The sequence below is a fragment of the Lysobacter sp. K5869 genome, from assembly GCF_018847975.1.
In the GTDB taxonomy this organism is placed as follows: Bacteria; Pseudomonadota; Gammaproteobacteria; order Xanthomonadales; family Xanthomonadaceae; genus Lysobacter.
The window spans coordinates 1029558-1141789 of sequence record NZ_CP072597.1; the positions used below are offsets into that span (position 1 = coordinate 1029558).

Below are 112232 nucleotides of genomic sequence, written 5' to 3' on the forward strand. Positions count from 1 at the left end.
CCACGGCGACCACCGGGTTGCGGCGGATGAAGCCGCCGGCGGTGCGCGCGCCGGCCTTGACCACGCCGAGCTTGGCGCCGGTGTCGAGCCACTGGCCGGCCTTGGGCGCGGCTTCCTTGAGGTTGGCGCTGATCGCGTGCACCAATTCCAGTGCGCGGTCGGGCAGGGAATCGAACTTGCTCATCGTGTCGGTCCTGGACGAGAGAAACGGGCTCCAGTGTCGGCGCGCCACCGTTGAAATTCTGTGAGCGGGGCCGCGCTGGAGGGGGTGTGGGCTGAACGTGGGGAAGAGGATACGACGAGTGGAGGGGCGTCGTGGTTGCGGTGGCGCGGTCGCGGCTTGCGCCGCTCCTACAGGGGGCGATCGGGGATGCGCCGCGATCGGGTTTCGGCGCGGGTTCCGCGTCCGTTGAGACGCGCTGTTCTCAACGGACGTTACGTGCCGCGAGGCTTGGCCCGATGCGTCGCCTTCGCGGTCCAGGGATCGTCGGGCCACGGGTGCTTGGGATAGCGTCCCTTCATTTCCTTCTTCACTTCCGGATATGTGCGCTCCCAAAAACCGCGCAGGTCTTGGGTGACCTGCAGCGGCCGGCCGGCTGGCGAGAGCAGGTGCAAAGTCAGCGGCACGCGGCCGTCGGCGATGCGCGGGGTGTCGGCGAGGCCGAACAGTTCCTGCAGCTTCACCGCCAGCACCGGCGGCTGCGCGGCGCCGCGGCCGTCGTCGGCGTGATCGTCGTAGCCGTACTCGATCGCGCGCTCCATCCCCGAGGGCACGACGATGCGCGTGGGCGCGAGCGCGTCGAGCTTCTGCCGCCACGACCAATCGCACAACGAACGCAACGCTTCGCCGAAACCGGCTTCGTCGAGCGCGTCCAGCCGGGTCTTGCCGCTGAGCGCGGGCTTGAGCCATTGATCCAGGCGTTCGAGCAAGCCGCCGTCCGACAAATCCGGCAGCGGCGCGTCGGCTTGCGCGAGCTCGGGCATCCACTCGCGCAGGCAGCGCACGCGCGCGCGCCACTGGCGCAGGCCCGCGGTCCACGGCAGCGCGTCCAGGCCGAGTTGGCGCACCGCGTCGACCAGCGCGTCGGCGTAACGCGAAGGATCCGGCCGCGCCAGCGGGCGGCTGTCGATCACGATGCGGTCGTAGCGGCGCTCGCGCACCGCGGCGATGCCGCGCGCGTTAGCGTCCCACACCACCCGGTCTTCGCTGACGAAGCGCTGCGGGAACTCGCGCTCCAGCCGCGCCTCGTCGAGCGGCGCGGCGCGCAGGATGCGCGCGTCGCGCGGGTCGTCGCGCAGTTCGCTGACCACCAGCCACGGCTCGCCGTACACCGCGCTGTCGTCGAACAGCTTGGCGCTGCGGCCGTTGGCGAGTTGGTAGCGGTACGGGTCGCTCGGATGCTGGCGCGCGATGCGGTCGGGGAACGCGTGCAGCAACAGATCGCCGAGCGCATGCGCGGGCGCCGACGGCGGCGGCGGGTTGTCCGCGCGCAAGCGCCGGCGCCATTGCTTGCTGGCCTGATCGAGCGCGGCCAGCGCCGAGCGCGAGGCGTCCGCCGGCGCGCGTCCGGCGCGGAACGCGGCCAGCGCTTGCCAGCGCGCGTGCAGCGCGTCGCCGCCGCTGCGCAGCGGATCGCGCGCTTCCAGCAGCGCGGCCAGATCGCAGGCCAGCGCGCGTTCGCGGGCGTCGCTGGGCGCCAACAGCATCGCGGCCAGACGCGGATGCGTGCCTAAGGCGAGCATGCGCCGCCCGAACGCGGTGATCGCGAGCTGCCCGCCCGCGCCGTGTTCCAGCGCGCCCAAGCGCAGCAACAGTTCGCGCGCCGCGCCCATCGCGCCGGGCGGCGGCGCGTCGACGAAGCGCAGGCCGGCGTCGCCCCACGCCGCCAGTTCCAGCGCGAGGCCGGCCAGTTCGACCTGGGCCATCTCGGGCCGGCGCTGCGGCTCCAGGCGCTGCGATTCGGGCCACAGGCGATACGCCCAACCGTCGGCGACGCGGCCGGCGCGGCCGGCGCGCTGATCGGCCGAAGCTTGGGCGATGGCGACCACGTCCAATCGCGCGAAACCGCTGTTGGGGTCGTAGCGCGGCTCGCGCGCGAGGCCCGAATCGATCACCACGCGCACGCCGGGCAAGGTCACGCTGGATTCGGCGACGTTGGTCGCCAGCACCACGCGGCGGCGGCCGTCGGGATCGGGTTGCAACACGCGGCTTTGTTGTTCGACCGGCAATTCGCCGTGCAGCGCCAGCACATCGACGCCGCGCGCGGCTTCGCTGCCGGCCAAGGCGACGTCGGCGCGAGCGATTTCGCGTTGGCCGGGCAGGAACACCAACACATCGCCGGGATGCGCGGTCAGCGCATGCTCGACCGTGCGCTTGAGTTGATGTTCGAGCTTCTCTTCGCGCCGCGCGGGAAAGTGCCCGATCTCCACCGGATAGCTGCGCCCGGCGCTGCTCAGCCGCGGCGCGTCGAGGAACTGGGCCAGGCGCTCGCCGTCGAGCGTCGCCGACATCACCACGATGCGCAGGTCCTCGCGCAACGAGGCCTGCACGTCCAGCGCCAGCGCCAGACCGAGATCGGCGGCCAGATGGCGCTCGTGGAATTCGTCGAACAGCAGTGCGCCGACGCCTTCGAGCATCGGATCGTCCTGGATCATCCGGGTCAGGATGCCCTCGGTGACGACCTCGATGCGGGTGCGCGCGGACACCTTGTTCTCGAAGCGGATGCGGTAGCCCACGGTTTCGCCGGCCGGCTCGCCGCGTTGGCGCGCCATGAACTGGGCCGCGGCGCGCGCGGCGACCCGGCGCGGTTCGAGCATGACGATCTTGCGGCCCTGAAGCCACGGCGCGTCCAGCAGCGCCGGCGGCACTTGCGTGGTCTTGCCGGCGCCCGGCGGGGCCTCCAGCACCAGACGCGGATGGGCGGCGAGGCTGTCGCGGATCTGCGGCAGCAGCGGATCGATGGGGAAGGCGGGGCTGTTCACCCGCGCAAGGATACGGACCCGCGGCGGCGGCCGGAATGGCGCGGCGCGGCCGGCCGCGGACGCAGCGAAGCGGCGACGGCCCGGCGCGGCCCGCCATCGCGAGTCCGCCGCCGCGCGGCTTGGGCCGGATGCGGCGACCCTCTAAACTGCGCGCTGCCCCCGCTTCCGCTCCGCCCCATGCAACTGATCGACATCGGCGCCAACCTCACCCACGACAGCTTCGACCACGACCGCGACGCCGTGCTGCAACGCGCGCGCGACGCCGGCGTGGCGCGCATGGTGATCACCGGCGCCAGCCGCGAGCATTCGCCCAAGGCGCTGGAACTGGCGCAGCGGCATCCCGGCGAACTGTTCGCCACCGCCGGCGTGCACCCGCACCACGCCAGCGAATACACCGCCGAATGCGACGCGGAAATGCGCGCGCTGCTGGCCCACGACGAGGTGGTCGCGGTCGGCGAATGCGGCCTGGATTACTTCCGCGATTTCTCGCCGCGTCCGGCGCAGCGGCGCGCGTTCGAGATGCAGCTGCAGACCGCGGCCGACACCGGCAAGCCGCTGTTCCTGCACCAGCGCGACGCGCACGACGATTTCGTCGCGATGATGAAGAACTTCGACGGCAAGCTCGGCCCGGCCGTGGTGCATTGCTTCACCGGCACGCGCGAGGAACTGTTCGCCTATCTCGACCGCGATTGGTACATCGGCATCACCGGCTGGCTGTGCGACGAGCGCCGCGGCCTGCACCTGCGCGAGTTGGTCAAGCACATTCCCGCGCAGCGGCTGATGATCGAAACCGACGCGCCGTACCTGCTGCCGCGCACGGTCAAGCCGGCGCCCTCGCATCGGCGTAACGAGCCGATGTATCTGGCCCATATCGTCGAGGAACTGGCGCGCGACCGCGGCGAGGACACCGCCGTCGCGGCCGCCCACAGCACCGCCACCGCCACGCAGTTCTTCCGCTTGCCGGGCTGAGCCGCAAAAAAAAGGGCCGGCCCGTCGGAGAGCGGGCCGGCCATCGAGTGTTACTGCCTACACTTCGCGGTACAGCGTCAGAACTTCCACTCGAACGCCAGGTTGTAGCGGCGGCCGAGCACATCGTAGGTGGAGAACGAGTCGGCCGAGGTCTGCGCCGGGAACGGCGGTTCCTTGTCGAACAGGTTCGTCACCGCCAAACGCAGCAGGGCGTGATCGTTGATGCGGTAGCGCACGCCGCCGTTGAACAGCCAGTAATCGCCGACCTTGAGGATGTCGCGGGTTTCCGGCGTGTTGAGCACGTTGAACTCGGCGCTGCTGAGGTAGTTGCCGGTCAGGTTCAGACCCCACTTGCCCATCTCCCAGGCGCCGCTGAGCTGGTACTGGCGCTTGGAGGTGCCGATCTCGCCGGCCGACGGGTTCGGCGCGACGCCGGTCACGTCGACGGTCAGTTCCTTGGGGAAATAACCGGTCAGACCGAAGGCGAAGCGGCCGAAGCGGTCGGTGTCGAAGCGGTACGCGATCTCGGTCGAGTAGGCCTCCATCGTCAGCGACTTGCCGTTGACGAAACCGCTGATGAAGGTGGTCGCCTGACCCGCGCCGGCGGTGCTGCCCGGCGCGTTGCGGACGATGCGGCTGCAGAACGAGTTGGCGTTGGGCACGTCGCCGGCGTTGAAGTCCGCGGCGTCGAAGCACGCGGTGGCGATGTCGGACGCGGTCAGGCTGCTGATGACGTCCTTGATCTTGATGTTGTAGTAGTCGGCGGTGACGGTCAGGCCTTCGGCGAACGACGGCGCCCAGGTGAAGCCGTAGGTGTAGGAGTCGGCCGACTCGTTGCGCAGGTTCGGATTGCCGCCGGAAATGCCCTGGATCGACGCGCCGTTGGCGTTGGAGGTGAAGTTGGTCAGGCCGTAGTAGTTCAAGAACGCCTGGCAGTTGCGCTGGCGGTTGGCGACGTTGGCGCCGCTGTTGATGAAGCGCGCGTCGCAGGGGTCGCCGGTGACGAACTGGAACGAGGTCGCCTGCGGCAGGAAGGCTTCGGTGATCGCCGGCGAACGCAGCGAACGGGTGAAGTTGCCGCGGATTTCCAGGTCCTCGAACGGCTTCCACTGCAGGCCGTAGGTGTAGGTGTCGAACTTGCCGTTGATCGAGTTGTCGACCTGACGGTACTTGCCGATCACGTCCAGCTTGCGCAGGCCGATGAAGTTGCGCTCGGGGTTGACCAGCGGCAGCACGAACTCGCCGAACCACTCGTTGGTGGTGTACTGGCCCTGCAGCGGGGTGATCGGCACCGAACGGCCCAGGCCCTGCTCGAGGAACGAGCCCGGATCGAACAGGCCGCTTTCCTTGCGGTGTTCGAAACCGATGTTGTACTGCAGCGGCCCGCTCCACAGATTGAACAGGGTGCTGGAGACGTTGATGTTGTACACCTCCTGCTCCTGCAGCGCCTGCGAGGCGGTGCGGGTGGTGACGTACTGGCGCGCGGCGGCGCTCGGGCGGCCTTCGCCGAGCAGGTCCAGCGGCACGCAGTTCGGATCGGGCTTGGCGGTGACGCCGCCGGGCACGACCACGCCGGCCACCGGCGCGCCGGCGCAGACGATCTGGCCGTTGACGTTGACGACGTTGAGCGCGTTGACGAAGTTCTGCTGATTGAGCGAGGTGCCGTACGCGCGCGAGTCGCTGCGGCCGTAGTTGGCCGAGGCTTCCCAGTAGAACGTGCGCTCGCCGATGTCGAAGTCGCCTTCCAGGCCCAACACGATCCGGCCCAACTCGGTGGTGCCGCTGCCGTTGTTGGTGATCAGATCGCGCGAAGCGCGCGAGAGGTTGAACGAGGTGACGCCCAGGCTTTGCAGCTTGGCGCGGGCCTGATCGGTCAGCAGCGCGTAGCTGGTCGGGAAGCGCAGCATCGAGCTGGCGCCGCCGAACAAGGGCGAGTTGTAGGCCCACTGGTCGGTCAGCTCGGTGCTTTCGGCCGAGTAGAACGAGCCTTCCATGAACACGTCGATGCGGTCGGTCAGACCCCAGCGCGCGGTGGTGTTGACCGACATGCGCTTGAGGTCGGAGATCACCTGACCGGCATCGACCAGGCTGATGCCGTCGCCGCCGCTGGAATCGGTGGCCGAGAACGGAATGCCCTGGTTGTACGGCACCAGATTGCCGCTGCGGTCGAAGGCCAGCACGGTGTTGCCGCCGGGGCCGAAACCGTTGGCGATCATGTTGTCGGTGCCGGGCTTGAACGCGCCGCTGACCGGCGAGATCAGGCCGCCGAACGGGGTCGACCAGATGCGGCGGTCCTTGATCAGCACGCCGTTGGGAATGCCGTCGCTGTTGCCGGTGTTGAACGGGATGTTCGGGTTGTAACGACCGTCGTTGGCCGGCGTGCGGCCCGGGAACAGCGCGGCCATGCGCGCGGCCAACGGGTTGGCGGCGTTGAAGTAGCCGGCGCGGAAGAAGTCGCGATCGCGCTGCAGCACGCCCTTGCTGTCGTCGTAGGTGAACGAGAAGGTGACGTTGCCGCGGCCGTCGTCGAAGTTCGCGCCGACCAAGGCCCAGGCGTTGTAGCGCTCGTTGTCGCCCTGCTCGGTGACGCCGTAGCTGACGCCGGCTTCCACGCCTTCGTAGTTCTTGCGCAGGATCACGTTGACCACGCCGGCGATCGCGTCGGAGCCGTAGGTCGGCGCGCCGCCGATGGCGATGTTCTCCACGCGTTCGACCAGCGCGGTCGGAATCGCGTTGAGGTCGACCTGCAGGCCCGGCGCGGCCGGTCCGAACAGCGTGGTCGGCGCGCTGGTGACGAAGCGGCGGCCGTTGACCAGGGTCAAGGTGCGCGCGCTGCCGATGCCGAAGCGGTTGACGAAGTTGACGCCGGTGCCGAACGTCGCCTGTCCGCCTTCGGGCGTGATGCCGACGCCGAAGCCGGGAATTTCGTTGAGCGCGTCGGCGACGTTGGTGATGCCGCGCGCGGCGATGTAGTCCTTCGAAACCACGGTGGCCGGTTCGAGCGTGTCGAAGCCGGCGCGGCGGATGCGCGAACCGGTAACGACCAGGCGGTCCAGATCGGTCGTGTTGGTGGCCGGCTTATCGGCCGCTTTCTCCGCGGCGGGCTGGTCGGCCGGCGCGGGCTGCTGAGCCAGGGCGGCCGGAACGGCCAGAACCAGGCAGATGCCCAGCATGAGCGGCGAACGGCGCGGCACCCCGCCGCGACGGTGAGTCGTTTGCATGAGTTTTCCCCCGAAAAGTCATCCGTGGCCTTGCGCCACGGGAATCTCATTAGTAGGTCGGGGTCGGTGGCCGATGCAACAAAAAAACGTAACAAAATGTTTACTCTTGCTAACTTGTTGATTTTTAAAGACATAAACGGGCTGAATGCAACAGGCATCCAGCAAGATTCGTTAAGGATTGCGCTGAATGCGGCAAAATATTGGCTCCTTTGTTGGCTCGATTTACTCGATTTATGATGGAGCCAATCGATGATTCCGGCGTCGCGAGCGAGTCGTCGCGTAGGCGCTCTTGCCGGCTCGCCGCGCCGGCCTCGGCGGCGCGGCAGCGAGGCGAACCCGTTACCCTGTCGCGCTGCCTTCCCGCCCTTATCCGCCCGCGCCCATGCCGACCGCCCTCGCCGAAAACCGCTCGCCCGCGTTCGTTCCGCTGGCCCTGTCCACCTTGGTGTTCGTGTTGTCCGGCGCGTTCGTGCTGGTCGCGGCGCTGTCCTCGCCGGCGACGCAGAGCGCGGGTTTGAACGCGGCGCAGTGGCTGTGTTCGATCGGCTCGCTGATCGGCTTCATCGCCGCGCTGGCCTGCGTGCTGACCGATCGCCGCGGCGTGCCGGCGCGGCCGTGGGCCTGCATCCTCGCCGCGCTGGTGCTGATCTTCGGCCTCGGCGTGGCATGGTCGCTGCTGCAAACGCCGCTGATGCCGGGCTTGGCCCAGCGGTTCGGCGCGCAGACGCTGAGCGCGTGGGCCGCGGCGTTCGGCGCGCTCAAGGTGGTGGCGGTGAATCTGATCGCGCTGCCGCTGGCGTGGTGGCTCGGCGGCCGCGGCGCGGTGCCGGTGCAGTGGACTTCGCGGCAACGCCGCGTCATCGGCGCGCTGATCGCGCTGAGCCTGGGCGCGGGCGTCGCGCTGCTGGTGCAGACCGCGGCCGCGGCGTTCACCTCGCTCGGCGACGGCGAACAGCGCGCCGGCATGAGCGTGGTCGGCCTGGGCATCGGCGCGGTGCACGCGCTGACCGCGCTGATCGCGCCGGTGCGGCGCGGCTCCGGCGCGCTGCCGGCGTTGCTGTCGTCGCTGCTGACGCCGGTGCTGATCGTGCTGGGTTCGTTGCCGGCCGTGCTCGGCGGCGAGGATTGGAACCTCGCCGCGCGCGTGATCGCCGTGGTGGCGGCGTTGCTGATCGCGCCGGTCGCTTCGTGGTTGCTGGTGCGCTGGCTGCACGGGCGCATGGCGCGCGGCTGAAGACGCGCGCGAGGATCCGGCCAAGAGGATCCCGGCTAGAAGAATCCGGCGAAAACGAAAACGGCCCGCAGTGCGGGCCGTTTCTTCGTGCGTCGCGCGAGCGATCAGTACACGGCCAGATCGCCGCAACCGCCGGTGAGCTTGTCCATGCCGTCGACGGTCACATCGACCGACTGCATGTGCTTGTTGTCGCCGTCGTCGATGCACTCCTGCTTGCTGATCTCGATCACCATCGACTTGGCGCCGTCCTTGGTCTTCAACTCGCCGCTGAGCACGATCAGCGTGCTCGGCGCATCGGCCGGCTGACCGTTGTAGCGCGCGGTGCCGCTGGCCTTCTCGCTGCCGCTGCCCCAGGTCAGATCGACCTTGTGGTTCATCTCGCCGGTGGACTGGATGTCGATGCTCCAGTGTTCGCCGAAGCCCTTGAACGCGGGCACCGGGCTGAGCTTGCCGACCTGATCGGCGCCGATCTTGGCGGACGGCTGCGCGGACGGATCGGATTGAGCGGCCGGCTGCGCGGTGGCCGATGCGGCGCCATCGGCGGCCGGTGCCGGCGCGGCGGCGTCTTTGGCCTTATCCGGCGCGGTGCAGGCGGCGAGGAGAGCGAGCGAGGCGATCGCGGCGAGGGGCATCAGGCGCATGGGGAACTCCTTGGTGGGGCGATTACGCCCGGTGCGGGCGGGCATGCCGGTGCGGGCGGGCATGGTTGTAACGCGGGGCGGGTGCAGGAAGGGTCAATGGTGGGGGAATGCGGTTCAGTTATGCGCGACCAGCATCGTTCTTCCTTCCGATCGACACGCCCCACCGCCCCGTCATTCCTGCGCAAGCAGGAATCCATTTTGCTGTTGCTGCCGCTCTTCGCTTTGACGCATCCCCAAGCCAAGCACACGCCCCGCAGCCCCGGAGGGCGTGCGCATGGATGCGCACGCGCGCCATGGGTCAGGATGACCCTTATGGCGCGGCCCCGCGCCACGTCGAGCCCTAGTGGCTCTTGATTCGAAAACAAGGAAAGCGCCTTTCTTTGGTTACTTTCTTTGGCAAGACAAAGAAAGTGACCCGGCCGCTTGCGGACGGAACGCTTTGGATTGTCGCTTGTCGTCACTCGTTGTTGCGTTGAAGGCAAAACCAGCGGCAAAGTCAAAATGGATTCCGGCTTTCGCCGGAATGACGGTGGGCGGGGTGTCCGCCATCTGCGAGAAGCGCAACTCACACTCCGTCATTCCGGCGAAAGCCGGAATCCATTTTGATGTTGCTTACGCTTTCTCTGGCAAGAGGCGTACGACGACAAGCGAAGATCAAACGCTTAAAGCTTTCGTCCGCAAGCGGCCGAGTTACTTTCTTTGTCTTGCCAAAGAAAGTAACCAAAGAAAGGCGCTTTCCCCGTTTTCGAATCAAGAGCCACTAGGTCCAGCACCGGGCGCGGGGTCGCGCCATAAGGGTCATCCTGACCCATGGCGCGCGCGCATCCATGCGCGCGCCCTCCGGGGCTGCGCAACGGTGACCTCGGGTAGGGTTACGTCCGAGCGAACAGCAACAGCAATGTTGGTTGCTGTTGCTGCCGATGGGCGAGGCTCGTCGTTGTTGCGTTTTCGCGATCGCGGCTTACGCCGCTCCTACAGGGGGCTAGCGGGACAGGTCAGCTGCGCAGGCCCACGCCGCGCTTGAGCAACCACAAGCCCAGCGACGACAACGCCACCACGAACGCCAACATCAACGCGTACGCCACCCACAGCGGCACGTCGCTGCTGCCCAGCAACCCGTAACGGAACGCGTTGACCATGTAGAAGATCGGATTGGCGTGCGTCGCCGCCTCCGCCCACGCCGGCAACAGCTTGACCGAATAGAACACGCCGCCCAGATACGTCAGCGGGGTCAGGATGAAGGTCGGCACGATCGCCACGTCGTCGAACTTCTTCGCGTACACCGCGTTGATGAAACCGGCGAGCGAGAAGATCGTCGCGCCCAGCAGCACCGTGGTGAAGGTCACCAGCGGATGCGGAATGCGCACCGAGGTGAAGCACATCGCGATCAGCAGCACGATCGCACCGACCATCAGCCCGCGCAGCACCGCGCCGGCGACGTAGCCCCACAGGATCACCCAGTTCGGCATCGGGCTGACCAGCAGCTCCTCGACGTGGCGGCCGAACTTGGCGCCGAAGAAGCTCGAGGAGATGTTGCCGTAGCTGTTCTGGATCACGCTCATCATCACCAGGCCGGGGACGATGAACTCCATATAGGTGTAACCGCCCATGTCGCCGATGCGCGAGCCGATCAGGCCGCCGAAGATCAGGAAGTACAGGGTCATGGTGATCGCCGGCGGCACCAGGGTCTGGCCCCAGATGCGCAGGATGCGGGTGATTTCGCGGCGCACGATGGTGCCCAGCGCGGTGAGGTTGCGGCGCGCGGGCGAAATCTCCGACGGGTTCGCCGATTGGATCTGACGGCTCATGCGGCGCTCCCGGCGGCGGCGGAAGGCTGGGCGATCATGCGCACGAACAGCTCTTCCAGGCGGTTGGACTTGGTGCGCATCGAGCGCACGCGGATGCCGGCCTCGCCGAGCGCGGCGAACACGCGGTTGAGATCCATCGCGCGCGGCATTTCCAGATCCAAAGTGTGGTCGTCGGTGGCCGCGAGGGTCGCGCCTTCGATCTGCGGCAGCGCGGCCGGCAGCACGCCGTCGATGTCGAGCAGGAAGCCTTCCACGTCGAGCATCGCCAGCAGCGCCTTCATCGGCCCCTGCTGCACGATCCGGCCCTGGTCGATGATCGCCAGGTTGCGGCACAGGCTCTCGGCTTCTTCCAGGTAATGCGTGGTGAGGATGATGGTGGTGCCCGCGGCGTTGATCTCGCGCAGGGTCTTCCACATGCCGCGGCGGATTTCGATGTCGACGCCGGCGGTGGGTTCGTCGAGGATCAGCAAGCGCGGGCGGGTCATCATCGCGCGGGCGATCATCAGCCGGCGCTTCATGCCGCCCGACAGCGTGCGGCTCATCTTGTCGGCCTTGTCCCACAGCTGCGCGCGCTTGAGCTCTTCCTCGGCGCGCGCCAGCGCTTCGGCGCGCGGCACGCCGTAGAAGCCGGCGTAGTTGACCAGGATGTCGAGCGGCTTCTCGAACATGTTGAAGTTGATTTCCTGCGGCACCAAGCCGATCAGGCGCATCGCCTGATCGCGGCGGCGCTGCAGGTCGGTGCCGAAGATCTCCACCGCGCCGTCGCTGAGGTTGACCAGCGAGCTGACGATGCCGATCAAGGTGGACTTGCCGGCGCCGTTGGGGCCGAGCAGGGCGAAGAAATCGCCTTCGGCCACGTCCAGGGACACGCCTTTGAGCGCCTGGACCTTGTTGTCGTAGGTTTTGCGCAGGTCGCGCACGCGCAGGGCGGGGACCGCGGCGGCGCTAACCGTGGCGGTGCCGGCCGAAGCCGGACGTGGGCCCGTGGCGGGGGCCGTTGGCTGGGTCATTGCGGGAAGGTCTCGGTCGCTGGCCGCGGGCCTCGCGGCGAATGGCTTAGTATAGGCGGCCCCGTGGCGGCACTCCGGCCACAGTCTGTTGCGAAATCCCGGCATTGCGGCCGCGCCCGAGCGCCCGATCCGGCCCGACTTCGCACAGCCGGCCCCTTCGTCCGCCTCGCGGCGCGGTCGGCCGCCCCTTCCGCGCCCGGCTCCGGCCGGTCGACCACCGAGAACCGTGCCGTATGAAGCAATTCCCGCTCAAGCTCGTCTCGCGCCGCATGCTGGCGCCGACCGTGGGCCACTACGTGTTCCAGCGCGACGACGGCGAGCCCCTGGACTACATCCCCGGACAGTTCATCCAGGTCCACTTCCAATACGCCGACGGCACCGCGACCAAGCGCAGCTATTCGCTGGCGACCATCCACGACCACGCGCTGGGTCCGGGCGAAACGGTCGAGATCGCGGTCAGCTACGTGCCCGGCGGCGCCGCCACCGCGTTGTTCGAGGGTTTGAACGACGGCGACGCGGTGCAGGCCAGCGGCCCGTTCGGCCGCTTCTGCCTGATGCCGGCCGACGCCAACCGCCGTTACCTGCTGATCGCCACCGGCACCGGCGTGACCCCGTACCGGGCGATGCTGCCGCAGCTCGAACAGCAGATCCGCGAGCGCGGGATCGAAGTGGTGCTGCTGTTCGGCGCGCGCACGCCGGAAGAACTGTTGTACGGCGACGAGTTCCGCGCCTTCGCCGAACGCGTGCCGGGCTTCCGCTTCGTGCCGTGCTTCTCGCGCGAGCTGCCGGCGGACCCGCATCCGGACGTGCGCCACGGCTATGTGCAGCAGTTCCTGGCCGAGTTCGCGCCGGAGGGCTCGGGCGACATCGCCTATCTGTGCGGCAATCCGAACATGGTCGATGCTTGCTTCGAGGCCTTGAAGGGCTATGGGCTGGCGGTGCCGCAGATCCGGCGGGAGAAGTACGTTTCGTCGAAGTGAGCCGGGGGTAGCCACCCGCAAGAAACGTGGGCCTGAGAGGTTCTTCCGCGCGGAGCGGGAGGGGCTTTCGGGCCCGATGTTTTTGGGCCGGCGGTGGCGCGGCTTCGGGCAGCGGCGGCGCGGATTAAATTTCGTCCACTTCGAGTGGTCACATTCTTCCCGCCACCGGGGTCTGTCATTCTTGCAGGCGCAACCGCCCTGGCGACGAGATCACGGAACATGCCCATCGATTGGAAGCACCCCCGGCCGCGGCGCGCGGCCTTCGCGCTAGCCGCCGCGCTCGCGGCCATGGCCCTCGCCGGCTGCGGCGGCGGCGCCAACGCCGAGCGCGACGGCGGCGCGGTCAAGCGCCGCTACGGCGCGATCGCGTTCGAGCCGTGCACCCTGGCCTCGCCGTTCGCCACCAGCACCATCGCGGCCCAGTGCGCGCGCTACGCGGTGCCGGAAAACCACGCCGATCCGAACGGCCGCAAGATCGAACTCAACCTCGCCTGGCTGCCGGCCACCGACAGCAGCGCGGCCGAAGACGACCCGGTGTTCTTCCTCGCCGGCGGCCCCGGGCAAGCGGCGACCTCGTCGTGGCCGTTGATCGACGCGGCCTTCCGCGACGTGCGCAAGCGCCGCAACATCCTGCTGGTGGACCAGCGCGGCACCGGCAAATCCGCGCCGCTGACTTGCGCGGAGGCCGTGCCCGAGGACGACGCCGGCCAGGACGAAGCGGCCCAACTCGACGCCTCGATCGACGCCGTGCGCCGCTGCGCGCAAGGCCTGAAAGTCGACGCGCGCTACTTCACCACCACCGACGCCATCGCCGACCTCGACGCGGTGCGCGCGGCAGTCGGCGCGGCCAAGGTCGATCTGGTCGGCGTGTCCTACGGCACCCGCGTCGCCCAGCAATACGCCGGACGTTATCCACAGCACACCCGCGCCGTGGTGCTCGACGGCGTCGCGCCGAACGAATTGGTGCTGGGCAGCGAACACGCGCGCAATCTCGACGCCGCGCTGGCCCAGCAATTCAAGCTGTGCCAGCAGACGCCGGCCTGCCGCGCGCGCTTCGGCGCCGACCCGCGCGAGCAGCTGCGCCGGCTGATGGCGCGGCTGCAGGCCGACCCGGTCGAAGTCGATTACCGCGATCCGTCCACCGGCGAGCCGCGCCGCGAGCGCGTCACCGCCGGCCACGTGGCGATGCTCACGCGCATGTTCTCCTACCAGCCCGAGGCCGCCTCGCTGCTGCCGCTGGTGCTGTCGGAGGCCGACCAGGGCCGCCACGCGCCGCTGCTGGCGCTGTCCAAGATGATCGGCGGCCAGCTCAGCGAAGAGCTCAACTACGGCATGCAGCTGTCGGTGACCTGCGCCGAGGACGCCGACTTGTTCGTCGCCGATCCGGCCGACAAGGACACCGTGCTCGGCAACGCCATGACCGACACGCTCAAGGCCCAGTGCAAGGTCTGGCCGACCGGCGCGCGGCCGAAGAATTTCCACGAACCGCTGCGCTCGAACCTGCCGGTGCTGCTGCTGTCGGGCGAACTCGATCCGGTGACGCCGCCGCGCTACGGCGAACAAGTGCTCAAGAACCTGCCCAACGGCCGCCACCTGGTGCTGCGCGGCCAAGGCCACGGCGCGCTGCGCGTGGGCTGCGCGCCCAAGCTGCTCGGCCAGTTCCTGGAAACCGCCGACGCCAAGAAGCTCGACGCGCGCTGCCTGGATTCGCTGGGCTACGTGCCGCCGTTCGTCTCTTTCACGGGGTGGGAGCCGTGAGGCGAGAGCTGAGCGAAAGGGAATGAGGGGAAAGAAGGGAACAGGGAATGGCGAGGTCGGCTCGGAACCGATTCGCGCTCTCAGTCCCCCGCGATCGCACCCGCGATCCCGACCCCGCCATTCCCTGTTCCCCTCTTTCCCCTCATTCCCCCCTTCTCATAGCGTGTAACCATGATTACCGCCCACGACCTGCATAAATCCTTCAAGACCAAGACCGGCACCGTGAACGCCGTGCAAGGCGTCGACTTCGAGGCGCGCGACGGCGAGATCACCGGACTGCTCGGCCCCAACGGCGCCGGCAAGACCACCACCCTGCGCATGCTCTACACCCTGATGCGTCCCGACCGCGGCGAAGTGCGCGTGGACGGCGTCGACGCGGCCAAAGATCCGGCCGCGGTGCGGCGCGCGCTGGGCGTGTTGCCCGACGCGCGCGGCGTCTACAAGCGCCTGACCGCGCGCGAGAACATCGCTTACTTCGGCGAACTGCACGGGCTCACCCGCGCTCAGATCGAACAGCGCACCGCCGAGCTCGCGCGTGCGCTGGACATGGGCGACATCCTCGACCGCCAGACCGAGGGTTTCTCGCAAGGCCAGCGCACCAAGACCGCGATCGCCCGCGCGCTGGTGCACGACCCGCGCAACGTGATCCTGGACGAACCCACCAACGGCCTGGACGTGATGACCACCCGCGCGATGCGCGGCTTTTTGCGCGGACTGCGCGAGGAAGGACGCTGCGTGATCTTCTCCAGCCACATCATGCAAGAGGTGGCGGCGCTGTGCGACCGCATCGTGATCGTCGCTAAGGGACAGGTCGTCGCCGCCGGCAGCGCCGACGAACTGCGCGCGCAAACCGGCGAGGACAATCTGGAAGACGCCTTCGTCAAGGCGATCGGCAGCGACGAGGGCCTGCACGCATGAACGTGAATCCTTTCGCCGCGTTCTGGTCGGTGGTGCGCAAGGAATTGCGCGACATCTCGCGCGATCGCCGCACCCTCGCGATCACCTTGCTGATGGGCCCGCTGCTGTATCCGCTGCTGATGCTCGGCATGGGTTCGCTGGCCGAGAACCGCGCCCGCACCCAACTCGACAGCGCGCTCAAGGTGCCGGTGGTCGGCGCCGAACACGCACCGAACCTGATCAAGTTCCTCGCCACCCAGAACATCGTCGCGGTGCCCGCGCCGAAGGATCTGGACGCGGCGGTGCAGAACCAGGACCACGACGTCGGCCTGATCGTCTCGGCCGATTTCGCCAAGGACTGGAAGGCCGGGCAGCCGGCGCTGGTGGAGATCGTGCAAGACAGCACCCGCCGCGACGCCGACATTCCCGCGCGGCGCCTGCACGCGGCGCTGGAAGGCTACAGCCGTCAGGTCGGTGCGCTGCGGCTGCTGGCGCGCGGGATTTCCGCCAACGTGATCCAGCCGGTCAACGTCGCCGACCGCGACGTCGCCACCGCCGAGGCCAAGCGCGGCCTGGTGCTGTCGGCGCTGCTGCCGTACCTGCTGATCATGACCTCCTTCGCCGGCGGCGCGTTCCTGATCATCGACGCCACCGCCGGCGAGCGCGAACGCCAATCGCTGGAGCCGCTGCTGGCCACGCCGGCCCCGCGTTCGGCCATCGTCAGCGGCAAGATCGCCGCGGCCTGCGTGCTCGGCCTGTTCTCGCTGCTGCTGACTTTGCTCGCGTTCAAGCTCAGCGCGCAGATGAGCAGCGGCGTGGGGCGCATGCTCGACGTCAGCCTGTACTCGATCGGCAAGATGCTGCTGATCCTGCTGCCGATGTCGTTCATCGGCACCGCGCTGCTGACCTATCTGTCGGCCGCGGCCAAGAGCCTCAAGGAAGCGCAGAGCCACGTCACCTGGCTGATGCTGCTGCCGCTGCTGCCGACCTTCGTGCTGATGGTCAATCCGCTCAAGACCCAGCTGTGGCAGTTCGCGGTGCCGTTCCTCGCGCAGAACCAGTTGCTGCTCAAGGTGATCCGCGGCGAGGCGATCAACGGGCAGATCTGGGTGGTGTATCTGGCTTGCGGCTTCGGGCTGGCGGCGCTGCTGTGGATCGCGGCGGTGCGGCGTTATCACAACGAGCGCTTGGCGATTTCCGGCTGATCCCTCGCAGCCGTGTAGGAGCGGCGTAAGCCGCGACCGCGACACCGCGCTTACGACGCAACCGAGGTTTCGCGGTCGCGGCTCACGCCGCTCCTACAGTCGCAAACCTCACATCGACGAAACCCGACAAAGAAAAAGCCCGGCTCGCGCCGGGCTTTTCCGTTTCGCTTCGATTCCACCCGCGGCGATCAACCGCCCGGATTGAACCCGATCGTACGGCGCGTGGTGACCGGCGCGGGCACCGGCTGGAAGCGCCACTTGCGCACCGCGTTGACCGCTTCGCGATCGAACACGCGCGCCGGGTTGGCGCGGACCACGCGCGCGGCCGTGACCGAGCCGTCGGTGCCGACGGTGAACTCGACCTGGACCTCGCCGGAGGTGCCGGCGCGCAGCGCTTCGGGCGGGTAACGCGGCGCCGGCGTGGACACAGCGCGCAGATCGCTGGCGGCGGCCGCCGGTGCGCTCGGCGCCGGCGCCGGGGCCGGACGTTCCGGCGCGGCAGCGGTGGGCGCGGGCGAGGCGCGCTGTTCGGCCGCGCGTTGCTCGGCGGCGCGCTGTTCCGCGGCGCGCTGGGTCGCGGCCTGACGCTCGGCCGCTTGCTGGGTCGCCAGCTGCTGCGCGGCCTGCTGCTGTTGTTGCTGCTGCTGGGCCTGACGCTGCTTCTCCAGCTCGGCCTGCTTGCGCACCTGTTCCTCGGCGGTCAGCTTTTCCTGCTCGGCGCGCTTGGTCACCGCCTGCTGGGCGCTGGCGATGGCGGCCTTGAGCCGGGCCAGCGCCGGATGCTGCGAATCGGCGCGTTCGATCAGCGCCGACAGGCGCTGGGCTTCGCTGAAATCCTCGCGGCCGATGCTTTGCTCGGTGGCGATCACCGTCATCGGCAGCAGGTCGGTCAGCGCGCTGGAGGCCACCGCATCGGCCGGCGCTTTTTCGCGCAGGGCCAGGTAGTACTCCACCGCGTTGTCTTCGGCCGGCGCGTACAGGCGGTTTTCCGCGTACGCCTTGCGCGCGGCTTCGCGCAGCTGGTCCACCGTCAGCGCCGATACCTTGGCCGAAACGGCGTTGCCCGCGTTCACCGCCGGCGCGGCGGCGCTCGGCGCGGCCTGCTCCGGCGCGGCCGGGGCGGCCTCTTCTTTCTTACCGCAGGCCGCCAGCGCGCATCCGAGCGCGAACACGGCGGACACCTGCTTCACAGCGGACAGCCGGCTGTAGTGCCGGTCGTTATTGGCGATCATCGATAAAAGCTCCCCTGAAGTACGCGAGTCCCCGTCCGATACGGGGCCGGGCGCACGCCGGATAGAACGCGCTAGCGGGCCGCGTTTGTCAAGCATTCAGGTTGCCGCGGCCCGCCGCGATGGGCGTCAGAAGCCGAGTGTGCCATCCATCGCGGGCCGCACCGATACCGGGTGTGTCGGTTCGCAGGCGGGCACGCGACCGTCGCCACAGTTCCGGCGTGCCGTCGGACCGCGCCGCCGGCCGACCGTGCGCCGGCGAACGGAAACCCGCCCCCTGCCGGCCCCGCTGGCGGAACCGTCGCCGCCCTGCTCTAGAATCGCCGCACCACTGGCAGGAAGCGGAGCGGCGACATGAGCATTCTGGGTTTCATCAAGGGCGAGCTGCTGGAGATCATCGAGTGGACCGATGACTCGCGCGACACCCTCTCCTACCGTTTCCCCGACGACGACAAGGAGATCAAGAACGGCGCCCAGTTGATCGTGCGCGAATCGCAGCAGGTCCAGTTCGTCGCCGCCGGCCAGTACGCCGACCTGTTCGGCCCCGGCAAGCACACGCTCAAGACCGAGAACATTCCGGTCCTGTCGACCATCCTGGGCTGGAAATACGGCTTCGAGTCGCCGTTCAAGTGCGACGTCTACTTCCTCAACACGCGCTTGTTTACCGGCAACAAGTGGGGCACGGCCAACCCGGTGATGATGCGCGACGCCGACTTCGGCGTGGTCCGCCTGCGCGCGTTCGGCACCTACGATTTCCGCATCGTCGATCCGCCCCGGTTCCTCAAGGAAGTGGCCGGCACCGACCAGAATTTCCGCCTCGACGAATTCGCCGACACCATGCGTTCGCGCATCGTCAGCGTGTTCACCGAAGCGCTCGCCACCGCCAAGGTGCCGGCGCTGGACGTGGCCTCGCGCTACACCGAACTGGGCGAAGCGCTGCTGCCGGTCATCAACCCGGCGATGACCTCCAAGTACGGTATCGAGATCACCTCGTTCGTGCTGGAGAACGTGTCGGTGCCCCCGGAAGTGGAGAAGGCCATCGACGCGCGTTCGAGCATGAGCGCGGTCGGCAACCTCAACGACTACGTCAAATTCCAGATGGGCAGCGCGATGGGCCAGGGCGGCGACGCCTCGGCCGCGGTGCCGGCGCAAATGGCGGTGGGTTTCGGCATCGCCCAAGAAATGATGCGCGGCATGCAGGGCGCGCCGCAGGGCAACGCCCCGGCCGCGGCGCCGGCGGCCGAGGCCGCGCCCGCCGCCGGGCTTGAGGTGCTCACGCCGGAACAAGCGGCCACCGCGCTCGGCGTGTCGGTCGAGGACGTGATGGCCGCGATCGCCGCCGGCGATCTGAAGGCGCGCAAGATCGGCAACGCCACCCGCATCGCCAAGAGCGCGCTCGAAGAATTCCTGCGCGGCTGATGGACAACGCCACCGTCGGAAAACATCCCTGCCCGGAGTGCGGCGGGGATTTGCAATGGAATGCGTCCAAGCAGGCGCTGGCCTGCCCGTACTGCGGCACCGTGGTGCCGTGGTCGCCGGCGCAGGAAGCGCAGGGCCTGCAAGTGGTGCAGGAACTGGATCTGGCGCGCGCGCTGTCCGAACACCCCAGCGACCAGCGCGGCTACGCCGGCGACGGCGCGCCGCGCGAGGTGCAATGCCAAAGCTGCAAGGCGATTTCGGTGTTCGTCGACGGCAAGGTCGCGCAGCGCTGCGAGTTCTGCGGTTCGCCGTCGATCATCGACCATCAATCGCTGGGCGACGCGATCACCCCGCAAAGCCTGCTGCCGTTCAAGATCAGCGACGGCCAAGTGCGCGACGCGATCCGCAAGTGGTACGGCACCCGCTGGTTCGCGCCGAACCGGCTCAAGCGCGCAGCGCTGACCGACACGCTCAAGGGCGTGTACCTGCCGTACTGGACCTTCGACGCGCACGTCGCCGCGCGCTGGACCGCCGAGGCCGGCTACTACTACTACGACACCGAGAGCTACACCGAGAACGGCGAGCGCAAGACCCGCGAAGTGCGCAAGGTGCGCTGGGAATCGGCCTCGGGCTCGCTGCGGCATTTCTTCGACGACGAGCTGGTGCCCGGCACGGTCGGCGTGCATTCCGATCTGCTCGACAAGATCGGCCGCTTTCCGACCACCACCGACCTCAAGCCGTATTCGCCCGAGTTCGTGCGCGGCTGGGTGGTGGAGCGCTATCAGGTCGATCTGCGCCAAGCCGCGCAGATCGGGCAGGCGCAGATGCAAGACCAGACCCGCAGCCTGTGCTCGGCCGAGGTGCCCGGCGACACCCAGCGCAACCTGCAGGTCGACGCCGATTTCAGCGGCCGCACCTTCAAGCACGTGCTGGTGCCGGTGTGGCTGGTCAGCTACACCTACGGCTCGCGCAGCTTCCAGGTGCTGGCCAACGGCTACACCGGCGCGCTGGCCGGCGAGCGGCCCTACAGCTGGGTCAAGATCTTCTTCGCCGCGCTGGCGGCGGCGATCGCGCTGCTGGTGCTGCTGGCGGTGTTCGGCGGGAACCGCTGAGTTATCCACAAGGGCGGTTTATCCACAGCCCCGGCCGCGCCGGGGCTCGTGGCGGCCGCGGGCAGGTCCGGCTTGTGGATAAGCCGGTTGTGGATAAGCCACATGGCCTGTATCGCCTTGTCCGGCATAGTTTTCCGGGTTCTTATCCGGCGGCTATACCCTGCTTATCCACAACTCTCAGCGCCGCTATATTTGACTTACAGTCAAATGTAATTCGGTAGAAACCCCGTTTTTCGGCAAAGGCCGGGCGCCGACACTGCGCATCCCGAATCGCTCGATTCCCCGGATGCCCGCCATGCCCCTCGCTCTGTTGGCCCTGACCCTCGGCGCCTTCGCCATCGGCACCACCGAGTTCGTCATCGTCGGCCTGATCCCCACCCTCGCCGCCGACCTCGGCGTCGACCTGCCCTCGGCCGGCCTGCTGGTCAGCCTGTACGCGCTGGCCGTCGCCATCGGCGCGCCGCTGCTGACCGCGCTGACCGGCCGGGTGCCGCGCAAGGCGCTGCTGGTCGGGCTGATGGCCTTGTTCACCGCCGGCAACGTGGTCGCCTGGCTCGCGCCCGGCTACGCCACGCTGATCGTCGCGCGCGTGCTCACCGGTCTCGCCCACGGCGTGTTCTTCTCGGTCGGTTCGATCATCGCCACCAGTCTGGTGCCGAAGGAAAAAGCCGCCAGCGCCATCGCCACGATGTTCAGCGGCATGACCGTCGCCTTCGTCACCGGCATCCCGCTGGGCACCTTCCTCGGCCAGCACTTCGGCTGGCGCGCGACCTTCCTCGCGGTCGCCGCGTTCGGTTTGATCGCGCTGATCGGCAGCGCGCTGTTCGTGCCCAAGCGCATCGCCCACAGCGCGCCCGCGCCGCTGCGCCAGCAAGCCGCGCTGCTGCTGCAACCGCGCCTGCTGCTGGTCTACGCGATGACCGCGGTCGGCTACGGCGGCTCGCTGATCGCCTTCACTTTCCTCGCGCCGATCCTGCAGGACATCGCCGGCTTCGGCCCGAACATGGTCGGCGCGGTGTTGCTCGCCTACGGCGTGTCGGTCGCGGTCGGCAACGTCTGGGGCGGCCGCCTCGCCGACCGCCACGGCCCGGTCAAAGCGCTCAAGACCATCTTCGCCCTGCTCGCCGTCGTGCTGCTGGCGCTGACCTTCACCGCGCACCACCCGTGGCTGGTGGTATTGACCGCCTTGGCCTGGGGCGCCGTCGCATTCGGCAACGTGCCCGGCCTCCAGGTGTACGTGGTCAAGCAGGCGCAGCGTTACGCGCCGCAAGCGGTCGATACCGCGGCCGGCTTCAACATCGCCGCGTTCAACCTCGGCGTCGCCGGCGGCGCCTGGGCCGGCGGCCAGGTCGTGGCTCATCTCGGCTTGGCGCACACGCCGTGGATCGCCGCGCTGGTGGTGTTCGCCGCGTTCGGTTTGACCGCGCTGAGCGGCCGTCTGGATCGCCGCGACGGCATCGCCGACCGCGCCGACGGCCTCGCGGTCGCCGCGCACTGATTCGCCACTGTTACTTCCTTCCCTCGTGTTGTCTGGAGATATCCCCATGAACGTTCCCGCTTTCGGCCTCGGCACTTTCCGCCTCAAGGGCCAAACCGTCGTCGATTCGGTGCGCACCGGCCTCGAGCTCGGCTACCGCGCCGTCGACACCGCGCAGATCTACGGCAACGAAGCCGAGGTCGGCCAAGCCGTCGCCGACAGCGGCGTGGCCCGCGATCAAGTGTTCCTCACCACCAAGATCTGGATCGACAACCTCTCGCGCGAACGCTTGATCCCGAGCCTGCGCGAGAGCCTGTCCAAGCTGCGCACCGATTACGTCGATCTGACCTTGATCCATTGGCCTTCGCCGAACGACGCGGTGCCGGTGGACGAATTCATGAGTGCGTTGCTGCAAGCCAAGCGCGAAGGCCTGACCCGCGCGATCGGCGTGTCCAACTTCAACATCGAGCTGATGCGGCGCGCGATCGCCGCGGTCGGCGCCGATCAGATCGCCACCAATCAGGTGGAGCTGCATCCGTACTTGCAGAACCGCACGCTCGCGCAGTTCGCGCGCGAAGCGGGCATCGGGCTGACCTCGTACATGACGCTGGCTTACGGCAAGGTGCTGAGCGATCCGACGCTGGCGGCGATCGCGGCGAAGCATCGCGCGACGCCGGCGCAGGTGGCCTTGGCCTGGGCGATGCAGTCGGGGTATGCGGTGATTCCGTCTTCGACCAAGCGCGAGAATTTGGCCGGCAATTTGCTGGCGGTTTCGCTGCGGTTGGACGACGAGGACATGCAGCGCATCGTCGGGTTGGATCGCGGCGAGCGGTTGACCGATCCGCAGGGGTTGGCGCCGGTTTGGGATTGATGCGGCGGCGTTGAATTGTCGCGGTCGCGGCTTGCGCCGCTCCTACAGGTCGATCGCGGAGTTCCTCGCGATCTTGGCGTCGTCGCAACGCAGCGACGGTAGGAGCGGCGCGAGCCGCGACCGCCCTCCCACCCGCTCGCCCCGCAAGCTTATCCACAGAACACAGCATCGACGCGATCCGGCCTGCGCCCCATCGCCGCCGCCCCCACGTCATCCCCAACTCCCGCGAGATCCCCCCATGCTGTTCACGCCCTACCGCCTCAGCGGCCTCGACCTGCCCAACCGCATCGTCATGCCGCCGATGACCCGCTCGCGCGCCGGCCGCGGCGACGTCGCCACCGAACTGATGGCGCAGTACTACGCCCAGCGCGCCAGCGCCGGCCTGATCGTCAGCGAAGGCACGCAAATCAGCCGCCAAGGCCAGGGCTACGCCTGGACGCCCGGCCTCTACACCCTCGAACAAATCGCCGGCTGGCGCCGCGTCACCGAGGCCGTGCACGCCGCGGGCGGCCGCATCTTCGCCCAGCTGTGGCATGTCGGCCGCGTCTCGCACGTCGCCTTGCAGGAAAACGGCGCCGCGCCGGTGTCGTCGTCGGCGCTGGTCGCCGAAGGCGTCAAGGTCTTCGTCGATACCGAAGGCCGCGGCCCCGAGGCCGGCGTCGGCGAAATGGTCCAGCACTCCGCGCCGCGCGCGCTGCGCGCCGACGAGATTCCCGCCATCGTCGCCGACTACGCCCAAGCCGCGCGCAACGCCGTCGCCGCCGGGTTCGACGGCATCGAACTGCACGGCGCCAACGGTTACCTCATCAATCAGTTCATCGATTCGCAAGCCAACGCGCGCGACGACGAATACGGCGGCTCGCTGCCGAACCGGTTGCGCTTCCTGCGCGAAGTCGCGCAAGCGGTCAGCGACGCCATCGGCGCCGAACGCGTCGGCGTGCGTCTGGCGCCGCTGACCACGATGCAAGGCGCGGTCGACGACACGCCGCAGGCGACTTATCTGGCCGCGGCGAAGCTGCTCGACGAGATCGGCGTCGCCTACCTGCACATCGCCGAAGCCGATTGGGACGACGCGCCCGGCATGCCCGACGCGTTCCGCGAAGCGCTGCGCATGATCTATCGCGGCACCCTGATTTATTCGGGCAAGTACACCAAGGCGCGGGCCGAGGAGGCATTGGCGAAGGGCTGGGCCGATTTGATCGGCTTCGGCCGGCCGTTCATCGCCAACCCCGATCTGCCGCATCGGCTGCAGCACGATGTGCCGTTGAACGACGGCGATCGCTCGCGGTATTTCGGTGGCGGTGCGCAGGGGTATACCGACTACCCGCGCGCGGCGTGATGGGTGTAGGAGCGGCGTGAGCCGCGACCTCGGCATCGCGCTTGCGTCGTTGCCGAAGTCTCGCGGTCGCGACTTGCGTCGCTCCTACAGGTAGCTAGGTCGCTGCAACGCAGCGGCTGTAGGAGCGACGCGAGTCGCGACCGCGATACCACGCTTACGACGTAACCTTGAAGGATCGATCGCGGCTCACGCCGCTCCTACAGGCGACATCGTCGCGACATCGGCCGCGTCACTTCCCGATGCAAAAACTCGAAAAGATATGCCCCAGCAAATCGTCGGCGCGCACGCGCCCGGTGATTTCACCCAGCGCATCGTGCGCCTGCCGCAACGCCTCGGCGGCCAGATCCAGCATTTCATAATCGAGCTGCGCCCGCGCCTCGCTCAATTCTGCATCCGCGCGCCGCAACGCATCGACGTGCCGCGCGCGCGCCGTGAACGCGCCTTCGCCCGCATCCGCCGCATCGCCCTGCGCCAGCGCGCGCAAACGCGCGTGCATGAGCTGCAAGCCCGCGCCCGTGTGCGCGGATACGAACACGCGATCTTCGCCGCCGACGTCCGCCGGGCCCGGCGAGTCGTGATCGGATTCGAGCAAGTCGATCTTGTTGTAGACGAACAACCGCGCCGGCACCGCTTCGATCGCATCGGCGACCGCGGCGAGGCCGCCGTGCGGATTGCGCGCGTCGAGCACGACGATGGCCAGATCGGCGCGGTCGAGTTCGCCGCGCGCGCGGCGCATGCCTTCGCGCTCGATCGCGTCGCCGCCGTCGCGCAGGCCGGCGGTGTCGACCAAGGTCAGTTCGACGCCGTCGAGTTTGATGGTCTCGTGCAGTAGATCGCGGGTGGTGCCCGCGATGTCGGTGACGATGGCGCGTTCGCTGCCGGCCAAGGCGTTCAGCAACGAACTCTTGCCCGCGTTGGGCGGGCCGACGATCACCGCGTGCAATCCGTCGCGCAGGCGGCGGCCGCGTTCGGCCGCGGCCAGCAGCGCTTGCAAGGCTTGCGCGGTGTCGCTCAAGCGCGCGCGCAACGCGGCGCCGCCGAGCGTGTCGATGGGTTCGTCGGCGAAATCGATCGCGGCTTCGATGTGCACGCGCACCGCGAGCAAGTCGCCGGCCAGCGCGTCGACCCTGCGCGAGAACTCGCCGTCGAGCGCGCGCCGCGCCGCCCGCGCCGCGCGCGCATCGGCGGCGGCGATCAGATCGGCGACGGCTTCGGCTTGAGCGAGATCGAGCCGGCCTTCGAGAAACGCGCGTTCGCTGAACTCGCCCGGCCGCGCGCGGCGCGCGCCGAGCGCGCAGGCGCGCGCGAGCAGTTCTTCCAGCAACGCCGGGCCGCCGTGCGCCTGCAACTCGGCCACGTCTTCGCCGGTGTAGCTGGCCGGCGCGGCGAAGTAGAGCGCGATGCCGTCGTCGAGCGTTTCGCCGTCGGCGTCGCGGAAGCGCACGTAATGGGCATGGCGCGGCTGCAGTTCGCGGCCGGTCATCGCCTGCGCGATCCCGCGCGCGTGGCGGCCGGACAAACGCACGATGCCGACGCCGCCCGCGCCGGGCGCGGTGGCGACGGCGGCGATGGTGTCGCGGGCGGGAGAGGCGGCGGTCATGGGCGAATGATAGTGGGTGGCGAGGCTGGGGATAACTCGGGGTGGAGCAGGGAACTGGGGAATGGGATTTCGGACTCGGATCGGACCTAGGACGAGGAGCGAGGAGCGAGGAGCGAGGAGCGAGGAGCGAGGAGCGAGGAGCGAGGAGCGAGGAGCGAGGAGCGAGGAAGAGCCTACAAGCCGCGGCGGCCGCTACCTACCGTCATCTCCGCGAAAGCGGGGATCCAGGGTTTTACCGAGGCACGACGCTGAAGTCTTTGGGTCCCCGCCTGCGGGGGATGACGACTTGGGAGTTTCTGCAGCTGTCGTGAGGACCGCGTCGTTGCGTGGAACCGTCAGAACGCCGGCCTGCAGCAACGCGTCCAGCTAACGACCCGCCGACGCGCTCCCCACCGACTTATCCCCAAAAACACGAAGCCCGCCATACGGCGGGCTTCGCTTCGATCCGTTCGCTCAAGAACGAGCGATCAGCTCTTGTCCTTGTCCTTTCCGCCGCCGCTACCGCCCGCGTTGTCTTCCGCGTAGCGCTTGGTCGTCGCCCACTGCTGCAGCAGACCCAAACCGCCGTTGGCGACTTGGTACAGCACCAGACCCGCCGGCAGGAACGCCAGGATCGCGCCGAACATCAGCGGCATGAACTGCATCATCTTCTGCTGCGCCGGGTCCATGCCGGTCATCGGGGTCAGCTTCTGCGTCGCCCACATGATCGCGATGTTGCACAGCGGCAGCACGAAGAACGGATCGCGCGAGGTCAGGTCGTGGATCCACAGCATCCACGGCGCGTGGCGCAGTTCCACCGACTCGGCCAGCATCCAATAGAGCGTCATGAAGATGATGATGCTCGGCAGCAGCGGCAGACAGCCGCCGACCGGGTTGATCTTCTCCTTCTTGTACAGCTCCATCAGCGCCATCTGGAACTTCTGCTTGTCGTCGCCGTAACGCTCCTTGAGCTGGGCGACGCGCGGCTGGAACTTGCGCATCTTCGCCTGCGACTTGTACTGCGCCGCCGACAGCGGATACAGCGCCAGCTTCAGCAGCACTACCAGGCCGATGATCGCCCAGCCCCAGTTGCCGAACAGGCCGTGCAGCTTGTCGAGCAGCCAGAACAGGCCGTTGGCGAGGGTGGCGAAGATCGAGTAGCTGCTGAAGTCGACCGCGCGGTCCAGACCCTGCACCTTCTGCGCTTCGATCGCCTTGACCAGCTTCGGGCCGACCCACAGGCGCGCTTCGGTGCTGGCCTTCTGGCCGGGCGCGACGTTGACGCCCGGGCCGAGGTCGCGGATCAGGTACTGCGGCGCGCCGCCGGCGTTGAGCTGCTCGAGCGAGAACTGGCCCTGGTCCTTGTCGCCCGGAATCCAGGCGGCGAAGAAGTGGTGCTGCAGCATCGCGATCCAACCGCCGGAGACCTGCTTGTTGAGGTTGCCGTCGGAGGCGAACTTGTCGAACTTGCGCTTCTCGTACTTATCGGTCGGGCTGTACCACGCCGCGCCCTGGAAGCTGTACTGCTCGGGGCTGAAGGGGCCCTTGCGCGCGAGCTCGCGCGGCACCCGGCTGAGCTGGCGGTAGACGAAGCCCTGCCACGGCGCGGCGCCGGCGTTGCTGACGTCGTCGCGGACCTTGATGACGTAGTCGCCGCGACGGAAGGTGTAGGTGCGGGTGATGGTCACGCCGTTGGCGCCGGTCCACACGAACGGCACCGCGATGTCCTTGGCGCCGTCGGCGAGCTTGAGCTCGCGCGAATCGCCGGCGTAGCGGAAGCCGCTTTCGTGGGTCGGGGCGATGCCGCCCTGGCTGACCCAGCCGCTCTGGGCGACGAAGTACAAGGTCGAGTCGTGCGCCAGCAGGCGCATCGGCGGGCTGTTCGGCTCGGTGCCGACCGGGTAGCGCAGCAGGTCGGCTTCGCTGACTTCGCCGCCGCGCAGGATCACCTTGAACACGTCGGTGCTGATCGTCACCGGCGCGTCGGTGGCCGGCGCGGCGCCGGCGACCGGGGTGGCGCCCGCGGCGGGCGGCGCGGTGGGCGCGCCCGGCACGCCGGGCTGGGCGGCGAGGCCCGCGGCGCTGGGCACGGTGCTGACCGGCGCGACCGCGCCCGGCGGCGGAGCCGGCGGCGCCGACTTCTCCTTGCCCCATTCCATCCACAGCAGGGTCGCCACCATCAGCCAGGCGAGGATCAGGAAAGCACGGGTCTGGTTCATGGGCAGCAGGCGGGCTCAGCCGGGACCGGGGTCCGGCGTGGGGTGAGAAGGGGAAGCGGCCGGCATTGTGCCGGGGGCCGCAGTCTCGGGCAATGCGAGAGCGCTACGCGCGCCGGCGCGCTTGAGCAGACTCTCGAACGCGGCGCGGAGTTCCGGGCCGGACAGCTTGGACGCGCCGGGCCGCGCGACCAGCACATAATCGCCCGGCGCGAGCTCGGCGCGCAGGTGGCGGAAGGCGTCGCGGAAGATGCGCTTGATCCGGTTGCGGCCGACCGCGTTCGGATCGACCTTGCGCGACACCGCCAGGCCCAGGCGCGCGGGCACGTTCGGATCGGCCTGGACATGCAAAGCGAGCACGGGCAGCGCCACGCGCCGTCCATGCTTGAAGATGCGGTCGAAATCGGAACGCGCGCGTACCCGCGCGGTGCGCGGGAAGCGGGACGAATTCATTGCAGGCGGTCGGCCGCGCGGCGCCGGATCGGACTGGTTGGGCCGGAAGCGGCCAACAGCGATCGCGGCAGGGCGGCCGGCAACGCTTAGGCGGTCAGGCGCTTGCGGCCCTTGGCACGACGACGGGCGAGGATCTTGCGACCATCGGCGGTCTTCATGCGGGCACGGAAACCGTGGTCGCGCTTGCGCTTGAGGTTGCTGGGCTGGTAGGTGCGCTTGGTGGCCATGACAGGCTCGCAAAGATAACGACGAAAGTGGACCGCCGATTCTAGCGGCGCACCCGAGTCAGGGTCAAGCCTTTGTCCCGATTGGGATTCCCGATCCGCGACGGACGCCACCGAAGCGGCCGGGGACAGCCTGTGTACGAGCTGTGCATGAACCTGTGGATTAGTCCTGTTCCGAACCCGGCCTCGGTGGTAGTCTGACCGACCCCCCGGCTTCCTGCGTCGCGATGTGCGCATCGTGCGTTGGGCCGCTTTCGTCCGTCGCCGGCGCTGTCGCCGCCGCGGCCGACCGCATCGCGCAGCATCACGCATAAAAGAAGACACGCTACAGATGGAAGCCTGGCCCCGCTGCCTCGAACGCCTTGAAGCCGAGTTCCCGGTCGAGGACGTGCATACCTGGTTGAAGCCGCTGCAAGCCGCGCAGCGCGACAGCAAGACCGTGCTCTACGCGCCCAACGCGTTCGTGGTCGAGCATGTGCGCGAGCGCTATCTCTCGCGCATCCGCGAATTGCTTTCGTACTTCGCCGGCAGCGAAGACGTCAGCCTGGAAGTCGGCTCGCTGCCGCGCTCGCCGGCCAGCACCCAGCCGTTGCCGCTGGAACCGGTGGCGAGCGTGGTGCGGCAAACGCCGGCCGCGGTGACCGCGCCGGTCGAACCGTTCCAAGGCAATCTCGATACGCATTACACCTTCGATAATTTCGTCGAAGGCCGCAGCAACCAGCTCGGCCGCGCCGCCGCGTGGCAGGCCGCGCAGAAGCCGGGCGAGCGCGCGCACAATCCGCTGCTGCTGTACGGAGGCACCGGCCTCGGCAAGACCCACCTTATGTTCGCCGCCGGCAACGCCATGCGCGACGCCAATCCGGCGATGCGGGTGATGTACCTGCGTTCGGAACAGTTCTTCAGCGCGATGATGAAAGCGCTGCAGGACAAGACCATGGATGCGTTCAAGCGCCAGTTCCAGCGCGTCGACGCGCTGCTGATCGACGACATCCAGTTCTTCGCCGGCAAGGACCGCACCCAGGAAGAGTTCTTCCACACCTTCAATGCGCTGTTCGACGGCAAGCAGCAGATCATCCTGACCTGCGACCGCTACCCGCGCGAAGTCGAAGGCCTGGAGCCGCGGCTCAAGTCGCGCCTGGCCTGGGGCCTGTCGGTGGCGATCGAGCCGCCGGACTTCGAGACCCGCGCCCAGATCGTGATCTCCAAGGCCAAGGAACGCGGCGCCGCGATCCCCGAGGAAGTCGCCTTCCTGCTGGCCAAGAAGATGCGCTCGAACGTGCGCGACCTGGAAGGCGCGCTCAACACCCTGACCGCCCGCGCCAACTTCACCGGCCGCGCGATCACCGCCGAGTTCGCCCAGGAGACCCTGCGCGACCTGCTGCGCGCCCAGCAGCAGGCGATCGGCATCCCCAACATCCAAAAGACCGTGGCAGACTACTACGGCCTCCAGATCAAGGACTTGTTGTCGAAACGGCGCACGCGTTCGCTCGCCCGTCCGCGCCAGGTGGCTATGGCGCTGACCAAGGAACTGACCGAACACTCGCTGCCGGAGATCGGCGATGCCTTCGCCGGTCGCGACCACACGACCGTTCTGCACGCCTGCCGTCAGATCCGCACCCTCATGGAAACCGACGGCAAGCTGCGGGAAGACTGGGACAAGCTGATCCGCAAGCTCAGCGAGTGATCCGCGGCGCCCGATCGACGGGCGCCGGCCTCGGCCTGGGATGCGCGGCAGCGCCGACGGCGCGATCCCGACATCGCGCTGCCGGCCGCGTCGCGCGGCCCGCGCCAACGCTGGCGCCGCACGTCCGGCTTTCTGGCCGGCGAACCGGCCGCGAATTTCCGCTCAGCCCAGGGGCCAGCGCCTCGTTTGCGTTGGGCGGCGCCTAGCCGGACTCCACGACGACGAGCGCGACGCAGCGGCGCGGCCTTCCGGTCGGCCCGCGGCCGTCCGCGCTCATCCGTAGAGATCGCAGGACCGCAGCATCGAGGCCGGGCGGGGGTTTCGGCGTTGGCGGTGTCGCTCATCCAGCGGAACCGGCAGGCCAGACGCTCGCGCGGCTCGCGATGGCGGAAGTCCATTGGCTCCGGCGTCTCGGGGTCCGCTTGGACACTTCGTCGCCGGTGGACACAAGGTAATGGCTAAGTTGCTGATACGAAAGGCATAAGTTGGGGGACTAGATTCGTACAAGCTGTGGATAAAGTTGACGCCGCGCGACCGCGCCGCAGTTATCCACAGGATCTACCGGTCCTCCAGGGCCAGTTCTACCCGCTTTTGAAGTACCGAAAAATAGTTGTAAATCAAAGGCTTAAGTCGGTTTTCAACCGTTTTTCGCCGCTCCACCGCCACTAAGCTTTTGATTTATACATCTCTTTTGTAATTGGGCTTGCGCCCACCGACCGGCCAAGGGGTCCGCATGCGTTTCAGCCTGCAACGCGAAGTTTTTCTCAAGCCGTTGGCCCAAGTGGTCAATGTCGTCGAACGCCGGCAGACCTTGCCGGTCCTCGCCAACCTGCTGGTGCAGGTCAAGGACGGCCAGTTGTCGCTGACCGGCACCGATCTGGAAGTCGAAATGATTTCCCGGGTCAACGTCGACGACGCGAAAGACGGCGAAACCACGATTCCGGCGCGCAAGCTGTTCGAAATCGTTCGCGCCCTGCCCGACGGCAGCAAGGTCACCGTGAGCCAGGCCGCCGAGAAGATCACCGTGCAGGCCGGCCGTTCGCGCTTCACCTTGTCGAGCCTGCCGGCCAACGACTTCCCGTCGATCGACGAAGTCGAAGCCACCGAACGCGTGCGCGTTCCAGAAGCCGCGCTCAAGGAGCTGATCGAACGCACCGCGTTCGCAATGGCGCAGCAGGACGTGCGCTATTACCTCAACGGTCTGCTGTTCGATCTGCGCGAAACCAGCCTGCGCTGCGTCGCCACCGACGGCCACCGTTTGGCCTTGTGCGAAGCGCCGTTCGAAGGCGGCGCGCAGACCAAGCGCCAGATCATCGTGCCGCGCAAGGGCGTGCAGGAACTGCAGCGTTTGCTCGAAGGCGGCGATCGCGAGGTCGAGCTGGAAATGGGCCGCGGCCACATCCGCATCAAGCGCGACGATGTGACCTTCACCAGCAAGCTCATCGACGGCCGTTTCCCCGATTACGAAGCCGTGATTCCGATCGGCGCCGACCGCGAAGTGCGGATCGAGCGCGAAATCCTGCGCGCGTCGCTGCAGCGCGCGGCGATTTTGTCGAACGAGAAGTACCGCGGCGTGCGCATCGAAGTCTCGCCGGGCCAGCTCAAGATCAGCGCGCACAACCCGGAACAGGAAGAAGCGCAGGAAGAAGTCGAAGCCGACACCAAGGTCGACGACCTGGCCGTGGGCTTCAACGTCAACTACCTGCTGGACGCCCTGACCGCGCTGCGCGACGAGCACGTGGTGCTGGCGCTGCGCGACGCCAACTCGTCGGCGCTGGTGCGCGAGGCCTCGAACGAGCGTTGCCGCCATGTGGTGATGCCGCTGCGGCTCTGATCCACGCCCGGTTCGCTTCGGTTCCACGTGGAACAAAACACACGCCCGGCTTCTGCCGGGCGTGTTCGTTTTGGGCTTCCGCGTTCCGACCAGCTCCTGCGCAAGGTTCCTGAGCCCCCTGTAGGAGCGGCGTAAGCCGCGATAAACCGAAGCGGTTGACCTCCGAGAACCGGCCGAAGTGGCTGTTCTGCAAGCGAAAAGCCCCGCATCGACGCGTTTCGGCCTCGGTTAGCCCCGCTTTCGTACATCGCTTCGTTTTATCGCGGCTCACGCCGCTCCTACCCGGCAGCCCGAGCGCCGCTCCTGCCCCGCCTCAGCCCAATCTGCGATCATTTCCCCATGCACGTAACCCGCCTGGACGCCCGCGGCCTGCGCCGCTTCGCCGACGTAAGCCTGTTGCCGGCGCCCGGGATCAACCTGATCACCGGCGAAAATGGTGCGGGCAAGACCAGCCTGCTCGAAGCCCTGCATCTGATGGCGTACGGCCGCAGCTTCCGCGGCCGGGTTCGGGACGGGCTGATCCGGGCTGGCGATCCGGCCTTGGAGGTGTTCGTCGAATGGCAGGAAGCCCGCCGCGATCAACGCCGCAAGGCCGGACTGCGCCACAGCGGCCAGGATTGGGTCGGCCGGCTCGACGGGGCCTCGGTGTCCCAGCTCGGCGAACTCTGCGCCGCGCTGGCCGTCGTGAGTTTCGAGCCCGGCAGCCATTCCCTGATTACCGGGCCGGGCGAAATCCGCCGTCGTTACCTCGATTGGGGTTTGTTCCACGTGGAACCAGACTTCACTCCGCTGTGGCGGCGTTACACGCGGGCGCTCAAGCAGCGCAATGCCCTGCTCAAGGCTCGCGCCCGCGACGGGCAGCTCGATGCCTGGGATCGGGAGTTGTCCGAGGCCGGCGAACCGTTGAGCCGCCGTCGCCAGCAGTATCTGGACGAGCTCCAACCCCGATTCGCCGCCTTCGCGACCGAACTGGCGCCCGGATTGGGGGCGATCCGCCTCGATTACGTCCCCGGCTGGCGCCGCGACGAGTTTCCGCTGGCCGATGCTCTGCTGCTGGCCCGCGAGCGCGATCAGCAGCAAGGCTTTACCTCGGTCGGCCCGCATCGCGCGGATTGGCGGATCGGCTACGGCGGGATTCCGGGGCGCGAGGCCTTGTCGCGCGGGCAGGCGAAGCTGGTCGCCCTGGTCGCGTTGCTGGCCCAGGCCGAGCAACACGCCCAAATCCAGGGCGAATGGCCGGTGATCGCGTTGGACGATCTGGCCTCCGAGCTGGATCGCAAGCATCAGCGCCGGGTCTTGGAGCGGCTGATCGCCAGCCGGGCCCAGGTTTTCATCACCGGGACGGAGGCGCCGCCCGCGCTGGCCGAGATGCAGGTCGAGATCGCTCGGTTCCACGTGGAACATGGAACCTTGAAGCCGGAATGATTCACGGCTGGCGTGGAACCGGCCTCCGCCAGCGTGGAACTTGCGAACGTCGGCTCCACGCACGTGTTCCACGTGGAACACACTGCCGAACCCGCCTCTAAACCCGCCGACCTCCCCGCGCATCCCTTTGAGACGAACCACCTCAGGGACGACCGCTTGAACCGCATGCTCTCCGCTCTGCTCGGCCTGTGCTTCGTCGCCCAAGCCGCGCCTGCCCTCGCCCAGGTCGATCTCGCCGCCCTCAGCCGCGGCACCGTCGGCCCCCGCACCCAAGTCGCCGTGCTCGGCAGCACCCATCTGAGCGGCTTGCCGAAGGATTACGACCTCAAGGCCTTGGAACCGCTGCTGGAGCGGCTCGCGGCCTTCAAACCCGACGTGATCGCCATCGAAGCTGTCTCCGGCGAGGATTGCGACCACCTGACCCGCTACCGCGAGCTCTTCGACGGCGCCGACGAGAGCTACTGCGCCGACACCGAAGCCGCGCGCAAGGCCACCGGCCTGGACGTCCACGCCGCCGTGGTCGCCGTGCGCCAGCGCTATGCCGAGTGGCCGGCCCACCCGACTCCCGCCCAGCGCCGCGCGCTCGCCAGCCTGCTGCTGGCCGCCAACGACCGGCCCTCGGCGCTGACCCAATGGCTGCAGCTGCCGCCGGCCGAGCGCCGCGCCGGCGACGGCCTGGACGCGGCCCTCGCGGCCCAGCTCGACCGGCTCGCCACCGACGCCCGCAACGAGAACTACCGCATCGGCGCGGTCCTGGCCGCGCGCCTGGGCCTGCAGCGGGTCTACGCGGTCGACGACCACCACGCCGACCGCATCACCGCCGACGCCGGCAAGGGCTACGAAGCAGCGGTCAAGGCGGTCTGGGCCGGCTTCGTCTACCCCTTCGCCGAGCGCGAAAAGGCGCTCATCGACCAGGGCGATCTGCTCGGCCTGTATCGCCGCCTCAACGCCCCCGAATCGCAGCAGGCCGCCATCGCCGGCGACTTCGGCGCCAACCTCCGCGAGCCCTCGCCCGAGCGCTACGGCCGCCAGTACGTGGCGTGGTGGGAGGCGCGCAACCTGCGCATGGCCGCGAACCTGCGCGAGGCCTTCGGCAACCGGCCCGGCGCGCGCGTGCTCGACATCGTCGGCGCCTCGCACAAGCCCTATCTGGAGGCCTATCTGCGCCCGATGCACGACGTCGAGGTGGTCGACGTGCAAGCGCTGCTGGCGCCTGGGACGCGCTGAGAGCCCTTCTGCCCGCGCGGGGCTGGGGACCCAGGGGGCAGGGGGCGCGAGGTGCTATAATTTCCGCTGGATCCCAATAGCTAATGTCTGGCAGGGCGCCGTACTTTTCGCCCGGCCGTGCCAGCCTTTGCAGCCGACCCGAAGCGAATGACCGACGAAACCGTTCCGACCCCGCCCTCGACCTCGTACGACTCCAGCAAGATCACCGTGCTGCGCGGCCTGGAGGCCGTGCGCAAGCGGCCCGGCATGTACATCGGCGACGTGCACGACGGCACCGGCCTGCACCACATGGTGTTCGAAGTCGTCGACAACGCGATCGACGAAGCGCTCGCCGGCCACGCCGACGATGTCGTCGTCACCCTGCTCACCGACGGCTCGGTCTCGGTCTACGACAACGGCCGCGGCATTCCGGTGGACATCCACAAGGAAGAAGGCGTCTCCGCGGCCGAGGTGATCCTCACCGTGCTGCACGCCGGCGGCAAGTTCGACGACAACAGCTACAAAGTCTCCGGCGGCCTGCACGGCGTGGGCGTGTCGGTGGTCAACGCGCTGTCCTCGCACCTGTGGCTGGACATCTGGCGCGACGGCTACCACCACCAGCAGGAATACGCGCTGGGCGAGCCGGTGTATCCGCTCAAGCAACTCGACGCCTCCGACAAGCGCGGCACCTTGCTGCGCTTCCTGCCGGCGGCGGAGATCTTCACCGACATCGAGTTCCACTACGACATCCTCGCGCGCCGCCTGCGCGAACTGTCGTTCCTCAACTCGGGCGTCAAGATCACCCTGATCGACGAGCGCGGCGAAGGCCGCCGCGACGTGTTCCAGTACGAGGGCGGCATCCGCTCCTTCGTCGAGCATCTCGCGCAGGTCAAAACGCCGCTGCATCCGAACGTGATTTCGGTGTCCGGCGAGCTCAACGGCATCACCGTGGAAGTGGCGTTGCAGTGGACCGATTCCTATCAGGAAACGATGTTCTGCTTCACCAACAACATTCCGCAGAAGGACGGCGGCACCCACCTGATCGGTTTCCGCGCCGCGCTCACCCGCACGCTGACCAACTACATCGAGCAGAGCGGCATCGCCAAGCAGGCGAAGATCGCGCTGTCGGGCGACGACATGCGCGAAGGCATGATCGCGGTGCTGTCGGTGAAGGTGCCCGATCCGAGCTTCTCCTCGCAGACCAAGGAAAAGCTGGTCAGCTCGGAAGTGCGTCCGGTGGTGGAAAGCACCTTCGGCGCGCGCCTGGAAGAGTTCCTGCAGGAACACCCGAACGAAGCGCGCGCGATCACCGGCAAGATCATCGACGCCGCGCGCGCGCGCGAAGCCGCGCGCAAGGCGCGCGACCTGACCCGCCGCAAGGGCGCGCTCGACATCGCCGGCCTGCCCGGCAAGCTCGCCGACTGCCAGGAAAAGGATCCGGCGCTCAGCGAACTGTTCATCGTCGAGGGCGACTCCGCGGGCGGCTCGGCCAAGCAAGGCCGCAACCGCAAGACCCAGGCGATCCTGCCGCTCAAGGGCAAGATCCTCAACGTCGAGCGCGCGCGCTTCGACCGCATGCTCGGCAGCGCCGAGGTCGGCACGCTGATCACCGCGCTGGGCACCGGCATCGGCAAGGACGAGTACAACCCGGACAAGCTGCGTTACCACCGCATCATCCTGATGACCGACGCCGACGTCGACGGCTCGCACATCCGCACGCTGCTGCTGACGTTCTTCTACCGGCAGATGCCGGAGCTGATCGAGCGCGGCCACATCTACATCGGCTTGCCGCCGCTGTACAAAATCAAGCAGGGCAAGAACGAGATCTACCTCAAGGACGATGCCGCGCTCGACGCCTACCTCGCCGGCAACGCGGTCGAAGGCGCCGGCCTGATTCCGGCCGACGGCGAGCCGCCGATCGAAGGCACGGCGCTGGAGAAGCTGCTGCTGGCCTACGCGCAAGCCAAGGACACCATCGCCCGCAGCGCGCATCGCTACGATCCGAACGTGCTGTCGGCGCTGATCGATTTCACCCGCCTCGACAGCGACTACCTGCTCAACCAGACGCCGGACTTCGCCGCGCTGGAAGCGCGCCTCAACGAAGCCGGCCTCGGCCGTCCGCGCTACTCGCTGACCCTGCACCGGGCCAACGAAACGCGTCAGGCCGCGCTGCTGGTCAAGCGCGTCCACATGGGCCAGGAACTGACCCAGGTGCTGCCGCTGGCGTCCTTCGACAGCGGCGAGCTGCGCGCGCTGCGCGAAGCCGCGGCGCTGCTGCACGGGCTGGTGCGCGACGGCGCGCAGATCGTGCGCGGCAACCGCACCCAGGCGGTGTCCAGCTTCGGTCAGGCCCAGGCCTGGCTGATGGAGGAAGCCAAGAAGGGCCGCCAGATCCAGCGCTTCAAGGGCCTGGGCGAAATGAACCCCGAGCAGCTGTGGGACACCACGGTGAATCCGGAAACCCGCCGCCTGCTGCAGGTGCGGATCGAGGACGCGGTCGCCGCCGACCAGATCTTCAGCACGCTGATGGGCGATGTGGTGGAACCGCGGCGCGAGTTCATCGAGGACAACGCGCTCAAGGTGGCCAATCTCGACGTCTGAGCCCGCGTCGGACGCTCCCCCCGCCGGCGCCGCGATGGCCGCGCCGGCCGACCCCTCGCCTGCGTTCGCGGGCGAGGCGGGCGCCGCTCCGGCGGCCGGCCGCGGCCTGGGTTCCACGGCCGCATTCGCTGCCCCCGCTTCCGGGCGCGGCTCCGCGGCCGCCCTGGCGACGCCCGCGCCCCTGCTGCCGGCGCTGGCCGGTTTCTTCTTCGACCTGCTGCTGTGGGTGTTCCTGCTGGCCGGCGGCTCGCTGCTCGGCACGGTCGCCTGGGGCTTCGTCCAAGGCCTGAACGGCGCATCGCCCGCGCAAGCGGGGCCGCCGATGGCGGTTTCGCTCGCCATCGGGCTCCTCGCGACCGCTTTCGCGGCCCTGATCGTCTACTACTTTCGTCGAAATGCGAACGCGGTCGAGCGGAGCGCCGCGTGGCGGGCGTTGTCGCGGCCATTTACGTGGATCTGGATCGCAACGGCGATCATCGTGCTGCTATCGGGCAGTTCCCTGGCCGATAAGCTGACCCAGGCGCTGACTATCGACGCCACCCCGACCAACGCCGTCCTCAGCGAGCCGCTGCATCGGCAGCCGGCGCTGTGGCTGGTGTTCGCGGTGCTGATCGCACCGGCCTACGAAGAGCTGATGTTCCGCCGGGTGCTGTTCGGCCGACTGTGGGCGGCGGGCCGGCCGTGGCTGGGATTGGCCCTGAGTTCGGTCGCGTTCGCCCTGGTCCACGAGCCGCCCGGCCTCGGCGCCGGCCGCGGCTGGGGCGTGCTGGTGCTGTGGAGCGTGTACGCATTGATGGGCGCGGTGTTCGCCTGGATCTACCGCCGCACCGGCAGCTTGTGGGCGGCTTACCTCGCGCACGCCGGCAACAACCTGATCGCCTGCCTGGCGCTGATGGACGGGCCCTGAGGCCGTCAAGCCCGGTTCCCCGCAAACCCGCACCGCTATTGACGATCCGTTAATCCGGCCGGGGCTACAAAGCCGTTATCGCTTTGGGGACAACCGGCAATGAAACGCATCTTGCTCGCGCTGACGATCGCGGCCGCGGTCGCGGCCTGCGCCACCACCACGTCGCCGACCGGGCGCACCCAGCACGTCGGCGCGGTCTCCAAGGCCCAGCTCGACCAAATGGGTGCGCAGGCCTTCGCCGAGACCAAGAAAAAAGAGCGCATCAGCACCGACCAGCGCCAGAACGCCTACGTGCGCTGCGTGGTGAACTCGATCACGCGCGAACTGCCGCAAGGTTGGCAGGCGAATTGGGAAGTGGCCGTGTTCGTGGATAGTTCCCCCAACGCCTTTGCGCTTCCTGGCGGAAAGGTTGGCGTAAACACGGGGATTTTCACCGTCGCCAAGAACCAAGACCAACTTGCGGCGGTGATTTCGCACGAAATCGGCCACGTGGTTTCGCGTCACCACGACGAGCGCATCACCCGCCAGATGGGCAGCCAGGTCGCGCTCAACATCCTCGGCAGCCTGATGGGCGCGCGCTACGGCGACGGCGCCGCCAGCGCCACCAGCCAGCTCGGCGGCGCGGCCCTGCAGACCGCCTTCCTGCTGCCCGGTTCGCGCACCCAGGAAAGCGAGGCGGACGTGGTGGGTCAACGACTTATGGCACAGGCGGGCTACGACCCGCGTCAGGCAGTGGACCTGTGGCAGAACATGATCGCGGCCAGCAGCACCCGGCCGCCGCAATGGCTGTCCACCCACCCCGACCCGCAGTCGCGCATCCACGAACTCAACGCCCGTGCCGGCGCCTTGATCCCGGTCTACGAGCAGGCACGCGCGGCCGGCCGTACGCCGAAGTGTGGATGATGAACGTGTGAAAAAGGCGGCCCGAACCCGTATCGCGCAGCCCCGAATTTCTGTTAGGTTGGCGGCCCCTTGGCCTTGCGCCGGTCCGCCGCGAGGCTCCGGTCTGCGGCCGCTGAGCCCTTTGAGGTGAGTCACATGAACAAGCAACCCACCCGTCGCAGCACCCTGCTCGCCGCCGCCATCGGTGCGGTGCTGGTGTTCGGTGCCGTGACCCAGGTCAACGCCCAGACCGCCTCCGAACGCAGCGCCCAGCGCCGCGCCTCCAAGGACAGCGGCAAGCCCGCCAAGCAGGAAAACCAGTACCCGAACGCGACCCGCACCGCGCCGGAAGCCAAAGCCTCGTCCAAGGGCGGCGCCAAGCTGCAGAAGATGATGGACGCGTTCGACAAGGAGAAGTTCCCGGAGGCCCGTTCGCAGGCCGACGCGATCATCGCCGACACCGGTCTCAATCCGTACGAACGCTCCTTCGCCGCGCAGATCGGCTTCCAGGTGGCTTACGACGCCGACGACAACAAGGCGGCGATCGAGTACCTGAAGAAGGCCATCGAGATCAACGGCCTCGACAACAACGCCCACTTCGACCGCATGTTCGTCCTGGCCCAGCTGCAGCTGCAGGAAGAGCAGTACGCCGAATCGCTGGCGACCATGGACCGTTTCCTCAACGAGTCCAAGAGCACCAAGCCCGAGCATCTGATCGTCAAGGGCAACGCGCTGTACCGCCTGGAGCGCTACCCGGACGCGGCCAAGATCATCAAGCAGGCCGTCGACGCCTCGCCGGAGCCGAAGCAGGAATGGCTGCAGCTGCTGATGGCGAGCTACGTCGAGAACAACCAGGGCGCCGAAGCGGCCAAGGTCGCCGAGTCGATCGCCGCCAAGAATCCGAACGACAAGCGCGCGCAGATGAACGTCGCCGCGGTCTATTCGCAGGCCGACATGCTCGACAAGGCCGCCGCGGTGCTGGAGAAGATCCGCGCCTCCGGCCAGTTCACCGAGGACAAGGATTATCGTCAGCTTTACGCCACCTACCTTAATCTCGACAAGAAGGAGAAGGAGGCGATCGGTGTGATCAACGAGGGTCTGCAGAAGGGCGTGCTCAAGCCCGACTACCAGGCTTACGTGGCCCTGGCCCAGGCTTATTACTATTCGGACCAGACCGGCCCCTCGATCGACGCGTACAAGAAAGCGGCTCCGCTCGCGCCGGACGGTGAGACGTACCTGAATCTCGCCCGCGTGCTGTGGCAGGAAGACCGCATCCCCGAGGCCAAGGAAGCCGCCAAGCAGGCGATCGCGAAGGGCGTGAAAAAGCCCGAGGACGCCAACAAGATTCTCGCGCTGAAAGGCAAGTAATTTCAGCGTGCAGGGCCGACCGCGCTTGTAAACCTGTGACGCGGTTTGGTATATGCTAGGAGGTTCCCGCGACTGGAAACGGTTGCAGGAACCGAACGATGGCCCGAGGCGCCCAGGCGTCCGGTAACACCTCCCGAGCTGACGGCATGACGCAAGACCTCGAACTCCAAGTTAGGAAAAATGACGACCGCGAAGGTTTGAACTGGGCACGTATTGCCGGTATCTCCTGCGCGATCGCCGTGCATGCTGCGGCGCTGCTGTTGTTGCTGGCCCCGATGACTCCGCCCGCCCAGCAGCAGGACAAGGAGGAGGTGACGATGGTGAACATCATCAAGCCGCCGCCGCCGCCCCCGCCGCCGCCGCCGCCGCCGCCGGAGCCGCCGAAGGAAATCAAGCAGCCGCCGAAGGAGCTGTCGCCGCCGCGTCCGACTCCGACGCCGCCGCCGCCGGAACAGCCGCCGATCGAGAACCTCGATCCGAGCCCGGTCGATCCGCCCGCCCCGCCGCCGGCGCCGCCCGCGCCGCCGCAGGTGGCCAGCGACATCGGTTCGAGCGTGGATCCGTCCTCGCGCCGCCTGAACCCGCCGAAATATCCGCCGACCGAAGCCCGTCAGGGCGTGGGTGGTACCGTGGTCCTGGTCATCAGCATCGACGGCCAAGGCAACGTGCTCGACGTGCAAGTCGAGAAGTCCAGCCGCAACCGCAACCTGGACCGCGCGGCCATGGATGCCGCACGCAAGTGGCGCTTCAATCCCGAAATGAAAAACGGTCAGCCGGTCGCCAGCCGCGTCCGAGTGCCCGTCGATTTCGTCCCGCCGACCTGATCGGGGTCGCGGGGCCGTTGTGAGTCACACGTAATACCTTCTTTCCTTTCCACGACATTACAAAGGTAAGCGTCATGCTGCAGCAAACCACCACCGCCGCCGCCGGGGGCTCCAACGCAGAAGCTCTCCAGCAGATGAGCTTCATGCATCTGGCGCAGAACTTCGACTTCGTCGGCTGGGTCGTGTTCATCACGCTCCTGCTGATGTCGGTTCTGTCGGTCTACTGGATCGTCATCAACTTCGTGAAGAACCTGCGTCTGCGCGGTTCGTCCGACCGCGTCGTCAGCACGTTCTGGGAAACCCCGAACGCGCAGGACGCCATCCGTTACATGGAAGAGCAGTCGCGCAGCGAGCCGTTCTCCAAGATCGCGCTCGACGCCGCTCAGGCCGCCGCTCACCACCAGCGCCACGAAGGTTCGCGCCTGGTCGAGTCGCTGAACCGCTCGGAGTTCGTGGATCGCGCCCTGCGTCAGGCCGTGACCCGCGAGAGCTCGCGTCTGGAAGCCGGTCTGACCGTGCTCGCCACCGTCGGTTCGACCGCTCCGTTCGTCGGTCTGCTCGGCACCGTGTGGGGCATCTACCACGCGCTGCTGCGCCTGGGCGCCTCGGGCGAATCGTCGATCCAGGCCGTCGCCGGCCCGGTGGGCGAGGCGCTGATCATGACCGCGATCGGTCTGTTCGTCGCGATCCCGGCCGTGCTCGCGTACAACTTCTTCGTGCGTCTGAACCGCGTGACGAACAACAAGTTCGACACCTTCGCGCACGATCTGCACGACTTCTTCGCCACCGGCTCGCGCGTCGGCGAAGTGTCGAACAAGCGCTAAGCGCAACACGCCTCCCATTTAGCGTAGCTCCCGGAGTTCGGACATGGCCTTTAGTTCAGGCAACGACAGTGGCGGCCCTATGGCCACGATCAACGTCACGCCCCTTGTGGACGTGATGCTGGTGCTGCTGATCATCTTCATGATCACTGCGCCGTTGATGACGCATAAGGTCGAGATCAAGCTGCCGGAAGCCACGCTGAAAAAGATCGAGGAAGCGCCGAAGACGCCGCCGATTACTTTGGCGGTACAGGAAGACGGCCATCTCTACTGGAACGATGAGCCGATCACCGCCGAACAGCTGGAAAGCCGTCTTTCGGTCGAGGCGCAGAAGACCCCGCAGCCGCAGATCAACGTCCGCGGGGACCGCACCACCAAGTACCGCACGATCAACAACGTGGTGACCATCGCGCAGAAGCAAGGCATGCGTAAGGTCGGCTTCGTCGCGATCAAAGAACGCTAATCGGAGATAGGAACATGGCTTTCAGCAACAATTCCTCCTCCGATGGAGCGATGGCGGACATCAACGTCACGCCGCTCGTCGACGTGCTGCTGGTGCTGTTGATCATCTTCATGGTCACGGCGCCGACGGTGTCCTACCCGATCGATGTCAATTTGCCGCAGCCGACGCTCAACCCGCCGCCGCAGACCGTCGAACCGCCGCCGCCGATCAGCTTGAAGATCGACGGCACCGGCCAGGTGTTCTGGAACAGCAACCCCACGCCGCTCGCGGCGATCCCGGGGATGATGAACGAGACGGTTCAGCGCGATCCCACGAACCAACCTCTGCTAGAAATCGACACCAACGACGACGCCGAATACGGCGTTCTCGCCAAGGTGCTGGCTTACGCCAAAAACGCAGATATGAAAAAGATCGGTTTCGTCCAGAAGTAATTCCGCTCGGAACCGACGCTTACCGTCGTGAAACGCCGCCCGCATGGGCGGCGTTTTTTTTGGTGCGGTCGCGGAGTCTGGGGATAACTTCGGTTGTGGATAACGGGGCCGGGCGATCGACAGCGAACTGGGGATCGAAGCGGCTAGGAGCCGAAACCGGCATGAAATCGGCTACGGGGCGTGCCGCTGCGCTGAAGAGCCGCCGGGCTTGTGGATAAGAGCGCGGTTGAGCGGGCCTGGAAGCGTTGGTGCGTATGCCTCGCGATGGGTGGCTCCATGCGTCGCAGCCGGACCTCAAAAGTTTCGCCCTCAGCGGGGCGCTTGCGGACCGGCCCGCCGCGGGACTAACGTGAAACCGGGTATCCCGCCCCAAGGATGGAGGTAGCTCATGGCCGTTTCCGCGTACTCCGCTGCTGGCCGGTTCCGCAACGACACCGTTGCCGAGATCAACGTGACCCCGCTGGTCGATGTGATGCTGGTGCTGTTGATCATCTTCATGGTGACGGCGCCGGCGCTGACCGGGCAGCTCAAGCTCAGCCTGCCCTCCCCTAACCCGCACCCGGACAAAGAACTGCCGAAAGCCGAGTTGAGCGTGCAGCAGGACGGCAGTTTCGTTCTCGACGGCCGCTCGCTGACGCGCGCGCAGTTGTCCACAGCGCTGACGGCGCTGGCCGCGGAAAATCCCGACACCGTGTTGAGCGTGGACGCCAACGCCGATGCCGACTATCAGGCCTTCGCGCACGCGCTGGCCGCCGCCGATGAGGCGGGCATCCGCAATTTGTCGACGAAGTAAAACGCCACGCGCGCCGCGCGTTCGCGGCGATACGGAATCGAAGACGGCTGCCTAATGGGCGGCCGTTTTCGTTTGCATGGAAGCGGCCGTTATCCACAGCGGAAACGGATTTTGAGTTTGATCCACGGGCGGTCGGGTATGCGACGCTCGCTTTTTTAGGCAGGCGAAAGCGCTTATCCACACGGGCCGTGTGCCAGCGGATCGAGAAGAAACCGGCGGCCAACGCGTCGGCTGGATGCTCAGCGTGCCTTGTGCATAACCTGCACCGGCGAACCTCATGACGGGCCGTCGACGACGCGAATGCCGCGGCGCCGTGGCACTCGCGAATACAAGGCTGAGGTCGACGGACAAGGCCCGTCTTATCCACAATGCATATCGCGGGTCGAGGTCGCAGTGAGCCGACTATCCGTGCGCGCGCGAGGTACGGTTGTGCATAAGTGAGTTCGTCTGCGCACGCGCTTAGCGCACTCGACAAGAGCGCGGTTCGATTGTCCACAGACCTGCGAACCACATTGCGGATGCGCGTCCGCCCGCAAGAAGCAGCCCATAAGCGGCATCGCGCCAACGGTGTCCGAACACTTGTCCACACCGAAATCCGCACCGTGCCGAACCCCCAGAAAACGCCTGAAAACAGCGGGTTTCGCGAGGGGCGCGCGAAGACTTATGACAAGACTTGTCCACAACCCTGAGGGACGTCGTCCCTGGCGCGGATCATCGACCGCTGCGCGATGGTGAGCGGTCCATCGCAAACGGCGGCGGACACTTGTCCGTATCGGTCGTGACGGCGACGAAAGCGAGTCTCGGCGCGTGCGGGGTTGCGTATGCACCTGTCCACACGCGAGCGAGGATGCGCGGGCTTCTGGCGGGAAGCGCGTCAAGATCGATGCCGAACCGGGGCGTACGCAGAACCAGCAGGCCGTTCGATATCCACAGCGAAGTCTCGTCGCCGGGTTCGGCTCGGCCGACGCATTTGTCCACAGGTGGAAAGATGCGCGCAGCCCGTCGTCCGGCGGCGATCTTGGTGGCATCGAATGAACGTCTCCTCTCGCTATTGCGCAGCGGCTTATCCACAAACGGGGCGAACTCGGGGCGCATATCGCGTGGAGACGGGCGTCGGCGCGCGGGTGTTATCCACATGTGGATAAGCGGCGCGCGCGTGGCCGCGGCGCGGGATGAGGGCCGCGTGCGCAAATGGATCGCCAGCCTGAGGTAAACCGATGGATGTCGCTCTGCGCAACACCGCATCGGCTGTTGTCCACAAGCCGAGTGGGTTCGCTGCATCAGGTGGCGGCGGTGCGAGGGGGTGTCCGCAGGGACTCGTGCCGATGCATTCGTACGCGTCGAAACCTCGCCGGCCAAAAAACGGCACCGGCGTTTGCCCACAGCGTCATTAATACGGCTACTCCGAGCTGTTCTCGAAAAACGGATTGCGCAACCCTCGCTCGATAGGCGCGCTCGCCGCGCGCGCGGTTTGTCCACAAAGATCGCAGCGCGCGACAACGCGCCGAAACGCTTTGCACGACGCGTTCCGCGCCCGCGTCGCGAAATGTTGTCCACAAGAGATCAGCGACGCGGGCGTCGCGAACATCCGCGGGATCCCGCGTGCGCACGACGACTCACAGAAGCGCCGCTAAGACCGGTTATGCACAGGCGATATCAACCACTTCGCCGAGCGCGGCCGTGTGCATTTCCGAGCCCAAGGCATCGCCGCTTGTCCACAAGCGCGAAGCCGACACACCGCGCGCCGCTTTCGCGATGCCATCGGCGCACGCAGTGGATAAGTCGATGCATTGCCTATGCGGCGCCAGCACCGTCTAAAACGAACTCAGATTGTGCTTGTCAGCAAACCGCCAGGCATCGCTGCTGCCGTCGCAACCCGCGTCCACGGTGGATAAGTCGAACGCCTACGAGTGGCGGCGCGGCAATCGCCGAAATGGACGCGGACCGCGCTCATCGCCGAATAGCCGGACATCGCCGCTTTCGCGTCGCAACGCGCGCCCACAGTGGATAAGTCGCACGCCTAGGAGCAGCGGAGAGGCAGTCGTAGAAACGAGCGTGGACCATGCCCACCACCCGATAGCCGCGTCGCACTGCTTCTGCGTCTTAGCTAACGCGCGCAGTGGATAAGTCGAACGGCCACGAGCGGCAGAGCGGCAGAGCGGCAATCATCGAAACGAACGCGGATCGTGCTCAGCGCCAATAACCGCACCGCTTCCGCGTCTTAGCCAGTGCGAGCAGTGGATAAGTCGAACACCCCGCGAACGCAGGGCGCGATCCGCCGCGACGCCGCGAACCGCGCTCAGCGGCTCGCCGCGATCACTGCCAGGTAGCCGCGCACCGTAGCGTCGAGACCGTCGTACAAGGCCTCGCCGATCAAGGCATGCCCGATCGACACTTCCAGCACGTTCGGCACCGCGCGCAGGAACGCGCCGAGGTTGGCCTGGCTGAGGTCGTGGCCGGCGTTGACGCCCAGGCCCACCGCTTGGGCGCGGCGCGCGGCGGCGGCGAATTCGGCCAGCGCCGCGCTGGCGTCGCCGGCGGCGAAGGCTTCGGCGAACGGGCCTGTGTACAACTCGACGCGTTGCGCGCCCAGTTCGGCGGCGCGTTCGATGCCGTCGCGGTCGGCGTCGGCGAACACGCTGACCCGGCAGCCGAGTTCGTGCAGTTCGGCGATGCGCGGGCGCAGCGCGTCGGCATCGCGTTCGAAGTCGAAGCCGTGGTCGGAGGTGATCTGGTCGTCGCCGTCGGGCACCAGCGTCGCTTGCGCGGGCCGGGTCTGGCGGCACAGTTCCAACATGCCGGGGTAGCCCGCGCGCGGCGGCGCGAACGGGTTGCCTTCGATGTTGAATTCGATGCCGCGCGCGTGGGCCAGTTCGGCCAACGCATAGACGTCGTAGTCGCGGATGTGGCGCGCGTCGGGACGCGGGTGGACGGTGATGCCGTGGGCGCCGGCGTCGAGGCAGGCGCGCGCGGCGCGCACCACGTCCGGCTCGGAACCGCCGCGCGAGTTGCGCAGCACGGCGATCTTGTTGACGTTGACGCTGAGGACGGTCATGGCGAAAGCCTAGCGCGCGCGGCGCTCAGCGGCGAGTGCGCAATCGGGCCGCCGCGTGCGCGGCCTGTGGATAAGCGATGCGGGCGGGCCTTCCGGCCCGAACCGGCGGCTCAGCGCTGCGGCGGTTCGGACTGGCTGGCGGCGGCGGCGAGCTTGCGCGCTTCGGCCTGCTCGCGCAGGCGGCGCAGTTCGGCCGGGTCGATCATCGAGGAGACGTCGCGGCTGCTGTTGTCCAGGCGCCGGGCCAGCAGGCCCATGACGCCGGCGACGAGCAGGCCGAGCGCGGCGATCAGGCCGACCGCCATCAGCGCCGGGGAGGTGGTCTTCAGCGCCAGCCCGAAGGCGGCGAAGGCCAGCAGCAGATAAACGAAAGGCATTGCGGCGTGCTCCCTGACGAAAACGGCGTTCCCCTGTCCGGGCCGGTCGCGTCGAGGCGCCCGGCCGGGGCCTCGAACGGGCCCGGGTCCGAGTGTAGCGCGCGTCGGTGCAGGCCACAGCCGGCGCGGTGCGCGGCTTGCGACCGCCGGCACATCGGGGTGGAACAGCGGCTGGGTGGGGCCGGGCTGAATGCGGCGGCGGTTGAGGGACGGTCGCGGCTTCGGGCGTTCGGCGCGGGATTGAAGGCTTGCGGAGGGGCACGCGCGGCAACGCGTTCGTGCGTGTGGCTGCGAAGTCCGACTGTAGGAGCGGCGTAAGCCGCGACTGCGACATCGGGCGTCCGGCGCAAGATTGAAGTCCCTCGGTCGCGGCTCACGCCGCTCCTACTGGGGTGCGTGTGGCGGCGTGTTCGTGGCCGCGAGGTCCGTCTGTAGGAGCGGCGCGAGCCGCGACTGCGACATCGGGCGCGCGTCGCGAGCTTGAAGTTTCGCGGTCGCGGCTCGCGCCGCTCCTACAGGGAGCGTTCGAGACAACGCCGAAGGGGGCGCAACCGCGAGATTCGAGGGAAGGAACGACGCGTTCGGCGGCGGCTTAGAGCAACGGCGACACCAACCGCGCCAGCGCCTCGGGCAGCCGCACCCGCCACAGCGAGCGGTCGCGGTCGTTGCGTACGCGCGGGGCGCGCGAGCATTCCTGTTCGATCAGCGCCGCCAGCCGGCCGCCGAGGTCGGCGTTGTAGAACATCACCGAGATCTCGAAGTTGAGCCGGAAGCTGCGGTGGTCGAAGTTGGCCGAGCCGATGATGACGCTCTCGTCGTCGCACAGCAGCGCCTTGGTGTGGAGCATGCGCGGGCCGTATTCGTGGATCTTGACCCCGGCGTCGAGCAGTTCGTCGAAGTAGGAACGCGCGGCATAGGTGACCAGCCGGCTGTCGCTGAGCTTGGGCACCAGCAGGCGCACGTCGAGGCCGCCGAGCGCGGCCGAGGTCAGGGCCATGCGCGCGGCTTCGCCGGGGACGAAGTACGGCGTCGCCAGCCACACGCGGTGGCGCGCGGCGTGGATCGCGCCGACGTGGACGCGGTGGATCGCTTCCCAGTTGGAGTCCGGCCCGGAGCTGACCACCTGCGCGGCGATCGTGCCCGGTTGCGGCGCCAAGTGCAGTTGCTTGAGCGGCGGCTGGCCGGTGGCGTAGCACCAGTCCTCGATGAAGACGAGCTCGAGCTCGCGTACCACGTCGCCTTCCAGGCGCAGATGCAGATCGCGGTAGGCGTCCTTGCGCGCGCGCTCGTCCTCTTCGTCGGTGATGTTGATGCCGCCGGTGTAGCCGATGCGGCCGTCGACGACGACGATCTTGCGGTGGGTGCGCAGGTTGAGCCACGGCCGGTGCCAGAACCAGCGCAGCTTCATCGGGTGGAACCACGCCGCCTCGCCGCCGGCATCGATCAGCGGCTGCAGGAAGCGCTGGGAGGTGCTGCCCGAACCGACCGCGTCGAGCAGCAGCCGCACCTTGACCCCAGCGCGCGCGCGTTCGACCAGCGCGTCGCGCAGCGCGGTGCCGATGCCGTCGGGTTGATAGATGTAGTACTCCAGGTGGATGTGCTCGCGCGCGGCGGCGATGTCGGCGAGCAGTTCGGTGTACTTGGCGCCGCCGTCGATCAGCAGGCGCGCCTGCGTCGCCGTGGTCGGCGGCAGGCCGGTGGTGGCTTGGCCCAGGCGCGCCAGTTCGATCGCTTCGGGCGACGGCGTCAGCCCGGGCGGCGGCGGCGGCAGCGCGGCGCGCGCGCGGACCCGGCGCAGCCGCTGGCGATGGATGCGCTGCGGGCCGAAAAAGAAATAGATGAGGAAGCCGATGTAAGGCAGCAATGCCAGACTGAACAACCAGCTCAGGGTCGCCACGGGCTCGCGCTTTTGCAGCACGATCCAGGTGCCCAGCCACACCAGGTACACCATCCAGCCGACGGTGAGATACAAACCCAGGTGAGGGATGCGGACCAGGTGTTGCCACAGCGCGGTCAGCGATTCGGGCACGGGGAGCTCCATCGGGGTGTGAGGCGGCCGCAGGCGGCGCCGGGCTAGGCTAGCCCGAGCGCGCGACAGCGCAAAGTGTGCGGGCGGTCGCTGCTTGCGGCACGCGCGAACGGTCACGGCCTGTGGATAGGATGACCCGGATCGAAAACGCGGACTCAAACGGAGACGGGACGATGACGGCCGCTTTGCTGGTGATCGACGTACAACGCGGCCTGTTCGACACTCAGCCGCCACCGGCCGAGGCCGCGGCAACGATCGCCCGGACCAACGCCCTGGCCGAGCGCGCCCGCGCCGCCGGCGCGCCGGTGGTGTTGATCCAGCACGAAGGCCAGCGCGGCTTCCTGACCCACGCCAGCGACGATTGGCAGCTCGACCCGCGCCTGCGCACCGCCGCCGGCGACCAACGCGTGCGCAAGACCACGCCCGATTCCTTTCTCGGCACCGACCTGCAATCGCGCCTGCAGGGCTTAGGCGTGGACCGGCTGGTGATCGCCGGCTACGCCAGCGAGTTCTGCGTCGACACCACGGTGCGCCGCGCCGCCGCGCTCGGCTATCCGGTGACGATCGCCGCCGACGCGCACACCACCCACGACAAGCCGCACGCCGACGCGGCGCGGATCCGCGAGCACCACAACGCCACCTTGTCGGACCTCACCAGCTTCGGCCCGCCGATTCGCGCCGAGCCGGCCGAGGCGATCGATTTCGCGCGCTGAGCCCGGCGCGCCCTCGCCGTACGCCGGCCCGCGCCGGCGCCGCCTCCCAACGCCGCACTGAAGGAGTCTTATGTCGCGTTCGACCTTATGGTTGCTGTTCGCCGTGCTCGCCGTCGCCGCCCGTCCCGCCGCCGCGGCGTTTCCGGCCGATGCCAACCCCGACCCGCGCAGCATCAGCGTGAGCGGTTCGGCCGAGATCAAAGTGCCGCCGGACGAAGTGCTGCTGAGCGTCGGCGTGGAGTCGCGCGCGATCGTCCTCGCCGACGCCAAGCGCACCAACGACGCCGACGTCGCCAAGGCCTTGGCCTTCCTGCGCGCCAGCGGCGTCGCCGACAAGGACGTGCAGACCGACTACGTCAACATCGAGCCGCGCTATCCCTACGACAGCGGCGCCAAGGTCGTCGCCCGCCTGCAGCCGGAGTTCTACGTGGTGCGCAAGAGCATCGGCGTGCGCCTGACCCGGGTCGGCGCCTACGAAGAGGTGCTGGCGGGACTGCTGGCCAACGGCGCGCAGTACGTGCACGGAATCGAATTCCGCACTTCGCAGCTGCGCAAACACCGCGACGCGGCGCGCGCGCTGGCGATCCGCGCCGCGCAGGAAAAAGCCGACGCGCTGGCAAGCGAACTCGGCGTGCGCCGCGGGCCGGTGCGCTCGGTGTCGGAGTCCTACTCCGGCGGCTGGTGGCGCGGCGGCAGCGGCGGCTGGGGCAATGTCGGCGGCGGACAGGCGATGCAGAACGTGATCCAGCAGACCGGCGACGGCGGCAACGGCGAAGACGGGACGCTCGCGGTGGGGCAGATCAGCGTCAATGCGACGGTGTCGGCGAGTTTCGCGATCGAGTGAGTCGCGGGTCGGGTGTGGATAACCGGTTTTCGCGCGGAGCCGGGTGTTCGACGGTAGGAGCGGCGTAAGCCGCGACCGCGAAACCCGGGTGCCGGCGCGAGCGTGAAACCTCGCGGTCGCGGCTTGCGCCGCTCCTACAGGGGGCGGCCCAGCCGGCGTCGGCTCGGGTTGTGGATAACCGGGTTTTCGCGCGGAGCCGGGTATCCGACGGCAGGAGCGGCGTAAGCCGCGACCGCGAAACCCGAGTGCCGGCGCGAGCGTGAAGCCCCGTGGTCGCGGCTTGCGCCGCTCCTACAGGGGGCGGCCCAGCCAGCGTCGGCTCGGGTTGTGGATAACCGGTTCCCGCGTGGAGCTGGGTTTCCGACTGTAGGAGCGGCGCGAGCCGCGACCGCGAAACCCGGCTGCCGGCGCGAGCGTGACACCCCGCGGTCGCGGCTCACGCCGCTCCTACAGGGGGCGAACCGGGCCTGCGTCGGATCGGGCTGTGGATAACCCGCTTCCGCAGCGGCCGGGAGCCCGCCAAACGCCGGCTCACGGCGCCGCCCGATCCCGCGCCGAAACCCCCGCTCCGACCCTACAAACCGCGCAAAATAGAACGCTGAACAATCTTGGGGATAAGTGCCTGCCCGCGATGTGCGTAAAACGCGCAAACCGAACGCCGGTGCGGGTTTCCCTGAATGGGGCGCTTGGGGATAACTGCTGTCGATAAGCCAAGACTCGTTCATCTTCCTGGCTAGTTGTCCACACCCCGCCGCGCAGCGGTTATCCACAACCCCGCCGGGTTCCGTCGCGTCTGCTGCGACACCGGCGGCGTAGCCTGGGACGCATGGATTCGGCGCGCAAAACCCAGATCTCGATGCAGCCGGCGGCGATCAAGGGCCGCGGCGCGGCGAGCTATGTCGAAGGCCGCTTCGCCGTGCGCACCGCCCACGGCGAGGACGACGGCTGGGGCTCGGTCTACGAAGACGCCGACGACGCCTCGCGCCCGGACACCGTGGTGACCGAGGAAACCGCGCGCAGCATCATCAGCCGCAACGAGTCGCCCGACATCGCCTTCGGCCAGTCGATCAACCCGTATCGCGGCTGCGAACACGGCTGCGTCTACTGCTTCGCCCGCCCCTCGCACGCTTACCTGGAACTGTCGCCGGGCCTGGATTTTGAAACCCGGCTGTTCGCCAAGACCAACGCCGCCGAGCGCCTGCAGAACGAACTGGCGCGGCCGGGCTACCGGTGCGCGCCGATCGCGCTGGGCATCAACACCGATTCGTATCAGCCGATCGAGCGCCGCTACCGCATCACCCGCGGCGTGATCGAGGTGCTCGACGCCTGCTCGCATCCTTTCAGCCTGATCACCAAGAACGCCTCGATCGTGCGCGACGTGGACGTGCTGGCGTCGATGGCGCAGCGCAAGCTGGTGTCGGTGTATTTCTCGGTGACCACGCTCGACAACCAACTCTCCGCGCGCATGGAGCCGCGCGCCTCGGCGCCGCATTCGCGGCTCAAGGCGATGCGCACGCTGGCGCAGGCGGGGATTCCGGTCGGCGTGATGGTCGCGCCGGTGATTCCGATGATCAACGACGGCGAGATGGAGCGCATCCTCGACGCCGCGCACGAGGCCGGCGCGCGCGCGGCCGGTTACGTGCTGCTGCGCTTGCCGCACGAGCTCAAGCAGGTCTGGCGCGATTGGCTGCGCCTGCACTACCCGGACCGCGCCGCGCACGTGATGAGCCTGATCCAGCAGATGAACGGCGGCAAGGATTACGACGCGCGCTTCGGCCACCGCATGCGCGGCGAAGGGCCGTTCGCGCAGTTGATCGAACAGCGTTTCCAGAAAGCGTGGCGGCGGCTCGGATTCGGGCGTTTGCCGCCGCTGGACACCGCGCAGTTCGTCGCGCCGCGCAAACCGACGCCGCAGATGGAATTGTTCTGAGACGGGCTGTGGATAGATCGCCGCGCGCGCGGAGCGCGGCGCTTATCCACACGAAGCGCTAAGCGGCGCGCTTATCCACAACGACGCATCGCCGCGCGCATTCGCATCGCATCGCGACTCAACCCGCGCCGTCCTCGCACAAGGCGTCGGCCGGTACCGCGATCTGTTCCGCCGCGGTCGCGCCCGCCGGCCCGAGCAGCGCATACACCACCCACGCCACCACCGCCGTCGCGCCGGCCAGCGCATACATCAACCACGCGAACGCGCTGTCGTACGCCGCGCGCAACGCCGCCGGCGCGAACTGCGGCAGCAGCGCCTGCGCGCGCGCCGCGTCGCCGGTGGCCAAGCGCTGCGCGGCTTGGTTGAGCGCGTCGCCGGCGAGCGCGCCGGCGTGGCCGAGCCGCCACTGCAGCAAGCCGGCCAGCGCCGCGGCCACCACCGCCAGGGCGATGCCCTCGCCCGACACGCGGCTGGCGCCGAACACGCCGGCGGCCATGCCGGCGCGTTCCTTCGGCACCACGCTGATCGCCAGGCCGTCCATCAGGCCCCACGGAATCGCCGAGCCGGTGCCGATCAACAGCATCGGCGCGACCAGCCCGGCGACTTCGCCGCGGCCCGCGGCCCAGCCGAGCCAGGCGAGGCCGGCGGCGGCGAGCAGCAACCCCGCCGCGCACAAGGTCGAGGCGGCGACGCGATGGTTGAGCACGGCGGCGAGCATCGGCACCACCAGCATCGGCGCCGACAGCGCGATCATCATCAGGCCGGCGTCGAGCGTGCCGAGGCCGTGGATGCCGATCAGCCGCACCGGCAGCAGCACGATCAGCGCGAGGTAACACAGCCCGGTGCCGATCGGCAGCAACTGCGCGCCGACGAAGCGCGGGTAGCGCAGCAAACTCAAATCGAGCATCGGCCGCGCGGCGCCGGCTTTGGCGAGCGTGGTCTCGATGCGCACGAACCACACCAGCAGCAGCGCCGAACCGATCAGCGCCGCCAACACTCGCGCATCGCTCCAGCCGCGCTCGGGCGCTTCCAGCACGCCGATGGTCAGCAGCGCCAGCATCGCGGTCGAACTCAGGCTGCCGCGCCAATCCAGGCCGCTGGCGTCGGGGTCGCGCGACTCGCGCATGCGCGGCACGCCGAACACGGTCGCCAGCACCGCGATGACCACGCTCGACAGGAACACCGAGCGCCAGCCTTGCGTCTGCACCAGCCAACCGGCGAGGCTCGGCCCGAACGCGAGGCCCAGGCCGAACGCGGTGCCGAGCAGGCTGAAGGCGCGGATCCGCGCCGGCCCGTGGAATTCCTGCGACAAAGCCGCGTTGCCGCCGGCCAGCGCCAGCGCCGCGGCGACGCCCTGCAACACGCGCAGGCCGTTGAGCGCGGCCAGACTCGGCGCCAGCGCCAGCAGCAGCGAGACCAGCGCGTAAGCCACGATGCCGGTGGCGAACACGCGCTTGCGGCCGTAGGTGTCGGCGAGCGTGCCGGCCGCCATCAGACAACTGCCGAAGGCGAGCATGAAGGCGTTGGTCATCCAGTTCAGCGCCACCGGGGTGCCGCCGAGTTCGGCGGCGATGGCCGGGATCGCCACCGGCGGCGCGGTGAAGCTCAGCGGCAGCACCAGCCCGGCCAGGCAGATGGCGCCGAGGATCCAAAAACGGTCGTGGCGGCCGGGCGCGGGCGCGGGCGCGGCGGAAGAGGCGGAAGCGGACATGCGGGCGGGCCGTGGGGGACGGCTGGACAGCTTAGGCAGGCCGCAATCGGCGAAAAATACCGCGTCGGTTCATGCTTTATGGAGCAAACGGACATAATGGCGGCCTCGCCCTCGGGACCCGCCGCATGGACAAGTTCGGCAGCCTGCTCGCCTTCGTCCGCACCGCCCACGCCCGCAGCTTCGTCGCCGCGGCGCGCCAGCTCGGGGTGTCGTCGTCGGCCGTGGGCAAGAGCGTGGCCCGGCTCGAACAGCAGCTCGGCGTGCGCCTGCTCCAGCGCAACACCCGCAACGTCCAGCTCACTGAGGAAGGCCGCCAGTTCTACGAGCGCTGCAAGCCGTTGCTGGACGAACTCGAAGACGCCGAGGCCGCGCTCACCCACGCCATGCAGGCGCCGCGCGGCCGCCTGCGCATCGCCCTGCCGACCGTGGGCTACCGGTTCCTGATGCCGGTGCTGGGCGAGTTCCGCCAGCGCTATCCCGAGGTCGAACTGGAACTGGATTTCAGCGACCAGATGGTCGATGTCATCGACGGCAGCTTCGACGTCGCCATCCGCAGCGGCGACATGCCCGACTCGCGTTTGCGCGCGCGCCGGCTCGGGCCGTTCTGCTTCATGTTGTGCGCGTCGCCGGAGTACCTCGCGCGCCGCGGCGAACCGCGCGCGCCGGCCGATCTGGCCGGGCACGACTGCATCCACTTCCGCTTCGCCAACAGCGGCAAGCTGCAGGAATGGTCGCTGCGGCTGGAGCCCGGCGAAACCGCGCCGCATCTGCCGGCGGCGCTGATCTGCAACAACAGCGAGGCCGCGGTGCAGGCCGCGCTGCACGGGCTCGGCATCGTGTACTCGGTGGATTTCCTGGTGCGCGAGCATCTCGCCGCCGGCCGTCTGCAGCGCGTGCTGCCGGGGTTCGAGGCGCAGCGCGGGCAGTTCTGGGCCTTGTGGCCGGAGCACCGGCACGTGTCGCCGAAGCTGCGCGCGTTTCTGGATTTCGTCGGCGAGCGATTGTTCCGGCATGCGCCGATCGCGTGAGCGCGTAGCCGGCGCGGGTCGGCTGCGCGGCTCGCGGGACACGGCTTGCATCGACTCGCATGAGGCTGAGCAGAGGCCTGGCGAAGCTATCCACAGCATCGCGGCGATGACGGGCCGGCAAGGTCCGCGCAACGCGACTCGCACCGACTCGCCGCGACCACGGCCTGATCGAATCTGTCCACCGCCTCGCCCGCGGTGGCATGCGCGCGCGGCGTGGCCGACAATGCGCCAGCGCGCTGCCGCACCGGACGCGCCTTCGCCGATTCGCCGGACTGCGCAAGGATGCCCACGCTCCCGATGTCTCCCGCACGTTCCCCCGCCCGCTCCCGCCGCCCCCGCGTGCGGCCCGATGCGGCGCGCCCGGCTTCTCGCGTTTCCTTCTCCCTGCCGCAAGGACTCCGCATGTTCCGATCCCCCGCCTTCCGCGCTTGCGCGGCGCTGGCCCTGCTCGCCGCCGCCGCGGCGAGCCACGCCGTCGGCTTCGATTGCCGCCGCGCCCGCACCCAGGTCGAAAAGACGATCTGCGCCGACGCCGAGCTGTCGCGCCTGGACAGCGAAATGAACGACCTCTACCGGCAGATCCGCGCCGAAACCCGCGGCGTCGACGGCGAAACCGGCCGGCGGGTCGATCCCATCGCTGCCGAGAACGCGCGCTGGCTCGAAGGCCGCAACGAATGCCACGACGCCGCCTGCATCCGCGACGCCTATCAACAGCGCATCGCGCAGATGCGCCGCGACTGGGGCGACGCCTTGACTCCGACCCAGGCCGCCGCCGCGCCGGCCAAGAGCAAGAACGACTACCGCTACGACCGCCACGGCGACTTCAAGATCTTCATCGCCGACCTGCGCAAGGCGGTGGCCGCCGACGACCGCGCCGCGGTGGCGAAGATGATCGCGCAGCCGTTCGCCGACTTCAGCCGCGGCAGCAGCTGCCTGCCCGGCAACGACCCGTGCGACGAGCAGCAGCGCAAGCAATCGGCCAGCGCGCGCAGCGAGGCCGAGGCGATCGCCAAGTACGACCGCATCGTCACCGCCTCGGTGCGTTCGGCGCTCAAGGCCAACCGTGTGCGCGCTTACTCGCGCAAGCTCGATTCGGGCGAGGACGAGAACGGCGAGGTGCAGGCGCCCGGCGTGATCGAGCCGGGCGAGTACCTGCTGGAAAACGACGACGCCACCCAGCAGCGCGTGTTCAAGCGCGTCAACGGCGTCTACAAGCTGCAACGCATTCCGTTCTATTCCTGAGGCAGGACGCTTCCATGACGATGTCTTCGCGTATCGCCGCCGCCGCGCTGCTGCTCGCCGCGCCGGCCTTCGCCCACGCCGCGCCGGCGGCGTCCTTCGACGGTTTCTGGGAGGCCTGCCAGCGCTATCAGGGCGAGCTGTGGTGCCAGAGCCTGCAACTGGAACAGCGCGGCGCGCAGATCCGCGGCGCGTGGAACTGGCGCGCCAGCAACACCGGCGGCACCAATCTGTTCAAGGGCCGTGTGGTCGACGGGCGGGTCGAGTTCGATCCCGAAGGCTGCGTGATCGGTTACGACCGCTGCGATCCGCGCACGCCGTCGGAGCAGCCGAATTACCTGCTGCACTGCGGCGCCGAATTGCATTGGGTCGGCGCCGATACCGACAGCTGCCAGGCCAAGATCGCCGAAGGCTCGCGTTACCGCCGCATCCCGCGCGCCAAGGCCGACCCGGTGAACTTCTCGGCCTACGCGTACTTCGACGACGGCAAGGCGCATCCCTCGTTCGACTGCGCCAAGGCGCAAACGCCGGTGGAACGCGCGATCTGCGCCGACCCCGCCGCCGCGCGCAGCGACGCGGCCATCGGCCATCGCTACGCCGATCTGCTGCAACGCCTCAGCGGCGAAGCCGGCAAGGGGCTGCGCGAGGACCAGCGTTACTTCATGGCCGTGCGCGACGCCGCATTTGAAGGTGCGGAGCGCGGCGACCGCGCCAAGACCTTGCGCGAGCAGCTCGATTCGCGGCTCAAGGAACTCGAACGCATTCGCGAGCATCCGGCCAAGGGGTTGCTCGGCGACTGGAACAACTTCGCCGGCGGCGTGGAAATCCGCCGCGGCGCTAAGGGCGAGTACCTCGTGCGCGGCAACGCGGCGCATCCCATCGACGGACGCTGGGTGTGCGACGCGCAGCTGAGCGGCCGCGGCAGCGACGAGCGCGTGCTCGCGCGCGCCGAAGACGACAGCGAAGGCAGCGGCCTGGAACTGACCCGCGTCGGCGACGCGCTGCGCGTGCGCGAGCTCGACGTCAAAGGCCAGCCGAAGGCCATGTCGGAATTTTGCGGCGTCAACGGCACGTTGGACGGGTGGTATTTCCAATCGATGTCGCAGGCGCATTGAGGGCGCGGCGGATCGCTGTCGTAGGCGCGGCGTAGGCCGCGACCGCGGGATCGCAAGGTCGCGCCGTCGACCGATTTTCGCGGTCGCGACTCGCGTCGCTCCTACGGTCGCCCCGCCGCAACAACGACGCCATCGGGAACGCTCCCTGTAGAAGCGACGCAAGTCGCGACCGCGAAGTCACAAGCGCGCGCCGCAACCCACGATTCGCGGTCGCGGCTCACACCGCTCCTACAGCTGCAACAACGAGGCCATCGGGAACGCCCCTTGTAGGAGCGGCGTAAGCCGCGACCGCGGAGCCGCAAGATCGCGTCGTCGAGCAATTTTCGCGGTCGCGACTCGCGTCGCTCCTACAGTCGCCCCGCCGCAACAACGACGCCATCGGGAACGCTCCCTGTAGGAGCGACGCAAGTCGCGACCGCGGGGTCAGAAGCTCGCGCCGCAACCCACGATCCGCCATCGCGCCCCACCCCTCGCCCACAACACCCGATACCCACCAACGAAAAAGCGCCGGAACCGAAGTCCCGGCGCTTCCTTTCCGCCATCGAAAAACGCCGCGGCTACCGGGCCGCGGCGCCTACGATCACTTCTTGCAACGCGCCGCGTCCGAACCTTCCGGCAGCCCGACGTTCACCGCTTCCCACGCGCACGCCACGGTCTTCACCGCGCTGGCCTTGAGCAGGCCGCGATCGACCAGATCCTGCGCCGCGGTCTGCGTCGCCACGCGCGCGTCCGGGTAGCTCGCCTGCGAGGTCAGGTACAAGGTGTTGGCGCGGTACCAGATCTGCCCGGCCACCACCGGCGTCAGGCCCTTCAGGCCGGTCGCGCCGTTGCAGACCAGATCGGCCGGCAGCACGCTCTTGCGGTGCGACTTCGGCACCTTCTGGCCTTCGGCCAGCAGGTAGAAGAAGTGGTTGCCGATGCCCGAGGTGTAGTGCGGATCTTCCTCGGTGAAGCCGCCGGCCGGGTAGCAGTCGAACGAACCGTTGCCGTCGGCGTCCACGTCCAGGCTCGGCTTGAACATGTAGCGCAGCGGCTTGCCGTCGAGCATCACGTTCTCGCCGATCAAATAATCCGGCGGATCCTTCGGGCTGTTGTCGAAGAACTCGACCAGGGTGCCGTGGATGTCGGAGGTGGCTTCGTTGAGGCCGCCGGCGTCGCCGGAGTACATCAGGCCCGAGGTCGCCTGGGTCACGCCGTGCGACATCTCGTGGCCGGCCACGTCGATGGCCACCACCGGGTTGGACACGCCGAAGTCGCCGTTGCCGTAGACCATGCGCTTGGCGTCGCCGTCCCAGAACGCGTTGGTGCCGCCGATGTCGAAGAAGAAATAGCTGAAGGTGACGTTGACGAAGCTCTGCACGCCGACGCCGTCGCCGAAGATGCCGACGCGGTCGTAGTACTTCTTGTAGTAGTCCCAGGTGCGGGCCACGCCGTAGTGAGCCTCGACGCCGGTGCGCTCGACGTTGCTCATCTGCTCGTTGCCCCAGACGTTGTCGGCGTCGAACATCGCCGGCGCGCTGAAGTCGCCGCCGCCGAAGATCAGGTCGACCACGGTGCCGCCGGTGTTGTGGGTGCTGCCGCCGCCGCGCTTGTCGTCGCGCAGCAGATAGCCCGGGCCGCGGCCGTCGCTTTCTTCCGCGCCGACCTTGGCGGTGGTGATGTTCACCTTGCCGCGGGTGATGGTGTAGCCCTGGGTCTCGGTGGTTTCGGCGCTGTAGATGCGGCTGTCGCGGCCGAGCAGGCCGCCGCTGTCGGCGTCGACGTAGATCAGGTCGTGGACCGGACGCTGCGCCTTGTTGAGGCCGCGGAAGGTGACTTCATAGGCCAGCTTGGGCTGGTTGTCCTTGGCGAAGTAGACCATGCGCGACTTGGGCTGTTCGAGGAAACGCCCGGCGAAATGCACGCCGGCGTCGGCGACGGCCTGGGCGGAGGACAGCTTCGGCGTCGGCGCGGCGGCGTTGCCGCCGACCACCAGATCCAGCGTCTTGCTGATCGAGGTCAGCAGGCCGTTCTTGGCGTGGGTGACCAGATCGCCGCCGATCACCGGCAGGCCCTGGTAATCGCGCTCGAAGCGCACGTGTTCGCTGCCGTCGGCTTCGACCACGACGTCGCGCGGCTTATAGCTTTCCGCGGCCAGCGCGTTGCCGGCGTTGGCGCCGCCGATGCCCTGGGCGGCGGCGCTGCGGGCCTTGTCGGCCTGCAGCAGTTCGCGCGCGCGCTGCACCGCCGGGTGCTGTTCGAGCTGCGCGCGCGGCGTCGCGCCCGAGCGCGCCGAGGCGTCGGCGAAGGGATGGTCGAGGCTGGCCTGCGCGGCCGACGCGTGCGCGTGGCGCGGCGCGGCGGCGTTGGCGGACGGCGCGCCCGCGGTGCGCGAGGCGCTGCCCGCGCCGGCGTCCGCATCGCGCTGGGTGGCGATGAACGCGGTCGCGGTGGTGCCGGTGATGGCGAGCAGGATCGATGCGGTGAGCACCTTGTGCTTGATCGACATAGCGATGGGTCTCCGAGTCATGCAAAGCGAAAGTGAGAAAAGAACGCAAATCGCCGACGCGCGGTGGGCCGCGCGTGGCGTTACTGCACAACGGCAGGGAGTTGTTCGTGCCTGACGGCGGCGTCTTACGACGAGTGAAGGCGCATCCGTTGCAGCTGTTCCCCATAGCTGCGAACGCGGCGCCATGCGTATCCCCCCACCTCGCAGGGACGAAACGGGTGGGTGGGATGGAAGAAATGGGATGCGCGTCTAAGAGCGCGATGGTCGGTCGGCGACGTTCGCGACGGACTTGCCTTGTAGGAGCGGCGTAAGCCGCGACCCACCGCAGCGACGTTCGAAAGCGCCTTCGCCGAAGCCCGGCGGGTCGGCGAAAACAGCCGGAAGCGGCCGATTGACCGGTCTTCGTGCGAAAGCGCTTTCGAACGTCGCTGCGGTGGGTCGCGGCTTACGCCGCTCCTACACGGGCTTCGGGCGACCGCGCTTCAGCGCTGCGGCGCCGGCATGATGTGCGACAGATAGATGCGGCTGTCTTCGTAGATGCGGATCGCCACCGCCACGCCGAGCTGCATCGACAGATCGAAGGCTTCGGCCTTGGCCGCGGCCGAGGCGGACGCCGCGTCGTCGAAGCGCGCGTCGGCTACGTCGCAAGACAGCGTGCGGCCGTGATAGGTGGATTCGTTGAGTTGCACCGTGAAAACCATGACGCACCGCGTGGATGGCGAACGATAGGCCCCGGCCCAGCTGCGCCGCTTGCTCAAGGCGACGACTCACTACTTCACTGCGGATAAGTCGAGCGGCGTCCGTTTCCGGCGCGTGAGTCGTGCTTCCGGGGCGCGGATAAAGTGACGCATGCCGCAGTCGTTTACCCTCGGAAGAAGCGCGGGCGCGGTGTAGGAAATTTCTGATCGCGGGCTCGGTTTTGGCGAAAGTTCGGGTAAGGCGATGCGCATCTTCGCTGCGCGATGCGCATCTTCGCTGCGCGACTGAACGCCCGCTGTAACCCGCGCCTCCCCCACGACTTTCGACGGATCACCTCCACGTCGCCCACCCCTACCGTGTCGCCTGCCGCACCGCTCGCCCACCGAAGGACCGACCATGCCCGCCAACGCCAGGACGACGGCCGCGCCCTCCGCCCGCAGACGCGCGCGGCGCCGTCGCCGCGCTTGGTGGGCGCTGGCCTTGCTGTGCGTCTGGGCCGCGGCGCCGGCGACGACCGGCGCGGGCACGGTGAGTCTGGTCGCCGGCGAACTCGAACCGCGCGCGCTGGTTCAGCCGCCCGGCCAGAGCGGCCCGCCGAGCCACAGCCAACGCGCCATCCAGGCGCTGACGAAGGCGATGAGCACGGTCAAAGGCAAGCCGATCCGCAGGAAATCGCTGAAGCGGTATTGGCCGGGGCCGAGGATCAGGAGATTTCCGTGGTGACCGATCGGCGTGAGGAAGGCCACCACCGCGCCTAGCGCCGTGCACACCACGAACGGCGTCGCCGGCTGCCCCAGCGACTGCGCCAGCGAGATCGCGATCGGCCCCAGCAGCACCGTCGTCGCCGCGTCGGAGAGGATTTGGGTCAGCAACGCCGCCACGGTGAACATCACCAGCAAGATCGCCAGCGGCGGCCAGCCCGCGATCACGTGCAGCATGCCTTGCGCGAGCAATTGCGCGGTGCCGGTCTGCTCCATCGCCACGCCGAGCGGAATCACGCCGGCGATCATCACGAAGATGCGCACGTCGATCTCGCGATACGCCTGTTCGACATCGACGCAGCGCGTGGCCACCATCGCCACCGCGCCGAGCAGGAACGCCAGCGGCGCCGGCAGCCATTCGGTCGCCGCGGCGACCACGGTCGCGGCCAGGATCGCCAGCGCGACCGGCGCGCGCAGCCGCCGCCGCGCTTCGCCGGCGAACGGCACCAGCATCAGGAAGCCGTGGTGCGCGGCGAGTTCGGCGAAACGCGCCGGCCGGCCCCACAGCACCAACAAATCGCCCTCGCGCAGGCGCGCGTCGGCCAGCCGCGGCGCCACCGCGCCCTGGCGCCGCCACAAGCCGGCGATGACGGCGTTGAAGCGGCGGGCGAAGTCGAGCTCGCGCACGCTGCGGCCGACGAACTCCGAACCCGGCGCGACCAGCGCCTGCACCAACTGCGCCTCGCCGTCGCCTTGCGCGTGTTCGCCGAAGCGCGCGATCGCGTTGAGATCGAGGCCGGGATCGTCGTGCAGCGAGGCCAACGCGTCGGCCGAGGCTTCCACCAACAGGATGTCGCCGCTGATCAGCGGGCTGCTCGGGCCGAGGTCTTGCCGGCGCACGCCGTCGCGCAGCCAGCCGGTCAGCACGAAGCGGTCGCCGAGCGCTTTTTGCAGCTCCGCGAGCGGACGCGTGCTCCAGCGCGAGCCGTCGACCACCAGCAGCTCGGTGCGGTAGCGATCCAGCCGCAGATAGCCGTCGTCGCCGTGTTCGCCGCTGCGCTTGGGCAGGATCCAGCGCGCGGCCAGCATGTACAGCACGCCGACCACGACCAGGGCCAAGCCGATCGGCGTGATCGAGAAAATGCCCAGGCCCGGCGCGCCGGTGCGTTCGATCAGGTTGTCGGCGAGCAGGAACGCCGGCGCGCTGACCAGGGTGAGGGTGGTGCCGAGCGAGGCGGCGAACGACATCGGCATCAACAGGCGCGAGGCCGACAGGCCGCGCGACTTCGCGAACCGGGTCAGGATCGGCAGCATCATCGCCGTGACCATGACGTGGTGGGTGAACGAGGACAGCGCCGCCACCGCCGGCATTGTGACGGCGATCGCACGTCCCTCGCTGTGGCCGGCGGCGCGGCCGATCCACTGGCCCAGCCGTTCCGTGATGCCGGTCGCGGCCAGTCCGCCGGAGATCACGAACACCGCCGCGACGATGATCGCCGGTTCGCTGGCGAAGCCCGACAGCGCCTGCTTGGCGTCGAGCACCCCGGTCAGCACCAACGCCAGCAAGGTCAGCATGGCGGTGACGTCGACCCGCAGCCGTTCGCTGACGAACAAGTACAAGGCGCCGGCCAGGATCAGGAGGAACGCGATCTGAGAAAAGTCCATGCGCACGATTGTGCGGGACTTGGCCGTGTCCGCGCCGTGTGCGCCGTCTACCCTGCCGTCACGGGTCGATTGGCTACACTTCCCGGTCACTTCGCCGCCGATGGCCGACGCTACGCTCCAATACGATGAGCCTGCCGCATCCCCTGCCGACCGCCACGCAGGCCGGAGACGATCCGGTCCGCGACGATCGTTTCCGTCAGGCGATGAAGGCGTCGAACATCGGCATGGCCATCGTGTCGCTCGACGGCATCTGGCTGGACGCCAATCCCGCGCTGTGCGCGATGCTCGGCTATCGCGAAGACGAATTGCGCGGGCACCACTACGCCGAAGTCACCCACCCCGACGATCTGGCGATCAGCCATAACCTCGTCGCCGCCCTGGTCAGCGGCGAGCTGGCGTCGGTGGACGAACACAAGCGCTACGTGCACCGCGACGGCTCGGACGTGTGGGTGCAGCTCAACGTCGCGGTGATGCGCGCCGAGGACGGCGCGCCGCAGTATTTCATCTCGCACATGCGCGACATCCGCGGCGAACGCGAGGCCGGCATCGCGCTGAGCGCGCGGGTGGCCGAGCACGGCGCCGCGCTGGACGCCTCGCACCGGCAATTGCAGTTGTTCGCCGACGCGGTCGCGCACGACCTGCGCGCGCCGCTGCGTTCGATCGAAAGCTTTTCCGCGCTGCTGGCCGATCGCGCCGGCGAGCGCCTGAACGAAACCGACCGCGATTATCTGACCCGCATCCGCGCCGCCGCGACCCGCATGACCGGTTTGCTGGCGATGCTCACCGAGCTGTCGCACGTGACCCGCGCGGAGATGCGGATCGGCCCGGTCGATCTGAGCCTGCTCGCCGACTGGGTCGGCGCCGAGCTGCAGGACGCCGATCCCGCGCGCCGCGGCGAGGTCCGGGTCCAGCCCGGCCTGCAGGTCGAAGGCGACGAGCGCCTGCTCAAGCTGATGCTGACCCAGCTCATGCACAACGCCTGGAAATTCTCGACGCTCGAGGCCGACGCGCAGGCGCCGGTGCGGATCGAGATCGAAGGCGAAACCCGCGACGGCACGCTGTCGGTGAGCGTGCGCGACCACGGGAGCGGTTTCGACATGCGCTATGCTCACAAGCTGTTCGAGCCCTTCCAGCGCCTGCACGGGCCGGATCAGGGCGGCGGCCACGGCCTCGGGCTGGCGATCGCGCGACGCGTGGCCGAGCGCCATCGCGGGCAACTGCGCGCCCACTCCGAGCCCGGCGCGGGCAGCACGTTCACAGTCGAGTTGCCGCTCGTGTCGAGGGGCGAGGAAAACGCTGATGCATAAGGAAATCCTGCTGGTCGAGGACAACCCCGACGACGTCGAGCTGACCCGGCTCGCCTTCGACGAGGCCAAGATCGCCAACAGGCTGGTGGTGATGGGCGATGGCGCCGAGGCGCTGGATTACCTGTTCGCCCGCGGCCGCTATTCCGATCGCGACCCCAACGACTTGCCGTCGATCGTGCTGCTGGACCTCAACCTGCCCAAGGTCGATGGCCGCGAAGTGCTGCAGGCGATCCGCGCCCACGAACCCACCCGCACCCTGCCGGTGGTGGTGCTGACCACCAGCACCGAGCCGTTCGACGTCGAGGCCAGCTATGCGCTCGGGGTCAACAGCTATATCCAGAAGCCGGTGGATTTCGAGCAGTTCGTGTGGGCGGTCAAGCAGGTCGGGCTGTACTGGCTGGTGTTGAACCATCCGCGCAATCCCTGACGTCGAGCGCCGCGGCCGCGGACCGTAAGCGGCGCCCCCGGCCTCGCTGAGGTTTGCCGACGCCGGCAGCCGCGCGTCCCCGCCCTGGCCGGGCGGCCCGCCGAGCCCGGTCCGGCTCCCTGCGTTCATCCCCAAAACCGCCCGTGAGGCGGTTTTCGCATGTCTGGAGCGTGGCGATCCTGCGCCGCGGAGCACAGATCCTGCCGCCGGCATGTCCGCGCCGCGGCGCCCCGGTTCGATAGGCGTATTGCGTCCACATCGGTGCCGCCGCCCTGACGGCGCGGCCGGACGCGTCAGCCCGCCGGCCGGCGGCGGGCCCGCCACGGGACTCCAGGACGCATGCGCGATACCGCTGAGCAACGCTTGAAGGCCGGTTCGGTCGGTGGACCGCAGATCCTGGCCTTGGTGTTCGCCACCACCGGGCCGTTGATCGGCCTGATCGGCGCGATGCCGGTCGCGCTGACCCAGGGCAACGGCATCGGCCTGGCCGGCTGCTTGCTGCTCGCCGGCCTGGTCTATCTGGTCTTCGCCGCGGGCTTCGCCGCCTTGACCCGCGAAGTGGTGGACGCCGGCGCGTTCTACGCCTGCGTCGCGCGCGGCGTGTCGCGCCCGGCCGGGCTGGTCGCCGCGGCGCTGGCGACCACGGCGTACATGGCGCTGCAGCTGTGCTGCTACGGCGTGATCGGCTTTTTCATCGGCCAACTCAGCGAACGCGCCTGGGGCGAAAGCCTGCCGTGGTGGTTCAACGCGTTGCTGGTGAACGCGGTGGTGCCGTTCTGCGCGCAGCGCAACCTGGGTTTCGCCGCGCGCTTGCTGGGCGTGCTGTCGCTGGCCGAGGTCGTGCTGATGGCCGCGTTCGCGGTCTCGGTGCTGTGGCGCGGCGGCGGGCCGGAAGGCCTGAGCGCGGAGCCGTTCGCGCCGTCGCGGGTGTTCTCGGCCGGCTTCGGCGCGGCGATGGTGTTCGCCGTGGCGGCCTTCGCCGGCTTCGAGACCGCGGCGGTCTACGGCGAGGAAGCGCGCGCGCCGCGGCGCACCGTGCCGCGCGCGCTGTTCGCGGCGATCCTCGCCGTCGCCGCGACCCTGGCCGGTTCGGCGTGGATGTTGATCGCCGCCTACGGCCCCGGCGAAATCGTCGCCGCGGCCGCGCGCGATCCCGGCGGGCTGTGGTTCTCGGCGGTGTCGCGCTTTCTGTCGCCGGACCTGGGCGCGGCCACGGCCGGATTGCTGCTGACGAGTCTGTTCGCGTCGATCGTCGGCCTGCAGAACGTGGTCTCGCGCTATCTCTACGCGCTCGGCCGCGACGGCGCGATCTGGCCGGCGCTGGCGCAGATGCATCCGCGCCAGGAGACGCCGTACATCGCCAATCTGGCGCAGGCGTCGGTGTCGATCCTGGCGCTGGCGGGATTGGGCTCGATCGAGAACGACCCGCTGCGCATCGCCTTGGGATCGGCCTCGGCGCTGGCGGTGATCGCGCTGCTCGGCGCGCAGATCTTGGTCAGCCTCGCGGTGATCGGTTACTTCCGCGGACGCGGCGGCGGCGCGTGGAGCACGCGGATCGCTCCGGCGGCGAGCGTGGCCGCGCTGTCGGCGCTGTTGTGCACGGTACTGGCCAACCTGCGCGCGCTGACCGGCGGCAGCGCGGCCGCCGTGTGGGCGATCGCGATCGCCTTGCTGGCGTTGGTCGCCGCCTGCGTGTTGCGCGCCTGGACGATGCGACGGCGCGACCCGGCCGCGTACGCGCGGCTCGGCGGCGGATAACGCGCGTCGCCGCGGCGTCAGCCGCCGCCGTACAAGCGTTCGGCGCGCTGGAACAGAATCCAGCTGGTGGCGATGTACTTGTCGCCGCCCTTGGGCCGGTTGCCGCGATGGGTGTGGGTGAACGCGGCCGGCGCGATCAGCAGGTCGCCGGCGCGCGGCGCGATCTTGCGGCGCTGGTAGAGGAACTCGGTCTCGCCTTCCTCGAAGCCGTCGTTGAGGTAGATCGTCCACAGCACGTGGCGGTGCAGGGTGTCGGCGTGCGGGTCGCGCGGGTACAGCTCGCAATGCCAGTAGGGATACCCGCCGCGGCCGTCGGTGTAGCGCTGCAGATTGATCGCGCCGGGACGGAACACGGTCTGCGCGACCGGCGCGAGCTGGCTGTCGTCCATCTGCGCCATGCGCTCGGCGGTGAGGCGGTGGCGCTTGCCGTCGGCGTCGGGCGCTTCCAGCATCAGCGGCGCGATCAAGGTGTGCGGATAGCGGCGCAGGTACTGCAGCAGGCCGCGGAACACCGCCAGATTCAACGCCACTTCGATGTCTTTCCAGCCTTCGCGCCCGGTGATGGTGAGGTCGCGGCTGTCCTTCAGATCCGGCATTACTCCGCCGCCGACGCGGCCGGGTTCGCTCTCGCGGCTGGCGTCGAAACGCCGCACCAGCTCGGCGCATTGCTCGCGGCTCAGCGCCTGCGGATAGACCTCGATGAAATCGTCGCCGCCGTGGGCGGCGGCGGGCAGGGCGTCGCGGACGGCGTCGGGTGCGGAAGACATGGGACCAACCTGAAGAGACGGAGCGGGTAAGACACAAACGCGCGCGGGCGGCGTTTCCCCATCCTCGCACGCGCGATGAGGTTGCGAAAACGCAACGCGGCCGGCGCGCGTAGGCGCGAGCGTGCGTGAGCGCCGGCGAAGCCAAGCGCGGCGCGCATGCGCGGGTGCGACGGCGACAAGCTGAGTGGGGGAATCGCGCGCTTCGCGTGTTAGCGGCGCGTTACGGGGGCGCAACGTTTCGTCGCGCCGGCGCCGGCCAAATGCGATCGCGCGCCGGCGAATCGCTTTCGGATCAATCGCTTGCGAAGTTGGCACGGGATTGGCGTGGGGAATCTCCGCCGGCCGCGCCTGCCCCGCATCCGGTGTTTCGAGCATCCCCCGTCTCGGAGTCCGCCATGTCCGCCGCCCTCGCCCGCGTCGCCGCCGTTCGCGCCGCCCCGTTCCGCCGCCGCCGCGCGCTGGCGTTCGCCGCGCTCGCGTTCGCCTGCGCCGCCGCCCTGCCGGGCGCGCGCGCGGCCGAACCCGGCGCCGACACCACCGTGGTGATCGCCCGCACCGTCCATCCGCGCATCGCCTATCGCGCGTTGCCGGCGCAAGACAACCCGGTGCGCACCGAGGCGACGACGTTCCCGGGCCAGGTGTTCCACGCCACCCTCGACCGTTCGCTGGCGCCGTTGCTCGACGACGCCGCGCTCGGCCAGCACGGTTCCGGCGGCATCGGCGTCGGCGCGGCCACCGACGCGGTGACCGGCCTGCTGGTGCCCGGCGCCGGCCTCGGCGCGGGCAACGCGCTCGGCGGGCCGGCCGCGTCGGCGCCGCTCGGCGCGAGCGCCAGCGTCGGCGGTGCGGTGATCGGCGCGACCGCGGGCCTGGGCGACACGATCACCGGTGCGGTGATGCAAGCGGTGATGCCGGCCGCCGCGCCGCCGGGGAGCGGGCGGTGAACGCGCGCGCCCGTCCGTTGCGGCATGCGCCGCTGTGGTTGATCGCGTGCTTGCTGGCGACCGCGGTGGTCGCCGACGGCCGCGCGCAGCCGCCGCTCGACAGCGCCCGCATCGGCGCCGCCGGGCGCGGCCTCGACGGCCGCGCGGCGATCAATCAGGCCGCCGGCGCCGGCAATGCGCAGGCCAATCAGGCCGCGCTGTCGCTGTCCTCCGACGGCGCCGCGTTCGCCGCCGCGCGCGCCGACCAACGCATCGACTCGTCCGCGGCCCTCGCCGCCGCGCGCCGCGCGCAAGCGCGCATCGACGCCGGCGCGTTCGCCGACGCCCACGGCTTGCTGCAACTCAATCAAAGCGCCGGCGCCGGCAACGCCCAGCTCAACCAGTTCGCGCTCGCGCGCGGCGGCGGCGGCGCGCTCGACGACGCGGCCTTGGCGCAAGTCGCCGGCCCCGCGACCGCGCCGCTGGAAACCCGGCGCGCGCCGGGCCTGCGCGACGCCGCCATCGCCGACGACGCCTTCCGCGGCGGCCAAGGCGTGCTGCAACTCAACCAGACGGCGGGGATCGGCAACGCGTCGGTCAACGCCATCGTGCTCCGACTGCCGGGGAGCGCTCCATAACGACAACGGCGGAACGCAGTCGCGACACCCACCACCCTTCAGGAGAGAGACCATGAAAGCGCAACTGACCCTGCTCGCCCTCGCATTGGCCGTCGCCGCGCCCGCTTACGCCGAAGGCGACGACGCCCGCATCCACAGCGATACCTACGTGAGCAACCGCATCCACGTCGGCGGCCACGTCGAAGTGAAAGGCAAGATCCGCGTCGCGTCCGAATCCGCCGCGACCGTCGATCAGGACCAGAACACCCTGGCCAACACCTCGCTCGGCGACGGCGACCACGACGCCCGCATGGGCGGCAACGCGATGTCCAGCGCGCAGGGCAACATGGGCGCGAACATCGCCGCCGGCGTCGGCAACGCGCAGAGCAACGACACCGCGCTGTCGGCGGTGGACGGCGAGAAAGTGTTCGCCTCGGCGATGGTGTTCAACGATCAGAAGGCCGGCTTCAACTACGCCTATTCCAGCCAGCAGGACACCTATTACAGTGCCACCCTCGACGGCAACGCGCTGTCCAACGCCAAGGGCAACATCGGCGTGAACGTCGGCGCCGGCGTCGGCAACGCGCAGAGCAACGGCATGGCCGCCTCGGTCAACAGCTCCGGCACCATCGCCAAGGCCGCTTCCGACAGCGAGCAGCACAGCTGGCTCAACGAACTGGCCGCGGCCTGCGACCTGGACACCTTCGCCACCCTCGGCGGCAACGCGCTGTCGGGCGCGCAGGGCAACATCGGCGCCAACGTCGCCGCCGGCGTCGGCAACCTGCAACACAACGGCTTGTCGATCGCCACCGCGTCCTGCGGCAGCTGCCAATGACCCGCGCGCGGCCGCGGCGCGCGCCGCCGCGGCCCTGCGCATCCGAGCGGAACGAATCGGCTTGACGGAGAACTTCGATGAAACTCCAGCACTCCTTGTTGGCGCTCGCGCTCGCGGCCCTGGCCGGACCGGCCTTCGCCGAGGGCGACGACGCGCGCATCCACAGCGATACCTCGGTGAGCAACCGCATCCACGTCGGCGGCCACGTCAACGTGAAGGGCAAGATCCGGGTGGCGTCCGAATCGGCCGCGACCGTGGATCAGGACCAGACCACCGAAGCCAACGCCTCGCTCGGCGACGGCGACCACAGCGCGCATCTGGGCGACAACGCCTTGTCGAACGCGCAGGGCAACATCGGCGCCAACGTCGCCGCCGGCGTCGGCAACGCGCAGAGCAACGACACCGCGCTGTCGGCGGTGGACGGCGAGAAAGTGTTCGCCTCGGCGATGGTGTTCGACAAGCAGTCCACCCTCGCCAACTACGCCACCACCAACACCGACGAGACCTTCTACCGCGCCACCCTCGACGGCAATGCGCTGTCGAACGCCAAGGGCAACATCGGCGTCAACGTCGCCGCCGGCGTCGGCAACGCGCAGAGCAACGGCATGGCCGCTTCGGTCAACAGCTCCGGCACCGTGGCGCTGGCGACCTCCGACAGCGAGCAGCACGCCTTGTCGAACCTGCTCGACAGCGACGGCCGCCGCATCAGCCTGGATCTGTACGCCTCGCTCGGCGGCAACGCGCTGTCCGGCGCGCAGGGCAACATCGGCGTCAACGTGGCCTCGGGCGTGGGCAATCTGCAGCACAACGGCCTGGCGATCGCCACCGCCTCGTGCGGCGCCTGCGCACCGCCGCCGCCCCCGCCGCCGACCTGCACCCATTGCGGCGACTGACCTCCCCCGCCGCACCGCGATGGCCGCGCGTCGGCCATCGCGGCCTTCCGAGATCCATTCGCCGACCGATGCCGCCATGCACGCGACCGCCTCCCTCGCTTTGTCGCTCGCCCTCGCTCTCGCCGCGTGCGGCGGCGCGCGCGCGCAGAGCGCGGTCTCGCCGGGCGAGCGCTACAGCGCGGTCGATCTGACCCGGCTCACCGGCGCGACCGCCACGCCCGTGGTCAAGCCGATGCGCACCCTGCGCGACCTGCGTTACCGCGAACTGCTGCGCCAGCGCTACGACTTCAGCTGCGGCTCGGCCGCGCTGGCCAGCCTGCTGCACTACGGCTACGGCCTGGACGTGGACGAACCGGCGCTGATCGAAAAGATGATGGTCGGCGTGGACCCGCACGAAGTGGTGCGCAACGGCTTCTCGATGCTCGACATGAAGCGCTACGTCGAAGGCATCGGCCTGCGCGCGCACGGCTTCCGCATCGACGCCGACGCGCTGTACCGCTTGCAGATGCCGGTGATCGCCCTGCTCGACATCCGCGGCTATCGCCATTTCGTCGTGGTCAAGGGCGCGGCCGGCGGACGCGTGTTCGTCGCCGATCCCGCGCTGGGCCACCGGGTGATGCCGGAAGCCGAATTCGTGCGCGGCTGGAACGGCATCGTCCTGGCCGTGGTCGGCGATAAGCCGATGCGCGCCGATTCGTATTTGGTCGGCGACCGCAGCTCGCCGGCGCTGCGACGCCGCGGCGACGCGCTGGAACGCGCCACCGCCGCGCCGCGCGCGGTCGAGTACACGCTGTCGCTGTACGACCTGTTCTGAACCGCAACGTCCGAACCGCAATGAAGAGCTTCGTTCGAGGTGCCCGATGAACCGCCCATCACTCCCCCGTGCCCTGTTCTCGGCCCTCGCGGCAGCGGCGGCCGCGGTCCAACCCGCGGCCGCCCTGCCACCCTTGCGCGCGCAGATCGTCGACGACGCCACCTTGGCCACGCTCAACGGCCGCTACTACGACGCGCACATGCTGATCGGCCTGCGCGTGGATCTGATCTCCAGCGTCGCCACGCCGCAGCAAGGCGCGGCGATGGCCAGCGGCTCGCTGCTGGTGCTGCGCGACGGCAACGGCTTCAGCGTCAGCACCGATGCGCGCAGCAGCGCGGCGGCCGGCGCCGATGTCGCCGACGCGAACGCCAACGCGAGCGGCGCCGAAGCGGTGCGCCTGCAAGGCATCGGCCAGATCGCGCAGATCGCCGGCGACGGCAATCGCCTGTCGAATCTGGCCGCGATCGAATTCGTCGATCCCGCGCGCGCCGATCGCGACGCGGCCGGTTTCAACGGCCAGACCCACAGCGACAGCGCCGCCGGCGGCGTGCGCGCGCAGGTGACCTTCCTCGACGGCGGCGCGACGCTGGGCGTGCAGGCGCCGGGCGTGTCGCTGCAACAACGGCTCGACGGCGGCGCGCTCGGCGGCATCGCCCAGAGCGGCCGCATCGCCGGCGACGGCGTGGTCGCCGGCAACCGCCTGCAACTGCAGATCGTGACCGCGGCGATGACGCCGCAGATGACCCGTCAACTCGGTTTGCAGCAGGCGCTCGACGGCCTGCGCGGACTGCCGCGCTGACATCCGCCGTACCGCTGGCAAGGAGGCACGATCATGCGCGTCGCTCCGCTGTCCCTCGCTTTGGCCTTGGCGCTGAGCGCGCCGGCCCGCGCCGACGAAGCAACGCCGGCGCCATCCGAATTCAAATCGCTGCACCAGCGCATGCTCGACATGAGCCGCGAACTGGCCGAGCAGCGCGCGCAGATCCAACGCCTGAGCGAGGAAGTCGACCGGCTCGAACTGGCCCAGCGCGGCCGCGGCCTGGATGCGCCGCAGAACGACACCGCCGCCGCCGCGCCCGACGGCGCCCAGCAAAGCGTGCCGCGCGATGCGCGCGAACTCGCCGAAGACGCGCGGCGCAAGGCCGCGGACAAGGACGGCGCGAGCGGCGAGCCGATCCAGGTCGGCCAGGCCCAGCGCGAGGAGGACGCACAGCGCCGCGAGCAGGAAAAAGCGCTGGTGGTGCGCGAACACGCGCCGCTGTTCGAGCGCAAGTTCACCCTCGACGCCGGTTTCAGCTACAGCTACTACGACCGCCGCCAACTCGCGCTCAGCGGCTTTCTCGCGCTGGACGCGATCTTCCTGGGCAGCATCAACCTGGATCAAACCAAGGCCAGCATCGGCACCTTCGAACTCAGCGGCCGCTACGGCCTCACCGACCGGCTCAGCATCGAGGCCACGTTGCCTTACGTCTACCGCGATTCGCGCTTCGTCAGCGGCGGCGCCGGCGGCGCGTCGAGCGTGGTCAGCGAAGTCAGCCTGCGCTCGCAAGGCTTGGGCGACGCCAGCGTGGCGGCGTACTACCAGTGGGTGAAGGAATCGCAGCGCTGGCCCGACATCGTCACCAGCCTGCGCGTGCGCGCGCCGACCGGGCGCGATCCGTTCGGGCTCAAGCTGGTGCAGCCCGACGGCAACAACAACAACCTCAACATTCCCGAAGACCTGCCGACCGGTTCGGGCATGTGGGCGGCGACGTTCAACGTCTCGGCGCTGCGCACCTACGACCCGGTGATCCTGTTCGGCAACATCGGCTACACCTACAACCAGCCGGCCAACTTCGACGACATCTCGCCAGTGGCCGAACAGGTCTCGCCCGCGCGCGTGGCGCTGGGCAACACCGTGCAGCTCAGCGGCGGCCTGGCGATCGCGCTCAACGACCGTTCCGCGGTGAGCTTCAGCGTCGCCACCGCCGCCACCGGCGCCACCCACACCACCGCGCCGGGCGGGCCGAAGCGGCGCGTCGCCGGCAGCTCCAGCAATTCCACCACGCTCAACATCGGCGCCAGCTACGTGCTGCCTTCGGGCTGGACCTTCAACGGCCAGATCGCCGCGGGCCTGACCCCCGACGCGCCGAATTTCGTGTTCTCGCTGCGCGGCTCGCGCTCGTTCTGAGCGCGCCGCGCGGCTTCGTTTACGGGAGTGGCGTCGCGCTGTGCCCGGGGACGGGGCGGAAATGTCCGCCCCGGTCTTTTCGCCGCGCGCTCAGGCCTGGGCTTCTTCGTTCAGCGCTTCTTCGCTGCCGCGCATCGCCAACCGCTGCATCAACCGATACAGCGTCACCCGCGACACGCCCAATTCGCGCGCCGATTCGCCCAAGCGCCCGCGGTTGCGCTGCAGCGCGCGTTCGATCGCCTCGCGGGTGGCGACGTCGCGGGCTTCGTCGAGGGTCATCGGCGCGCCGACGACGGCGTCGCCGATGTGCAGGTCGGCGGCGGTGAGGTAGCGGCCTTCGGCCATGACCACGGCCTGGCGCACGCGGTTGATGAGTTCGCGCACGTTGCCCGGCCAGTCGTGCCGGTGCAGCGCGAGCCGCGCGCACGGCGAGAAGCCCTTGATGCCGCGCGAGGTTTCCTGGGCGTAGCGTTGCAGGGCGTGGTCGGCGAGCAGGTCGATGTCGCCGCCGCGTTCGCGCAGCGGCGGCTGGCGCAGGCGCAGCACGCACAGGCGGTGGTAGAGGTCGGCGCGGAACTTGCCGTCGGCCACGGCTTGGTCGAGGTCGTGGTGGGTGGCCGAGACGATGCGCACGTCGACCGCGACTTGCTCGTGGCCGCCGAGGCGCTCGATCGTGCCTTGCTGCAGGAAGCGCAGCAGCGAGGCCTGGCTGTCCAGCGGCAGGTCGCCGATTTCGTCGAGGAACAAAGTACCGCCGTGGGCCATCTCGATCCGGCCGAGCTTGCGTTGCTGCGCGCCGGTGAAGGCGCCGCGCTCGTAGCCGAACAGTTCCGACTGGACCAGATTGTGCGGAATCGCGCCGCAGTTGATCGCCACGAACGGCTGGCGCGCGCGGTGCGAGTGGCGGTGCACCGCCATCGCCGCGAGTTCCTTGCCGGTGCCGGTTTCGCCGGCGATGAACACCGGCGCGTCGGTGCCGGCGGCCTTGTGCAGGCCGCGGCACAGCGCGCGGATGGGTTCGCTCTCGCCGATCATGCCGTCCAGGCCGGTCTCGCCCGGCGCGCCGTGCGCGTCGGCGCCGCAGGCCAGCGCGGCCATGCCGTAGGCGTGGCCGATCACGGTGTGCAGCACCGCTTCGGGGCACGGCAGGGTGACGTAGTCGTAGCAGTAATCGCGGATCAGCCGGCGCGCGGCCTCGTGTTCGAGCTGGGCGGCGGCGACGCCGGCGATCCAGCCGGCGTTGTGCGCGGCCAGGGCCGGGCCGAGTTCGTCCAGGTCGCGCGCCTCGAAGCCTTCGCGCAGGTCGATCAGCACCGCGTGCGGCAGGCGCGGGCTGGATTGCAGCTGGCGCAAGGCGGCGCGCGCGTCGTGGGCGCGGCGCAGCGACCAGCCCAGGTTCTGCAGCGGGGCCAGCGCGTGCATGCGGCCGGCGCCGCCGGGGCTGAGGTAGAGCAGTTCGCGGGCGCCGTCGGCGCGCGCGGGCGGCCGCACGGCGGGCGACGCGGAGGCGTGGCGATACGCCAGATCGCTGCGGATCCCATTGGCCATGTGCGTGTCCCCGCGGCGCTAAAAATGCGCAATCGATCTCAGTTCTTACTCCAACGCAACGGCCTGCGGAAGCCGGCCACCGACGGCCGGTCGCGCCGGCGCGGTGCGTTTTAGCGCGCGCCCGCGGCGGGGGCGCGGCGGACGCCAGATGTTGGGGCGAACGCGCGCGGCGGGCGCATTGGATCGTGGCAATCCCAGCGCCGGGTTCTGCGTCGCGGGGGCGGGGAACGCGCCCGCCGCGCCGCGGGATCGGCGGAAAACGCAGCGAATGCGCGGCGCCGGCGCGAACCGGCCGCCGCGCGGATCGCGGTTTACGGCTGCTCGCTGTCGAACTCGTGGTGATAGCGCACCGCGGCCTCGACTTCGTTCTTGCTGCCGAGGAACACCGGCACGCGCTGATGCAGGCCGGTCGGCTGCACTTCCATCATGCGCTGGCGGCCGGTGCTGGCGGCGCCGCCGGCCTGTTCGACCAGCATCGCCATCGGGTTGGCTTCGTACATCAGCCGCAGCTTGCCGCCCTTGTCGGCGCACTTGGCGTCGAGCGGATAGCTGAAGAGGCCGCCGCGGGTCAGGATGCGGTGCACGTCGGCGACCATCGAGGCCACCCAGCGCATGTTGAAGTCCTTGCCGCGCGGGCCTTGCTTGCCGGCCAGCAGGTCGGCGACGTAGCGCTGCATCGGCGGCTGCCAGTGGCGCTGGTTGGACATGTTGACCGCGAATTCCTGGGTGTCGGCCGGAATCTGCATGTCGCGCGTGGTCAGCACGAAGCTGCCGACTTCGCGGTCCAGGGTGAAGGCGTGGGTGCCGTTGCCGATGGTCAGCACCAGCATGGTGCTGGGGCCGTAGGTGGTGTAGCCGGCGCAGACCTGTTCGGTGCCGGCCTGGAGGAAATCCTTGTCCTCGGCCTGGGTCACGCCGTCGGGCGCGCGCAGCACCGAGAAGATCGTGCCGACCGAGATGTTGACGTCGATGTTGGACGAGCCGTCGAGGGGATCGAACAGCAGCAGGTAATTGCCGCGCGGGTAGACGTCGGGGATCGGGTGCGAGGTGTCCATCTCCTCCGAAGCCAGCCCGGCGAGGTGGCCGCCCCAGGCGTTGGCTTCGAGCAGGATCTCGTTGCTGAGCACGTCGAGCTTCTTCTGCGCTTCGCCCTGGATGTTGCCGGTGCCGGCATCGCCGAGCACGCCGCCGAGGGCGCCCTTGCCCACCGCGATGGAGATCGACTTGCAGGCGCGCGCGACCACTTCGATCAGCAGGCGCAGGTCGGCGTTGATGCGGCCGGCGCGTTGTTCTTCGATCAGGTAGCGGGTCAGGGAGATGGCGGAGCTGGGCGTGAGAACGGCGGACATGGACTCGGGCGCTGGCGGCGAGGGGGCGCCATTGTCGCCGATGTCGGCGCTGCGCCGCTGTGCGCGGGCGCCAGCGCGTTCAGTTTGAGCCGGGCGCGGGGGCGTCGAAACGGCGCACCTGGCTGAAATAGAAGGCGCTGTTGTACCAATCGACGAAGCGGCCGGCGTACTCGCCGGCCTGCGGATGCGGCGCGGCGACCTCGATCCAGTACCACGATCCGGCCTGCGGAAACCCGCCCAGGTCGGCGACGAAGACCGTGGCCTGGGCGCGGTCCGGGTCGAGGTCGAAATCGACGGCGGCGTGCAGCACCCGGCGGCCGCGCGGGCCGTCCAGGCGCACCGTCACCGGCCGCGCGGACAGCGCCGGGCGCGCCGGGGCCGCGGTCACTGCCGCGCGGCCGGCGCCGCCGCGTCGCTGGCGCGCACCTGCAGCGAATCGACTTCGCGGCGCAGATGGCGCTCGGTGACGCCGAAGGCATGGGCGATCTCGCGCTGGTCGATGCCGGCGCGCAGCGCGGCGCGGATCGCGACCCGGCGCAGGGCCACGAACACGCCCCAGGCCGAGGGGATTTCGATGGTGCCGGCGGCGCTGGCGCGGTCGAGCAGGCGCCGGTGCGCGGACGCGTCCAGCTCCAGGCCCAGGCGCGCGGCGCAGGCGTTGCGGCCGCGCGGCAGGTAGACGCGGCGGCCGCCGTGGCGGTGCACCAGCCGCAGCATCGCGGCGAAGCCGCACGACTGCGCGACCTCCGCCGCGACCCACGGCAGCGCCGCCAGCACTTCGATGCGGTGCGATTCGCAGAACGCGCTGAGGGTGTCGAAATCGTCGCTGTCCGGCGCCGGCAGGCCGGCGAAACAGGGCGGAGCCGCGCTGGCGGCGGTGGGAACGGGCGAGGCGTGCAGGTTCATGCCCCGGATGAACGCGCCGGCGGCGGCGACGTGAACGGCGCGGCGCCGATGCGGCGGACCGCGTTCGCCATGGCGGCGCGCGCGGCCCCGGGCTAGGTTCGCCGCGCGGCATTCCGCCGCGGATTCCGGAGCGCAGCCATGCCGTACACGATCGAGTTCTGCAACACGCCGCTGACGATCCCCGAGCGCCGCTGGGGCCAGGCCGACAACGTGCCGCCGCTGGACGGCGACACCCAATCCACGGTCCAGTTCACCGCGTTCTCCTCCTGCATCGGCATCTGCGCGCGCAACGAGAACGGCGCGCGGGTGATCGGCATCCACCTCAGCGTGACCGACGATCAGGGCAACGTGTTCGCGGTCAACGACGTGCCCACGGTCAGCGAAATCCTGCAGACCTGGGGCTACGACCCGCTCACCGTGTTCGTGATCGGACAGGCGCAGGTGTGGCAGGAGAGCGTGCCGCAGGCCTATGCGGCGCTGCTGGCCTCGCTCGGCCAGCCGCAGGTCTACAGCTACGGCGACGGCACCTACGGCGCCGGACTCAACCCCGCCAACGTGCTGGTGCCGACCTACGCGGAGTGAGCGCGGCGGGCGCCGTCGCAGGCGGCGCGAGCGGACGGGCTACCATGCGCGCATCGCTCGCTCCCCGCCGCTTCCGCCGCCGCCCGTGTCCGCCGCTCCGCGCAAAGTCCTGCACGTCGACATGGACGCGTTCTACGCGTCGGTCGAACAGCGCGACGACCCGTCGCTGCGCGGCCGCCCGGTGGTGGTGGCCTGGCGCGGCGCGCGCTCGGTGGTGTGCGCGGCCAGCTACGAAGCGCGGAAGTTCGGCGTGCGCTCGGCGATGCCGGCGGTGCGCGCGGAGCGGCTGTGCCCGCAAGCGGTGTTCGTGCCGCCGGATTTCCTGCGCTACAAGGCGGTCTCGCGTCAGGTGCGCGAGATCTTCGCCCGCCACACCGATCTGATCGAACCCTTGTCGCTGGACGAGGCCTATCTCGACGTCACCCAGACCAAGACCGGCCTGCCCTCGGCCACCGCCACCGCGCAGGCGATCCGCGACGCGATCCGCGAAGAGACGCGGCTCACCGCCTCGGCCGGCGTCGCGCCGAACAAGTTCGTGGCCAAGATCGCCTCGGACTGGAACAAGCCCGACGGCCTGTTCGTGGTCAAGCCGCATCAGGTCGAAGCCTTCCTCGCGCCGCTGGCGGTGGGGCGGCTGCCGGGCGTGGGCAAGGTGATGGAGCGCAAGCTGGCCGAACTGGGCGTGGCCACGGTCGCCGATCTGCGCGCGTTCGGCGGCGAGGAGCTGCAGCAACGCTTCGGCCGCTGGGGCCGGCGCCTGCACGAGTTGGCCTACGGCATCGACGAGCATCCGGTCGAACCCGAACGGCCGACCTTGCAGATTTCCTCGGAAGACACCTTCGAGCGCGACGTGCCGCTGGAACGCACCGAGGACGAGATCCGCGGCTTGGCCGGCAAGACCTGGGCGGGCTATCGGCGCGAATTGCAGCGGCATCCCGGGCGCATCGCGCGGACCGTGGTGCTCAAGCTCAAGACCTCCGACTTCCGCATCCTCACCCGCAGCCTGACCCCGCCGCAGCCGCCGGGGAGCGAGCGCGAGCTGGCGGACATCGCGTGCGGGTTGCGGGCTCGGGTCGAGCTGCCGGTGGAGACGTTGTATCGCTTGGTCGGCGTGGGCTTGTCGGGCTTCGCCGAAGAGGGCGAGGCGTTGGCGCAGTCGGATTTGTTCGCCGCGTCGTTCGAGTCGAATGCGATGGCGATGGAGGACGAAGAGGACGAGTGACGCGGGGTTTGCGTTATTCGTCGTGGTTGGGTTGGCGCGGTCGCAGCTCGCGCAGCTCCTACAGGGGCTGCGGCCGGTTTCGTATCCGACTGTAGGAGCTGCGCGAGCTGCGACCGCGCCAACCCAACTACGACGAACCCCCCGCCACCGCCGCGCTCAACCCTGCGCGAACTCCTCTTCCATCCGCACCACATACCGCACCGCCTCCACTCGCACCGCGCGCAACGGCGCTTCCAGTTCGCGCGCCGCCTCGCTCCACTGCGGCGACTGGCATTGCAGGTTCAGGCAGCCGAAGCGCCGCGCCGCGGCCATCGCCTGACGCAGCAACGCGGTCTCCACCCCGCGCTCCAGCCACGGCTCGCGCACGTAGGGATCGTCGAGCTGCAGGCAATACGCGCGTTCCAGCATCGAGAAGCCGGCGGTGGCGCTGGCGTAGCCGACGACGTCGCCGTCGGCCTCGGCCAGCCACGCCCAGGCGCCGAACGGCGGCTCGAACAGCACCTCCATCAGCTCCAGCGCGTCGCTGCGCGGCGGGCCGTAGGGGCGGCGCTCGAGCGCGCGGCGGTCGGCGTGCTCCTGGCACAGCGCGATCAGGGTCGCGGCGTCGGCGCGGGTCACCGCGCGCACGGTCAGGCCGGCAGCGGGCGCGGCGGCGGGGTCGGAACGGGTCACGGCGAGCTGGGGGTTCATCGCGGATTTCCGGTAAGCGGCGGGTGAGGGACGCGGCGACGCGGTAGCATCCAGGCCGGAGACCGCGGACGCGGCGGACTTCGGAGCGGGCGCGAGCATCCTGCGCGCCGGCTTTTAAGAACTTTTTAATCGTGCCGCCGCACAGTGCGCCGGGACGATGCGGCCGAATGCCGCAACCCAATGCCGCAACACCAAGACGCGACCGGGCGATGAACATCCTGCTGGTGGAAGACGACGCGATGCTGGCCGAGGCCGTGCGCACGGGCCTGAGCGACGACGGCTGGCGGGTCGACTGGGTGGCCGACGCGCCGCTGGCCAAGACCGCGCTGGTCGATCACGACTTCGACGCGGTCGTGCTCGACCTCGGCCTGCCCGGCGGCTCCGGCCTGGGCGTGCTCAGCGCGCTGCGCAACCGCTACGACGCCACCCCGGTGCTGATCGTGACCGCGCGCGACAAGCTCAGCGAGCGCATCGCCGGGCTCGACGCCGGCGCCGACGACTACATCGTCAAACCCTTCCAGCTCGACGAACTGTGCGCGCGGCTGCGCGCGGTGATGCGGCGCAGCCAGGGCCGGGTCTCGCCGGTGCTCAGCTGCGGCGCCGTGGTGCTCGACCCGGCGCGGCGACTGGTCACCCGCGACGGCGAGCCGGTCACGCTCAGCGGCCACGAGTTCCGCACCCTGATGCTGCTGCTGGAACGCCAGGGCCGCGTGGTCACCCGCGAGCAGCTGGAAGAATCGGTGTACGGCAGCTCCGGCACCATCGAGAGCAACACCATCGCGGTGTACGTGCACCAGCTGCGGCGCAAGCTCGGCGAGCAGTTGATCGTGACCGTGCACGGCTACGGCTACCGCGTCGGCGGCGGCCCGAATTGAGCGCGCGGCGATGAGCGCGATCGACGGCCGCGACGCCGCGCCCGAGCGCCCGAGCGAAGGCCCGGAGCGCTGGCGCGCGGGCGCGGCGCGGCGCGAGAGCTGGCGCGAACGCTGCCGCCGCTCGCGCGAATTCCCGGCCGGCCGCTCGCTGCGCTGGAAGCTCACCTGGGTGCTGTTCAAGGCGGTGCTGCTGGCGTGGTTCGTGTGGCTGAGCTGCCAGATCTGGCAACTCGGCCGCGAGCGCACCGGCATGCTCGACCACTCCCTGCGCGAGATCGCCGAGCAAGTGCTCGGCTCCATGCCCGAAGGCCTGGAACGCTTGCCCTCGCGCGATCCGCGGCGGGCGACCGTGCCGGTCCACGCCGACCAGAAGATGAGCTTCCAGGTGTGGGCGCAGGGCCGCAACGTGGTGTATTCGGCGGCCGCGCCGCTGCAGCCGCTCAATCCCGAATTCAAGGACGGCTTCGCCCGCCGCGTCATCGACGGCGAGCGCTGGCAGGTCTACACCCTCAGCGATCCCAAGCGCGGGCTGGTGGTGCAGGTGGGCCGGACCAAGCGCATGGCGATCGAGGAACTGCGCGGCTGGATCCTCGGCAGCCTGCTCGCCGCGGCGCTGATCCTGGTGCTGTTCGCGCTGGCGACGTGGCTGGTGATCGGGCGCTCGCTGCGGCCGATCACCGCGCTGCGCCGCACTTTGCTGCAGCGCCAGCCGCTGGATCTCACGCCGCTGCCGACGCACGCCCTGCCCACCGAATTCCACCCGCTGGTGGAGGCCTTCAACGGCCAGCTCGAACGCGTCGACGCCGCCGTACAGCACGAGCGCCGCTTCATCTCCGACGCCGCGCACGAGTTGCGCACGCCGCTGGCGGTGCTGAGCACCCACGCCGAACTGGCGCTGCGCGCGACCACCCTGGAAGAGAAGAACGCCGCGCTGCGCAAGCTCAGCGCCGGCGTGCGCCGCAGCGCGCGCCTGTCGGAGCAACTGCTGGATCTGGCCCGGCTCGACGCCGGCGAGGAAAGCGTGCGGCTGGCGCCGGTGGACCTGTCGGACCTTGTCGTGCTGGTGATCCGCGACTTCGAGACCCTCGCGCGCGAGCGCCGCCAGCGCATCAGCCTGCGCGCCGGCCCGACCCGCTTGTCGGGCGATGTCGACCAGCTCGGCATCCTGCTGCGCAACCTGATCGACAACGCGGTGCGCCACGCCGGCGCCGACGGCCAGATCGCGGTGAGCTGCGCCACCGAAGCCGACGGCGCCGCGGTGCTGCGCGTGGCCGACAACGGCCCGGGCGTGGCGACGCACGATTGCGAACGCATCTTCGACCGCTTCTACCGCGCGCCGGGCAGCCCGGACGGCGGCAGCGGCATCGGCCTGTCGCTGGTGGCGCGGATCGCCCAGACCCACGGCGCGAAGATCGAATGCGGCCCGGGCCTGGAGCGCGGCGCCGACGACCCGCGCGGCGCGGGCTTCGGCTTCGAGGTGTGCGTGCGCTTCCCCCCGGTCTCCGCTTGATGCGCCCGTAAGCCCCTGTAGGAGCGACGCAAGTCGCGACCGCGAACCCGCAACTACGACGCAAGCCGTGGAGCATCGCGGCTAACCGGCGGCCGGCGCGGGCGGTTGCGGGTTCGCGGTCGCGACTTGCGTCGCTCCTACAGGCGGCACCCGTGCCTTCGCGGGAGCGTGTGCGGCGATTGCGCATTCGCCCTTCCCCCTCCCCTGCTGACAACAGGCTGGCAGCAGCCCCCGTCGATCCTGTGCCCCGACCACCCACACGCACGGGGATGCGATGGACGCCCACGGAATCGACGCGCTGCGACGGCGCATGCTGCAACTCGGCGCGGCCGCGCCCCTGGCCGCGTTCGCGGGCATCGGCCCAGCCGCCGCCGCTCCTGCCGACAGCGACGCGCGCGACGGCCGCCACGACTTCGACTTCTACTTCGGCCGCTGGAAAGTCGAGAACCGCCGCCTCGCCAAGCGCCTGGCTGGCAGCGACGAGTGGATCGAATTCGACGCCACCGACGAATGCAGTCCGATCCTCGGCGGCCTCGGCAGCGTCGACCGCTACCGCACCCAATGGAACGGCGGTATCGAAGGCTTCGCCCTGCGCCTGTACCGCCCGCAGACGAAGCAATGGCACGTGTACTGGGCCAGCGACCGCGACGGCGCGCTGGAGCCGCCGCTGATCGGCGGCTTCCGCGACGGCGTCGGCGTGTTCGAGGGCACCGAAGCGCACGAGGGGCGAATGCTGCCGTCGCGCGCGATCTGGTCGGACATCCGCGCCGACAGCGTGCGCTGGGAACAAGCGCTGTCGCCCGACGGCGGCCGCAGCTGGGAAACCAACTGGGTCATGCGCATGACCCGACTGGCTTGAACGAGGAGCCGCGACGATGAGCGACGAACACAAGGCCGCCGACGGCCGCCACGATTTCGACTTCCTGCACGGCCGCTGGCAAGTGCGCAACGAACGCCTGCGCCAACGCCTGAGCGGCAGCGACGATTGGGAGATCTTCCACGCCGCGCAAAGCTGCGAGCCGGTGCTCGGCGGGCTCGGCAACGTCGACGCCTTCGTCAGCGATTGGCGGCGGCCGGGCCAGCACGAAGACTTCCAGGGCATGACCCTGCGCCTGTTCGATCTGCAACGCCGGCACTGGAACATCTGGTGGGCCGGCAGCCACGACGGCGTGCTGGAGCCGCCGGTCGGCGGCGGCTTCGCCGACGGCGTGGGCACGTTCGAGGGCGAACTCGAACACGAAGGCCGGCCGGTGCGCGCGCGCTTCGTCTGGAGCGGGATCGGCGCGAACAGCGCGCACTGGCATCAGGAATTCTCCGCCGACGGCGGCGCCACCTGGGAAACCAACTGGCATATGTGGCTGCGCCGGCGCGACGAGCGCGGGCGCTTGCCGCACGACCACGCGGTGATCGAGTTGCGCCGCTACACGCTCAAGCCCGGGCGCCGCGACGAGCTGATCGACCTGTTCGAGCGCGAGTTCGTCGAATCGCAGGAAGCGGTGGGCATGCACCTGATCGGCCAGTTCCGCGAACTCGACGCCGCCGACCGCTTCACCTGGATGCGCGGCTTTGCCAGCCATGCGCTGCGCACCGAAGCCTTGCAAGGCTTCTACGGCGGCCCGACCTGGAAGCGCCATCGCGACGCCGCCAACGCGACCATGATCGACAGCGACGACGTGCGCTTGCTCAAGCCGGCGCGGCCGCAATCGATGTTGCCCGCGGCGGCGCGCGAACGCGCGCCGGTCGGCGCGCAAGCAGCGGACGCTGGCGTCGTCTGCATCGGCGTGTGCGAGTTGAACGCGCCGGCGCAGGACGGGTTCCTGGAACGCTTCGAGCGCGAATTCGCGCCGCTGCTGGCCGAGGCCGGGCTGGCGCCGCTGGGCGTGTACGTCAGCGACGACACGCCCAACGGCTTCCCGCGCCTGCCGGTGCGCGAGGGCGAACCGGCGCTGGTCTGGCTCGCGCGCTGCGACGACGCCGACGCGCCGCGGCGCTTGGCCGACCAGGCGCGTTGGCGGCAAGCGGTCGCCGATGCGCTGTTGAGCGATCTCAAGGCCGCGCCGCAGCTGTTGCGGTTGGCGCCGACCGCGCGCTCGGAGCTGCGCGGATGAGCCGCCGCGCGCTTGAGCGCGCGCGCGCGGCGCGGGATCATGCGGCATGCGCCGCGCCGACCGCCTGTTCCTGCTGATCCATGCCCTGCGCGGCCGCCGCCAGGCCATCACCGCCCAACAGCTGGCGCAGACGCTGGAAGTCTCGCTGCGCACGGTCTACCGCGACGTCGCCGACCTGCAGCGCTCGGGCGTGCCGATCGAGGGCGAGGCCGGCGTCGGCTATCTGCTGCGCAAGGGCGCGGACATTCCGCCGCTGATGTTCAGTCCCGACGAGCTCGAAGCCCTGGTCGTCGGCAGCCGCTTCGTGCGCGCGTTCGGCGGCGAGCGGCTGGGCCGCGGCGCCACCGCCGCGCTGCTGAAGATCGAAGCGGTGCTGCCGCCGGAGCTGCGCGAGCGCGCCGCGCGCACCCGCATCTTCGCGCCCGAGCTCGGCAACCGGGTCGAGGCCAGCGGCATCATCGACGCGCTCTACGCCGCGGTGCAGAACCGCCACGTGCTGCGGCTGACCTACCGCGACGGCGAGTCGCGCGCGAGCGAGCGCGAGATCGAGCCGCTGTGCCTGTCGTTCTGGGGCGGCAGCTGGACCTTGGGCGCGTGGTGCCGGCTGCGCGCGGACTTCCGCAGCTTCCGCCCGGACCGGATCGCCGCGCAGGCGGCGACCGGCGAGACCTTCGACGCGGACGAGCGGCGCGGGTTGGACGCGTATCTGCGCTCGGTCGGCTCGTCCTTGTCCGATCAGTTGTGAATCCGGCGGCGGCCGCGTGCCGGCCGCCGGATCGTTGCGCGGTTCGCCACGGGAACCCGTTGCGGCCGAGGCGGTCGAGTAGAAACGCTTCGGCGAACCCGGTGTAGACAGCCTCGCGCCCGCAACGGATTCACTGAATCCGCACCGCCTCCAGCCGCGCCAGCTTGTCCGGATTGCGCATGATGAAGATGTCGCGCAGCGCGCCGTCCTCTTCGTAACCGAAGCTGATCGCCGCCTCGATCTTGCCGGCGCGTTCGAGGATCACGCCGCGCGAGCCGTTGAGGTCGACGAAGGTCCAGCGGTCCTCGCGGCAGGCCGGATGCAGCACCGACTCGATGAAGCCCAGCACCGCGTCGCTGCCGTGGAGGGCCTGCGCGGCCGCGGTGGCCTTGCCGCCGCCGTCGGCGTGCAGGGCGATCTGCTGCGACAGCAGCGCCGCCAGCGGCGCGGTGCGGCCTTGCACGATCGCGGTCTCGAACGCGGCCAGCAACTGGTCTTGCTGCTCGGCCGGGGTGACGTGGCGGACCTTGGCCTGCTCGATGTTGCCGCGCGCGCGCTGCACCAGCTTGCGGCAGGCGGGCTCTTCGATCTCCAGGATCTTCGCCACCTCGGCATAGGGCTGATCGAAGATCTCGTGCAACAGATAGGCCGCGCGCTCCTTCGGCGTCAGCCGTTCCAGCAGCAGCAAGAACGCGGTGGACAGCGACGAGGCCAGGGTCCACTGCGCCTCGGGCTCGCTGCCGCCTTGCGCGAGCTCGGCCTGGATCGGCTCGGGCAGCCACGAACCGACGTAGTCGACGCGGGTGCGGTGGGCCGCGCGCAGCAGATCGATGCAGCGGCGGGTGCAGGCGGTGGTCAGCCACGCGGCGGGGTTGTCGACCGCGCCGCGCTCGGCGTCGCGCCATTTGAGGTAAGTGTCCTGGACCGCGTCCTCGGCGTCGGCGCGCGAGCCGAGGATGCGGTAGGCCAGCCCGGTCAGCATCGGGGCGTGCTGGGCGAAGAGGAGGTCGTCGTCGGTGGCGGTCATGGGGCGGGTTCGGGGGATGGCGGGAGAGGGTTATAGCTGGTTCGACGATCCACGCGGGGCGGGCGTGACATCGTTTCGGGGGTTCTTGGCTGGCTCGGCGGTGGAGGGTTCGCGGTCGCAGCTCACGCAGTTCCTACAACAGCCCCCTGTAGGAGCTGCGTAAGCTGCGACCGCGAAAACCAAACAACGACGCACCCCTTCAAATCACCCGCAACGTAATCGCCTTCAACACCGCCCGCGTCCGATCCCGCGTATCCAGCTTCTCCAAAATCACCGACACATAGTTCTTCACCGTCCCCTCGGCCAGGAACATCGCCTTGGCGATCTCCTTGTTCGAGTACCCGCCGGCCATCAACCGCAGCACCGCCACTTCGCGCTCTGTGAACAAGGCGCGCGGCGCGTCGTCGGCGTGGTAGCGGTAGCGCGCGCGCACCGGCTCGGTGCTGACCGGCTGCAGCAGGGTCTCGCCGGCGGCGACGCGGGCGATGGCGTCGCGCAGGTCTTCCGGCGCGGCGTCCTTGAGCAGGAAGCCTTGCGCGCCGGCCTCGGCGGCGCGCAGCAGCAGTTCGCTGTCGTCGAAGGTGGTCAGCAACAGCACCGGGGTGCGGTCGCCGCGCTCGCGCAGGGCCAGCAGCGCGTCGATGCCGTCCAAGCCGGGCATGCGGATGTCGCTGAGCACCACGTCCACCGGCGCAGCGGCGAGCTTGTCCAGCAGCGCCTGGCCGTCGTCGGCTTCGAAGACGATGGTCAGGCCCAGGCGTTCGAGCAAGGCGCGCAGGCCGGCGCGGACCAGGGCCTGATCGTCGGCCAGGGCGAGGCGGATCGGCGCGGCGCTCATGCCGGCCTCGCGACGGCCGCGAGTGCGGGACGGTGCAGCGGAAAACGGGCGTGGATGCGCATGGAGCCTTCGGGGCCGAGAGAGAAATGGAGTTCGCCGCCGGCCGCTTCGACGCGTTCGCGCATGCCCGACAAGCCGTTGCCTTCGCGCAGCGGCGCGCGCACGCGGCCGTCGTCGTCGATGCGCAGGTCCAGCGCGGCGCCGTCGCGGTGCAGGGCCACGCGCAGATGCGCGGCGTCGGCGTGGCGCGCGGTGTTGGTCAGCGCTTCCTGGACCACGCGCAGCAGGGTTTCGGCCAGGGCGGCGTCGGTGAGCTGCAGGTCGTCGTCCAGTTCCAGCGCCAGCGCCGGCTTGGGCAGCGGCGCGGCCAGCGCGCGCAGCGCGGTCGCCAGATCCAGCCCGCGCGCGTCGCGCAGCGCCTGGACCACGGCGCGGATGTCGCCGAGCAGTTCCCCGGCCAGTTGCTGCGCCAGTTGCACTTCGCGGCGCTGGCCCAGTTCGGGTTCGGCCGCCAGCGCGCGCAGGTTGAGCATCATCGCGGTGAGCTTGTGCCCGGCCACGTCGTGCAGCTCGCGCGCCATGCGCAGGCGCTCGGCGTCGCGCGCGCTGTCGGCGAGCAGGGCGCGGGTCGCGAGCAGGTCGGCGTTGACCAGGGCGAGGCGGTCGCGCGCTTGTTCGGCGCGGCTGGCGTAGTGCGCGACCAGCACGGCGAAGCCTTGGAAGCCGGCGAAGCACAGAGTGATGATGAGCGCGCCGCGCTGGCCGGCGGCGGACAGGATCAGGTACAGCGCCACGTCCAGCGCCGCCGCCAGCAGGATCGCGCGGCGCAGCGGATAGGACATCGCCAACTGCGCGACCAGGATCACCAGCAGCGCCGGCGCCGCGCCGCCGCGCGGGGCCAGCCAACACACCGCCAGCGCCGCGAGCGCCTGCAGGCAGAACCAAAAGCCGCGGCGCGCGCGCTGCGCGCCGAACAGTTCGTCGCCGAGGAAGGCGATCAGGAACGCGGCCATCACCGTCCACACCAGCGGCCCTTCGCTGCCGCGGTCGTAGGGCAGCGACAGCCCGACCGCGAGCCAGCACAGCACGGCCGGCAGGTTCAACGGATGCAGGATCGCGCGCAGCGGCGAAGAAATGGCCATGCCGCCATGCTGCGCGGCGGCCGCGGCGCTGGCAACGGGGCGGCGGCGGAAAGTGACTTCCGGCAGGTCGCATCGCGGCCCGGCGGGCGCGGCTTCGGCGCTGTCGCGGTCGGACGGCGCGGCCTCGCTTTGCCTCGCCGGTTCGGGCCGCCGGCGCGAACGGTCGCCGCCAAAGTCGCGGACGCATCGACGCGCAGCACATCGCCCTGCAAAAAGAAAGTGCACAGCGTTGAGGGCGCGATGCGATTTTGCGTTGCAACCGTGGCGGCGAAGCGCGCATCACAAGCAACGACCTCCCTCCTTCACGGCCGCCCGCATGAACCTGACCATTCCCCGCATCGCCGCACTGACCGCCGCGCTGTCCGCGGCCGCCGCCGTCCACGCCGCCGAGCCCGCGCCGGCGGCCAAGGGCGCGGACATGACGTGCTTCGTCGGCGCGTACCGTCTCGACGACGGCGGCTCGGTCACGCTGGGCCGCATCGACGATCCCGCCGCGCTGCGCTGGCGCCTGCTCGACGGCCGCACCGGCAAGCTGGTGCGCAAGGACGGCGCGCTGGTCAGCACCGGCGGCTGGGGCGATCGCGCCGACGGCGTGAAAGTCGAATTGGGCCAGTGCGGCGAACCGATCGTGTTCGAAGGCCATCGCGGCGAACGGATCAAGTTCGACATCGTCGACACCGCCTTCGAAGGCGCCGGCGTGAAGCTGCGCGGCCGCCTGGTGTTGCCGGCCGGCCGCGACAAGGTGCCGGTGGTGGTGATGGTGCACGGCTCGGAGAACTACTCCGGCGTCGACCTGTATTACCAGCAGCATCTGTTCCCGACCGAGGGCGTGGGCGTGTTCGTCTACGACAAGCGCGGCACCGGCGGTTCCACGGGCAAGTACACGCAGAACTTCCACGAACTCTCCGACGACGCTGCGGCGGCGTTGCGCGAGGCGCAGCGCCTGGGCGGCGAGCGCGTGAGCAAGATCGGTTACCTCGGCGGCAGCCAGGGCGGCTGGATCGCGCCGCTGGCGGCGAGCAAGACGCCGCAAGCCCAATTCGTCGAAGTCGGTTTCGGCTTGGCCGACGGCGTGCTGGCCGAGGATCGCGATCAGGTCGTGCTGGACCTGCGCGCGGCCGGTTTCGGCGATAAGGCGACGCTGCGCAAGGCGCGCGAACTCACCGACGCCACCGGCCTGATCGCGTCGAGCAACGGCGCGCGCGGCTGGACCGAGTTGGACGCGGTGCGCAAGAAGTACGAGAAGGACACCTGGTGGAAGTCGGTCAAGGGCGAATACAGCGGTCTGGTGGCGACCCACACGCGCGACGAGGTCATGGCCGAGTTCAAGAAATACGATTACGAAGTGAGCTGGGACTACGACCCGATGCCGGTGCTGCGCACGCTCAAGACTCCGCAGCTGTGGGTGCTCGGCGGCGACGACATCGAGGCGCCGTCGGAGGAAACCCAAAAGCGCCTGACCGCGCTGGGCCGCGCCGGCCGTCCGATCACCACCGTGGTGTTCCCGCAGGCCGATCACGGCATCCTGGAATTCGAAAAGGACGCCAAGGGCGAGCGCACGCACACCCGCACCGCCGACGGCTATCTGCGCATGCTGTTGGACTGGATCAAGCGCGGCCAGCTCGACGGTTGGCCGTACGGCACGGCGAAGCAGCTGGCCGGGCCGAAGTGATCGCGCAGTCGCGCGATAGCGTAGCGATCGATATCCCTCGCGCGATTCGCGCAAGGGATATCGGGGCCGAAGCGCTCGGCCTTCGATAGAAAGCGTTCGGGCTGAAGGCCCTCCCATCCGGCGGCTACGGTGGCCGCCGCGGTGGGAGGGCCTTCATGCACGCGATCCGGCGCCGCGCGCAATTTCCCAGAAATGCAGGGAAAAACATCGAGGCGCGACGCCGCTCGCGCGAGCGAACGACGCCGTGACGCCGTCTTGCAGTTCCGCGACAAGCGTGATGCCGAATCGTCATGACGACCTTCCGCATCGTCCAGCGCGCTTTACGAACCGGTAACCGCCGCTTTACACCCCGCCGCGCGCAATCCACTAGAACGACTGCTCCCACCCAATGCAGGAGCAGCCCCATGCGCATCACCATCATCGGCGCGGGTTTCAGCGGCAGCGCGTTGGCCGGCGAACTGGCGCGCAGCGCCGGTCCCGGCGTGGAGTTGTGTCTGGTCGGACAACCCGAAAGCTACGGCCGCGGTGTGGCCTACGGCGAAGCGCGGCCGGAGCATCTGCTCAACGTGCGCGCCAGCGATCTGGGCGCCACGCCCGACGCGCCGGGCGGTTTCGCCGACTGGCTCAACCTCACCGACCGCGCGCGCGGCAGCTATCTGCCGCGGCTGTTGTTCGGCGAATACCTGCATGCGCAGTTGCAGGCGGCGGTGGCCGGCAGCACCGCCGGCTTCAGCCAGATCCGCCACGAAGCCATCGCGGTGGAGCGCGCGTCGGCGGGCTTTCGCGTGCATCTGGCCGATGGCAGCGATTTCCTCAGCGACAAGGTGGTGCTCGCGGTCGGCGCGTTGCCGCCGCAACCGCTGGCGGGCGTGGGGCCGCGCTTGGCGGTGCATCCGAGCTACATCGGCTGGCCGTGGCAGGACGGCGCCATCGACGCGATCGCGGCGGATGCGCGGCTGTTGATCGTCGGCACCGGCCTGACCATGGCCGACACCGTGGCGACGCTGCACAAGCGCGGCCATCGCGGCCCGATCCTTGCGCTGTCGCGCCACGGCCTGCTGCCGCGCGCGCACGACGAAGCCGCGCCGGCGCCGGTGGCGCTGCCGCCCGCGGTGCTGCACGCGCTCGACAGCCACGCGCCGCGCGAACTGCTGCGCGCGCTGCGCACGCTGGCGCCGGTGGTGGCCGATTGGCGCAGTCTGGTCGATGCGCTGCGGCCGTACCTGCAAGGCTTCTGGGCCGGCATGCCGGCGGCGCAGCGCGGCAGCTTCCTGCGCCATCTGCGTTCGTATTGGGAAGCGCTGCGCCATCGCATCGCGCCGCAATTGGCCGACGAACTGCAGGCCTTGCAGGACTCCGGCCAGTTGCAGATCCGCGCCGGCCGGCTGCTGCGCGCGCGCCGCGGCGACGACGCGGTGGAGGCGCTGATCCGCGAACGCGGCGGCCAGCGGCTGCACACCGAACGCTTCGATGCGCTGATCCGCGCGACCGGCTTGGACACCGATGTGGAGCGCACCACGCATCCGTTGATCGCGCATTTGCGCGAATCGGGGCTGGTCGCGGCCGATCCGCTCGGCCTGGGGCTGCGCACCTCGGCGCGGTTCGAAGCGCTCGACCGCAAGGGCGAGGCGGTGCGCGGGCTGTACGCGATCGGGCCGCTGCTGCGCGCGCAGTGGTGGGAGATCACCGCGGTGCCGGAGTTGCGCGTGGCGGCGCGGGATTTGGCCGGGCGGTTGTTGGCGACGGCGGCGGTGGCGCGCCAGAGTCCCGCCTTGGCGACGGCGTAGCGGTAGGAGCGGCGTGAGCCGCGATTGCGATAACGCAACTGCGCCGAAACGCTCGTCGTCGCTTCGTTGCCGCGGTCGCGGCTTACGCCGCTCCTACAGGGGCTTCGGCAACCTCACCTCGGCCGCGTCGCGCCAATTTCCAGGCGCGCCGCGTCGCGCACCGACACCCGCACCGTCGCCGGCGCTTCGCTCAGCGACCACGGCAGCGGCAGGTTGTCGGCGAGCACTTGCACGCGGTGCTCGCCGACGCTCACGCGCGAGAACGCGAACGCGCCGCTGCTGTCGGTGCGCGCGCTCCAGCGGCCGTCGAGCACGACGGTGACGTTGGCCGCCGGCAGTTCGGAGGCGGCGCGGACGCCGTCGCCGTTGTCGTCGAGGAACACGACGCCGGCGATGTCGCCGCTGGCCGCGCCCGGCGCGGCGCCGAGCACCGGCAGCGGGCGGCCGGCTTGCCAGTCGTAGCGCAAGGTCAGCAGCGCCGAGCGTTCGCGCGGCAGGCGTTGCAGCGGCGAATCCACGGCCAGCGGGTCGAGCAGGAACGGCGAGCGCTGCCAGCCGCGGCTTTGGTACAGCGCGGCGCTCAGCGACCAGCCGCGCGCCAAGGCGCCGCTCAGGCTGAGGTTGATGTCGCTGCCGCGCGTCGCCGACGGGCCGTCGCCGCGGGTCCAGCGCGCGTTGCCGTCGAGGCTCCAGCGCTGGCCCAAACGCAGGCCGCCGTACAGCGACACGCTGGCGCTGTGGGTGGGGTCGAGGCCGCGCTGGCCGAGTTCGGCGTAGGCCAGCGACACCGACAAGTGCTGGCCTTCCGGCAACGGCAGCGCTTGATCGACGCTGGCCTGCCAGCTGCGCTCGCCGCCGCCGGCATCGGCGCGGTCGAGCTGGACGCGGGTCTGGCCCCAATCGCTGCGGTAATCGGCGAAGCCTTGCAGCGAGTAGGCGTCGCCGCCGCGATCGGCGTGGCGCAAGCTGGCGCTGGCGCCGTAGCCCAGGCGGGTGCTGGCCTGATAGCGCGCGAACGCGGTGGCGTAGCGGCCGTCGAAGCCGCGGCCGCTGATCGAACGGATTTCGTCGAGGCCGGCGTTCCACAGCCAGCGCCCGTATTGGTAGCCGAGACGGTAGTAGCCGCCGCGCGCGTCTTGGTTGATCGGCAGCGCGCCCCAGGCCAAGCCCGGGTCGAGCGAGAACACGCCGGCGTCGTGGCGGAAGCGGCCGCGGCGCGCGCTGGCGTCGATCCAGCCGCCGCTGGCGTCGCCGTCGCGGCCGTGGCTGCTCAGCAGATTGAACTGCACCGAGTCGGCGCCCGAACTCCAGCGCGCGGCCCAATGCCCGGCCTGGGTCGCGCCGGGCACGAACGACGCGTCGCCGCGGTCGTCCGGCGCGATCCGGCCGGCGGTGCTCAGCAGCGAGGCCGACGCGGTCCAGTGTTCGGCCGGCCGCCATTGCCCGCCGAGCGCGGCGACCTCGCCGTCGGCCAAGTCGAAGCCGACCGTGCGGGTGCCGTCGAACACGCCGGCGCGGCCGAACGCGGCGTAGACGCTGCGGCCGTCGGCGTCGCGGCTCCATTGGCTGCTGACGCCGGCCATCGCCACCGAGGGCAGATAGAAGCGGTATTGGTTGCGTTGCAGCTCCGGCGCCGGGGTGGCGAGCACGCCCAGGCCGTTGTCGCCGCGCCAGCCGCCGTCGAGGTAGACGCCGCGCTGCCACAGCGTGGCCGCGCCGCTCCAGCCGCGCGCATCCATGCGGCCGTTGCGGCGCAAGGCGGTGGCGTCGAGCGAGAAACTGCCCCAGTCCGCGGTTTCCCAATAGCCGCCGAGGCTGAGGCCGCGTTCGTCGTAGGTCTCGTCGCCGCGTTCGTTGCGGGCGTAGTCGAAGCCGATGCGCAGCGAACGCGGCAGGCCGCTGTCGTCGCGTTCGTCTTCCGGGTCCGGCGGCAGCGGCGCCAGCGTTTGCGGGGCGATGATGCGGTCGCGGTACTCGCCGGCGGGCGCGTCCTGCGCCGCGGCCGCCGGAGCGGACGCGGTCAGGGCGAGCGCCAGCGCCGCGGCGAGGCGGCGGCGCGACGGCGGGGCGAGAGCGATCATCGCGCGCGGCTCAAGGCGTCAGGCGCTGGTCGAGCGGCAACGTCTGCCGGTCCCATTCCAGCGCGCCCTTGAGCTGCAGCGGATAGGCCAGCGTCGGCGCCGGCGCGTTGGCGTCGTCGGCTTGCGGGGTCAGCGCCAGGGTGCGGGTTTCGCCGGGCAGGATCGGCAGGCTCGACGGCTGCAGGCCGTAGCGGCGGCCCTTGGCGTCGATGCCGTCGACCAAGCCTTCCAGGCGCGTGTGCGCATTGCCTTCGTTGCGCACGCGCAGCACCGGCACGCGCTGGCCTTCGACCTGCGCGGTGGTGGTTTCGATCACCCGCAGCTTCGCCGCGGCATCGCCGATGCCGAGGTAGACGATGATGCCGATGCGCCCGGCCACCGGCAGCGCTAGCGCGCCGCCGACGTTTTCCGGCGCGCCTTCCAGCAGGATCGCGAAGCGGCATTCGCCGGCCGGCGCGTCCTTCGGCACGGCGACTTCGAAGCGGTAGCGGCGCTTGCCGTTGCCGGCGACATCGATTTGCGCCGCTTCCAGCCCGACCCACGGCCGGCAACTGCCGGGCGCGAGCGCGGTGTCGAAGGCGACCGCGCCGTTGCCGTCGATGGTCCAGTCGGCGGTCTTGAGCGTGTAGCGCGCCGCGCGTGCGGAGACGTTGGTGATCTCCACCACGTTGCGGTAGACGCTGCCGGGCTGGGCGCGGTCTTCGAACCGCGGCGGCGAGACCAGCGCGGAAAAACCTTGCGCGGCGGCGGCCGCGGGCCACAGCGAGGCGAACAGGCACAGCGCGGCGAGGGGACGCGTGAGGGAGCGCATCAGGGTTCGTCCAGGTCGATTTCGAAGGAGAAATTCAGGGTTTCGGCGCGGTCCAGGCGCTGGCCGTCGGCTTGCACGGTCAGGCGCAGGCGGTCGCGCAGCGCGTCTTGGGCGATGGGGCCGGCGAAGATCAGCGCGCGTTCGCCGGCGATCAGGCGGCCGGGCAGCAACTGGCCCTGGGTGGTCCACGCCGCTTGCAGCGGGCCCGAGGGCGAGACCGGCAAGGTCATGTAGATGCGGCCGGTGCGGCCGCGCCACGCGGCCACGTCCAGGCGCAGCGCGACGTCCAGCGCGCCGGTGACGCCGCGGCCCTGCGCGCCGGGAACGGTGGCGTCCCAGCGCATCTGCACGTTCGGGTTCATCACCTGAGTGCCGCTGTCGTCGACGCGATGCGTCGCCGCGTTCGCCATCGACGCGGCGAGCGCGAAGCACAGCGCGGCGCCCAGGCGCGCGGCGCGGCTCACGGCGCGCTCAGGGTGTAGGTCACCCTGCCCGTGTAGGTGCCCGCGCCGACCACGGCGTCGTTGGCGTAGCGGAAGGTGTGGCAGCTCTCGCGCCAGGTGTTGATCGGAAAACTGGTCAGCAACTGCGTGCCCGGCTGGAAGGTGCCGGCCGGAATCGGCTGCGCGCCGGTGTCGCCGTTGCCGCTGGAGGTCCAGGAAATCTGCGAGAACGCGATGCTCTCGCCCTGCGCGTTGGTCAGCCCGGCGGGCACTGTCGCGGTCAGGCTGGCGGCGCCGCCGGCGCCGCTGCGGCGATAGAAACCGCCGACGTAGATCTGCGCCGGCACGTTGCAGAACGCGTAGCCGTCGTAATTGCTCACGCCCGAGGACGCGGTGGTGGTCATGACCTGATCGGTGCCGTTGCCCAGCGCCGCGGCCGGCACCGTCACCGACACCACGTCGATGCCGCCGCCGTTGCCGGGCGTGCCGTTGCCGGTATAGGTGCCGGTGTAGATGCCGTCGCCGACGCGCAGATAGATCGCGCGGGTGCCGGGATTCAAGGTCGCGGTGAACGCGGCGGCGGCCGGCGCGAAGGCGGCCAGCCCAGCGCTCAGCGCGGCGATCGCGGCGACGGACCGGCGCGGGGCCGGGCCGCACGGGCGTGCGGTCATGACGGAGTCTCCGGGGGAAGGCGCCGCCGCGAGCGCGGCGGCGCCGGATGCCCGCGCGAGGCGCGGGACGCACTGCATCGCTTACGGCATCGACGCGGTGTAGGTGACGCGGCTGTTGTTGGCGTTGACGCCGCCGTAGGTGCCCGGCGCGACCACGGCGCCGTTGAGGTAGGCGTAGGTCCACTTGGCGTCGAGGTTGACCACCTTGGTGCCGGCGCCCGGGGCGACCGTGGTGCTGGTCACCGCGCCGTCGGCCAGCGCCGGCGCGTTGAGCGCGGTGGCGGTGGTGTTGGTGGCGACCGTGGTCTGGATCTGGCTGTAGGAAATGCTGTCGCCCGAACCGTTGCCGAGCGCGCCGACCGTCGAGGACGACAGGGTGATGGTGCCGTTGTTGCCGACCAGCTTGGCGGTGACCGCGCCGTTGCCGAGGTTGCCGGAGCCGGCGGTGGCCGCGACCGCGGTGCCGTTGCCGACATTCGCGGCCGGCACGGTGAAAGCGATCTGGTCGATCGTGGCGACGCTGGTGTAGTCGGTACCGGTACCGACCCGCAGGAACAGGATCTTCGGCACGGTGATCTGGAAATCGAGGCGGGCGGAGGCGGTGATCGGCGAGGCGGTGCCGGTCGTGTACTGCGACTCGGCCTGGGCGAGCAGCGGCAGGCCGGCCAGCAACGCGGCGGCCAGGAGAGCGGTCGGAAGCTTGCGCATGGAAGGTGTCCGAAGGGAGTCGGCGCCGGGGGATCCGGCGCTCCGGCCAGATCACGCACATTCCATGCCACGAGCGTGATTCAAGTCTCAGATTGGTTTGTTAGCGCAGCGTGATTGAGTGTGAAGAATTGTGAACGTGTTCATGAAAATGAAGGGGCCGCGTGCTTGGGCGGGAAGCGCCCAGGCGCGTCATCCGCGACGCAACGAAAGTGACGTTACGCGTCAAATTAGACGTCTCAAAAAATCCAAAACTCCGTAAGCGGAGTGCTGGGGTCCGCCGTCGCCCCGCCCTGCCCCAGGCAGTGACTTCCGGCAGGCCGCATCGATGACCGCCGGGACTGCGCCGCGCGCCGCCCGCGGCGGAGCATGAGCCCCATGCCGCGGCGATCGCGGCCCGCCGGCAAGCCCTCCCGCCGGCCGCGCTCACCCACTCCTTCCCGCATCCGCGCACCGAGGCCATCCGCCATGCACGCCACCCAACTCCTCCAGGGCACCCCGCTGTGGGTCTACGCCATCTTCGCCGTGCTGCTCTACCTCGGCCTGCGCCGCCTGCGCAGCGGCGTGCAATCGCTGGCGCGGGTGTGGGCGGTGCCGGCGGTGTTCATCGCCTGGGGCTTGTTCGGGCTGGCCGCGCACGCCGGCGCGCCGCTGGAAACGCTGGCGCGCTGGTTCGTCGGCGCGCTGGCCGGCGGCGCGCTCGGGTATGGGTCGCTGGATCCGGCCGCGCTCGCCTTCGACCACCAGCGCCGGCTGGTGCGCCAGCCCGGCAGCGCGCTGCCGCTGCTGCGCAACCTCGGCATCTTCGGCGCGCATTACGTTCTGCAAGTGATCGCCGCGATCCAGCCGCAACTGCACGACAGCGCCTTGGGCTGGGATCTGGTGGTGTCGGGCTTCAGCGCCGGCTACTTCGCCGGTTGGGCGGTGCGCTTCCTCGCCGGCCAGCGGCGCGCGCCGCAGACGGATTTGGCGGCGATGGCGTGAGCGCTCGCTTCGGACCCGATGTCGTTCGAGCGGCGCGAACCGGATCGAACGCGTCGGGCCCGAGGAGTCTCAGACCTCGACCTGCGGCGCGTACGGCCGCTCCGCCGGCAACAGCGCGGCGGCTTCGTCGAGCTGCCGCGCCTGCACCAAGTCGTGCAGGCGATGCGCCAGCGGCGTGATGTCCTCGATGCGCTGCGTCCATTGCTCGACATAGCGCAGCACCGCCGGCCGGCCCAGGCCGATCTGGATCGAGCGGTGATCGAGCGGATGGAAGTTCAGATTGCGCTCGGGATCCCACTGGATCCGCACCGGCGTCGCGTCGCGGTGGCGCTGCCACTGCTCCGGCGTCATCGCCGGGTCCGGGTGCGAGGGACAGCTGTTCGCCAGCGCCCACTCGAAGCCTTCGCGACGGATGTCGATGGCGAGGATGCGGCGCTGGTTGTCGTCTTTGTAGCCCCAGCCGGCGCGGTACATCATCCAGCGGAAAGAGGGCTTGATCCAGGTCATGCGCGAACGCGAGAACGGCTCGACGAAGCGGCCGGCGGCGAGCGCGGCGTCGGCGATCTGGTCGTTGAAGGCTTGGTAGACGCGGATCGTGGCGTCGTCGTAGACGGCGCGGATCTGGCGATAGGGAAGGCCGCTGGCGGTCTGCGCCGCGGCGGCGTGGCCCGCACCCATGTGCGGGGGCTTGCTTTGGTTTTCTTCGTTCATCGGTGCGCAGTGTAGCGCCGGGGCGAGCGAAGCGAAGGCGCCGCTCGGCGTGGACGAGCGGCGGCAAGGCATCACGCTTGCGTCGTAGGTGCGGTGGCGCGGTCGCGGCTTGCGCCGCTCCTACAGGGGGAAATCCTGCGGCGACGCGATCTTTGGGATCAGACGTCGCCGTCGGTCAGCCAGCCTTCGCCGGTGCCGCGGGTGAACACCGTGTCGGCCGTCAGCACGTCGCCGGCCGGGACCGAGTCGTGCTGCGCCAAACGCTCGTAGATCGGGGTGAAGTCCGGCTCGGTCGCGCGCATCAGCTGCTCGAAGCTGTCGATGACGAAGTAGGTCTTCTGGAACGTGTCGATGCGGTAGCGCGTGCGCATGACCCGCTCCAGATCGAAGCCGATGCGGTTGGGCGCGGGCGATTCCAGGCTGTAGATCGATTCGCTCTTGGACGAAACGATGCCGCTGCCGTAGATGCGCAAGCCGTCGGCCTGCTTGATCAGGCCGAATTCCACCGTGTACCAGTACAGCCGGGTCAGGTGCACCAGCGCGTCGGGGTCGATGCCGTGCGCTTTCACCCCGCCCAGGCCGTACGCCTGCATGTAGTCGGCGAACACCGGGTTCATCAGCAGCGGCACGTGGCCGAACAAGTCGTGGAACAGATCCGGCTCGGACAGGTAATCGATCTGCTCGGGCTTGCGGATCCACCACGTCACCGGGAAGCGGCGGTTGGCCAGATGATCGAAGAAGGTCAGCTCCGGCAGCAGGCCTTCCACGCCGATCAGCTCCCAACCGGTGTGCGCGCGCAGGGTGCGGTTGAGGTCGTCGAACTTGGGGATGCGGTCGGGCGTCATGTGCATGGCGCGCTGGGCGACCAGGAACTCGTCGCTGGCGCGGCCCACCAACACCTTCTGCTGGCGCTCGAACAGCTGCGCCCACACCCCGTGGTCGTCGGCCGAATACGAGCTCCACGGCTGTTCGACCACGGCGGTCGTGTAGACCGGCACGTAGCCCTTGTCGGTGAGCTGATGTTCGACGCGTTGCGGGGGGGTGTTCATACCGACTCGCTCCAGGGCCCCTGGCAGGGCCGATGCAACGACTTTAGCCGTGTCGCGGCGCAATAGGCTTGCGTTATTGCGCTTGTAACCGGGTTCGGCGCAACATTTGTGCGTCAATGGCCTCAGGGGCGCCGAAAATGACCACCATCGAACTGGACCGCACCGACATCGTCCTGCTGGCCGAATTGCAGCGCGACGGCCGCCTCACCAACGCCGAACTGGCCGAGCGCGTGCACCTCTCGGCTTCGGCCTGCCTGCGCCGGGTGCAGCGGCTGGAACGCGAGGGCGTGATCCGCGGTTACCGCGCCGAAGTCGACGCCGCGCGCCTGGGCCTGGGCCTGCAGGCCTTCGTGCGCGTGCGCCTGGGCCGCCACGACAGCGAGGCGGTGGCCGCCTTCGCCGAATTCGTCGGCGCCTGGGACGAAGTGGTCGCCTGCTACGCGCTGACCGGCGACATGGACTACCTGCTGCAGATCGTCGTGCGCGACCTCGAACACCTCTCGCGCTTCCTGCTCGACCGCCTGCTCAATCAGGCCGGCGGCGCCGACATCAATTCCAGTCTGGTGCTGCGCACGGTGAAGGAATTCAAGGCGCTGCCGCTGCCGGGCAAGTGAGGCGGGGCGGCGCGAACCGCCGCCCGCCGCGGTTCACGCCGCCGCCGATTCCTCGGCCGGCGCGTCGGGATCGTCTTCTTCCGGTTCCGGCGCCGCTTCGGGCGGCGCGGCTTGCGCGGGCGCGGCCGATTTGTCCGCGCCGAGCAGATCGATGCGCCGCTCGCTGCCGTCGATGGCGACTTCGATCAGGCGGTAGGTCCAGCGATCCGCTTCGCGCTCGCCCTTCACGTACAGCCGGCCGCTGCCCTTGGGGCCCTTGAGCGGCAGCGACAGGTCGGCCGAGCCGCGGTCGTTGTCGGTGCGCAACGAGCCCTGGAAGCCCATACCGGTTTCCAGCGGCTGGCCGAGCGCGGCGGTCACTTCGGGATTGTCCTTGGCCAGCTGCATGGCGTGGCGGACCGGCTCGCTGCCGCTCATCAAGCCGGACATGCCCTTGATGCCGAGCCCGATCAGGCCGAACAGCACCAGCGCGCCGAGCAGCAGCACGGTGAGGCAGCCGGTGGGCACGAACCATTTCCAATTGCGGCCGAACCAGCCGGGATTGGGGCGATCGTTCATTGCGGACTCCGTTCGCGATGCAGCGGGAGGCCTAGTGTCGCCCGACGATGCGTCCGCCACCAAGCCTCGGCGTGCGCCGCGTCAGCCGGCGCCGATCGAGGCCAGCGCCGCGGCGCGCGCGTGCAGCGCGGCGGTGTCGAACAGCGGCACTTCGACATCGCCCTCGCCGATCAGCAGGCCGATTTCGGTGCAGCCCAGGATCGCGCCCTGCGCGCCGCGCGCGACCAGGCCGGCGATGATGTCGCGATACACCTGCCGCGATTCTTCGCGGATGACGCCCAGGCACAGCTCGTCGTAGATGATCCGGTGCACGGCTTCGCGTTCGGCCTCGTCGGGCACCAGCACCTCCAGCCCGTGCCGCTGCGCCAGCCGTTGGCGATAGAAGTCCTGCTCCATGGTGAAGCGCGTGCCGAGCAGGCCGATGCGGCTCAGCCCGGCGGCGCGGATCGCCGCGCCGGTGGGATCGGCGATGTGCAGCAGCGGCAGTTGCGCCGTTTGCTCCACCGCGTCGGCGACCTTGTGCATGGTGTTGGTACAGATCACCAGCAACTGCGCGCCGCCGTCGCGCAGCGAGCGCGCGGCGCGGCCGAGCAGCGCGCCGGCCGCGTCCCAATCGCCGGCGTGCTGCAGACGCTCGACTTCGGCGAAGTCGACGCTGTACAGCAGCAAGCGCGCCGAATGCAGGCCGCCGAGGCGTTCGCGCACGGTCTGGTTGATCAGGCGGTAGTACGGCAGGGTCGATTCCCAGCTCATGCCGCCGAGCAGGCCGAGAGTGCGCAGGTGGGGTTCGCTCATGCGTTCGAGTATAGGCGGATGCGCGCGGCGCGCTTACGGCTTGGCCGCCTTGCCGAACTTCTCGGCGAAGAAGTCGCCCCGGTTCCAGGCCGGCCGCTGCGGCGCATCGGCGATGGCCTCGCCGATGCGCGCGTTGAGCCGCGCCAGCCGCGCCGCGTCGGCGTACTGGATCGGCTGCGAGACATCGTCGCCGGGTTGGTGGTACTCGCCGCGCAGGAACTTGCCGAGCTGCTCCTTGGCCGCCTCGCTGCCGGATAGGCCGCCGATCAGATACACCGCCGGCACGCCGTTGCGGATGAAGGCGTACTGGTCGCTGCGGATGAAGATGCTCTCCTCGGGGATCGGATCCGGCGACAGCGTCACCCCGGTCTGTTCGGCCGCGCGCTGCAGCACCGCTTGCAGGCTGGAGTGTTCGACGCCGATGGGAATCGCGTCGGTGGTCGGCGCCAGCAGCACCGGCATGTCCATGTTGACGTTGGCCACCAGCGCGGCGCCGGCGGGGCTCGGATGGCTGGCGAACCAGTGCGCGCCGAGCAGGCCTTTTTCCTCGCCGGTCAGCGCCACGAACAGCAGCGAGCGCTTGCGCGGCGCGGTCTCGCGGGCGAGTTGCTGCGCCGCTTCCAGCATCACCGCCACGCCCAGGGCGTTGTCGAGCGCGCCGTTGTAGATCGCATCGCCCTTGACCGGCGCGCCGATGCCGAGGTGATCGAGATGCGCGGTGAACACGACGTGCTCGGCGCGCAGCGCCGCGTCTTGCCCGGGCAAGCGCCCGACCACGTTGCGCGATTGCGCCGGTTCGATGCGGTTGCGCGACGACAAACTCAGCGTGCCCGGCAAGTCGTAACCGCGCAGCGTGCCCTCGCGGGCCTGACGGAACAGTCCGGGCGCGCTGCGGTCGCCGGCGTCGAGCACGGCCGCGGCGCGCGCGGCCGAGACCTGCGCGACCACGCGCAACTGCGGGAAGGTGTCGATCGCGCGGCCGTCGCTGCCGCGCAGGCGCATGCCGGGCTTCTCCCACTGCAGCGCGCCGCGCGCCCACGGATTGCGTTTCTCCTCGTCCTCGGTGGCGACGACCACCGCGCCGACCGCGCCGCGCTGCGCGACCGCGGCGAGCTTTTCCAGATAGGAGCTGTAGAACGCGCGCCGGTCGTGATCGAAGCGCTTGGGCGCGCCGGCGAAGAACACCGCGATCTTGCCGTGCAGGTCGATGCCGGCGAAATCGTCGTGTTCGAGTTCCGGCGCGAACACCGCCTGACCGACGAACGCGGCCGGCGCGGTGACCTCGTTCTCGCCGCTGGCGAAATTCAACTGCGGCAGGAATTCGTCGCGGAACTTCAGCGACACCGAGCCGGTGGCGCGGTCGATGCGGAACCCGCCGCCGCCGTCGATGCGCTGCGCGCGCAGCAGCGGCACGGCCTGGAAGTAAGTGCCGTCGTCGCCGGCCGGTTCGGCGCCGATGGCTTGCAGGCGCTGGGCCGCGTACAGCGCGGCCAGATCGTAGCCGCGGGTCGCGGTTTCGCGGCCTTCCAGCAGATCGTCGGCGAGGAAGCGCACGTCGGCTTCGATCCGCCGCGCCTGCGCGGCCTCGCTGTCGGCGGCGGGCGAAGACGGCGCGCTCGCCGTCGGCGCGGCGCGCTGGCAAGCGGCCAGGGCGAACGCGGCGCAACAACACAGAGCGAGGCTACGGCGGACGAACGGGCGGGCAAGACGGTGCATCAGGCCTCCGACGGCGGCGCGCGGCGCGCGCACTGCCGGCGACGCTAGCACCGGCGCGCGGACGGCGCCACGCCCGCGCCTGCGGATTCGCCGTCGCCGCGGCGCGGCTCAGCCGGCGGGATACGCGTCCATCAATCCGATCAGCATGACCAGCCACAGCAGCGCGCCGAGAATCGTCCACACGTAATTGGCCGCGCTGAAGCCGCGATTGGAATCGCCGCGCGCGTCGCCGCTGGCGAGATTGGCGGCTTGTTGCAGGCGCAGCAGGCTCAGGCCGATCGGTATCAGCATCGCGAGGCTGACCAGATCGACCGCGGCCGAATCCATGCGCGCGGTGAAGCGGTCGAACAAGGTGCTGGCGATCTGCGCGAGCACGTACAACGTCGCCACGCCGCCGGGCGACCAGTCGTAGCGTTCGCCGCGTTCGCGCAGCACCGCGTCGATGCGGCCGGCCAGCGCGTGGGTGTAGAAGATCGCGAAGATCGTGCGCGGCACCGCCCACAAGGTTTCGCCGCTGTGGCGGCGGTAGCGCGCCCACTGCATGTAGAACCAATACAACTGGTACAGGCCGAGGGTGGCGAAGAACAGCAGGCAGAACTTGTACGGCGCGACCACGTAGAACGCCGCGCCGGCCGCGCTCGGCGCGGGCTCGACGACGTTGCTGGCGGGCGGGGCGTAGAGATTGTCTTCCATGCGCGAAGCTCCTGCGGAACGAAACGGCGGCGATCAGTCGAAGAAGAACGACACGCCGACGCCGCCTTGCCAATCCGGGCTGGCGTCGTTCAAGCCCGCGTCGAGCGAGGCGTCGAGCTGGATGCGCGGGGTGGCCATGAAGATCGCGCCGAACCCGGCCACGCCGGTGTCGGGCGCGTGCGCGGCGCGGGTCCAGCCGGCTTCGACGTAACCGCTCCAGCGCGCGCTGAAGGCGCGGCTCAGGCTCGGCGAAAAGGTCCAGGCATCAATGCCGCCGCTGCGTTCGACGTTGAGGTACAGCGAGCCGGAGACCGCGTCGCTGAAGTCGTACGCCGCCGCCGCGCCGAGCGCGTAGCGGTCGCGGCCGTCGCTGAAGTCGCTCGCGCCGGTGGCGACGGTGGCGCTGCCGAGCAGCGCCCAGCTGAACTTGTCGTGCGCCGACGGCAGCGCCAGCTTGATCGCCAGCGAGGCGTCGCCGCCGCCGTGCGCGCTGCGGCGCGCGCCGTGGCCGCTTTCGCGCAGATAGTTGTAGGGCGAGGCCGACAGCTGCAATTCCACGGTGTCGGTCAGGCCCAGGCGCAGGTTGGTGCCGGCGCTGTAGCTGAGGCTGCGCACGCCGCCGCTGCGGTCGCGTTGGAAATCCGGCAGCCCTTGTTCCCAGGCGAAGCTGCCGCGGGGCAAGGTGCCGGTGGAGAACGCGATGCCGGGGCGGTCGAACGACGGCGTGTCGGCCCGCGCCGCCGGCATCGCCAGGGTCGCCGCCGCCAGCGCCGCGGCGACCGCGCCGCGCCGGCCCAGGCTCAAGGCGCGACCCACTTGCCGCGTTGCGCCTCGCAGGCGTTGCGCACCATCGTCAGCGCCTCGGCCGAGCGCTTGTAGTAATAGATCCGCGCCGGCGCGCCCATCGGCCCCTCGCACACGCCGCTGGCGCCGCTCGGGCAGGCCGCGACCACGCGCGCATCGGCGTGGCCGCCGACTTCGGCCAGCCCCGGCACCTTGCCGTTGCACTGCTGCTTGAGCTGATCGTCGGGAACGTTCTGATCGGTTTCGGTGCACTCGTCGATGACCATGCCGCCGACTTGCCCTTGGATATGGCAGGCGCTCTTGGCCTGCGCCAGCAGCGGAACGGCGGCGATCGACAACGCGGCGAGGCAAACGCAGAGACGGTGCATGGCGGGCTCCGGTCGGAAGGGGAGGCCACGACGACGGGACGGCCGAAGGCCGCGGTCCCGGTCCGTGGACGCGGCCCACTGTAGCGCGGGACGCCGCCCGGCGGCAGCGCGCCGCGCGCGAACCGCCGACCGCGCGGCGTTTACGGTTTGACCGGCTTGGGTTTGGCGTACCACAGCGCGTTGACGATGACCCAGCGCTCGCCGAATTTGCCGAGGTGGAAGAAGTCGACGAACCACGGCGTTTCCGCGCGCGCGACCGCGACGTTGCCGGCGACGTCGAGCGCCGCGCAGCTGCGGTCCCATCGCTCCTTCGGCGTCTTCAACGCGCCTTGGCGGGTCAGTTCGACCAACTCCTCCTTGCTCATCCGGCGCAGCCCGAGCTTCTCGTCGGCGGTTTCGCCGAGCACGCGGCGCTTGGCCAGATCCGGATGCAGCGCGCGGGCGACGCGCGCGGGATCGCCTTCGAGCTGGCCGTCGACGTAATCGAAGCAGGTGGCTTCGATGGCGGCGCGGGTGGCGGGGTCGATGGGCGCGGTTTCGGTCGCGAACACCGAGGGCGCCGCGGTCAGCAGGACGGCGACGGCGAGCGCGCGCAACGGGCGAGGAGCGGTCATGGCGGATGGCCGGTTCGTGGCGGGAAGGCGCCGAGGATGCGGGGCGGCGGCGGCGCGCGCAAATGCCGTGGGTTGCCCCGTCGCTTTGTGTCGGTGCGGGTCGAGGGTGTGGGTGAGTGGCTGCGATGCGGCGTTCGCGGTAGCCGTAATGTCGCGGTCGCAGCTTGCGCAGCTCCTACAGTCGGATACGAACCGGCCGAAGACGCTGTAGGAGCTGCGCAAGCTGCGACCGCGAAAACGCAACGACGGTGAGCCCTGCCTATCAACACGACAGCAACAATCGTTGCTGTTGCTGTTCGTTTTGACGCATCCCCAAGCAAAGCACACGTTCCAAAGCCCCGGAGGGCGTGCGCATGGATGCGCACGCGCGCCATGGGTCAGGATGACCCTTATGGCGCGGCCCCGCGCCCCTTTGAGCCCTAGTGGCTCTTGATTCGAAAACAAGGAAAGCGCCTTTCTTTGGTTACTTTCTTTGGCAAGACAAAGAAAGTGACCCGGCCGCTTGCGGACGGAACGCTCTGGATTGTCGCTTGTCCTCACTCGTTGTTGCGTTGAGAGCGAACCCACAGCAAAGTCAAAATGGGTTCCGGCTTTCGCCGGAATGACGGTGGGTAGGGTGTCCGCTACCGCCACCTGCGAGAAGCGCAGCTCACACTCCGTCATTCCGGCGAAAGCCGGAATCCATTTTGATGTTGCTTCCGCTCCCGCTCGCAAGAGCGCACGACGACAAGCGAAGATCAAACGCTTAAAGCTTTCGTCCGCAAGCGGCCGAGTTACTTTCTTTGCCTTGCCAAAGAAAGTAACCAAAGAAAGGCGCTTTCCTTGTTTTCGAATCAAGAGCCACTAGGTCCAGCACCCGACGCGGGGCTGCGCCGTAAGGGGCATCCATGCCCCTACGGCGCACGCGCGCATCCATGCGCGCGCCCTCCGGGGCTGCGCGGCGTGTGCTTTACGTGGGGATACGTCAAAGCGAAGGACAACGGCAACAGCAACAGCAAAAATGGCCTTCGGCTTTAGCAGGAAGGACGGACTGAAGGATGCGAGGCCTGTAATAGGCTCAGCGAAGCTTCGTCGCCTCGCTCGAACCGAGGTTTTCGCAGAAACCCTGATGGGAAAGCGCGAAAGCCGACGCATGAAAGACATCGACCGAAAGCACATGCCGATACCCCCACCGCAGATCCCCGCGCCGCCGCCCCGGTCCGGCATCGTTGCGGACAGTCACCCCCTCGCGGCGCCACAGTTGTCCATCGCCGACCTCCCGGACCTCGCCGGCGCCCAACGCAGAGCGCAATGCGGCGGCGCTGCGCCGGTATTCGGGCCGGATCGCCCGCCGATTCGGCCGCCAGCGATAAAGCTGCACTTCCCGCAGCGTGTCGGTCTCAGCGACGAAGTTGAACCAGTAAGCGGCGCGATACCCGAGCAACGTGAACGTCAACAGGGTGTCGCCGTGCGCGCAGGCCTCGAAGCGGCGGCGCGGAATCGCGTCGTAGAGTTGCGCCGGCGTGCATTTCCAAGGAACCACGACGCCGTATTCCGGCACGCGGATACCGGTGCGCAGATCGGAGAGTTCGGACATGGAGCGAGGGCCCGGTCGGGCCGAGAAGAACGCGTGGCGGCAGTCTAGCCGGTCCGCATTGCGATGCGCCGGATCAATGCGGCGGGTTGTCGTCGCGCGGCGGAAACCGCAACACCACCCCCGCCTGCACATCCCGCGGCTCCGGCCGGTTCCACAGCACCGGCACGTTGCGCGGGCTCGGCGGTTCCAGTTCGTCGTTGAGCGGCACCAGTTCGGCGTCCTCTTCGTCTTCCCAGCTGTAGCGCTTGCGCGGCGGCAGCGGGTCCTTGAGGCGGAACGCGAACGCCGCGGCCACGCCGGCGACCGCGCCGCCCAGGTGGGACTGCCAGGACACCCCGACTTCGCGCGGCAACACCGTCAGCAACATGCCGCCGTACAGCAGGAAGGCGATCATCGCCGCGGCGATCGACGGCCGGTCGCGGCGCAGCAGGCCCAGGGTCATGACCAGGAACATCAGGCCGTGGGTGACGCCGCTGGCGCCCAGATGATGGCTGCCGGGCTCGCCGAGCAGCCACGCGCCCAGGCCCGAGCCCAGCCACACCAGCGGCAGCGCGCGCACGGTGGCCTTGGGGTAGACCGCGCCGGCCAGGGTGCCCAGCAGCAGCAACGAGGTCGCGTTCGCGGCCAGATGCTCGATCGAGCCGTGCAGCAGCGGCGCGGTCAGCAGGCCCAGCAGGCCCTCGGCCGACCAGGGCTGGACCGTGAACGGGCGGAGGTCGAACCCGCCCTGAGCGGCGAACACCGCCGCCAGCACCAGCACGAAGGCCAGGCTGGCGTTGAGGGCCCGGACCAGCCGTGTGCGGTCGGCCTTGCGTTGCGCCGGGGTGTCGGGGATCGGGGCGTCGGTGGGCAGGTGCATGCACACGAGATTGGCACCGGCCGGCGGCAAAACAAGCCGCCCCGTCTGGGCTTCTTTGTCCCGCCGGCGGGATCGGGCGGTCGGTCGCGTTCCGGGCCGGGGCGCCCGGCCCGGTAGAATGGCGCGATGACTACCGAACTCCCCACCGTACGCCTCAAGAACGCCTGGAAATCCACCCACCCCTGGATCTTCCAGCGCCTGGTCGACAAGCCCACCCAGCGCCCCAAGCCGGGCAGCATCGTCGATGTGATCGGCGTGGACGGCGTGTGGATCGGCCGCGGCTTCTACAACGGCCATTCGCGCATCGCCCTGCGCATGCTCGAGAACGATCCCGATGTGACGGTCGACGCCGACTGGTTCGCGCGCAAGATCGCCGCGGCCGTGTCGCTGCGCCGCGACGTGCTCAAGCTCGATCAGATCAGCGACGCCTGGCGCGTGGTCCACAGCGAAGGCGACGGCATCAGCGGCCTGGTCGTCGACCGTTACGGCGATCTGCTCGTGGTCGAGTACTTCAGCGCCGGCGCGTTCCGCCACCGCGAATGGATCTACGACGCGCTGCGCGCGCAGTTCCCCGGCTGCCGCTTCTACGCCTTCGCCGACGAGCACGTGCAGAAGCAGGAAAGCTTCGATTTCCGCGGCACCGAAGCGGTGCCGCCGGCGATCATCACCGAATACGGCATCAAGTTCCGCGCCGACCCGGCCGGCGCGCACAAGACCGGTTTCTTCGCCGACCAGCGCGAAAACCGCGAGTGGCTGTCGCAGCAGGTCGCCGGCAAGCGCGTGCTCGATCTGTGCTGCAACACCGGCGGTTTCGGCGTCTACGCCAAGGCGCGCGGCGCCGAGGAAGTGATCGGCGTGGACATCGACGCCGACGTGATCAACATCGCCAAGGGCAACGCCAAGCTCAACGGCGCGAACGTGAAATTCGTCCAGGCCGACATCTTCCCGTACCTGCGCGACATGGGGAACGCCGGCGAGCGCTTCGACGTGGTCATCCTCGACCCGGCCAAGATGACCCGCGACCGCGAGCAGGTGATTCCGGCGCTGAAGAAGTACCTGGACATGAACAAGCTGGCGCTGAGCGTGGTCAAGCCGGGCGGTTTGTTCGCGACCTTCTCGTGCACCGGCTTGGTCAGCGAAGACCAGTTCCTCGACATGCTGCGCCGCGCCGCGTTCTACGCCGGCCGCACCGTGCAGGTGCTGCGCGTGGCCGGCGCCGGCGCCGACCACCCGTGGCTGGCGCAGGTGCCGGAGTCGCGTTACCTCAAGGCGGTGTTCTGCCGCGTGCTGGACTAGGACGCGTCTGAATTTGGCGGCTGCGGCGTTGGCAGCGCCGCGGCCGTGGATCACACTCGCGGCCTCGCTTGTCCGCCGAGCCGCCCGCGATGGCCGAACTGTTCCGCAACCGGTCGGCGTGCCTGCGCGCCAACTCGCTCGACGTCGACGCGCCCTGCCTGGTGGTTTCGTTCGCGCCCTGGTCGGGGCGGCCGAACCTGGACGCGCTGGGGTGGGCGGAAAAATTGTGCGAATCCCAGCGATGGCCGGCCTTGCATGTGATCTCGGCCGATGACGACTGGTACCAGTCCGACGGTGCGCAGGAGGCGGTGGAGCGCGCCGCCGGCATCGCCCGGCGTTATCCGCGGGTCGTGACCTACGGCAGCAGCATGGGAGGCTACGCCGCGCTCAACTTCGCCAACGACCTGCGCGCGCGCATCGCGTTCGCGGTCGCGCCGCAGTTCTCCATCGACCGCGCCAAGGTCGGCTTCGAAACCCGCTGGGCGGCCGAGGCCGGGCGTACGACGTTCCTGCGCGACCGGGTCGCGGCGATCTCGCCGCGGGTGCGGCCCGTGCTGGTGTACGACCCGTGGTTCGCGCCGGATGTCCGCCATATCGAAGCGATCGCGGCGCACTGCGAACCGGTGCGGGTGCCGCTGCCGCTGATGGGCCACGACGGTGTCGGCGGCCGGGTGCTCAAGCCGATGCTCGCCGCGGCGCGCGAGGACGCGCCGTGGCGTATGCGCGAGGACGCCATCGCCCGTCACCGCCGCGAGCGCAAGCACACCGCCACGTACTACCTGCAACTGGTCGAGCGGGGGCGTTCGCTGTCGCCGCAGGCGCGCCTGGAGCTGCTGCGTCGCGCTCACGCGCTCGAGCCGACCCATGTCGGCGTCGCACTCAAGCGTTCGACCCTGTTGCTGGCCGGCGGCTGCGCCGAGGCGGCGTTGGACGTGCAGCAGGAGGCGCTGCGTCATGCCTCGCCCGCGTTCTTCGCAACGCTGACCAGCCATCGTGCGCAGGCGCTGGCGGCGCTCGGGCGCGAGGCGGAGGCGCTGGCCGCGGCCCGGCAGGCGCGCGAGGCGGCGCCGCACAATCCTTTCTTCGCCCACCACCTGGCGCAGTTGCTCGGCCGCGCGGGGCAGTGGCCGGACGCGTTGCGGCATCAGCGCGCCGCGCTGGCGTCGCATCCCGGCCATCCCGCGTATTCGCAGCAGTTGGCGGCGCTGGAGCGCGCTGCGGCCGCGGCGACGGTGGCGCCGCCGTCCTCGCGGTCCCCGCCGGAGCCACCGGAGCCGTCGTTGCCGCGCGATCCGGAACGGTCGCGCCTGGGCGAGGCCGCGGCCGGCGTGCCCGCGCCGGAGCGCGAGCGGATGCTGGCCCAGGCTTGCGCGGTAGAGCCTTCCTACAGCGGCGCCGCCGCGCGCTTTTCCAGCGCACTGCTGGTGGCCGGTTATTGCAGCGACGCGCTGGCGGTGCAGGACGAGGCGTTGGAGCGAATCGCGGACACGCCCTTGCTGTTGAGCCATCGCGCGCAGGCGCTCGAGCGGCTCGGCCGGCCGCGGGCGGCGTTGGCCGCGATCGCTCGCGCCGTCGCTCTGGCGCCGGACAACGCCTGGTTCCGCCACCAGTACGCCGGCCTGTTGCTGGCGGCCGGCGATTGGCGCAAGGCCGAACGCGAGCAATTGGCGGCGTTGGAACGGGCTCCGGCCCAGGCCGGCTACCGTGAGCGCTTGCAGCGGATCCGCGAGCGATCGGCGCTGGCGGCCGGCTGAGCCGACCGCCTCAGTCGCGCCACCACAGAATCGCCGGCGGGTCGTCCGGGCGCGCCTGTTCGAGCCGGCGCAGCGCGTCCACGTCGAGCCCGGGCAGGTGCGCGCTGAGGGCCCGGGCGACGTCCGGGTAACCGGGCCAATCGGTGCGCAATTCCAGACGTTCGCCGCTGGCGGTGCCCAGTTCGACGTAGATCAGCCGGCGTTCGATGGCGTCGATGGCGTAGCCGTCGATCCCGTCGATGTCGCGCCAGCGGATGCCGTGGACGCGGCCGGCGCCGTCGTCGCGCCAGACGCCGCGCGGGTCGGCAAAGAGTCGGGGTGCATCCGGATTCATGGGCGGGCCGCTCCGGTGCGGCTGCCGCGGCGCGGCGGCCGGCCTTGCTCGACGGGGACATCCTGTTCGCTGCGATTTCATACCCGCGATCGGGCGCGGCGAAAGGGCGTCGCGGTCCGCCGATGCCAGGACTGTGATCGCACTAACAAAAAAGCGCCGGCCCGATGCGGACGACGCACCGGGCCGGCGGGTTGAATCGGCGGGGAATCGGCGGGCCGGCGTGATGGCTCGATGCGGCAGCAGCGGGCCGGCGCGATGGCTCGAGGCGGGATCAGCGGGCGACGGCGACGGCCGGGACGACGGCGGCGCGCGGCGCGGCGGCCGGGGCGGCGACGACGCGGCGGTTGGCCAGGACCACCCCGGCGAACACCAGCGCCACCGCCGGCAGGAAGCTCCAGCCCAGGCGCTCGTCGAACAGCACCGCGCCCCAGACCACGCCGGTCAGCGCGACCACATAACCCAGCTGGCTGTAGGCGACGCTGTCGGCGATGCGCTGCAGCGCGGCGGCGGCGACGTTGGCGGCCAGGGTCACCAGCACCATCGCCAGCAGCAGCGGCCACACCGTGGCGATCCGCGCGGCGCTGCCTTCCAGCTCGCTGCCGGCCAGCAGCGGCAGCACCGCCACGGCCTGGACCAGCATGGTGCCGGCGGTCGACATCGGCGCGCTGAGCCCGGTCGGCCAGCGGCGGCTGCGGTAGACGTTGCCGATCGCCAGCAGCACCGGCACGCCCAGGGCCGCGCCCAGCGCCAGCGCCTGTTCCGGTTCCACCGACTGCGCGCGCGGCGCCAGCACCAGCAGGACGCCGATCAGGCCCAGCGCGGTGCCG

Annotated in this window: 99 protein-coding genes (2 of these 99 cut by a window edge); 54 read left to right on the plus strand and 45 right to left on the minus strand. The window is 69.5% G+C overall.

Going from position 1 to position 112232, the window contains the following annotated elements:
• On the minus strand, positions 1–184 hold the 5' portion of the coding sequence (locus J5226_RS04445; protein WP_215838656.1) for a hypothetical protein. Its footprint begins 176 nt before the window's first position; only the first 184 of its 360 coding nucleotides appear in the window; its start codon is at positions 182–184; the stop codon falls past the left edge of the window.
• Positions 185–435: 251 nt separating this feature from the next.
• A complete protein-coding gene (gene hrpB / locus J5226_RS04450; protein WP_215838657.1) occupies positions 436–2982 on the minus strand; it encodes an ATP-dependent helicase HrpB in 2547 nt (848 codons plus the stop codon).
• Between the two features lie 177 nt (positions 2983–3159).
• On the opposite strand from hrpB, the gene J5226_RS04455 reads away from it, so the two are divergent.
• On the plus strand, positions 3160–3951 hold the full coding sequence (locus J5226_RS04455) for a TatD family hydrolase (protein ID WP_215838658.1): 792 nt from the start codon (positions 3160–3162) through the stop codon (positions 3949–3951).
• Between the two features lie 77 nt (positions 3952–4028).
• On the opposite strand, the gene J5226_RS04460 is transcribed toward J5226_RS04455, so the two are convergent.
• Positions 4029–7172 (minus strand): TonB-dependent receptor, encoded by a 3144-nt coding sequence (locus J5226_RS04460; protein ID WP_215838659.1) that lies wholly within the window; start codon positions 7170–7172, stop codon positions 4029–4031.
• Positions 7173–7196: 24 nt separating this feature from the next.
• Between J5226_RS04460 and J5226_RS04465 the strand changes: the two genes are divergently transcribed.
• Positions 7197–7409: a hypothetical protein gene (locus J5226_RS04465; RefSeq protein ID WP_215838660.1), complete on the plus strand. Its 213-nt coding sequence runs from the start codon at positions 7197–7199 to the stop codon at positions 7407–7409.
• A gap of 145 nt (positions 7410–7554) precedes the next feature.
• Entirely contained in the window at positions 7555–8406 is an 852-nt protein-coding gene (locus J5226_RS04470; protein WP_215838661.1) for a hypothetical protein, read from the plus strand.
• A 104-nt stretch (positions 8407–8510) separates the two neighbouring features.
• Here J5226_RS04470 and J5226_RS04475 read toward each other — a convergent pair whose 3' ends face one another.
• The 3 genes from J5226_RS04475 to J5226_RS04485 form a co-directional block, all read right to left on the minus strand.
• Positions 8511–9047 (minus strand): hypothetical protein, encoded by a 537-nt coding sequence (locus tag J5226_RS04475; RefSeq protein ID WP_215838662.1) that lies wholly within the window; start codon positions 9045–9047, stop codon positions 8511–8513.
• 995 nt (positions 9048–10042) lie between these two features.
• Positions 10043–10855 carry an ABC transporter permease gene (locus J5226_RS04480; protein WP_215838663.1) on the minus strand — a complete coding sequence of 271 codons (813 nt, stop codon included), beginning with the start codon at positions 10853–10855 and terminating at the stop codon, positions 10043–10045.
• Positions 10852–11775, minus strand: coding sequence for an ABC transporter ATP-binding protein (locus J5226_RS04485; protein ID WP_255322993.1), 924 nt, complete (start codon positions 11773–11775; stop codon positions 10852–10854). Before J5226_RS04485 ends, J5226_RS04480 begins: the two co-directional genes overlap by 4 nt.
• A gap of 323 nt (positions 11776–12098) precedes the next feature.
• Between J5226_RS04485 and J5226_RS04490 the strand changes: the two genes are divergently transcribed.
• The 4 genes from J5226_RS04490 (at position 12099) to J5226_RS04505 (ending at position 16705) form a co-directional block, all read left to right on the plus strand.
• Entirely contained in the window at positions 12099–12845 is a 747-nt protein-coding gene (locus J5226_RS04490) for a ferredoxin--NADP reductase (protein ID WP_215838665.1), read from the plus strand.
• 219 nt (positions 12846–13064) lie between these two features.
• Entirely contained in the window at positions 13065–14603 is a 1539-nt protein-coding gene (locus J5226_RS04495) for an alpha/beta hydrolase (RefSeq protein ID WP_215838666.1), read from the plus strand.
• A gap of 171 nt (positions 14604–14774) precedes the next feature.
• The gene (locus J5226_RS04500; protein WP_215838667.1) at positions 14775–15521 is read left to right on the plus strand and encodes an ATP-binding cassette domain-containing protein; all 747 of its coding nucleotides are present in this window, start codon (positions 14775–14777) and stop codon (positions 15519–15521) included.
• On the plus strand, positions 15518–16705 hold the full coding sequence (locus J5226_RS04505; RefSeq protein ID WP_215838668.1) for an ABC transporter permease: 1188 nt from the start codon (positions 15518–15520) through the stop codon (positions 16703–16705). The genes J5226_RS04500 and J5226_RS04505 overlap by 4 nt, the downstream gene beginning before the upstream one ends.
• Positions 16706–16893: 188 nt before the next feature.
• On the opposite strand, the gene J5226_RS04510 is transcribed toward J5226_RS04505, so the two are convergent.
• The gene (locus J5226_RS04510; protein ID WP_215838669.1) at positions 16894–17937 is read right to left on the minus strand and encodes an energy transducer TonB; all 1044 of its coding nucleotides are present in this window, start codon (positions 17935–17937) and stop codon (positions 16894–16896) included.
• A 351-nt stretch (positions 17938–18288) separates the two neighbouring features.
• On the opposite strand from J5226_RS04510, the gene J5226_RS04515 reads away from it, so the two are divergent.
• The 5 genes from J5226_RS04515 (at position 18289) to J5226_RS04535 (ending at position 24152) form a co-directional block, all read left to right on the plus strand.
• Entirely contained in the window at positions 18289–19353 is a 1065-nt protein-coding gene (locus J5226_RS04515; RefSeq protein ID WP_215838670.1) for an SPFH and helix-turn-helix domain-containing protein, read from the plus strand.
• The gene (locus J5226_RS04520) at positions 19353–20465 is read left to right on the plus strand and encodes a zinc ribbon domain-containing protein (RefSeq protein ID WP_215838671.1); all 1113 of its coding nucleotides are present in this window, start codon (positions 19353–19355) and stop codon (positions 20463–20465) included. Before J5226_RS04515 ends, J5226_RS04520 begins: the two co-directional genes overlap by 1 nt.
• A 295-nt stretch (positions 20466–20760) precedes the next feature.
• A complete protein-coding gene (locus J5226_RS04525) occupies positions 20761–21963 on the plus strand; it encodes an MFS transporter (protein WP_215838672.1) in 1203 nt (400 codons plus the stop codon).
• 46 nt (positions 21964–22009) lie between these two features.
• A complete protein-coding gene (gene dkgB / locus J5226_RS04530) occupies positions 22010–22813 on the plus strand; it encodes a 2,5-didehydrogluconate reductase DkgB (RefSeq protein ID WP_215838673.1) in 804 nt (267 codons plus the stop codon).
• 238 nt (positions 22814–23051) lie between these two features.
• The gene (locus J5226_RS04535; protein WP_215838674.1) at positions 23052–24152 is read left to right on the plus strand and encodes an alkene reductase; all 1101 of its coding nucleotides are present in this window, start codon (positions 23052–23054) and stop codon (positions 24150–24152) included.
• Positions 24153–24381: 229 nt separating this feature from the next.
• Here the strand turns inward: J5226_RS04535 and mnmE are convergent, their stop codons facing one another.
• The 4 genes from mnmE to rpmH all read right to left on the minus strand — a co-directional run bounded on the left by mnmE (position 24382) and on the right by rpmH (position 28627).
• A complete protein-coding gene (mnmE, locus tag J5226_RS04540) occupies positions 24382–25752 on the minus strand; it encodes a tRNA uridine-5-carboxymethylaminomethyl(34) synthesis GTPase MnmE (protein ID WP_215838675.1) in 1371 nt (456 codons plus the stop codon).
• Positions 25753–26219: 467 nt separating this feature from the next.
• On the minus strand, positions 26220–27950 hold the full coding sequence (gene yidC, locus J5226_RS04545) for a membrane protein insertase YidC (protein ID WP_215838676.1): 1731 nt from the start codon (positions 27948–27950) through the stop codon (positions 26220–26222).
• A 15-nt stretch (positions 27951–27965) separates the two neighbouring features.
• Complete coding sequence (gene rnpA / locus J5226_RS04550) at positions 27966–28400, minus strand: ribonuclease P protein component (RefSeq protein ID WP_215838677.1); 435 nt, start codon at positions 28398–28400, stop codon at positions 27966–27968.
• An 86-nt stretch (positions 28401–28486) separates the two neighbouring features.
• Entirely contained in the window at positions 28487–28627 is a 141-nt protein-coding gene (gene rpmH / locus J5226_RS04555) for a 50S ribosomal protein L34 (protein WP_013536759.1), read from the minus strand.
• Between the two features lie 328 nt (positions 28628–28955).
• Between rpmH and dnaA the strand changes: the two genes are divergently transcribed.
• The 13 genes from dnaA to J5226_RS04620 all read left to right on the plus strand — a co-directional run bounded on the left by dnaA (position 28956) and on the right by J5226_RS04620 (position 43863).
• Positions 28956–30308 carry a chromosomal replication initiator protein DnaA gene (gene dnaA / locus J5226_RS04560; protein WP_215838678.1) on the plus strand — a complete coding sequence of 451 codons (1353 nt, stop codon included), beginning with the start codon at positions 28956–28958 and terminating at the stop codon, positions 30306–30308.
• 733 nt (positions 30309–31041) lie between these two features.
• Positions 31042–32142 (plus strand): DNA polymerase III subunit beta, encoded by a 1101-nt coding sequence (gene dnaN / locus J5226_RS04565; RefSeq protein ID WP_215838679.1) that lies wholly within the window; start codon positions 31042–31044, stop codon positions 32140–32142.
• 339 nt (positions 32143–32481) lie between these two features.
• Positions 32482–33567 carry a DNA replication/repair protein RecF gene (recF, locus tag J5226_RS04570; RefSeq protein WP_215838680.1) on the plus strand — a complete coding sequence of 362 codons (1086 nt, stop codon included), beginning with the start codon at positions 32482–32484 and terminating at the stop codon, positions 33565–33567.
• 165 nt (positions 33568–33732) lie between these two features.
• A complete protein-coding gene (locus J5226_RS04575; protein ID WP_215840316.1) occupies positions 33733–34794 on the plus strand; it encodes a DUF5694 domain-containing protein in 1062 nt (353 codons plus the stop codon).
• A 147-nt stretch (positions 34795–34941) separates the two neighbouring features.
• Complete coding sequence (gene gyrB / locus J5226_RS04580; protein ID WP_215838681.1) at positions 34942–37374, plus strand: DNA topoisomerase (ATP-hydrolyzing) subunit B; 2433 nt, start codon at positions 34942–34944, stop codon at positions 37372–37374.
• Positions 37375–37408: 34 nt separating this feature from the next.
• Entirely contained in the window at positions 37409–38281 is an 873-nt protein-coding gene (locus J5226_RS04585) for a type II CAAX endopeptidase family protein (protein WP_215838682.1), read from the plus strand.
• 99 nt (positions 38282–38380) lie between these two features.
• On the plus strand, positions 38381–39184 hold the full coding sequence (locus J5226_RS04590) for a M48 family metallopeptidase (RefSeq protein WP_215838683.1): 804 nt from the start codon (positions 38381–38383) through the stop codon (positions 39182–39184).
• A gap of 135 nt (positions 39185–39319) precedes the next feature.
• Positions 39320–40531, plus strand: a complete 1212-nt coding sequence (locus tag J5226_RS04595) for a tetratricopeptide repeat protein (RefSeq protein WP_215838684.1) — start codon at positions 39320–39322, stop codon at positions 40529–40531.
• A 146-nt stretch (positions 40532–40677) separates the two neighbouring features.
• A complete protein-coding gene (locus tag J5226_RS04600; RefSeq protein ID WP_215838685.1) occupies positions 40678–41355 on the plus strand; it encodes an energy transducer TonB in 678 nt (225 codons plus the stop codon).
• Positions 41356–41429: 74 nt separating this feature from the next.
• A complete protein-coding gene (locus J5226_RS04605; protein ID WP_215838686.1) occupies positions 41430–42179 on the plus strand; it encodes a MotA/TolQ/ExbB proton channel family protein in 750 nt (249 codons plus the stop codon).
• Between the two features lie 43 nt (positions 42180–42222).
• A complete protein-coding gene (locus tag J5226_RS04610) occupies positions 42223–42639 on the plus strand; it encodes a biopolymer transporter ExbD (RefSeq protein WP_215838687.1) in 417 nt (138 codons plus the stop codon).
• Between the two features lie 14 nt (positions 42640–42653).
• Positions 42654–43070 carry a biopolymer transporter ExbD gene (locus tag J5226_RS04615; protein ID WP_215838688.1) on the plus strand — a complete coding sequence of 139 codons (417 nt, stop codon included), beginning with the start codon at positions 42654–42656 and terminating at the stop codon, positions 43068–43070.
• A 388-nt stretch (positions 43071–43458) separates the two neighbouring features.
• Positions 43459–43863, plus strand: coding sequence for a biopolymer transporter ExbD (locus tag J5226_RS04620; RefSeq protein WP_215838689.1), 405 nt, complete (start codon positions 43459–43461; stop codon positions 43861–43863).
• A gap of 2299 nt (positions 43864–46162) precedes the next feature.
• Here J5226_RS04620 and J5226_RS04625 read toward each other — a convergent pair.
• The 3 genes from J5226_RS04625 to cls all read right to left on the minus strand — a co-directional run bounded on the left by J5226_RS04625 (position 46163) and on the right by cls (position 49303).
• Positions 46163–46918 carry a pyridoxine 5'-phosphate synthase gene (locus tag J5226_RS04625; RefSeq protein ID WP_215838690.1) on the minus strand — a complete coding sequence of 252 codons (756 nt, stop codon included), beginning with the start codon at positions 46916–46918 and terminating at the stop codon, positions 46163–46165.
• A gap of 110 nt (positions 46919–47028) precedes the next feature.
• Positions 47029–47295, minus strand: a complete 267-nt coding sequence (locus J5226_RS04630; protein ID WP_215838691.1) for a hypothetical protein — start codon at positions 47293–47295, stop codon at positions 47029–47031.
• Positions 47296–47887: 592 nt separating this feature from the next.
• The gene (gene cls, locus J5226_RS04635; protein ID WP_255323082.1) at positions 47888–49303 is read right to left on the minus strand and encodes a cardiolipin synthase; all 1416 of its coding nucleotides are present in this window, start codon (positions 49301–49303) and stop codon (positions 47888–47890) included.
• A 194-nt stretch (positions 49304–49497) separates the two neighbouring features.
• Between cls and J5226_RS04640 the strand changes: the two genes are divergently transcribed.
• The 3 genes from J5226_RS04640 (at position 49498) to J5226_RS04650 (ending at position 52811) form a co-directional block, all read left to right on the plus strand.
• Positions 49498–50037, plus strand: a complete 540-nt coding sequence (locus J5226_RS04640) for a cysteine hydrolase family protein (RefSeq protein ID WP_215838693.1) — start codon at positions 49498–49500, stop codon at positions 50035–50037.
• 70 nt (positions 50038–50107) lie between these two features.
• Complete coding sequence (locus J5226_RS04645) at positions 50108–50881, plus strand: SIMPL domain-containing protein (RefSeq protein WP_215838694.1); 774 nt, start codon at positions 50108–50110, stop codon at positions 50879–50881.
• 826 nt (positions 50882–51707) lie between these two features.
• Positions 51708–52811 (plus strand): PA0069 family radical SAM protein, encoded by a 1104-nt coding sequence (locus tag J5226_RS04650; RefSeq protein WP_215838695.1) that lies wholly within the window; start codon positions 51708–51710, stop codon positions 52809–52811.
• A gap of 118 nt (positions 52812–52929) precedes the next feature.
• Here the strand turns inward: J5226_RS04650 and J5226_RS04655 are convergent, their stop codons facing one another.
• Complete coding sequence (locus tag J5226_RS04655; protein WP_215838696.1) at positions 52930–54522, minus strand: MFS transporter; 1593 nt, start codon at positions 54520–54522, stop codon at positions 52930–52932.
• A 125-nt stretch (positions 54523–54647) separates the two neighbouring features.
• On the opposite strand from J5226_RS04655, the gene J5226_RS04660 reads away from it, so the two are divergent.
• From J5226_RS04660 to J5226_RS04670, 3 genes are all read left to right on the plus strand, one after another.
• Positions 54648–55550: a LysR family transcriptional regulator gene (locus J5226_RS04660; protein WP_215838697.1), complete on the plus strand. Its 903-nt coding sequence runs from the start codon at positions 54648–54650 to the stop codon at positions 55548–55550.
• 402 nt (positions 55551–55952) lie between these two features.
• Complete coding sequence (locus J5226_RS04665) at positions 55953–56792, plus strand: lysozyme inhibitor LprI family protein (RefSeq protein ID WP_215838698.1); 840 nt, start codon at positions 55953–55955, stop codon at positions 56790–56792.
• Positions 56793–56806: 14 nt separating this feature from the next.
• Positions 56807–57904 (plus strand): lysozyme inhibitor LprI family protein, encoded by a 1098-nt coding sequence (locus J5226_RS04670; protein ID WP_215838699.1) that lies wholly within the window; start codon positions 56807–56809, stop codon positions 57902–57904.
• A gap of 580 nt (positions 57905–58484) precedes the next feature.
• On the opposite strand, the gene J5226_RS04675 is transcribed toward J5226_RS04670, so the two are convergent.
• From J5226_RS04675 to J5226_RS04685, 3 genes are all read right to left on the minus strand, one after another.
• Positions 58485–60392, minus strand: coding sequence for a M4 family metallopeptidase (locus J5226_RS04675; protein ID WP_215838700.1), 1908 nt, complete (start codon positions 60390–60392; stop codon positions 58485–58487).
• A gap of 482 nt (positions 60393–60874) precedes the next feature.
• Positions 60875–61093, minus strand: coding sequence for a hypothetical protein (locus tag J5226_RS04680; protein ID WP_215838701.1), 219 nt, complete (start codon positions 61091–61093; stop codon positions 60875–60877).
• Positions 61094–61660: 567 nt separating this feature from the next.
• A complete protein-coding gene (locus J5226_RS04685) occupies positions 61661–63457 on the minus strand; it encodes an SLC13 family permease (RefSeq protein WP_215838702.1) in 1797 nt (598 codons plus the stop codon).
• Between the two features lie 125 nt (positions 63458–63582).
• On the opposite strand from J5226_RS04685, the gene J5226_RS04690 reads away from it, so the two are divergent.
• From J5226_RS04690 to J5226_RS04700, 3 genes are all read left to right on the plus strand, one after another.
• Positions 63583–64764: an ATP-binding protein gene (locus J5226_RS04690; protein ID WP_215838703.1), complete on the plus strand. Its 1182-nt coding sequence runs from the start codon at positions 63583–63585 to the stop codon at positions 64762–64764.
• On the plus strand, positions 64757–65191 hold the full coding sequence (locus J5226_RS04695; protein ID WP_031374300.1) for a response regulator: 435 nt from the start codon (positions 64757–64759) through the stop codon (positions 65189–65191). The genes J5226_RS04690 and J5226_RS04695 overlap by 8 nt, the downstream gene beginning before the upstream one ends.
• A gap of 339 nt (positions 65192–65530) precedes the next feature.
• Positions 65531–66949, plus strand: a complete 1419-nt coding sequence (locus tag J5226_RS04700) for an APC family permease (RefSeq protein ID WP_215838704.1) — start codon at positions 65531–65533, stop codon at positions 66947–66949.
• 17 nt (positions 66950–66966) lie between these two features.
• Here the strand turns inward: J5226_RS04700 and J5226_RS04705 are convergent, their stop codons facing one another.
• A complete protein-coding gene (locus tag J5226_RS04705; protein ID WP_215838705.1) occupies positions 66967–67716 on the minus strand; it encodes a 2OG-Fe(II) oxygenase in 750 nt (249 codons plus the stop codon).
• Between the two features lie 395 nt (positions 67717–68111).
• Between J5226_RS04705 and J5226_RS04710 the strand changes: the two genes are divergently transcribed.
• The 7 genes from J5226_RS04710 (at position 68112) to J5226_RS04740 (ending at position 73968) form a co-directional block, all read left to right on the plus strand.
• The gene (locus tag J5226_RS04710) at positions 68112–68660 is read left to right on the plus strand and encodes a hypothetical protein (RefSeq protein WP_215838706.1); all 549 of its coding nucleotides are present in this window, start codon (positions 68112–68114) and stop codon (positions 68658–68660) included.
• The gene (locus J5226_RS04715; RefSeq protein WP_215838707.1) at positions 68657–69277 is read left to right on the plus strand and encodes a hypothetical protein; all 621 of its coding nucleotides are present in this window, start codon (positions 68657–68659) and stop codon (positions 69275–69277) included. Before J5226_RS04710 ends, J5226_RS04715 begins: the two co-directional genes overlap by 4 nt.
• 52 nt (positions 69278–69329) lie before the next feature.
• Entirely contained in the window at positions 69330–70091 is a 762-nt protein-coding gene (locus J5226_RS04720; RefSeq protein ID WP_215838708.1) for a hypothetical protein, read from the plus strand.
• Between the two features lie 77 nt (positions 70092–70168).
• Complete coding sequence (locus J5226_RS04725) at positions 70169–70984, plus strand: hypothetical protein (RefSeq protein WP_215838709.1); 816 nt, start codon at positions 70169–70171, stop codon at positions 70982–70984.
• Between the two features lie 76 nt (positions 70985–71060).
• Positions 71061–71798, plus strand: a complete 738-nt coding sequence (locus tag J5226_RS04730) for a C39 family peptidase (protein ID WP_215838710.1) — start codon at positions 71061–71063, stop codon at positions 71796–71798.
• Between the two features lie 133 nt (positions 71799–71931).
• Positions 71932–72597, plus strand: coding sequence for a hypothetical protein (locus J5226_RS04735; protein WP_215838711.1), 666 nt, complete (start codon positions 71932–71934; stop codon positions 72595–72597).
• Positions 72598–72630: 33 nt separating this feature from the next.
• Entirely contained in the window at positions 72631–73968 is a 1338-nt protein-coding gene (locus J5226_RS04740; protein WP_215838712.1) for a transporter, read from the plus strand.
• A gap of 90 nt (positions 73969–74058) precedes the next feature.
• Here J5226_RS04740 and J5226_RS04745 read toward each other — a convergent pair whose 3' ends face one another.
• The 4 genes from J5226_RS04745 to J5226_RS04760 all read right to left on the minus strand — a co-directional run bounded on the left by J5226_RS04745 (position 74059) and on the right by J5226_RS04760 (position 77771).
• On the minus strand, positions 74059–75516 hold the full coding sequence (locus tag J5226_RS04745; RefSeq protein WP_215838713.1) for a sigma-54 dependent transcriptional regulator: 1458 nt from the start codon (positions 75514–75516) through the stop codon (positions 74059–74061).
• 311 nt (positions 75517–75827) lie between these two features.
• Positions 75828–76865 carry a class 1 fructose-bisphosphatase gene (locus tag J5226_RS04750; protein WP_215838714.1) on the minus strand — a complete coding sequence of 346 codons (1038 nt, stop codon included), beginning with the start codon at positions 76863–76865 and terminating at the stop codon, positions 75828–75830.
• Positions 76866–76944: 79 nt separating this feature from the next.
• The gene (locus J5226_RS04755) at positions 76945–77253 is read right to left on the minus strand and encodes a hypothetical protein (protein WP_215838715.1); all 309 of its coding nucleotides are present in this window, start codon (positions 77251–77253) and stop codon (positions 76945–76947) included.
• The gene (locus tag J5226_RS04760; RefSeq protein ID WP_215838716.1) at positions 77250–77771 is read right to left on the minus strand and encodes a hypothetical protein; all 522 of its coding nucleotides are present in this window, start codon (positions 77769–77771) and stop codon (positions 77250–77252) included. Before J5226_RS04760 ends, J5226_RS04755 begins: the two co-directional genes overlap by 4 nt.
• Positions 77772–77909: 138 nt before the next feature.
• Between J5226_RS04760 and J5226_RS04765 the strand changes: the two genes are divergently transcribed.
• Together J5226_RS04765 and dinB are read left to right on the plus strand one after the other, a co-directional pair.
• Entirely contained in the window at positions 77910–78353 is a 444-nt protein-coding gene (locus tag J5226_RS04765) for a hypothetical protein (RefSeq protein WP_215838717.1), read from the plus strand.
• A gap of 85 nt (positions 78354–78438) precedes the next feature.
• Positions 78439–79575 (plus strand): DNA polymerase IV, encoded by a 1137-nt coding sequence (gene dinB / locus J5226_RS04770; protein WP_255322994.1) that lies wholly within the window; start codon positions 78439–78441, stop codon positions 79573–79575.
• Positions 79576–79731: 156 nt separating this feature from the next.
• On the opposite strand, the gene J5226_RS04775 is transcribed toward dinB, so the two are convergent.
• Positions 79732–80265: a GNAT family N-acetyltransferase gene (locus tag J5226_RS04775; RefSeq protein WP_215838719.1), complete on the minus strand. Its 534-nt coding sequence runs from the start codon at positions 80263–80265 to the stop codon at positions 79732–79734.
• A gap of 209 nt (positions 80266–80474) precedes the next feature.
• Here J5226_RS04775 and J5226_RS04780 point away from each other — a divergent pair, with 209 nt between their 5' ends.
• From J5226_RS04780 to J5226_RS04800, 5 genes are all read left to right on the plus strand, one after another.
• Entirely contained in the window at positions 80475–81140 is a 666-nt protein-coding gene (locus J5226_RS04780) for a response regulator transcription factor (protein ID WP_215838720.1), read from the plus strand.
• A 10-nt stretch (positions 81141–81150) separates the two neighbouring features.
• Positions 81151–82650 (plus strand): ATP-binding protein, encoded by a 1500-nt coding sequence (locus J5226_RS04785; protein ID WP_215838721.1) that lies wholly within the window; start codon positions 81151–81153, stop codon positions 82648–82650.
• 274 nt (positions 82651–82924) lie between these two features.
• Positions 82925–83509, plus strand: coding sequence for a hypothetical protein (locus J5226_RS04790; protein ID WP_215838722.1), 585 nt, complete (start codon positions 82925–82927; stop codon positions 83507–83509).
• 16 nt (positions 83510–83525) lie between these two features.
• The gene (locus J5226_RS04795; protein WP_215838723.1) at positions 83526–84758 is read left to right on the plus strand and encodes an NIPSNAP family protein; all 1233 of its coding nucleotides are present in this window, start codon (positions 83526–83528) and stop codon (positions 84756–84758) included.
• A 46-nt stretch (positions 84759–84804) separates the two neighbouring features.
• Positions 84805–85503, plus strand: coding sequence for a YafY family protein (locus tag J5226_RS04800; protein WP_215838724.1), 699 nt, complete (start codon positions 84805–84807; stop codon positions 85501–85503).
• A gap of 130 nt (positions 85504–85633) precedes the next feature.
• On the opposite strand, the gene sigJ is transcribed toward J5226_RS04800, so the two are convergent.
• The 3 genes from sigJ to J5226_RS04815 all read right to left on the minus strand — a co-directional run bounded on the left by sigJ (position 85634) and on the right by J5226_RS04815 (position 88510).
• Positions 85634–86530 carry an RNA polymerase sigma factor SigJ gene (gene sigJ / locus J5226_RS04805; protein WP_215838725.1) on the minus strand — a complete coding sequence of 299 codons (897 nt, stop codon included), beginning with the start codon at positions 86528–86530 and terminating at the stop codon, positions 85634–85636.
• A 199-nt stretch (positions 86531–86729) separates the two neighbouring features.
• Positions 86730–87368: a response regulator transcription factor gene (locus J5226_RS04810; protein WP_215838726.1), complete on the minus strand. Its 639-nt coding sequence runs from the start codon at positions 87366–87368 to the stop codon at positions 86730–86732.
• On the minus strand, positions 87365–88510 hold the full coding sequence (locus tag J5226_RS04815) for a histidine kinase (protein ID WP_215838727.1): 1146 nt from the start codon (positions 88508–88510) through the stop codon (positions 87365–87367). The genes J5226_RS04810 and J5226_RS04815 overlap by 4 nt, the downstream gene beginning before the upstream one ends.
• Positions 88511–88826: 316 nt before the next feature.
• On the opposite strand from J5226_RS04815, the gene J5226_RS04820 reads away from it, so the two are divergent.
• Positions 88827–90182 (plus strand): alpha/beta hydrolase, encoded by a 1356-nt coding sequence (locus tag J5226_RS04820; RefSeq protein WP_215838728.1) that lies wholly within the window; start codon positions 88827–88829, stop codon positions 90180–90182.
• A gap of 404 nt (positions 90183–90586) precedes the next feature.
• On the plus strand, positions 90587–91969 hold the full coding sequence (locus J5226_RS04825) for an FAD/NAD(P)-binding protein (RefSeq protein ID WP_215838729.1): 1383 nt from the start codon (positions 90587–90589) through the stop codon (positions 91967–91969).
• Positions 91970–92082: 113 nt separating this feature from the next.
• Here J5226_RS04825 and J5226_RS04830 read toward each other — a convergent pair whose 3' ends face one another.
• From J5226_RS04830 to J5226_RS04850, 5 genes are all read right to left on the minus strand, one after another.
• The gene (locus tag J5226_RS04830; protein ID WP_215838730.1) at positions 92083–94050 is read right to left on the minus strand and encodes a carboxypeptidase-like regulatory domain-containing protein; all 1968 of its coding nucleotides are present in this window, start codon (positions 94048–94050) and stop codon (positions 92083–92085) included.
• 10 nt (positions 94051–94060) lie between these two features.
• Positions 94061–94861, minus strand: a complete 801-nt coding sequence (locus J5226_RS04835) for a hypothetical protein (protein WP_215838731.1) — start codon at positions 94859–94861, stop codon at positions 94061–94063.
• The gene (locus J5226_RS04840; RefSeq protein ID WP_215838732.1) at positions 94861–95325 is read right to left on the minus strand and encodes a hypothetical protein; all 465 of its coding nucleotides are present in this window, start codon (positions 95323–95325) and stop codon (positions 94861–94863) included. The genes J5226_RS04835 and J5226_RS04840 overlap by 1 nt, the downstream gene beginning before the upstream one ends.
• Positions 95322–95975, minus strand: a complete 654-nt coding sequence (locus J5226_RS04845; RefSeq protein WP_215838733.1) for a hypothetical protein — start codon at positions 95973–95975, stop codon at positions 95322–95324. The genes J5226_RS04840 and J5226_RS04845 overlap by 4 nt, the downstream gene beginning before the upstream one ends.
• A gap of 81 nt (positions 95976–96056) precedes the next feature.
• Entirely contained in the window at positions 96057–96683 is a 627-nt protein-coding gene (locus tag J5226_RS04850; RefSeq protein WP_215838734.1) for a hypothetical protein, read from the minus strand.
• Between the two features lie 465 nt (positions 96684–97148).
• Here J5226_RS04850 and J5226_RS04855 point away from each other — a divergent pair, with 465 nt between their 5' ends.
• Complete coding sequence (locus J5226_RS04855; protein WP_215838735.1) at positions 97149–97664, plus strand: DUF6622 family protein; 516 nt, start codon at positions 97149–97151, stop codon at positions 97662–97664.
• Positions 97665–97733: 69 nt separating this feature from the next.
• Here J5226_RS04855 and J5226_RS04860 read toward each other — a convergent pair whose 3' ends face one another.
• Both J5226_RS04860 and phhA read right to left on the minus strand, forming a co-directional pair.
• Complete coding sequence (locus J5226_RS04860) at positions 97734–98342, minus strand: DUF4291 domain-containing protein (protein ID WP_215840317.1); 609 nt, start codon at positions 98340–98342, stop codon at positions 97734–97736.
• A 191-nt stretch (positions 98343–98533) separates the two neighbouring features.
• Positions 98534–99424, minus strand: coding sequence for a phenylalanine 4-monooxygenase (gene phhA / locus J5226_RS04865; protein ID WP_215838736.1), 891 nt, complete (start codon positions 99422–99424; stop codon positions 98534–98536).
• Between the two features lie 137 nt (positions 99425–99561).
• Between phhA and J5226_RS04870 the strand changes: the two genes are divergently transcribed.
• Positions 99562–100038, plus strand: coding sequence for an Lrp/AsnC family transcriptional regulator (locus J5226_RS04870; protein WP_215838737.1), 477 nt, complete (start codon positions 99562–99564; stop codon positions 100036–100038).
• 33 nt (positions 100039–100071) lie between these two features.
• On the opposite strand, the gene J5226_RS04875 is transcribed toward J5226_RS04870, so the two are convergent.
• The 9 genes from J5226_RS04875 to J5226_RS04915 all read right to left on the minus strand — a co-directional run bounded on the left by J5226_RS04875 (position 100072) and on the right by J5226_RS04915 (position 108021).
• Complete coding sequence (locus J5226_RS04875; protein ID WP_215838738.1) at positions 100072–100596, minus strand: cytochrome c oxidase assembly factor Coa1 family protein; 525 nt, start codon at positions 100594–100596, stop codon at positions 100072–100074.
• 81 nt (positions 100597–100677) lie between these two features.
• Positions 100678–101391: an aspartate/glutamate racemase family protein gene (locus tag J5226_RS04880; RefSeq protein ID WP_215838739.1), complete on the minus strand. Its 714-nt coding sequence runs from the start codon at positions 101389–101391 to the stop codon at positions 100678–100680.
• A 33-nt stretch (positions 101392–101424) separates the two neighbouring features.
• Entirely contained in the window at positions 101425–103107 is a 1683-nt protein-coding gene (locus tag J5226_RS04885) for a M20/M25/M40 family metallo-hydrolase (protein ID WP_215838740.1), read from the minus strand.
• 108 nt (positions 103108–103215) lie between these two features.
• Positions 103216–103800, minus strand: coding sequence for a hypothetical protein (locus tag J5226_RS04890; RefSeq protein WP_215838741.1), 585 nt, complete (start codon positions 103798–103800; stop codon positions 103216–103218).
• Positions 103801–103833: 33 nt separating this feature from the next.
• Positions 103834–104604: a transporter gene (locus tag J5226_RS04895; RefSeq protein ID WP_215838742.1), complete on the minus strand. Its 771-nt coding sequence runs from the start codon at positions 104602–104604 to the stop codon at positions 103834–103836.
• Complete coding sequence (locus tag J5226_RS04900) at positions 104601–104972, minus strand: hypothetical protein (protein ID WP_215838743.1); 372 nt, start codon at positions 104970–104972, stop codon at positions 104601–104603. Before J5226_RS04900 ends, J5226_RS04895 begins: the two co-directional genes overlap by 4 nt.
• Before the next feature lie 140 nt (positions 104973–105112).
• Entirely contained in the window at positions 105113–105586 is a 474-nt protein-coding gene (locus J5226_RS04905; RefSeq protein WP_215838744.1) for a nuclear transport factor 2 family protein, read from the minus strand.
• A gap of 1057 nt (positions 105587–106643) precedes the next feature.
• On the minus strand, positions 106644–107162 hold the full coding sequence (locus J5226_RS04910) for a hypothetical protein (RefSeq protein ID WP_215838745.1): 519 nt from the start codon (positions 107160–107162) through the stop codon (positions 106644–106646).
• A 73-nt stretch (positions 107163–107235) separates the two neighbouring features.
• Entirely contained in the window at positions 107236–108021 is a 786-nt protein-coding gene (locus J5226_RS04915) for a rhomboid family intramembrane serine protease (protein WP_215838746.1), read from the minus strand.
• 126 nt (positions 108022–108147) lie between these two features.
• Between J5226_RS04915 and J5226_RS04920 the strand changes: the two genes are divergently transcribed.
• Both J5226_RS04920 and J5226_RS04925 read left to right on the plus strand, forming a co-directional pair.
• Positions 108148–109317: a class I SAM-dependent rRNA methyltransferase gene (locus J5226_RS04920; protein WP_215838747.1), complete on the plus strand. Its 1170-nt coding sequence runs from the start codon at positions 108148–108150 to the stop codon at positions 109315–109317.
• 89 nt (positions 109318–109406) lie between these two features.
• Positions 109407–111071: a hypothetical protein gene (locus J5226_RS04925; RefSeq protein WP_215838748.1), complete on the plus strand. Its 1665-nt coding sequence runs from the start codon at positions 109407–109409 to the stop codon at positions 111069–111071.
• Positions 111072–111081: 10 nt separating this feature from the next.
• Here the strand turns inward: J5226_RS04925 and J5226_RS04930 are convergent, their stop codons facing one another.
• The gene (locus J5226_RS04930; protein ID WP_215838749.1) at positions 111082–111405 is read right to left on the minus strand and encodes a hypothetical protein; all 324 of its coding nucleotides are present in this window, start codon (positions 111403–111405) and stop codon (positions 111082–111084) included.
• A gap of 271 nt (positions 111406–111676) precedes the next feature.
• Positions 111677–112232: the 3' portion of a DMT family transporter gene (locus tag J5226_RS04935; RefSeq protein ID WP_215838750.1), read on the minus strand. The gene runs 380 nt beyond the window's last position; only the last 556 of its 936 coding nucleotides appear in the window; the start codon falls outside the window, past its right edge — the gene reads right to left on this strand; the stop codon is at positions 111677–111679.

Excerpts from the sequence above, each read along its gene's own strand:
- J5226_RS04665 (WP_215838698.1), top strand. The coding sequence starts at position 55,953 with ATGTTCCGATCCCCCGCCTTCCGCGCTTGCGCGGCGCTGGCCCTGCTC.
- J5226_RS04685 (WP_215838702.1), bottom strand. The coding sequence starts at position 63,457 with ATGGACTTTTCTCAGATCGCGTTCCTCCTGATCCTGGCCGGCGCCTTG.
- J5226_RS04695 (WP_031374300.1), top strand. The coding sequence starts at position 64,757 with ATGCATAAGGAAATCCTGCTGGTCGAGGACAACCCCGACGACGTCGAG.
- J5226_RS04505 (WP_215838668.1), top strand. The coding sequence starts at position 15,518 with ATGAACGTGAATCCTTTCGCCGCGTTCTGGTCGGTGGTGCGCAAGGAA.
- J5226_RS04785 (WP_215838721.1), top strand. The coding sequence starts at position 81,151 with ATGAGCGCGATCGACGGCCGCGACGCCGCGCCCGAGCGCCCGAGCGAA.
- J5226_RS04850 (WP_215838734.1), bottom strand. The coding sequence starts at position 96,683 with ATGCGCAAGCTTCCGACCGCTCTCCTGGCCGCCGCGTTGCTGGCCGGC.
- J5226_RS04490 (WP_215838665.1), top strand. The coding sequence starts at position 12,099 with ATGAAGCAATTCCCGCTCAAGCTCGTCTCGCGCCGCATGCTGGCGCCG.
- J5226_RS04885 (WP_215838740.1), bottom strand. The coding sequence starts at position 103,107 with ATGCACCGTCTTGCCCGCCCGTTCGTCCGCCGTAGCCTCGCTCTGTGT.
- J5226_RS04655 (WP_215838696.1), bottom strand. The coding sequence starts at position 54,522 with ATGTCCGCTTCCGCCTCTTCCGCCGCGCCCGCGCCCGCGCCCGGCCGC.
- gyrB (WP_215838681.1), top strand. The coding sequence starts at position 34,942 with ATGACCGACGAAACCGTTCCGACCCCGCCCTCGACCTCGTACGACTCC.
- J5226_RS04790 (WP_215838722.1), top strand. The coding sequence starts at position 82,925 with ATGGACGCCCACGGAATCGACGCGCTGCGACGGCGCATGCTGCAACTC.
- J5226_RS04660 (WP_215838697.1), top strand. The coding sequence starts at position 54,648 with ATGGACAAGTTCGGCAGCCTGCTCGCCTTCGTCCGCACCGCCCACGCC.
- J5226_RS04870 (WP_215838737.1), top strand. The coding sequence starts at position 99,562 with ATGACCACCATCGAACTGGACCGCACCGACATCGTCCTGCTGGCCGAA.
- J5226_RS04690 (WP_215838703.1), top strand. The coding sequence starts at position 63,583 with ATGAGCCTGCCGCATCCCCTGCCGACCGCCACGCAGGCCGGAGACGAT.
- J5226_RS04890 (WP_215838741.1), bottom strand. The coding sequence starts at position 103,800 with ATGGAAGACAATCTCTACGCCCCGCCCGCCAGCAACGTCGTCGAGCCC.
- J5226_RS04760 (WP_215838716.1), bottom strand. The coding sequence starts at position 77,771 with ATGAACCTGCACGCCTCGCCCGTTCCCACCGCCGCCAGCGCGGCTCCG.
- J5226_RS04710 (WP_215838706.1), top strand. The coding sequence starts at position 68,112 with ATGTCCGCCGCCCTCGCCCGCGTCGCCGCCGTTCGCGCCGCCCCGTTC.
- J5226_RS04780 (WP_215838720.1), top strand. The coding sequence starts at position 80,475 with ATGAACATCCTGCTGGTGGAAGACGACGCGATGCTGGCCGAGGCCGTG.
- J5226_RS04535 (WP_215838674.1), top strand. The coding sequence starts at position 23,052 with ATGCTGTTCACGCCCTACCGCCTCAGCGGCCTCGACCTGCCCAACCGC.
- J5226_RS04795 (WP_215838723.1), top strand. The coding sequence starts at position 83,526 with ATGAGCGACGAACACAAGGCCGCCGACGGCCGCCACGATTTCGACTTC.
- J5226_RS04645 (WP_215838694.1), top strand. The coding sequence starts at position 50,108 with ATGTCGCGTTCGACCTTATGGTTGCTGTTCGCCGTGCTCGCCGTCGCC.
- J5226_RS04925 (WP_215838748.1), top strand. The coding sequence starts at position 109,407 with ATGGCCGAACTGTTCCGCAACCGGTCGGCGTGCCTGCGCGCCAACTCG.
- J5226_RS04920 (WP_215838747.1), top strand. The coding sequence starts at position 108,148 with ATGACTACCGAACTCCCCACCGTACGCCTCAAGAACGCCTGGAAATCC.
- J5226_RS04820 (WP_215838728.1), top strand. The coding sequence starts at position 88,827 with ATGAACCTGACCATTCCCCGCATCGCCGCACTGACCGCCGCGCTGTCC.
- J5226_RS04680 (WP_215838701.1), bottom strand. The coding sequence starts at position 61,093 with ATGGTTTTCACGGTGCAACTCAACGAATCCACCTATCACGGCCGCACG.
- J5226_RS04670 (WP_215838699.1), top strand. The coding sequence starts at position 56,807 with ATGACGATGTCTTCGCGTATCGCCGCCGCCGCGCTGCTGCTCGCCGCG.
- sigJ (WP_215838725.1), bottom strand. The coding sequence starts at position 86,530 with ATGACCGCCACCGACGACGACCTCCTCTTCGCCCAGCACGCCCCGATG.
- J5226_RS04455 (WP_215838658.1), top strand. The coding sequence starts at position 3,160 with ATGCAACTGATCGACATCGGCGCCAACCTCACCCACGACAGCTTCGAC.
- J5226_RS04470 (WP_215838661.1), top strand. The coding sequence starts at position 7,555 with ATGCCGACCGCCCTCGCCGAAAACCGCTCGCCCGCGTTCGTTCCGCTG.
- J5226_RS04575 (WP_215840316.1), top strand. The coding sequence starts at position 33,733 with ATGCTCTCCGCTCTGCTCGGCCTGTGCTTCGTCGCCCAAGCCGCGCCT.
- J5226_RS04765 (WP_215838717.1), top strand. The coding sequence starts at position 77,910 with ATGCCGTACACGATCGAGTTCTGCAACACGCCGCTGACGATCCCCGAG.
- dnaA (WP_215838678.1), top strand. The coding sequence starts at position 28,956 with ATGGAAGCCTGGCCCCGCTGCCTCGAACGCCTTGAAGCCGAGTTCCCG.
- J5226_RS04915 (WP_215838746.1), bottom strand. The coding sequence starts at position 108,021 with ATGCACCTGCCCACCGACGCCCCGATCCCCGACACCCCGGCGCAACGC.
- J5226_RS04905 (WP_215838744.1), bottom strand. The coding sequence starts at position 105,586 with ATGACCGCTCCTCGCCCGTTGCGCGCGCTCGCCGTCGCCGTCCTGCTG.
- J5226_RS04815 (WP_215838727.1), bottom strand. The coding sequence starts at position 88,510 with ATGGCCATTTCTTCGCCGCTGCGCGCGATCCTGCATCCGTTGAACCTG.
- J5226_RS04810 (WP_215838726.1), bottom strand. The coding sequence starts at position 87,368 with ATGAGCGCCGCGCCGATCCGCCTCGCCCTGGCCGACGATCAGGCCCTG.
- J5226_RS04640 (WP_215838693.1), top strand. The coding sequence starts at position 49,498 with ATGACGGCCGCTTTGCTGGTGATCGACGTACAACGCGGCCTGTTCGAC.
- J5226_RS04630 (WP_215838691.1), bottom strand. The coding sequence starts at position 47,295 with ATGCCTTTCGTTTATCTGCTGCTGGCCTTCGCCGCCTTCGGGCTGGCG.
- yidC (WP_215838676.1), bottom strand. The coding sequence starts at position 27,950 with ATGAACCAGACCCGTGCTTTCCTGATCCTCGCCTGGCTGATGGTGGCG.
- J5226_RS04700 (WP_215838704.1), top strand. The coding sequence starts at position 65,531 with ATGCGCGATACCGCTGAGCAACGCTTGAAGGCCGGTTCGGTCGGTGGA.
- J5226_RS04720 (WP_215838708.1), top strand. The coding sequence starts at position 69,330 with ATGAAAGCGCAACTGACCCTGCTCGCCCTCGCATTGGCCGTCGCCGCG.
- recF (WP_215838680.1), top strand. The coding sequence starts at position 32,482 with ATGCACGTAACCCGCCTGGACGCCCGCGGCCTGCGCCGCTTCGCCGAC.
- J5226_RS04800 (WP_215838724.1), top strand. The coding sequence starts at position 84,805 with ATGCGCCGCGCCGACCGCCTGTTCCTGCTGATCCATGCCCTGCGCGGC.
- J5226_RS04625 (WP_215838690.1), bottom strand. The coding sequence starts at position 46,918 with ATGACCGTCCTCAGCGTCAACGTCAACAAGATCGCCGTGCTGCGCAAC.
- J5226_RS04675 (WP_215838700.1), bottom strand. The coding sequence starts at position 60,392 with ATGTCGATCAAGCACAAGGTGCTCACCGCATCGATCCTGCTCGCCATC.
- J5226_RS04725 (WP_215838709.1), top strand. The coding sequence starts at position 70,169 with ATGAAACTCCAGCACTCCTTGTTGGCGCTCGCGCTCGCGGCCCTGGCC.
- J5226_RS04650 (WP_215838695.1), top strand. The coding sequence starts at position 51,708 with ATGGATTCGGCGCGCAAAACCCAGATCTCGATGCAGCCGGCGGCGATC.
- J5226_RS04855 (WP_215838735.1), top strand. The coding sequence starts at position 97,149 with ATGCACGCCACCCAACTCCTCCAGGGCACCCCGCTGTGGGTCTACGCC.
- J5226_RS04835 (WP_215838731.1), bottom strand. The coding sequence starts at position 94,861 with ATGCGCTCCCTCACGCGTCCCCTCGCCGCGCTGTGCCTGTTCGCCTCG.
- J5226_RS04880 (WP_215838739.1), bottom strand. The coding sequence starts at position 101,391 with ATGAGCGAACCCCACCTGCGCACTCTCGGCCTGCTCGGCGGCATGAGC.
- J5226_RS04595 (WP_215838684.1), top strand. The coding sequence starts at position 39,320 with ATGAACAAGCAACCCACCCGTCGCAGCACCCTGCTCGCCGCCGCCATC.
- rnpA (WP_215838677.1), bottom strand. The coding sequence starts at position 28,400 with ATGAATTCGTCCCGCTTCCCGCGCACCGCGCGGGTACGCGCGCGTTCC.
- J5226_RS04900 (WP_215838743.1), bottom strand. The coding sequence starts at position 104,972 with ATGCACCGTCTCTGCGTTTGCCTCGCCGCGTTGTCGATCGCCGCCGTT.
- J5226_RS04605 (WP_215838686.1), top strand. The coding sequence starts at position 41,430 with ATGCTGCAGCAAACCACCACCGCCGCCGCCGGGGGCTCCAACGCAGAA.
- J5226_RS04520 (WP_215838671.1), top strand. The coding sequence starts at position 19,353 with ATGGACAACGCCACCGTCGGAAAACATCCCTGCCCGGAGTGCGGCGGG.
- phhA (WP_215838736.1), bottom strand. The coding sequence starts at position 99,424 with ATGAACACCCCCCCGCAACGCGTCGAACATCAGCTCACCGACAAGGGC.
- J5226_RS04510 (WP_215838669.1), bottom strand. The coding sequence starts at position 17,937 with ATGATCGCCAATAACGACCGGCACTACAGCCGGCTGTCCGCTGTGAAG.
- J5226_RS04750 (WP_215838714.1), bottom strand. The coding sequence starts at position 76,865 with ATGTCCGCCGTTCTCACGCCCAGCTCCGCCATCTCCCTGACCCGCTAC.
- J5226_RS04585 (WP_215838682.1), top strand. The coding sequence starts at position 37,409 with ATGGCCGCGCCGGCCGACCCCTCGCCTGCGTTCGCGGGCGAGGCGGGC.
- J5226_RS04860 (WP_215840317.1), bottom strand. The coding sequence starts at position 98,342 with ATGGGTGCGGGCCACGCCGCCGCGGCGCAGACCGCCAGCGGCCTTCCC.
- J5226_RS04705 (WP_215838705.1), bottom strand. The coding sequence starts at position 67,716 with ATGTCTTCCGCACCCGACGCCGTCCGCGACGCCCTGCCCGCCGCCGCC.
- J5226_RS04615 (WP_215838688.1), top strand. The coding sequence starts at position 42,654 with ATGGCTTTCAGCAACAATTCCTCCTCCGATGGAGCGATGGCGGACATC.
- J5226_RS04845 (WP_215838733.1), bottom strand. The coding sequence starts at position 95,975 with ATGACCGCACGCCCGTGCGGCCCGGCCCCGCGCCGGTCCGTCGCCGCG.
- J5226_RS04745 (WP_215838713.1), bottom strand. The coding sequence starts at position 75,516 with ATGGCCAATGGGATCCGCAGCGATCTGGCGTATCGCCACGCCTCCGCG.
- J5226_RS04610 (WP_215838687.1), top strand. The coding sequence starts at position 42,223 with ATGGCCTTTAGTTCAGGCAACGACAGTGGCGGCCCTATGGCCACGATC.
- J5226_RS04740 (WP_215838712.1), top strand. The coding sequence starts at position 72,631 with ATGCGCGTCGCTCCGCTGTCCCTCGCTTTGGCCTTGGCGCTGAGCGCG.
- J5226_RS04515 (WP_215838670.1), top strand. The coding sequence starts at position 18,289 with ATGAGCATTCTGGGTTTCATCAAGGGCGAGCTGCTGGAGATCATCGAG.
- J5226_RS04825 (WP_215838729.1), top strand. The coding sequence starts at position 90,587 with ATGCGCATCACCATCATCGGCGCGGGTTTCAGCGGCAGCGCGTTGGCC.
- J5226_RS04495 (WP_215838666.1), top strand. The coding sequence starts at position 13,065 with ATGCCCATCGATTGGAAGCACCCCCGGCCGCGGCGCGCGGCCTTCGCG.
- J5226_RS04500 (WP_215838667.1), top strand. The coding sequence starts at position 14,775 with ATGATTACCGCCCACGACCTGCATAAATCCTTCAAGACCAAGACCGGC.
- J5226_RS04730 (WP_215838710.1), top strand. The coding sequence starts at position 71,061 with ATGCACGCGACCGCCTCCCTCGCTTTGTCGCTCGCCCTCGCTCTCGCC.
- J5226_RS04590 (WP_215838683.1), top strand. The coding sequence starts at position 38,381 with ATGAAACGCATCTTGCTCGCGCTGACGATCGCGGCCGCGGTCGCGGCC.
- J5226_RS04775 (WP_215838719.1), bottom strand. The coding sequence starts at position 80,265 with ATGAACCCCCAGCTCGCCGTGACCCGTTCCGACCCCGCCGCCGCGCCC.
- J5226_RS04480 (WP_215838663.1), bottom strand. The coding sequence starts at position 10,855 with ATGAGCCGTCAGATCCAATCGGCGAACCCGTCGGAGATTTCGCCCGCG.
- mnmE (WP_215838675.1), bottom strand. The coding sequence starts at position 25,752 with ATGACCGCCGCCTCTCCCGCCCGCGACACCATCGCCGCCGTCGCCACC.
- J5226_RS04875 (WP_215838738.1), bottom strand. The coding sequence starts at position 100,596 with ATGAACGATCGCCCCAATCCCGGCTGGTTCGGCCGCAATTGGAAATGG.
- dkgB (WP_215838673.1), top strand. The coding sequence starts at position 22,010 with ATGAACGTTCCCGCTTTCGGCCTCGGCACTTTCCGCCTCAAGGGCCAA.
- J5226_RS04475 (WP_215838662.1), bottom strand. The coding sequence starts at position 9,047 with ATGCGCCTGATGCCCCTCGCCGCGATCGCCTCGCTCGCTCTCCTCGCC.
- J5226_RS04930 (WP_215838749.1), bottom strand. The coding sequence starts at position 111,405 with ATGAATCCGGATGCACCCCGACTCTTTGCCGACCCGCGCGGCGTCTGG.
- dnaN (WP_215838679.1), top strand. The coding sequence starts at position 31,042 with ATGCGTTTCAGCCTGCAACGCGAAGTTTTTCTCAAGCCGTTGGCCCAA.
- J5226_RS04910 (WP_215838745.1), bottom strand. The coding sequence starts at position 107,162 with ATGTCCGAACTCTCCGATCTGCGCACCGGTATCCGCGTGCCGGAATAC.
- J5226_RS04525 (WP_215838672.1), top strand. The coding sequence starts at position 20,761 with ATGCCCCTCGCTCTGTTGGCCCTGACCCTCGGCGCCTTCGCCATCGGC.
- J5226_RS04460 (WP_215838659.1), bottom strand. The coding sequence starts at position 7,172 with ATGCAAACGACTCACCGTCGCGGCGGGGTGCCGCGCCGTTCGCCGCTC.
- rpmH (WP_013536759.1), bottom strand. The coding sequence starts at position 28,627 with ATGGCCACCAAGCGCACCTACCAGCCCAGCAACCTCAAGCGCAAGCGC.
- J5226_RS04600 (WP_215838685.1), top strand. The coding sequence starts at position 40,678 with ATGACGCAAGACCTCGAACTCCAAGTTAGGAAAAATGACGACCGCGAA.
- J5226_RS04830 (WP_215838730.1), bottom strand. The coding sequence starts at position 94,050 with ATGATCGCTCTCGCCCCGCCGTCGCGCCGCCGCCTCGCCGCGGCGCTG.
- J5226_RS04620 (WP_215838689.1), top strand. The coding sequence starts at position 43,459 with ATGGCCGTTTCCGCGTACTCCGCTGCTGGCCGGTTCCGCAACGACACC.